The sequence below is a fragment of the Streptomyces sp. MNU89 genome, assembly GCF_020982505.1.
GTDB classification, from domain to species: Bacteria; Actinomycetota; Actinomycetes; order Streptomycetales; family Streptomycetaceae; genus Streptomyces; species Streptomyces xinghaiensis.
This window is the reverse complement of record NZ_JAJKLL010000001.1, coordinates 4938183-5053525: the sequence shown is the minus strand read 5'-3', so window position 1 is coordinate 5053525 and position 115343 is coordinate 4938183. Positions and strand designations below refer to the sequence as shown.

The window sequence follows — 115343 nt, the reverse complement described above, 5'->3', positions numbered from 1 at the left end:
CGGAGCTGCGTCGGCCTCTGCGGGCCGTGCCGGTGCTTGAGGAGGCGCTTTCCGGATTTGATGACACCCATGCGCGGGACAAGGCGTTGTACCTCACCTGGCTCGCGCACGCCTACCTCGACGCCGGGGAGATCGAGCACTCCGCCGTGGTGGTCGGCACCGCCCTCGACCTCGCGGCCGGGGTCGGGTCGGTCCGTCCGCGACAGCGTGCGAGGGAGTTGCTGACCAGGCTGAGCCCGCACCGGTCACTTACGCCCGTCGCGGATCTGCTGGAGAGGGTGACCGTCTGACACATTGCGCCACGCTGCGGGCAACCCAGTCGAGACATGCTGCGGCGCCCGCGACGATGGGCACCGCGACGATCTCCGGGCTGTCCCAGGGGTGGTGCTCCAGCAGGTGTGCCTCGAGTTCGGGATAACGGGCGGTGGTGGTCTTGAGGACGACCTGCCATTCCTCGCCCTCGCCGAACTCGCCCAGATGCCAGAACAGCGACGCCACGGGACCCACCACCTGCGCACCCGCCGCCAGCCGCGCCTCGGTCGCGCTCCTGGCCAGCGCCACCGCCGCCTCGCGGGTCTCGGTGGCCGTGTGGACCTGTACGCACTCCGTCATGGGTCGAGCGTAGCCGGGGAGCGCTTGCGGACGGACCTTCCTTACGGCGTCCCCGGCCCGCTCCTCCCGTCAGGACACCACGTCCTTCGCGCGGAAGTGGCGGAAGGCCAGGGCGAAGAGGACCAGGGCGTAGGCCGTGGAGACGGCGGCGCCGCGGGCCATGCCGCCCCACTCCAGTTGCGGCTGGAGGGCGTCGGCCCAGGCGAACTGCCAGTGTGCGGGCAGGAACTGGCGCCAGTCGCCGAGGGCCGTCACCGCGTCGAGGACGTTGCCGACGATGGTCAGGCCGACCGCGCCGCCGACCGCGCCCAGCGGGGCGTCCGTGACGGTGGAGAGCCAGAACGCCAGGCCGGCGGTGACCAGTTGGCTGACGAAGACGAACGCGACGACGATCGACAGGCGCACCAGCGCCGTGCCCGGGTCGAGCGAGCCCCCGGTCGGCAGCTCCAGGCCGCCCCAGCCGTACGCCGCCGTGCCCGCCAGCAGGCCGACCAGCGGCAGCAGGATCATCGCGGCCGCGCTGAACGCCAGCGCCACGGTGAGCTTGCTCAGCAGCAGTCGCGAGCGCGGCACCGGTGACGCCAGCAGATAGCGCAGGGACGACCAGCTCGCCTCGGACGCGACCGTGTCCCCGCAGAACAGCGCCACCGGCACCACCAGCAGGAAGCCCGCCGAGACGAAGACGCACGCCATGGCGAAGTTGAGGCCGGAGGCGGTGGCGGTGTCGATCAGCGAGATGCGGCCGTTGCCCCCGCGCTCGTCCGGGTCCCCGCCGATGGCGAAGGCCGCGATGAGGATGAACGGCAGGGCGGCGAGGATGCCGTAGACGACGAGCGTCCGGCGGCGGCGCAGCTGCCGTACCGCCTCCACCCGCAGGGGCAGGGTGTGGCGGGGGCGGTAGCCGGGGCCGTCTCGGGGCGGCGCCGCCGGTCGGGGCGGACCCCGTTCCGCGACAGCGGTGGAGGCGGCCCCGGCGGGCGTGGCCGTGGTTCCGTTCGCCGTCGCCCCGTTGGCCGAACCGGCTTTCGCCGCACCGGCGCGCGTCGCGCCGTTCGCCGCTCCCGCAGGCGGCTTGCCGCCGTCGCCGTTCGCGGCTGCGGCTCCCGGGTCCGGTGCGCTGCCTGCGGGTCGTTCCGTCGGGCCGGTCATGCGGCACCTCCGATCAGGGTCAGGAAGGCGTCCTCCAGGCGGCGGTGCGGGCCGACCCGGTCGACGGGGATGCCGAGCCGTACGAGTTCGGGCAGGAGTTGCGAGGCGGTCATGCCGTCGAGCCGGACCAGCAGCCCTTCCTCGGCGCGGACCACGGAGTCCACGCCCTTCAGGGCCGCCACCGCATCCACGCTCTCGTCGGACACCGGTCCGCCCGCGACGCCCACCAGCAGGGTGTCGCCGGAGCCGGTGATCTCCGCGACCGGTCCGGCGCTGACGAGCCGGCCCCGGTCCATGACGACCAGATGCGTGCAGGTCTGCTCGACCTCGGCCAGCAGATGGCTGGAGACGATCACGGTGCGGCCGCCGGCCGCGTAGCGGACCATGACGTTCCGCATCTCCCGGATCTGCGGCGGGTCGAGGCCGTTGGTCGGTTCGTCGAGGATCAGCAGGTCCGGCAGGCCGAGCATGGCCTGGGCGATGGCCAGCCGCTGCCGCATGCCCTGGGAGTACGTCCGGACGGCGCGCTCCAGTGCGTCGCCGAGTCCGGCGATCTCCAGGGCCTCGTCCAGGTGCGCCTCGTCGGCGGGGCGGCCGGTGGCCTGCCAGTACAGCTCCAGATTGGCGCGGCCGGAGAGGTGCGGCAGGAAGCCGGGGCCCTCGACGAACGCGCCCACCCGGGAGAGCACGGGCGCGCCGGGCCGGATCGCGTGCCCGAATACGCGGATCTCGCCCGCGTCGGGGGTGATGAGTCCCATGAGCATCCGGAGGGTGGTGGTCTTGCCGGCGCCGTTGGGGCCGAGGAGGCCGAGCACCTGGCCGCGTTCGACCCGGAAGGAGAGGTCCTGGACGGCGTACCGGTCGGCCGACTTGGCGTAGCGCTTGCCGAGTCCGGTGATCTCCAGCGGTACGCCGGCGAGCTCCGGGTCGGGCGCGGGGGTGGTGACGCGGCGGCGGCCGGTGACCAGCAGGACGGCGCCGAGGGCGGCGCCCGCGAGCGGCAGGCCCCAGACCCAGCCGGGCAGGCCGCTGTTCTCGCCGGCCAGGCCCGGGGCGGTGGGCACGGTGAGGTCGGTGTCCGCCAGGGAGACGCGGTACTCGGCGGGCTCCAGCGGTGAGGCGTAGCCCATGTCGGTGGCGGAGAGGACGAGCCGCATACGGTGCCCGGCCTCGAACTTGTGGTCGATGACGGGGAGGCGCAGCTCGACGGTGCGGCCGCCGTCCTCTCCCGCTCCCTCCACCCGTACGGGGGCGACGAGCTGGGAGGGCAGCAGCTGGCTGCCGCCGGGCCCCACGTCGTACACCTTGGCGAAGAGCACCGCGTCGTCCGTGGAGGACGCGACGCGCACCCGGGCCGTCGGGGCGCCGGTGACGCGGACGGCGGAGGTGAGCGGTTCCGAGTCGAACGCCGCGGCCTGGCCGGGGAAGTCCAGGGCCACGCCGGCGCCGAAGGCCGTCAGCTGGGCCGCCGCTCCGGAGAGGCCGGGGACGGAGGAGACGGCGGCGGGGGTGCCGCCGGCCGGGTTGGCCGCGGTCTGTTCGCGTCCGGTGAGCCGGACCGTGCGGGTCTTGTCGCCGTCGAGGCCGGGGTAGCGGTCGCCGGTGGCGCCGCTCAGCTGGACCCGACCGTTGGTGGAGTCGAAGCCTCCGGTGCGGCTGACCCGGAAGGCGGCCCCGGTGTCCGCTTCCTCGTCGCCCTTCAGGTGCCGGTCGAACCAGGCGCCGACGCGCTGCCGGACCCGTTCGGTCTCCTGGTCGCCGCCGTCGTGTCCGCCCGCGAGCCAGTCGACGGAAACGGGCGCGCCGTTTTCCTTGATCTGCCGGGCCATGGCGTCGGCGTGGCTCAGCGGGAAGAGGGAGTCGGCCTGCCCGCCGAGGACGAGGGTGGGGGCCTTGATGCGGTCGCCGACGGTGACGGGGCTGCGCTCCCGCAGCAGCTTCTCGGCCTCCGCGTCCGGCTTCCCGGCGACGGCCACCCGTTCGTACATCTCGCACAGCGCCGTCTCGAAGCGCCCGCAGGAGCGGTCCCCGGTGAGGGGTTCCGGCTGGAAGGGCGCCTCGGGGGCGCGGCCCCCGCCGCCTCCGCCGGTGGCGCCCGTGTCACCCGCGCCGCCCGTGCCCTGGCCGGCTCCGCCGCCGTCCGGCGCGTCCTCGGGGGACGGGCCCATGTCGGTGGGGACGGGGGTCGAGCCGGTGGTGAAGAAGATGCCGGACCAGAGCTTCTTGAAGACGCCGTCCGGGAAGAGCGCCTCGGAGAGGTCCCAGTAGGTGTTCTGGGCGGCGATGGCGTCGATGCGCTGGTCGTGCCCGGCCGCGAGCAGCGAGATCGCGCCGCCGTACGAGGCTCCGGCGATGCCGACGCGCGGGTCGCCGTCGGCGTCGAGCCGGACCTCGGGGCGGGTCGCCAGCCAGTCCACGAGCCGCCGCACGTCGGCGACCTCGTTCTCCTTGTCGTTGAGCCCGATCCGGCCGGTGGACTTCCCGAAGCCGCGCGCCGACCAGGTGAGGACGGCGTAACCGTCCCGGGCCAGACCCTCGGCCTGCTCGTGCAGGTCCTTCTTGCTGCCGCCGAAGCCGTGCCCGAGCAGCACCGCGGGACGCCGCTCGGAGGCGGGGCCGGAGGTGTAGAAGGAGGTGTCGATCCGCACGCTGCGGCGGGCCGCGGCGCCCTCGCCGTCTCCGTCCGCGTCGCCACCGGGGGCGGGCATCGTCAGATACCGGTCCGCGCGGTGCACGGCGGCCGGTTCGCCGGCGACGGCGGCCCAGGTGCCCGCGCCCGCGACGAGGGCCACCGCCACCGCTCCGGCGGCCAGCCGTCCCCGGCCTCGGGGTGACCGGAGCGGCCGGAGCCGCCGGGGCAGCCTGAGCGGCCCGGGAGTCCGGGACTGTCGAGAATCCATGCCCTTGAGCCTACGCAGCGCCGTCGGCTTCACACCTGCCCCGGGTAGGACCCGCGTCCCCTCCCATCCCCTCTCAGCGGCGTACATCCCGGGGGCGGCGTACAGCGGACGCGGTACACACGGCACCCGTACGGGAACGTCCGTTCGGGCGGAAAGGGCGTCCCGCTCCTCTCGCGGCCGCGTCGCGCGGGCCGCGGGCGGCCAAAGACGATCTAAAGGTGCATGATGGGAGGAATTTAACGAACCGGTACTGTCATCCGGTGGGCTGATGAGACCGCCCCCGGGAACACCGCGGCAGTCCAGCGGGCCGGGACGCCCTTCCGGAAGGCCCGGCCGGAAGACGGCCCGGTGGCGGGCCGAGGGGATCCCCCCGGCCGAGCGGACCCGGGGTACCCGGTTCCGTTGTCCTCCGCAGAGCCGTGGGGCCGCACATGAGCTGGTTTCCGTCACCGTTCCTCCCGCAGTGGGCCCTGCCCGCCGGGCTGAGCGGACTGGTGGCCTGGATCTGCCTGGTGCGGCAGTACCACGGCAAGGGGCGGCTGCTGGGAACCCGGCAGTCCGTTCTGCTGTCGGCCGCCGTGGTCGGGGCCATGGCCGCCATCGCCCTGCTGGTGATCGCCCTGCTCCCGCTGCTCTCCGAGGTGCCGGCCGCCGCCGTCGGGGTGGCCACCGGCGCCGGGGTGCTGCGCCGCGGACGGGCCGTACAGCCGGACACCACCAAGCCGTTCCTGAGCTTCCTCACCCTGGGGACCGCCCACCTTCTCGAACGGCTGGAGGCCCGGATGGAGACGGACTGCGCCGACTGGTGCGACGACATGGTGAGCGGCATCAGGGACCCGTACCAGATGCAGATCTTCGTCCACGCGGTGCGGCTGCACCTGCTGGCCCGCCATCCGGACAAGGCGGGCCGCAAGCTCACGGACGAGCGGTTCGCCGAGGCGGAAGCGGCACTCCAGCAGGCCATCGAGACCGACGCCCGGACCGGCGGGGCCTGCCGGGCACCCGGCCGCGACGGCCTTCCCGAACCGCGCCGCGACCGCGGCGAGGCGGAGCGGGTGGAGAGCCTGCGGGCCTGGGGTGCAGCGCTGCACAGCTGCAAGCTGCTGCTGCGGGTGGCCTATCTGCTCGGCCGGCGCTCCGACCGGCGGCGGCTGCTGGAACTCCTGGACGGGGCGGCGCCGGCGGGCAGCCGCCGGGACGCTCCGCTGCCGTCCCAGCGGCGCCCCCACCGGCGGTGGTTCGGCCGGGTCCGGGACGGCCGGGGCAGGCGCACGGCGCCGGGAGCGTCAGAGCCGCGACCGGACGACGCCACCGCGCAGGCTTGACGCGCCGTCGCCCCCGGTCTCGCTCGAGCGCGGGGCGTCCTGGGGGCGCGGCGGCTCCGTGAACCGGATCTCCACACAGGCCCCCAGCGCGGCGGCGGCGCCCGCCAGGGACCGGACGGTGAGGTTGGCGTCACCGGAGAGAATCTGGCTGACCCTGCCCGGGCTGACGCCCATGAGCCTCGCCAGATCGGCGCGGGAGAGCCCACGGGCCGCCAGCTCGCCGGCCAGAGCGGTGGCCGCCTGCCGTGCCAGCCTCGCGGCGGCCGCCTCGGTCTCGCTCTCGCCACGCGCCATGAATGGCATGGTGTCAACCCCCCAGATCGGCATGGTCCTTGGGACGGCGAGGTCTCTGCCGCCAGCATGCCACCTTTAGCCCAGGCTAAACGGCGCGTCGGCTGGTTACGACACACGGCCCACCCGGCTCGGCGCCTCCACGCGCCGGGCCGCCGCACCGCCTCTGAGCTGGGAAGATCACGGACGCGCGAGCCACCCGGCACGGGCCCGGGATTCACCCCGGCGCGGGCCCGCCATCCGTACGGCATCCGTGCGGAATCCGTGCGGCTCCGGACTCCGGCGGCCGGGCCGGGGGCCTCCGGACGCGCGTCCGGGTCCGGGTTCCGGTCCGCCTCCGGCGCCGCTTCCGGGCCCGCCGAGCGCGCGGCCGGGGTCACGGAGCGGTGCTCAACGCCGCGCAGGGGCTCGGCATCGACCTCTTCGCCATCGTCGAGCAGGACATGTATCCCTGCGATCCGGACCGGCCGTTCCCGATCGCGGAACGGACCCGCAGATGCAGCGAGCTGCGGTTAGGGCGGGCGGGCGGGCGACGGGGACGGGCGACGGGCGACGGGCGACGCCATGGTGACCCGGGCGGCGGGCCGCTGGGGCGGGGAGATCGCCCAGGACCATGTGGTGCGGTTCGAGGACGCCTGCGACCGCGAGGTGCAGCAGTGGGTGGACGCGACCCGCCGGGGCGAGGTCACCGGACCGAGCGTCTGGGACGGGTACGCGGTCGCCGCCGTCTGCGAGGCCGGGGTGCGGGCCCAGTCCGGAGGGGGACGGGTGCCCGTCGCCCTCACCGGACCACCGGCTCTCTACCGCTGAGCCCCCGAGTCCGCCCGCTCCGGCTCGGCCCCACCGGCCCCGCCGTCTCCTTCGGTGCCACCGCCCTTCTTCTCCCGTCCGGCCGCGCCGCTCCCACCGGGCTGCGCGGCCCCGCCCGCCGTCTCGTCAGCCCTCTGCGCCGCCTCCCCGTTCCGCTGCTCGGGGAGAGCCGCGCCCTCCCCCTCGCTCAGCCCGAAACGGGCGTGGAGCCGGCGCAGCGGGCGCGGAGCCCACCAGGTGGCCTTGCCGGTGAGCCGCATGACCGCCGGGACCAGCAGCGTGCGCACCACCATGGCGTCCATCAGCACGGCCAGCGCGAGACCGAGGCCGAGCATCTTGGTGTTGGTGACCCGGGAGGCTCCGATGGCGATCATCACCACGGCGAGGATCAGCGCGGCCGCGGTGATGAGCCCACCGGTGCGGCTGAGGCCGAAGACCACCGCACCCTGATGGTCGCCGCTGCGGTCGTACTCCTCCTTGATCCGGGAGAGCAGGAAGACGCCGTAGTCCATGGACAGGCCGAAGGCGACACAGAACATCAGCACGGGGAGCGTGGTCTCCATGTCACCCGTCGCGGTGAAGTCCAGCAGCCCGGAGAGATGCCCGTCCTGGAAGACCCACACCAGGGCGCCGAACATCGCCGTGAGGCTGAGGGCGTTGAGGACCACGGCCTGCAGCGGTATCAGCACGCTGCCGGTGAGGAGGAAGACCAGCAGCAGTGTGGTGAGCACGATGACCGCGAGCGCCCAGGGCAGCCGGTCGGCTATGGCGTCCTTGGTGTCGACGAGGACGGCGGCGGTACCGGTGACGGAGGCGTCGAACGGGGCTTCCGCGTTCTCGGCGCGGACCTCGCGCACCAGCTCCTGGCCGGCGGCGTCCACGGCCTCGCCGCGCGGCAGCACGCTGATCTGTGCGGCGTCCCCGGCGGTGCGGGCGGCCTCGGCCGGGCCCGGCTCGCGGACCCGCTCCCCGGAGGCGTACTGCCCGGTGGGTCCGTCCACCCGCAGGACATCGGGCAGCCGGGATATCCGCGCGCTGTACTCGGCCAGCTCCCGGGCCGACGGGCCGCCCTCGGCCAGCACCTCCACCGCACCGCCGGGCGAGCCCGGGAAGCCCTCCCGCAGCTGGTCCTGGACGACGCGGGATTCGGCGGTGACGGGCAGCTGCCGGTCGTCGACGGTGCCGAACGTCGCCCCGGCGAAGGGGGCTCCGAGCAGCAGCAGGACGGCGGTGGTGCCGATCGCGAAGAACGGTGCCCGGCGCATCACCAGTCGGCCGGTACGGGCCCAGCCCTCGCCGGTGTCCGGTCCGGCGGGGCGGCCCCGGCGCAGCAGCCTGCGCAGGTCCAGGGCGTTCACCCGGGGGCCGAGCAGCACCAGCGCGGCGGGCAGTACGGACAGCGCCGCCAGCGCGGCCAGCAGCACCACGGCGATGCCGGCGTAGGCGAAGGAGCGCAGGAAGTACTGCGGGAAGACCAGCATCGCGGCCAGCGAGACGGCGACGGTCAGCGCGGAGAAGAGGACCGTCCGCCCGGCGGTGCGCAGGGTCGTGCCCATGGCGGGCAGCGGCCCGGCACCGCCGGCCAGCTCCTCGCGGAACCGCCGGACGATGAAGAGGGCGTAGTCGATGGCGAGTCCGAGGCCCAGCGCCGTGGTGAGGTTCTGCGCGAAGACGGAGACATCGGTGAACTCGGTGAGCCCGCGCAGCACCGCGTTGGTGCCCAGGATGGCGACGACGCCGATGAGCAGCGGCAGCAGGGCGGCGACGGCGCTGCCGAAGACGATGATCAGCAGCACGAGGGTGACGGGCAGGGCGATCAACTCGGCCCGGAGCAGATCCTCCTGGACGGTGGTCTGCAGCTCGTGCTGGATGGCGGCCCGGCCGCCGATCGACACCTCGACGGGGCCGTGCTCCCCCCGGAGTGCGGGAGCGATGCGCTCCAGGGTGCGGTTCACGGCTTTCTCGTCGCCCTCGATCCGGGCGGTGATCAGGGCCTGCCGGCCGTCCTCGGCGCGCAGCGCGGGTGAGCCGGTGGCCCAGTAGGAGGTGACGCCGGTGACGGACCGCTCCCCCGCCAGCCGCTCGGCGAGCTCCCGGCCCTCCGCGACGACGGCCGGGTCGTCCACGGAGGCGCCCCCGCCGTCGACGAGAAGGAGCAGATTGGGCCCGGAGGCGGGGAAGCGCCGGTCGAGCTCCTCGGTGGCGAAGGTGGACTCGGCGTCCGGCGCCTCGAAGCCGCCGCTGCCCATCCGGTCCGCGACGCCGCTTCCCGCGAACACGGCCAGGGCCGTGACGACGAGAGCGAGCAGCAGGGACAGTCTCGGCCGGGCCGTGACGATCCGGGTCCAGCCGCGGGCGCGGCCGTTGACAGCAGACATGGCGCAGGTGTCCCCTTCCCCCGATTGCCAATAGACTTGGCAAACACGAGCGACCGCTCGCGTTCCCAAGAATGCGAGTAGCCGCTCGCATTTGTCAACCGCCGCCGGGCGGGCGGAGAATCCGGGGAAGAGGCGCGTGTCCGAGAAGCAGCCGACGGCACCGGGGAAGCGGCCGGGGGCGGCCGGCGGAGAGCCGGCCGCCGGCGAGGAGCCCTCCGGGAAGCAGCAGGGCGGCAGCGGCCCGTCCGGGCCCGGCACGGAGCGGCCGCCGGCCTCCGCCAGACCGCGGCGCCGCCGCCAGGCCCGCGGGCAGCGCCGCATCGAGCAGCTCCTGGAAGCCGCCGCCCGGGTCATCGGCGACCACGGCTACGACGGGGCCAGCACCAACGCCATCGCCCGGGAGGCGGGTGTCTCCCCGGGCACCCTCTACCAGTTCTTCCCCAACAAGGAGGCCATCGCCATCGAGCTCGGCGGGCGCCTGCTGGACCGGATGCGCGAGACCCACGGCCAGGTCTTCACCCCGGAGAACGCCATGCTGCCGCTGGCGGAGGCCCTGGACCGGATCGTCGACCCGCTGACCGGCTTCATCTGCCACAACCCCGCCTCGCTCGCCCTCATGCACGCTCCCGGGGCGCCCGCGGCCCTCGCCGACGAGCACGCGGCGCTCGACAGCGTCTTCCGGGCCCGCACGGCCGAGCTGATCGCCCTGCGCGCCCCCGGCCTGCCCCCGGAGCAGTGCGCACGCGCGGCCATGCTGGCCTACACCTTTTTCACCTCGGGGATGGAGCTGGCCATGAGCCACGAGGGCGCGGAGCGCGAGGCGTATGTCGCCGAACTGAAGGCGGCGCTCCACCGCTACCTCGCCCCGCTCGTCGGTACGGAGGCGCCCGCCACCGACTGAACCCGCGCCCGCGCACGCCCCCGCCCCACCCGTCGAGCACTTACCCCTAGGGGTATAGTGGAGGCCGGTGGAGCACCCGGCGGGCTTCGGCAGCCATGGCCCGGGCCGGGTCTCCGCCCCGCAGATCCCTACCGAGGAGAAGACCATGAGCGCCACCACCACGTACCGGGTGACCGGAATGACCTGCGGTCACTGCGAGGGTGCGGTGACCGAGGAGCTGTCCGCGCTCGACGGCGTCAGCTCCGTCAAGGCCGTCGCCGCCACCGGTCTCGTCACCGTCACCTCCGAGGCCCCGCTGGACGACGCCGCGGTCCGCGCCGCCGTCGACGAGGCCGGCTACGAACTGGCCGGCAGGGCCTGACCGGGCCCGGCCGCCCTTCCCGCGCCGGGCCGTGCCGCTCCGCCACCGCGGACCGCACACGGCCCGGCCCTCCCCTCCGGAGACCCTCATGACCAGTACGGCACCCCAGACCCCGGCGGAAGCCCCCGAGGAGCCCGCACAGCGGGTCGAACTCTCCATCGGCGGAATGACCTGCGCCTCCTGCGCGGCCCGGGTCGAGAAGAAGCTCAACCGGATGGACGGCGTCTCCGCCTCGGTGAACTTCGCCACCGAGAAGGCGCGGATCGACTTCGCCGGCGGCATCGCCGTCGACGACCTCATCGCCACCGTCGAGAAGACCGGCTACACGGCCGAGCGCAAGCCCGAACCACCGCCCGCGCCGGAACAGCGGGCACAGCCGCTGCCGGAGCAGCAACTGCCCGCGGGCGCCCACCCGGCGGCTCCGTCCCCCGGCGGCCCGCCGACCCCCGCGGGCAGCGCGGCGGACCGGCACCGCGCCGAACTCGAAGCCCTGCACCAACGCCTGCTCGTCTCGCTGGTCCTGTCGGTGCCGGTGGTGCTGATGGCGATGGTGCCCGCCCTCCAGTTCGACAACTGGCAGTGGCTGTCGCTCACTCTCGCCGCCCCCGTCATCGTCTGGGGCGCCCTCCCCTTCCACCGCGCCGCCTGGACGAACCTGCGGCACGGCGCCGCCACCATGGACACCCTGGTGTCGGTCGGCACCCTGGCCGCCTTCGGCTGGTCGCTCTGGGCGCTGTTCCTGGGCGACGCCGGGATGCACGGGATGCGGCACGAGTTCAGCCTCGCCGTCTCCCGCGCGGACGCCTCCTCCGCCATCTATCTCGAAGTGGCCGCCGGGGTGACGACCTTCATCCTGCTCGGCCGCTATCTGGAGGCACGCTCCAAGCGCACCGCGGGCGCGGCCCTGCGGGCCCTGCTGGAGCTCGGCGCCAAGGACGTGGCCGTGCTCCACCCGGACGGCCGCGAGGAGCGGATGCCGGCGGACCGCCTCACGGTCGGCACCCGCTTCGTGGTCCGCCCCGGGGAGAAGATCGCCACCGACGGCCGGGTGGTGGAGGGCAGTTCGGCCGTGGACGCCTCCATGCTGACCGGTGAGTCGGTCCCGGTGGACGTGACGGCCGGCGACACCGTGACCGGCGCGACCGTCAACGCCGGCGGCCGGCTGGTCGTCGAGGCCACCCGCGTCGGCGCCGACACCCAGCTCGCCCGGATGGCCACGCTCGTCGAGGAGGCGCAGAGCGGCAAGGCCGAGGTGCAGCGGCTCGCCGACCGGGTCTCCGGGGTCTTCGTCCCGATCGTCATCCTGATCGCGCTCGGCACCCTGGGCGGCTGGCTGCTCGCGGGCGGCGGCGCCACCGCGGCCTTCACGGCCGCCGTCGCCGTACTGATCATCGCCTGCCCCTGCGCCCTGGGCCTGGCCACCCCGACGGCCCTCATGGTCGGTACGGGACGCGGTGCCCAGCTCGGAATCCTGATCAAGGGACCCGAGGTGCTGGAGTCCACCCGCCGGGTGGACACCGTCGTCCTCGACAAGACCGGCACGGTCACCACCGGGCGGATGACGCTGCACGAGGCCGTCCCGGCCGACGGCGTGACCGAGGAGGAACTGCTGCGCCTGGCGGGCGCGGTGGAGAACGCCTCGGAGCATCCGATCGCGCGGGCCGTGGCCTCCGGAGCCACCGAGCGGACCGGTCCCCTGCCCGCCGTGGAGGACTTCGAGAACGTCCCCGGCCTCGGGGTGCGCGGGCGGGTCGGCGGCCGCACCGTGCTCGTCGGCCGGGAACCGCTGCCCGGCGACGGCGGGGACGGGGCGCTGCCGGCCTCCCTCGCCACCGCGATGGACGCCGCCGGGGCGGCGGGCCGCACGGCCGTCACGGTCACCGTGGACGGCCGGCCGGCGGGGGTGCTCACGGTCGCGGACACGGTCAAGGACAGCAGCGCGCGGGCCATCGCCGAACTGCGCGCCCTGGGGCTCACGCCCGTCCTGCTGACCGGCGACCACCGGGCGGTGGCCGAGGCCGTGGCGCGCGCCGTCGGCATCGACGAGGTGATCGCCGGGGTGCTGCCGCAGGACAAGGTGGCGGTCGTCCGGCGGCTCCAGGAGGAGGGCCGCACGGTCGCCATGGTCGGCGACGGGGTCAACGACGCGGCGGCGCTGGCCGCGGCGGACCTCGGGCTGGCGATGGGCACGGGCACGGACGCGGCCATCGAGGCCGCCGATCTGACCCTGGTCCGCGGGGACCCGCGGGTGGCGGCGGACGCGATCCGGCTCGCCCGCCGGACGCTCCGCACCATCAAGGGCAATCTCTTCTGGGCCTTCGGCTACAACGTGGCGGCGCTGCCGCTGGCCGCGGCCGGACTCCTCAGCCCGATGATCGCGGGGGCCGCGATGGCCTTCTCGTCCGTCTTCGTCGTCACCAACAGCCTGAGATTGCGTTCCTTCACATCATCACCAGAAGCTGCATGAGACCCTCACCCGGGGCTCAGGATCTCCTTATCGGAGCTCTTGCCCTCATTGGCCCCTTATGGCATGAGACCCAGATCACATTCTTGGGGGGTAACCATTGAGGCGGGTCGTGAGTCTAACCGTGCGATGCAACACCTCCGGCGGGGTGCGGCATCCGCCTGACGGACCCGTCTTGGGGGACGGATCCCGTCGTGTGTGGCCGGGGCGCGTGCCCGGGGAGCTTTGAGCGGCCCTCCCGTACGTGCTCGTCCCGGCAGACAGCACCGGCCCCGGCCGGACAACGGAAGACAACCGAACAAGCACGAGCCGAAGCTTCCGGCCGCGGAATTCCGCGGCGGACAGACCCCCGGCCGGATCCCGTGGGGGGAATCCGATCCGGGATTGGAGAGCGCTTCGCCGGTCGACCCGTGGGGGGATCGACCGCGGGGCGCTCTCCACCTTTTTCCGGGGCCCGTCCCGCGCGTACGGGCCGTGCACCCGGGCACGGCACACGGACGGGGGGCCGCCCCGCGACGGCGGCGGGCGGCCCCCCGGACCGGCGACCGGTGCCACCGGGGGTTCCCCGGGCCCGGCCTGCGGCCGATGGTCAGCGGCCGGTGGTCAGCGCTTCTCCAGCGGAACGAAGTCCCGCTCGACGACACCCGTGTAGATCTGGCGCGGGCGGCCGATCCGGGAACCCGGCTCCTTGATCATCTCGTGCCACTGGGCGATCCAGCCCGGCAGCCGGCCCAGCGCGAAGAGCACGGTGAACATCTCGGTCGGGAAGCCCATGGCCCGGTAGATCAGGCCGGTGTAGAAGTCCACATTGGGGTAGAGCTTGCGCTCGACGAAGTAGTCGTCGGCCAGCGCGTGCTCCTCCAGCTTGAGCGCGATGTCCAGCAGCTCGTCCGACTTGCCGAGGGACGCGAGCACATCGTGCGCCGCGGCCTTGATGATCTTCGCCCGGGGGTCGAAGTTCTTGTAGACACGGTGTCCGAAGCCCATGAGCTTCACACCGTCTTCCTTGTTCTTCACCTTGCGGATGAAGGTGTCGACGTCGCCGCCGGAGTTCTTGATCCCCTCCAGCATCTCCAGCACCGACTGGTTGGCGCCCCCGTGCAGCGGGCCCCAGAGGGCGCAGATGCCGGCCGAGATCGAGGCGAACATGTTGGCCTGCGAGGAGCCGACGAGACGCACCGTCGAGGTCGAGCAGTTCTGCTCGTGGTCGGCGTGCAGGATCAGCAGCTTCTCCAGCGCGCTGACCATGACCGGGTTCGGCTCGTACTCGGCGGCCGGCACGGAGAAGGTCATCCGCAGGAAGTTCTCGACATAGCCGAGATCGTTGCTCGGGTAGACCACCGGGTGGCCGATCGACTTCTTGTACGCGTACGCGGCGATCGTGGGCAGCTTGGCCAGCAGCCGGATCGTCGAGAGATGGCGCTGCTCCGGATGGAAGGGGTTGTGGCTGTCCTGGTAGAACGTGGACAGCGCGCTGACCACGGAGGACAGCATCGCCATCGGGTGCGCGTCGCGCGGGAAGCCGTCGTAGAAGCGTTTGACGTCCTCGTGCAGCAGCGTGTGCTGGGTGATCTCGTTCTGGAAACCGGCGAGCTGGTCGCCCGTCGGGAGGTCACCGTTGATCAGCAGATACGCGGTTTCGAGGAAGGTACTGTGCTCGGCGAGCTGCTCGATCGGGTAACCGCGGTACCGCAGGATGCCCTGCTCACCGTCGAGATAGGTGATCGCCGACTGATAAGCCGCGGTGTTGCCGTAACCGCTGTCCAGGGTCACCAGACCGGTTTGGTTGCGGAGCTTCGCGATGTCGAAGCCCTTGTTGCCGACAGTGCTGTCGGCAATGGGGAACTGGTATTCGCCGTCCCCGTACCGCAGTACTACTGAGTTGTCGCTCACGTCATCCCTCACCGACGTTGTGCCTCTTCTTCGAGGTGCCCTGACTGCCTCTACCTTCCCCCATATGGCCAGAAGCCGTGCACTCGGGGTCGGCCGTCAGGCCTATTCATGGCACGGCGTGCCGCGTGCGGGCCCATCCTGCTCCTCGCGGCACGCGGGCGGAAGGCGGTGTCCACGATTCAGATCGCGCCACGGAGCCGGTGGTCCAGTGCCGTGCAGCGCCGGCCGGCCGAAACGGTGCGGACCGCCTGGCCGAGCGCCCGCCGGGAGCCGACCAGCACCACCAGTCTCTTGGCCCGGGTGACCGCCGTATAGAGGAGATTGCGCTGGAGCATCATCCAGGCGCTGGTCGTCACCGGGATCACCACGGCCGGGTACTCGCTGCCCTGGGAGCGGTGGATCGTCACGGCGTAGGCGTGCGCCAGTTCGTCCAGCTCGTCGAAGTCGTAGGGGACTTCCTCCTCCTCGTCGGTGCGGACGGTGAGCCGCTGGTCGTCCTGGCTGAGCGAGGTGACCACGCCCACCGTGCCGTTGAAGACGCCGTTCTCCCCCTTCTCGTAGTTGTTGCGGATCTGGGTGACCTTGTCGCCGACCCGGAAGATCCGGCCGCCGAAGCGCCGCTCCGGCAGATCGGGGCGGGCCGGGGTGACGGCCTGCTGGAGCAGGCCGTTGAGCGCGCCCGCCCCGGCCGGGCCGCGGTGCATGGGGGTGAGCACCTGGACGTCCCGGCGCGGGTCCAGGCCGAACTTCGCGGGGATGCGGCGGGCGACCACGTCGACGGTGAGCCGGCCCGCCTCCTCCGTGTCGTCCTCGGGGAAGAGGAAGAAGTCCGGCAGGCCCTGGGTGATCGGCGGGACACCGGAGTTGATGCGGTGGGCGTTGGTCACCACCCCCGACTGCTGCGCCTGCCGGAAGATCCTCGTCAGCCGCACCGCCGGCACCGGGCTGTCCGGGGCGAGCAGATCCCGCAGCACCTCCCCCGCCCCCACCGAGGGCAGCTGGTCCACGTCGCCCACCATCAGCAGGTGCGCGCCCGGCGCCACCGCCTTCACCAGCTTGTTGGCCAGCAGCAGATCGAGCATCGACGCCTCGTCGACGACGACCAGGTCGGCGTCCAGCGGCCGGTCCCGGTCGTAGGCCGCGTCCCCGCCCGGTCTCAGCTCCAGCAGCCGGTGCACCGTGGACGCCTCGGCGCCCGTCAGCTCCGAGAGCCGCTTCGCCGCCCGGCCCGTCGGTGCCGCCAGCACCACCTTGGCCCGCTTCGCCCGCGCCAGCTCCACCACGGACCGCACGGTGAAGGACTTGCCGCAGCCGGGGCCGCCGGTCAGCACCGCAACCTTCTCCGTCAGCGCCAGCCGCACCGCCTGCTCCTGCTCGGGGGCGAGCTGTGCCCCCGTCCGCCGCCCCAGCCAGGCCAGCGCCTTCTCCCAGTCGACGCCGCGGAAGGCCGGCATCCGGTCCTCCCCGGTCCGCAGCAGCCGCAGCACCTGGCCGGCCAGGGAGATCTCGGCCCGGTGGAACGGCACCAGATAGACCGCCGACACCGGCTGCCCGTCCTCCGGGCCCGGCACGGTCTGCCGTACGACGCCCTCCTCTTCGCCCGCCAGCTCTCCCAGGCAGTCGATGACCAGCCCGGTGTCGACCTGGAGCAGCTTCACCGCGTCCGAGATGAGCTGCTCCTCGGGGAGGTAGCAGTGGCCCTGGTCGGAGGACTGCGACAGGGCGTACTGGAGCCCGGCCTTGACCCGGTCGGGGCTGTCGTGCGGTATCCCGACGGCCTGGGCGATGCGGTCGGCGGTGAGGAAACCGATGCCCCAGACGTCGGCCGCGAGCCGGTAGGGCTGGTTGCGCACCACGGAGATCGAGGCGTCGCCGTACTTCTTGTAGATCCGCACGGCGATGGAGGTGGAGACGCCGACCCCCTGGAGGAAGACCATCACCTCCTTGATCGCCTTCTGCTCCTCCCAGGCCGCCCCGATCAGCCGGGTGCGCTTGGGGCCGAGCCCGGGCACCTCGATCAGACGCCCCGGTTCCTTCTCGATGACGTCGAGGGTGTCGATCCCGAAGTGGTCGACGATCCGCTCCGCGATCCGCGGCCCGATCCCCTTGATCAGCCCGGAGCCGAGATAGCGGCGGATGCCCTGGACGGTGGCGGGGAGCACGGTGGTGTAGTTCTCGACGGTGAACTGCTTGCCGTACTGCGGGTGGGAGCCCCAGCGGCCCTCCATCCGCAGCGACTCGCCCGGCTGCGCGCCGAGCAGCGAACCGACGACGGTCAGCAGATCCCCCGCGCCGCGGCCGGTGTCGACCCGGGCGACCGTGTAGCCGTTCTCCTCGTTCGCGTAGGTGATCCGCTCCAGGACCCCCTCGACCACCGACAGCTGTGCCATGCCGCGACGGTACCGCCGACCGCCGACACCACGGGCGGCCCGTGGACAACCCCGCCGGACGGGGCGGGACGGGCCCGTTCACGGAGACTTGCCCCCAACAGCCCCCGGAATGGGTCAAGCTGGCCGTACCGACAGACCGACGGACCCGCCGCCGTCCATCCGCCCGGGGCGGCCTCCGGCAGAGGGGGAGACATCACATGCTTGGCTACGACCTGCTGGTCGTGGGCTCGGCCAACGCCGATCTCGTGATCGGAGTCGACCGGCGCCCGGGGGCGGGGGAGACGGTGCTCGGCTCCGACCTGGCCGTCCACCCCGGCGGCAAGGGCGCCAACCAGGCCGTCGCCGCGGCGCGCCTCGGAGCGCGCACCGCCCTGCTGGCCCGGGTCGGCGGCGACGCCTACGGGCGGCTGCTGCTCGACGCGCAGCGCGCGGCGGGGGTCGACACGGTGGGCGTGCTCGTCGGCGAGGAGCCGACGGGGGTCGCGGTCATCACGGTGGACGGGGCGGGCGACAACAGCATCGTCGTCTCCCCCGGCGCCAACGCCCGGCTGGAGCCCGGGGACATCCGCGCCGCCGGCAGCCTGCTGGCCTCCGCCCGGGTCGTCTCGGCGCAACTGGAGATCCCGATGGCGGCGGTGGCGGAGGCCGTGCGGTCGCGCGCGCCCGGCGCCCGGCTGGTGCTCAACGCGTCGCCTCCCGCGCAGTTGCCGCCGCAGATCCTCGCGGCCTGCGACCCTCTCGTCGTCAACGAGCACGAGGCACTGGCCCTGCTCGCCGGTCATCCGGCCGCCGAGGCGGACGAGCCGGCCGCCTGGGCCTCCGCGCTGCTCTCCCGCGGCCCGCGTTCGGTGGTGATCACCCTGGGCGCGGCCGGCGCGCTGGCCGCCGACCGGAACGGCGTGGTGACGGTGCCCGCGCCGCGGGTGGCGGTGGTGGACACGACAGGGGCGGGCGACGCCTTCACGGGCGCCCTGGCCTGGCGGCTCAGCGCGGGCGACGGCGTGGAGACGGCCGTGCGGTACGCGGCGCGGGTCGGCTCGGCCGCCTGCGCCCGCGCCGGGGCGCAGAGTTCCTTCCCGCGGGCCGAAGATCTGGCCGTACTGCCCGATGCCCTGCCGGCGGACGAGAACTGACGGTCCGGGTGGCGCCGACGGTGCCGGCGGTGTTGAGGGGACCGACGGCCGTAAGTGTCCGGCACGCGCCCGCCGGGCCCGAACGGAACCGGATGCGGCGGGCGGGGAGCGGGGGCGGAAACGCCGGTAACGGTATCGAGGGTGCCCGGTCGCCAGACCGGGCACCCTCGGGTCCCCGACGGTCCCCTGAGAATCCCCAGATTTCCCCGGGAAGCCCGACGCCCAGTACGACAGCCGAGGCCCGGAAAGGGTTGCACGGCTACTCATAAGTATTCTTCTTTTCTTTCCCGACACCGCTCGCACCCGCCGTGAGCTGCCCATATGCCCTTCGTGAAGTCCGGACGTACCGTTGAGGACATGATGTTTCTCCGGAAGATCACCGATCCCCTGGCCCGGGCCGTCTCCAAGAAGACCGGCATTCCCATCTCCAAGGTCAACCGCGCGATCAACACCGGGCTGCCCATCGCGGCTGCCGCCCTCGCCAAGCGGCGGGGCAAGCGGCGCTGAGAACTGCCGGACAACCCTTAGCAACACCGCCTCGCGGTACGGGCCTCCACGGCGGGAGCCGGAAGCGCCGGCGGGGCGGGAGGCGAAGCGGCCGCCCGGACGGACACCGGCCCGGGTGCGCCCGTCAGTTCGAGCAGCGCCCAGACGCACTTGCCGACGCCCTCGCGGGGCCGGACGCCCCAGTCGTGGGCCAGCGCCGCCACCAGGGCCAGCCCCCGGCCGCCCTCCGCCTCGGTCCCGGTCTGCGCGGGCACGGGCAGCCGGTCGCTCGCGTCCGAGACCTCCAGCCGCAGCAGACGCCCGGTCAGCGCGAAGCGGGCCTCGATCTCCCGCCCGTGCGGAACCCGTGCGTGCCGCACGGCGTTGGTCATCAGTTCGGAGATCAGCAGTTCCGCGCTGTCCGCCGCGTCCCCTTCCACACCCCAGGCCGACAGTTGGGTCCGCAGGACCGCGCGGGCGCGTCCCACGCTGCGGGGGTGGCGCGGGAAACGGGTCTCTACGCCGCCGGTCCGGTCGCTTGTCTCCGTCATGCAGGTGGCACCTTTCCGAACACCGTCGCTCTGTGCGATCGGTCCGCTACCTGCTGTACCCATCAGGAGCCCGGAAGATCCCTCCGGTCGACGGTGGTGCCGCACGCGCGGGTTGACGGCCCGTCACCCGCGACCGGCCCGCCGCGCGGCACCGTCCCCGTACGGTCCGGTGGCCCCCGCCGCTACACGACCAGCCGGCGGTAGCGTTCCGTGGTCTCCGCCAGCACCTCCGCGCCGTCGCGCGCCCACAGCGCGGGGTTGAAGATCTCCACCTCCACCGGCCCGGTGTAGCCCGCCGCGTCCACCCGTTCGCGGAACCCGCGCAGATCGACGCAGCCGTCGCCGAGCTGGCCCCGGCCCAGCAGCACGCCCTCGGGCAGCGGGGTGATCCAGTCGGCGAGCTGGAAGGCGGCGATGCGGCCCGACGCGCCCGCCCGTTCGATCAGTTGGGGCACGGTGTCGTCCCACCACAGGTGGTAGGTGTCCACCACCACGCCCATCCGGTCGGCGGGGAACCGCTCGGCCAGGTCGAGCGCCTGGGCGAGGGTGGAGACCACGCACCGGTCCGAGGCGAACATGGGGTGCAGGGGTTCGATGGCCGGCCGCACCCCGCGTTCGGCCGCGTAGGGCACCAGTTCGGCCAGCGCGTCGGCGATCCGTTCCCGTGCCGCGCGCAGGTCGCGGCTCCCTTCCGGCAGCCCGCCGCACACCAGGACGAGGGTGTCGGTGCCCAGGGCGGCGGCCTCGTCCACGGCGGCGCGGTTGTCGGCGAGCGCGGCGGCGCGGTCCGCCGGGTCGGTGGCGGTGAGGAAGCCGCCCCGGCAGAGGCTGCTGACCGTCAGTCCGGCCTCGCGCATCAGCCGTGCCGCGCGCTCCACTCCGTACGCCTGCACCGGCGCGCGCCACAGTCCCACGCGCCGTACACCTGCCTCGGCGCACCCCTCGGCCAGGTCGGGGAGCGACCACTGGCGGATGGTCTCCTGGTTGAGGCTGAACCGTTCGAGGCCGTTCACCGGGCGGCTCCGTGGAGCGCGAGGAGCGTGCGCATCCGGTGCTCGGCCAGCTCCGGGTCCGGGAACAGGCCGAGGCCGTCGGCCAGTTCGTAGGCCCGGGCCAGGTGGGGCAGCGAGCGTGCCGACTGGAGGCCGCCGACCATCGTGAAGTGGTCCTGGTGGCCCGCGAGCCAGGCCACCAGGACCACGCCGGTCTTGTAGTAGCGGGTCGGGGCGGCGAAGAGGTGCCGGGAGAGGGGAACGGTCGGGTCGAGCAGGGCGTGGAAGCCGGCGGTGTCACCGGTGTCCAGGACGCGCACCGCCTCGGCGGCGAGCGGGCCGATCGGGTCGAAGACGCCCAGCAGCGCGTGGCTGAAGCCCTGTTGGTCGCCCGCGATGAGTTCGGGGTAGTGGAAGTCGTCGCCGGTGTAGCAGCGGACACCCTCCGGCAGCCGCCGGCGCAGGGCGGTCTCGCGTCCGGCATCGAGCAGGGACACCTTCACCCCGTCCACCTTGTCCGGGTGGGCCCCGATCACGTCGAGGAAGGTGTCCGTGGCGGCGTCCAGGTCCGCGCTGCCCCAGTAGCCCTCCAGCGCCGGGTCGAACATGGGGCCGAGCCAGTGCAGGATCACCGGCTCCCGCGCCTGCCGCAGCAGATGCCCGTAGAGCTCCAGGTAGTCCTCGGGGCCGCGTGCGGCGGCGGCCAGGGCGCGGGAGGCCATCAGGACGGCCCGCGCGCCCGACTCCTCGACCAGCGCGAGCTGCTCCTCGTACGCGGCGCGGACGGCGGACGGGCCGGCGGTCCCGGTGAGCTGGTCGGTGCCCGCGCCGCAGACGATCCGGCCCCCCGCGGCACGCGCCTCGGCGGCGGAGCGGCGGATCAGCTCGGCGGCGCGCGGCCAGTCCAGGCCCATGCCGCGCTGCGCGGTGTCCATGGCCTCGGCGACCCCGAGCCCGTGCGACCAGAGGTGGTGCCGGAAGGCCAGGGTGGCCTCCCAGTCGACGGCGGCCGGGCCGTCCGGCGCGGTGTCCGCGAAGGGGTCGGCGACGACATGGGCGGCGGCGTAGACGGTACGGGAACGCGGCGCGTCCGACGGGCTCCCCGCGCCCCCCGCGAGCACGGCCGGGGCGGGCTCGCGGCGCGGCTCGTACGCCCGGAACGCGCCCCCGGCGGCGGGCAGACGGAGGCTCACAGCGACAGCTCCGGCACGTCGAGGCGGCGGCCCTCGGCGGCCGACCGCAGGCCGAGTTCGGCGAGCTGCACACCGCGGGCCCCGGCGAGGAGGTCCCAGCTCCAGGGCTCGTCCAGCACCACATGGCGCAGGAAGAGCTCCCACTGGGCCTTGAAGCCGTTGTCGAACTCCTCGTTGTCCGGCACCTCCTGCCACTGCTCGCGGAAGGACTCCGTCGCCGGCAGGTCCGGGTTCCACACGGGCTTCGGGGTGGCCGAGCGGTGCTGCGCGCGGCAGCCGCGCAGCCCGGCGACGGCCGAGCCCTCCGTGCCGTCGACCTGGAACTCGACCAGCTCGTCGCGGTGGACGCGCACCGCCCAGGAGGAGTTGATCTGCGCGACGGCACCGCCGTCGAGGCGGAAGATGCCGTACGCGGCGTCGTCGGCCGTGGCCTCGTACGGCTTGCCGCGCTCGTCCCAGCGGCGCGGGACGTGCGTGACGACCTCGGCCTGCACGCTCCGCACGGGGCCGAACAGCTCGTGCAGCACGTACTCCCAGTGCGGGAACATGTCCATGACGATGCCGCCGCCGTCCTGCGCGCGGTAGTTCCAGGAGGGGCGCTGCGCGGGCTGCCAGTCGCCCTCGAAGACCCAGTAGCCGAACTCGCCGCGGACGGACAGGATCTCGCCGAAGAAGCCGCCGTCGACGAGCCGCTTCAGCTTGCGCAGGCCCGGGAGGAAGATCTTGTCCTGGACGACGCCGTGCTTGATCCCGGCGTCCCGGGCCTGCCGCGCCAGCTCCAGGGCCCCGCCGAGATCCCCGGCGGCCGGCTTCTCGCAGTAGACGTGCTTGCCGGCGGCGATCGCCTTCCGCACGGCCGCCTCGCGGGCCGAGGTGAGCTGGGCGTCGAAGTAGACGTCGGTGGCCGGGTCGGCGAGGACGCCGTCGAGGTCGGTGGTCCAGTGCTCCAGGCCGTGCCGCTCGGCGATGGCCCGCAGGGCGTGCTCGCGGCGGCCGACGAGCACGGGCTCCGGCCAGATGGCCGTCCCGTCGTCCAGTTCCAGGCCGCCCTGCTCGCGGAGGGCGAGCACCGAGCGCAGGAGATGCTGCCGGTAGCCCATCCGGCCGGTCACCCCGTTCATGGCGATGCGTACCGTCGTGCGTGTCACTCGACCGTCCCCTCTCCCACCCTGCTCCACCGCCCCGCGCGGCCCGCCCCCGTGCGGCACCAGAGGGCACGGGGCCGGCAGCAAGCGCTTTCTACGACATGACGCTAACCGGCCCGCGCGGTCCCCACAAGTCGGCCGACGGAGCACACGACCCCAGCCGGACGCCCGTTCGCACCGGCGGGCCTACCGGGCGGCGCCCGCACGGCCCGCCACCGGTCACCAGTCCAGCGCCGCCAGACGCTCCTCGATCCGGTCCCGGCCCCACGCCCCGTCGGCGATCAGCAGCCGGTAGCGGTAACCGAAGCTCTCGCCCGGCTCCAGCGTGAACTCCTCGAAGAACGCCCAGGAGAAGGCGATGCTCGGGGCCGGCTCGGAGCGGACGAACCAGTGCGACGCGTGGATCGCTCGGTCGTTCTCGGGCGCGTGCGCGAAGACGACCGTGCTCCGCGCGTCGACGGCGTCGTGCTCCCCGGTGAAGGCCAGCCAGGGCGCGCGGGTGCCCATCATGTCGGCGGCCCCGGCCTCCCCCGGGCCGCCGCGCCCGCCGGGGCCGAGCACGTCACCGCCGGCGAGGTCGCGCGGGCCGCGCCAGTGCAGGCCGGTGTAGCCGGCCATCTCGCGGCCGGCCGTGGTCGGGGACCCGAACTCCAGCGGCTCCGTGCGGATGTTGGTGAGCCGGGTCGACCAGTCCAGGGCCCAGCAGCCCGCCTGCGGGTCGGCGGAGTGCGCCGAGACGGTCCGGGCCTCCCGCACCCACTCCTCTCCCCCGTGCGCGACCCAGGTCAGCCGCTCGGTGAAGGACGTCCGGCCGCCGTCGGCCCCGACCCGGTCGAACCCGTCGTGCCGCATGGAGCCGACCCGTTCGGGGATGCGCCGGTACCCCCGGCCGTGGATGTAGGAGTTGCCGCCCCAGAAGTTCTGGTGGGAGAGATGGCTGGCGGTCAGCTGGAGGCCCTTGTGCCATCGGTGGTCGTTGGGGCGGTAGCCGGTGACGGTGTGCCCGGCCAGGGTGCGCAGCGGGTGGGCGTACGGCTTGCGCGACTCGTAGGGCTCCGGGTCGGGGCGGTAGACATAGGCCATCAGTTCGACGTCACCGCAGGCGACGGAGATCCGGTCGCCGTGGACATGGGTGACGGTGAGAGGCGCGCTCATCGTTCTCCGGGGGATGTGATGCCCGGGGGCGGCGGGCAGGACGGGGACGGAAGGGGGAGGACAGCGCGGAAAGCGCTTTCCCGGACCCTAGGCAGAGCGCGCGGGCCCGGACAAGACCCGGCCTGCAATCGACCGGCCCGGTGCTCAGCGCCCCGCGGGGGTGAGAGCATGCCCCCGGGGGACCGCAGGTGGTCCCGGGCACCGTCCGGCGGCGACACGGAGGAACAGATGGCAGTGACTCTGGCGGATGTGGCGGCACACGCCAAGGTCTCCTCGGCCACGGTCTCCAGGGTGCTCAGCGGCAACTATCCGGTCTCCGAGGCCACCCGGGCGCGGGTGCTGCGGGCGGTGAACGAGCTGGACTACGTGGTGAACGGGCCGGCCAGCGCCCTGGCCGCGGCCACTTCGGACCTGGTCGGCATCCTCGTCAACGACATCGCCGACCCGTTCTTCGGGATCATCGCGGGGGCCGTGCAGTCGGAGATCGCCGGCCTCCCCGGGGGCGGCGGGAAGCTCGCCGTGGTCTGCAACACCGGCGGCTCCCCGGAGCGGGAACTCACCTACCTCACGCTGCTCCAGCGCCAGCGGGCCGCCGCCGTGGTCGTCACCGGCGGCGCCGCCGAGGGCGCCGGTCACGCCGCCGCCGTGGCGGCCAAGCTCGGCCGGCTGACGGCCGCGGGCACCCGCGTCGTCCTCTGTGGACGGCCGCCACTGCCGCACAGCGGGGACGGGGAACCCGCCGTCACCACCCTGGCCTTCGACAACCGGGGCGGCGCCCAGCGGCTGACCGAACACCTGCTCGCCCTGGGCCACCGCCGCATCGGTTACGTCACCGGGCCGCCGGACCGGACCACCACCCGGCACCGGCTGGAGGGCCACCGCGCGGCCCTCGCCGCCGCCGGGCTCACCGAGGGCTCGGAGCGGCTGACCGTGCACGGCTCCTTCGACCGGGCCTCCGGCTACGACGCCACTCTCGAACTGCTGCGCAGGGAGCCCGGGCTGACGGCGGTGGTCGCCGCGAACGACACCATCGCCCTCGGCGCCTTCGCCGCCCTCCGCGACCGGGGGCTGCGTATCCCGGAGGACGTCTCCGTGGCCGGCTTCGACGATCTGCCCTTCAGCGCGGACGCCGTCCCCGCACTGACGACGGTGCGGCTGCCGCTCCAGGACGCCGGGGCCCGCGCGGGGCGGCTGGCGATGGACCGGGAGACGGCACCGCCCGGCGGTGTGGCCACCGTCCGGGCCGAGCTCATGGTCCGCGCCTCGACCGCCCCGCCGCGCTGACCCGGGCGCCCCGTGGGGCGCGCCCCGGGGGCGTGCGCCCGGGTGGCGTGCCCGCCCGTCCGCGGCCGACACACACGCACCGCGTTCATCGCCCCCCGCCACCGTCCGGGACCGCCGCCCGGGACCGCCGTGCCGGACCGGCGTGCGGACCTGTCCGGCATGTCCGCGCCGACCCCGGGCACTCGTCATATGTCCGCACGAACACGGTACGGATGGCAGTACGGACGCACACCGTCTGGTACCCCGCCCCGTCCCCGCCCTCGTGCCGCCCCGCCCGACCGACACGCCCCGGGAGCCGCCGTGCAACTCGCCTTCTCGACCCTCGGTGTCCCCGGGATGGAGATCTCCGAAGTGGCGCGGCTCGCCGCGGACAGCGGTTTCCACGGCGTGGAACTCCGCGTCCACCCCGACGAGCCCGTGCACCCCGGGGTCGGCGCCGAGGTCCGCAAGGAGACCGTGCGCCGCTTCCAGGACGCCGGGGTGCGGATCCTGAGCGCCGCCGGCTACACCCGTGTCGCGGCACCCGGCGACGACGAGACCGTCGTCGACGAACTGCACGGGCTGCTCGCCCTCGCCCACGACCTGGGCGCCCCATACGTACGGGTGTTCCCCGGCGGGGTGGATCAGCCGACCGAACAGGAGGCCGACGCGGCCGCCGCCCGCCGTCTGGGGGCCGCCGCCCCGCGCGCCGCCGACCTGGGCGTCGCCCTCCTTCTGGAGACCCACGACTCGCACCGCCGCGGCGCCGACACGGCGCGCGTGCTCGGCCTGGTCGGACACGGGTCCGTCGGCGCGATCTGGGACGTGATGCACCCCTGGCTGGCCGGTGAGGACCCGGAGACGACCTACGCCGTCCTCGCCCCGCACCTCGGATACGTCCAGGTCAAGGACATCGCGTCGGTGGAGGACACCAACCCGCTGCCGCTCGGCGCGGGCGCGCTGCCTCTCGCCGAGTGCGTGGACCTGCTCACCCGGCAGGACGCGACGGAGACCCGCCCGGACGCGGGCGCGGGCTGGCTGTGCTGGGAGTACGAGAAGCGCTGGTACCCGCGGGCTCCGGAGCTGCCGGGGCTGCTGGCACCGGCCCGCGAGCATCTGCTGGGGCTGCTGACCCAGTCCGCCTGAGGAGACCGCCGCCCGGCCGCCCCCGACCCCACCTCGGCCGCCCCCACTCCCCACCACGGCGCCCCGCACCCGCCGGACGAGGTGACGGGCACTCCGGCGGCCCGCCGTGCCCCGGTACGGCGGCACTGCGGCCCCCGGCCCGGGCGGGGCGGGGCGGTCCTCCGCCTCGCCCGGTTCGCCACCGTGTTCGGGTTCGCCTCCCGTGGCCTCCCGCTCCGCCGACCCCCGCCCCGCCCGCCACCCCTTCCGCCCTGCCGCGCCGGCCGCCTCCGGAATGTCCCCGGCCGCCTGCTGCCGGGCGAGGACGTCGGCGTGCCGCGGTGGTCCGCCGCCCGACGGCACGCGTCCCCGCCGCGGCTGCCCTCTCGGCCGCTCGCGACCCGTACGGGCCCACGGCCCGCACGGGCCATTGACTGGCGGAAACTTTCCGGATATCCGTTGACGGCTGGAAGTTTCCTTCATCCGCCGGACCGTCAGACCACCCGACCGTCAGACCGCCGGACCGTCGGACGTCCACATCCCCGCCCGCCATCCTGCTCCGGACACCGGCCCGATACCGTCCCCGCCCTCCGGTCCGGCCCTCCCCGCCCGGCCCCCACGCCGCCACCCGCGGGCGCGCGCAGCGCCGCGGGCCGTTCCGGCGCCCGCCACCTCCGTACGGAAGGAGCGCACCGTGCACCGTTCCCCGTCCCGCCGCACCCTGCTCACCGCCACCGCCGCAGCGGCGGCGCTCGCCGCCACCGGCGCCGGCGAGGTCTTCGCCGCCGGGCCGACCCACCCGCCGGGCCACTCCCCCGGTCACCACCCGGTCGACCGGAAGAGACTCCGCAGGCTCATCTCCGGGATGAGCCTGCGCGAGAAGGTCGGCCAGTTGTTCGTCATGCGGGTGTACGGGCACTCCGCGACCGATCCCGACCCCGCCGACGCCGCCGCCAACCGCAAGGAGATCGGGGTCTCCACCGCGGCCGAACTGATCTCCGAGTACCACGTCGGCGGCATCATCTACTTCGCCTGGGCGCACAACGTCCGCGACCCGCACCAGATCGCCGATCTCTCCAACGGCATCCAGCGCGCGGGCCTCGCCCGGCCCACCCCCGTCCCGCTGCTCGTCTCCACCGACCAGGAGCACGGTCTCGTGGCCCGCGTGGGCGCGCCCGCGACCCTGCTGCCCGGCGCGATGGCGCTCGGCGCGGACGGTTCACGGGAGGACGCCCGGAAGGCCGCGTTCCTCTCCGGTTCCGAACTGGCGGCCATGGGCATCCGGCAGGACTACGCGCCGGTCGCCGACGTCAACGTCAACCCGGCCAACCCCGTCATCGGCGTACGGTCCTTCGGCGCCGACCCGCAGTCCGTCGCGCGGCTGGTGGCCGCTCAGGTGAAGGGCTATCAGAGCGCCCGCGTCGCGGCCACCGCCAAGCACTTCCCGGGCCACGGCGACACCCAGACGGACAGTCACACCGGCCTCCCCGTCATCACCCACAGCGAGGAGGAGTGGCAGCGGCTCGACGCGCCGCCGTTCCGCGCCGCCATCGCCGCCGGCGTCGACTCGATCATGACGGCGCATCTGGTCGTCCCCGCCCTCGACCCGGCGGAGGACCCGGCGACCCTCTCCCGGCCGATCCTCACCGGCATCCTGCGGGAACGCCTCGGCTACGACGGCGTCGTGGTGACCGACGCCCTCGACATGGCGGGCGTCCGGCAGAAGTACGGCGACGACCGGGTGCCCGTGCTCGCCCTCAAGGCCGGCGTCGACCAGCTCCTCAACCCGCCGGACTTCCGGCTCGCCTACAACGCCGTGCTGGCGGCCGTGGAGAGCGGCGAGATCAGCGAGGAGCGCATCGACGTCTCGCTGCTGCGCATCCTGGAGCTCAAGCAGCGCCGGGGCCTCTTCGACGAGCCGTACGTGACACACGCGGGCGTCGACCGCACCGTCGGCATCCCGCCCCATCTGCGGGCGGCCCAGCGGATCGCCGACCGCACCACCACCCTTCTCCTCAACCGGCGGACCGGCGGCCGCCGCGCGCTCCCCCTCGACCGCCGCAGGCGGAACGACCTGCTGGTGGTGGGCGCCGACCCGGCCGCCCCTCCGCCACCGGCGGCCCGCCCACCGCCGTCCTCGCCCGGACCCTCACCGAGCTGGGCTTCACCGCCACCGCGCTCTCCACCGGCATCACCCCGACCCGCGAGCTGATCGACCGGGCCGTGGCCGCGGCGGCCGGCCGGGACGCGGTGGTGGTGGCCACCTACAACGTGAGCGCCGCGTCCCCGCAGCGCACCCTGGTCTCCGAACTCGTCGCGACCGGCGTGCCCGTCGTCCATCTGGCGATCCGCAACCCGTACGACATCGCCAGGCTCGACGGGGTGGCGGCCTCGCTGGCGAGCTACTCCTGGACGGACGGGGAGATGCGCGCCGCCGCCCGGGTGATCGCGGGCCGGGTCGGCCCCACCGGGCGGCTGCCCGTCCCGGTCCCCGACGCGGACGACCCGGCGCAGGTGCTGTACCCGATCGGCCACGGCTTGTCGTACTGATCCCTACGACGTCCGGGGCGCATCCCCGGACGGTACGCCGCAAAAGCCCCGCCGCTGCCGGGCGTGCGTCCGCCCCCGCGGGCCGCGCCCGGCGGACGGGGGATGATGGAGCCCATGCGCGCACGACGACAGAGCGGGAGACCGGCGACGGCACGGGCCGCGCGAGGGGCGCGACGTGCCGCGCTGAGCGCCCTGCTCGCCCTTCCGCTCATCCTGACCGCCGCCTGCGGGCAGTCCGGCCCGTCCGGCACCGGCCGGAGCGCCGGCCCCGAGGACAAGGCCGCCGCGAGCCCGTCCGTGCCCAATGTGGTCTTCCTGGCCGAGGGCGAGTGCAGCACCCGCGGCCGCAGCTCCTTCGACGAGGTGCCGTGCACCGGCGAGCGGGCCGTGGCCAAGGTGCTGCTCCGCTTCCACGGCGGCACCGAGGACGGCCCCGTCTGCCCGGCCCGCACGGACTTCCTGCTGCACATCACCGAACGCCCGGACGGCGTCGGCGGCACCGGCTCCACGGCGCGGCGCGGTTACGCCTGCATGCGCAACCTGGAGCCGCCGCACCCGGGCGACCCGGGCGGCGGTGGCGGCCCGCGCACGATCGCCGGCGACTGCGTCCGGCTGACCCGGGAGAACGAGGTCCGGGAGACCGGCTGTGCCCCGTCCGCCGAGCCCGCGCCGGAGTTCAAGGTGACCAAGGCGGTCGCCAAGCGCTCGGACTGCCCCGGGTCGACGGACCTCTACGTCCGGCTGGGCGGCGACAAACCGACCGGCTGCGCCCGCCGCCTCTGAGGCCAGGGTGCCCGGGCCGGGCGGGCGCCTCGCCGTGTGACGGCGCCCGCCCTCGTACCGTTCAGCGCCCTCTGTCCTCCGCGCCTACGGACGCAGGGCGTTCCGCGGCTCGACGGGCTTCCGGTCGAGCTTCGCGTCCCGCTCGGCCAGCGGTTCGGCCTTCGAGGCGTCGCGGCGGACGGCGGCGGGGGCCACCCCCGCCCATTCCAGAACCTCCGCGGTGGCCTTGTCCCGCTCCGCCTCCGTCAGCCCGGCGATGTTCGCCCCGTGGTTGGCGCCGGGCGCGGTGAAGACGTACGCGTCGCGCGAGCCCTTGCCGGGGCGGAACCGCTCCGCGCCCCACGGGTCGTTCTCGCCGTAGACGAAGAGCATCCGCTCGCCGCGGTGGCGCACCCAGCGGTCGATGTCGTCCATCACCCGGCCGCGCCAGCGCATCGGGATGTCGCGGGGGACGTAGCTGCGCGGCTGGTAGATGCCCGGGTGGCGGAGCAGGCCGTCGAGGTGCGGGGTGCGGAAGGAGGGCCAGCCCAGCTCGGTGCCGGCCTGGTAGAAGTACGGCGCGTACCCGCCGAGGACCTGGTCGGTGTAGAAGGAGAAGCCGGAGACCTCGTCGACGAACGCGTAGAGGGTGTCGGTGGAGGCCGTGGGCTCGGGCACCTCGTCGCAGTCCGCCTCCGACTGGTACTGCCAGAAGGCCCACACCAGGTCGAGGACGACGTTCTCGTACGCCTTGTCGGCACTGCCCACGGTGGTGAAGGTGGCCCCGTTCTCCCGGGCCCAGGTCTCGTAGCGTCCGACGATCTCGTCGCGGCGGACGAGTGCCTCGCGCTGGACGGCGTTGAGCGCGGCCCGGCACTCCGGTGTGGAGACCTGTTCGAAGAACCGGTCGTAGGCGGAGTCCTCGCGGTTGCGGACGTCGTTGGGCGCGACGTAGGCGATGGTGCCGTCCATGTCGCCCGGGTGGAAGCGGCGGTAGTAGGTGGCGGTCATGCCGCCCTTGCTGCCGCCGGTGGAGAGCCAGTTGGCGCGGTAGATCCGCTTGAGGGCCCGGAACAGGCGGTGCTGGTCGTCGGCGCCCTGCCGGATGTCCAGCTTGGTCCAGTCGGCCGGGTCGGGCCGGGAGGGCGTGAAGTAGCGGTACTCCAGGGAGACCTGGTTGCCGTCCACGATCCGGGTGGGCTCGCTGCGCGTGGGCCGGGTGGAGACGTGGTAGCCGGAGGTGTGGAAGACCACCGGCCGGTCGGTGGCCTTGTGCAGCAGGGTGAGCCGCTGCCGGAAGGTGCCGAGGTACGGGCGGCGGTGGTCGACCGGCTGGGTGTACTCCAGGACGAAGAACCGGTAGCCGTCGACCGGCTGCTCCTCGACCAGGCGCATGCCCGGGATCGCGAGGATCCGGTCCTCGATGTCGGTGCTCTCGGTGCTGCCGGAACCGCCGGATCCGCTCCCGGGGCCCGCGGTGCTCGTGGTGCCCGTACCGGGGGGCTCCGCGGCCGTGTCCGCGGCGGCCGGCGCCGTTCCGGCGCTCAGGGTGCCCAAGAACACCGCCAGCGCCGGCAGCCACGTCAACGCCTTGCGCATCCGCCCTCCCTGGGTTCGCGTGAATCTGCGAACCTAGCCGGGAGGCTGCCCGTCCGCCAGACCGCCGTGCGCGGGACTGCCCGAACGGGCATACGGGCCGGGGCGCGTGGCGGCACCCCGGCCCGGAACGGCGGCGTCAGCAGCAGCGGCACCGCAGCGCCACCGGCACCTGTCAGCTGGCGCTCTCCGTGGCCTCGGCCTCCCGCTGGATCGCCTCCAGCACGCTCCCCGGGTTGCCGCCCCGCTCCACCGTGCCACCGATCCGCTCGCGCAGCGTGCGGACCATGGGAGCCCAGGACACCTTGTCCACCGGGTAGAGCTGGGCGGTGCGCAGCTGGTCCAGGAACTCCCAGACGTTCTTGTGCGACTCGTCGGCGCGCATCGCGTCGAAGGCGGAGTTGGTCACCGGCAGCAGGTCGTACTGCTCGGCGAACTTGAGGACGTTCTTCTTGTCGTAGACGAAGTTGAGGAAGGCGCTGATCTGCTCGCGGTTCCCGTTCTCCTTGAACGCCGTCATCCAGTCGGCGACGCCGGTGGTGGCCGCGGACTGCTTCTCCCGGCCGGGCAGCGGTGCCATGCCGAAGTCGATGCCGCCCTCCAGGGCGCGCTGCATGAGGGTGGGGTGGCCGTTGAGCATGGCCACCTCGCCGCGGACGAAGGCGTCGTAGGTGTCCTGGCGGTCGGTCTTCCCCGGGGAGGCGTTGGTGAGCCCCTTGGCGACCATCTCGTCGCGCAGCCATTCGAAGGCCCGGATGTTCTCGGGGGCGTCGAAGGTGTAGCTGCCGACGTTGTCGGTGTAGCCGCCACCGGCGCTCAGCATCCAGTTGAGGGCCTCGGCCTGCGCCTCCTCCGGGCCCAGCGGAAGCCCGTACGGGGTCGGGACACCGGACTGCTTGAGCGCGACCGCGTCGGCCCGGAGCTCGTCCCACGTCTTCGGCGGGCTGTCGATGCCCGCCTGCTTCAGCAGCTTCTTGTTGTAGAAGAACACCCGGGTGCTGGCGGTGAAGGGCAGGCCGTACTGCTTGCGGTTGGCGGTGCCCGCTTCGGAGACGGCCCGTACGAAGTCGGCCTGGGCCGGGATGGAGAGGAGTTGGTCGGCGCTGTAGAGCTTGTCCTTGGCCGCGTAGTCGGCGTAGGTGGCGATCTGGGCCATGTCCGGCGCCTTGCCCGCCTTCACGAGATCGGCGACCTTGCGGTCGACCTCTCCGCGGGGGTAGACGTCGACATCGACCGCTATGTCCGGGTGTTCGAACTGGAACTCGCCGATCAGCTGGTCCCAGTATCTCTTGGAACTGGTGCCGGATCTGTCGCCGTATTCGGTCACGATCAGCTTGAGCTGGACGTCACCGCTTTCCGCGGTGGCACCCTCGCCGCACGCCGAGAGGGTCAGGACCAGACCGGCCGAGAGACCCGCCGCTATCGGACCGAAGAAACGCCGCTGCACTGCACTACCGCCTTTTGCTCACGATGCGAATCCGCCGCACCGATCAAAACCGGACACGGCGCGACTTATGAGTCTCCATCGCGGAGCATCCCCGGTCTACGCCACGGTGCGTATCGCTTCGGTATCGAACAGGAACCGCGGAGTGTCACACCCCGGCGGTTGCCGGTTCTCCGGCGAAGGTGCGCCACAGCCGCGCGTAGTGACCCTCCGCGGCGAGCAGCTCGGCGTGCGTGCCGTCCTCGACGACCCGGCCGTTGTCCATGACGACGACCCGGTCGGCGCGGGCGGCCGTGGTCAGCCGGTGGGCGACGACCAGGGTGGTGCGCCGGCCCGCCAGCCGGTCCGTGGCCTGGTTGACGAGGGATTCCGTCGCCAGGTCGAGCGCGGCCGTCGCCTCGTCGAGCAGCAGGATGTCCGGGTCCACGAGCTCGGCGCGGGCCAGTGCGATCAACTGCCGCTGCCCGGCGGAGAGATTGCGGCCCCGCTCGGAGACCTCGTGCAGATAGCCGCCGCTGAGCGAGGCGACCATCTCGTGGGCCCCGACGGCCCGCGCCGCGGCCTCTACTTCGGCGTCGGTGGCGTCCGGGCGCCCGTAGGCGATGGCGTCCCGCACGGTGCCGGGGAAGAGGTAGGACTCCTGCGGCACGACACCCAGCCGGTGACGATATCCGGCCAGATCCAGCTCCCGCAGATCGGTGCCGTCGACGAGCACGGCGCCCTCGGTCGGGTCGTAGAAGCGGGCGACGAGCTTGACGAGGGTGGACTTGCCCGCGCCGGTCTCGCCGACGAAGGCGACCGTCTGCCCGGCCGGGATCCGCAGGTCCACCCCGGAGAGCGCCTCCTCCGGCGCGCCGTCCCCCTCGGCCGGCCGGTAGCGGAACCGAACGCCGTCGAAGAGGATCTCGCCGCGCAGTTCCCGCACCTCGCGCGGGTGTTCGGCGATCGCCGTGGTGGTCGGCTCGCGCAGCAGTTCCTGGATGCGGCGGAGCGACACCGTCGCCTGCTGGTAGCCGTCGAACACCTGGGAGAGCTGCTGCACCGGCGCGAAGAACAGGTCGATGTAGAGCAGATAGGCGACGAGCGCCCCGGCCGTGAGGGTGCCCTCGGAGACCCGGCCCGCGCCGACGATCAGCACGGCCGCCGCCGCGGCCGACGCCAGAAGCTGCACGAACGGGAAGTAGACGGAGATCAGCCACTGTCCGCGCACCCGCGCCTGCCGGTAGCCGTCGCTGCGCCCGGTGAAGCGGGCGATGCCGTCCCGCTCGCGGCGGAACGCCTGGACGATGCGGAGCCCGGCGACGCTCTCCTGGAGGTCGCCGTTGACGACACTGACCCGCTCGCGCGCCAGTTCGTACGCCTTGACGCTCTGGCGCCGGAAGAAGAAGGTGCCCGCGATCAGGACCGGCAGGGTGCTGAAGACCACGAGTGCCAGTTCGACGTCGATGACGACCAGGACGACCAGGATGCCGGAGAAGGTGAGCAGCGAGACCAGCGCGGTGACGAGCCCGGTCTGCAGGAACGTCGAGAGCGCGTCCACGTCCGTGGTCATCCGCGTCATGATCCGGCCGGTCAGCTCGCGCTCGTAGTAGTCGAGCCCGAGCCGCTGGAGCTGCGCGAAGATCTTCACGCGCAGGCTGTAGAGGACGCGTTCGCCTGTGCGGCCGGTCATCCGGGTCTCGCCGATCTGCGCGGCCCACTGGGCGAGCACCACCACCAGCGCCAGCCCGGAGGCCGCCCACACCGCGCCGAGCGCCAGTTGCTGCACGCCCTCGTCGATGCCGTGCCGGATGAGGACGGGGAGCAGCAGCCCGGCTCCCGCGTCGACGGCCACCAGCAGGAGGGCCAGCAGCAGGGGCCGGCCGAAGCCGTGCAGCAACCGCCGCAGCCCGTAGTCCTGTTCGGACCGGACGGCGTGCTCCTCGTCGATGTCGGGCACATCGGTGGCGGGCGGCAGCGCGGCCACCTTGGCCAGTAGGTCGGGGGTGGCGGGCATCCCGGCCAGCGCGCCGGCGATGCCGGGACCGGCCGCCGCGCCGGCCGCGGCCGGGCGGGCGGAGGAGGCGGACCCGGCCACCGCGGAGGCCGTGGAGCCCCGCGGCTCCTCGGCGCGCCGCCAGAGTTCGGGGGTGACGCGCTCGGCGACCCGGCGGTGGGAACTGACCGGTTCGGCCTCCATCTCGGCCTCGGCGTCGAGTTCCGCCTCGAAGTTCCCGAAGTCCCCGGAGTTCTCGAAGCCCTCCGGCTCCCCGGCGTCCCGCCGCCCGTGTCCCGGCCGCCGGCCCCCGTCCCGCTCCCGGGCCCGTTCGCGCTCCGCTTCGCGCTCCCGCTCCGCGAGCCGGGCCACGGGGTCGCGTTCGACGCCGCCCAGCTCGTCCGGGTCGGTCAGCAGGCGACGGTAGAGCGCGGAGCGCCGCTCCAGCTCCTCGTGGGTGCCGACGTCCGACAGCCGGCCGCGGTCGAGGACGGCGATGCGGTCGGCGAGGGCGAGGGTGGAGCGCCGGTGGGCGATCAGCAGGGTCGTCCGGCCGGCCATCACACCGCGCAGCGCCTCGTGGATCTCGTGCTCCACACGGGCGTCGACGGCGGAGGTCGCGTCGTCGAGGAGGAGCAGCCGGGGGTCGGTGAGAATGGCGCGGGCCAGGGCGATGCGCTGACGCTGGCCGCCGGAGAGGGTGAGGCCCTGCTCGCCGACCGCGGTGTCGTAGCCGTCGGGCAGTTGCTCGATGAAGCCCTCGGCCTGGGCGGCGCGGGCGGCGGCCCGTATCTCCGCGTCGGTGGCGCCGGGCCGGCCGTAGGCGATGTTGGCGCGGACGGTGTCGGAGAAGAGGAAGCTGTCCTCCGGTACGAGGCCGATGGCGGCCCGCAGCGACTCGAACGTCAACTCGCGGACGTCGTGGCCGCCGACGCGGACGGCGCCCTCCGACACGTCGTAGAAGCGGGGCAGCAGCAGGGAGACGGTGGACTTGCCGCTGCCGGAGGCGCCGACGAGGGCGACGGTCTCGCCCTGCGCGAGGGAGAGCGAGAAGTCCTTCAGGACCGGGCGCTCGGGGTCGTAGCCGAAGGTCACCCCGTCGAACTCGACGGTGGCGGGGGCCTCGGCGGGCAGCTCCCGCGCGTCCGGGCGTTCGCCGATGGCGGGCTCGGTGTCGATCAGCTCCATCACCCGCTCCACGCCGGCGCGGGCCTGCTGGCCGACGGTCAGCACCATGGTCAGCATCCGGACCGGCCCGACCAGCTGGGCGAGGTAGGTGGAGAAGGCCACGAAGGTGCCGAGGGTGATCTGCCCGCGGGTCGCCATCCAGCCGCCGAGCGCGAGCATCGCGACCTGGGCGAGGGACGGCACGGCCTGCAGGGCGGGGGTGTAGCGGGAGTTGAGGCGGACGGTGCGCATCCGTCCGGCGAACAGCTTCCGGCTCACCTCGCGCAGCTTCCCGGTCTCCTGCTCCTCCTGGCCGAAGCCCTTGACGACGCGGACGCCGGTGACGGCGCCGTCCACGATCCCGGCGACGGCCGCCGCCTGACCCTGGGCGTACCAGGTGGCGGGGAAGAGCCGCTTGCGGCTGCGGTCGGCCAGGAACCAGAGCGCGGGCGCCATGGCGAGGGCGACCAGGGTGAGCAGCGGCGACAGCCAGAGCATCACGCCGAGCGAGAGGACGAACAGCAGGACGTTGCCGATCATCATCGGCAGCATGAACAGCAGGCCCTGGATCAGCTGGAGGTCGCTGGTGGCGCGGCCGACCACCTGGCCGGTGGAGAGTTCGCCCTGCCGCCGCCCGTCGAGCCGGACGAGTGAGCGGTACATGTCGGTGCGCAGGTCGTGCTGGACGTCGAGGGCGAGCCGTCCGCCGTAGTAGCGGCGGACGTAGGTGAAGGCGTAAACGGCGAGGGCCGCGCCGATCAGGGCCGCGGCCCAGGGGGCCATGGGGCGGCTGTGCTCGACCACCACGTCGTCGATGATCAGTTTGGTGACCAGCGGCACCAGCGCCATCACGGCCATGCCGCCGAGGGAGGAGCCGAGGGCGAGGAGCACGTTCCGCCGGTAGCGCCAGGCGTAGCCGGTCAGCCGCCGGGCCCAGCCCTGCTGCCGCCGCTCCTCCTCCCGGGCGTCCGGTTTCCCGGACCGGCCGCCGGCTCCCTCGCCGCCGGGGCCGCCGGGGCCGCCTTCGCCGCCGGAACCACCGGAGTCCCCGGAGTTCCCCGGGCCGCCGGGTTCTCCCGGGCCGCCCGGCTCCCCGGCCGCCCGCGCCCGCCGTTCCCCGTCCCCGCCTCCGGTCCCGCCCCGGGCCGATCAGCCGCCTCCGTCGCCGTGCCGCCCACCGATGACCTCCGTCGTCCCCGCTCGTGCGGTGCCGTGGCCATCCCACAGCACCACGATCGAGAACACCTCGGGCGGCCGTTTTTGTTTCGCTCGTCCGCACCCACTTTGGCCCGGCTTCCGGCCGGTCGCAGGTCCTGGGCCTCCGGGCGGAGCACGTCCGCGGCCGGAAGCACCCGGCCGGACCGCACCGGCTCCGCACATTGACGCCGTCAACTGAACGTGCCAAGCCCGCTCGCGCCCTCATCCGTACCGCCTCGTGTCCGCGACGCCGGTGGCCGGTCCGGGCGAGGCGATCCGGGCGGCCGAGCGCGCACAGGACCATTTCCTGACCGCCGTCTCCCGCGTGATCGCGGACCCCGCCGACGCCCGGCCCCCGGCCGCGGCGGCACGGCCGTGCGCTCCGGCCTCCGCGGGGCGCGCTCGCCTCCCCGCCACCGGGCGGCGGGAATGCGCGGCCGGTGCACGGCCGTTTTCCCGGTCACAAGGGCGGTGGCCGCCGGCTCCGGCACCCGGTGCGGACGGCGGCGGGCCGCCGTGATGTGCCGCCCGGACGCGAGCCCGGACGGGTAGCGAAGGAGGCGCCGTGCCCGAACCGGCCGCGCGACCCGCCGGCGACGCCCCGCGGGCGCCCCCGCGACCGCGCCCTCCCGCGGAGGCCGTCCCGGCCCGCTCCGGGGCCCCGCCCGGACCGGGACGGCTCGCCGTCCCCGGCCGGTTCTCCGCCCCGGACGGCCGTCTCCCCCGCTGGCGTTCGGTCCTGGCCGTGGTCGCCCACCCCGACGACGAGTCCTTCGCCCTCGGCGCCCTCCTCGCCGCCTTCGCCGGGGACGGCGCCCGGGTCTCCGTCCTCTGCCTGACCCACGGCGAGGCGTCCACGCTGCACGGCGTCGCCGGGGACCTGGAGCGGTTGCGCGCGGACGAACTCACAACCGCGGCCGGTGTCCTCGGCATCGGCGACGTCCGGCTGCTGTCCTATCCCGACGGGCACCTCTCCGCCGCCGACCCCGGTGAACTCGCCGGCCGGGTCACGGCCGCCGCCCGGGAGACGGACGCGGAAGGGCTGCTGGTCTTCGACCCCACCGGCGTCACCGGGCACCCCGATCACGCCGCCGCCACGGCCGCCGCCCTCCGCGCGGCCGGCGGCCTCGGCCTGCCCGTCCTGGGCTGGACCGTCCCGGAAGCGGTGGCGGACCGGCTCCGCCGGGAGTACGGCGCCGCTTTCGACGGCCATCCGCCCGAGGCGGTCGACCTCACCGTCACCGTGGACCGCGCCCCGCAGCTCGAGGCCGTCGCCTGCCACCGCAGCCAGGCCGTGCCCGGCAGCGTCCTCTGGCGGCGCCTGGAACTCCTCGGCGACCGTGAACACCTGCGCCGGCTCCGCCCGGGCCCCTGAGTCCGGTGGCTCCGGCTCCGTCCCGGACGCGTCAGCAGGCGTCGGCCAGTTGCTGCTCGATGGCGCCGACGGTGTCGAGCAGGGCCCGCGCGACGCCGCGCAGATCCCTGGTGTTCACCGTGTCCCCCACCACGACCGCGGCCACCGGGCCGGCCCTCCCGAGCCGGACCGGGGCGGCCAGTTCGACCAGGTCGGGGACGCACTCGCTGCGGGCGTAGGACAAGCCGGTCCGCCGGATGCGCTCGAACTCGCGCCGCAGCGCGTCCCTCCGGGCGCGGGCCGCGCCCGTGCCGGCGGCCCTCGCCGTGGGGGAGAGGTCCGCCGGATCGCGCTGGGAGAGCGCGAGCAGGAGCTTGCCCGCCGCCGAGCCGTGCGCCGGGACCGGCTGCCGCAGCGCCATCGCGAGCCGGGCGTGCTCCTGCCCGTACAGGGTCCCGACATGCTGGACGTTCGTCCCCGACAGGGTGCCGAGGCTGACGATCCTGTTGGTGAGCTGGAACAGTTCGAGCAGGAACGGAGTGACCGGGTAACTGAGCCGCTGCACCCCGGCGGGACCGCTCGTGGCCCCCAGCCGGGACAGATACGTGCCGAGTTCATAGGATTTCGACTCTCTCCGGACGGCGAGGCCGATGTCGGTGAGCGACAGCATCAGACGGTGCAGCGTCGACTTCGGCAGGTTCACCAGACGCGACAGCTCCGACAGGGTCAGCGGCCGTGACGCCTCCGCCAGGGCTTCGAGTACGGCGAGCGCCTTGCGCAGCGGGCCCCCCGGCATTCCGGGCCCGGCCGTCTTCACCGCCGTCCCGGCGGCTGCCCCCGGGCGCGGCGCCCGGGGATGTCGTTCACCGTCCACCGTGATGCTCCCGTCACCGAGGCACACACCAACGGCTCCATGCCTACCTGCGCCGGGACGGCGGACTCAAGATCACCCGGGGTTGCTGTCCCGAGGGTGCTCGGAGTTGGGCCCTTTTGACGGCACGGAATCCGCCCCGGGGCCCACGCGGGTCCGGCACCGCGCATCCGGCTCCGGAGCAACGACCGTTCCGGAAAGTGGAAACGCCGGTGGATCGGACGACCTTGCTCTCCGTACCGTCCTGGCCATGGCTGATGTGAGCTCGTACGAGAACGCGGCGGACGGCGTCGCCCGCCGGGTCCTGCTGGCCGGCCCCCGCTCCTTCTGCGCAGGCGTCGAGAGGGCCATCGAGATCGTGGAGCGGGCTCTCGAACAGTGGGGCGCCCCGGTCTACGTCCGCAAGCAGATCGTGCACAACGTCACGGTCGTGGACGATCTGGCGGGGCGGGGCGCGGTCTTCGTCGAGGAACTGGACGAGGTGCCGGACGGCGCGACGGTGGTGTTCTCCGCGCACGGGGTCTCCCCCGCCGTGCGGAAGGAGGCGGACCGGCGCGGCCTCGACGTCATCGACGGGACCTGCCCCCTGGTCGCCAAGGTCCATGCCGAGGCACGCCGCTTCGCCGCCCGCGGCGACACGGTCGTGCTCGTCGGCCACGCCGGGCACGAGGAGGTCGAGGGCACGCTCGGGGAGGCACCGGAGTCGATGGTGCTGGTCTCGTCGCCCGACGAGGTCCGCGAGCTGCCGCCCGACCTCGGGCGGCAGGTCTCCTACCTCACCCAGACCACGCTCGCGGTCGACGAGACCGCGGAGGTCGTCGGCACGCTGCGGGAGAGGTTCCCCCTGCTGCAGGAGCCGCCGTCCGAGGACATCTGTTACGCCACCACCAACCGGCAGGCCGCGCTGAAGGCGATCGTCGGGGAGTCCGACCTCGTGCTGGTCGTCGGCTCGGAGAACTCCTCCAACTCGGTCCGCCTGGTGGAGCTCGCGCAGCGCGAGGGCACCCGCGCCGAGCTGATCGACCAGGCCGCCGACATCCGCCCGGAGTGGCTGGCGGGGGTGCGCACCGTCGGGCTGACGGCCGGCGCCTCGGCACCGCCCGCCCTGGTCACGGAGGTCGTGAGCAGGCTGGGGGCGTTCGGTCCGGTCCACGTCGAGGAGCGCGAGATCGCCCGCGAGACCGTGAGTTTCGACCTTCCCTCGCCACTGCGCGGTGCCGCGCGGCGGACGGCGGACGGCCGTTCCAGCTGAGCGAGGAGAACCGTGTCACCAACGCTGCTCGGCCGGGTCACCGGTCCCCAGGAGCTCAAGGAACTGCGTCCGGAGGAACTGCCCGCGCTGGCGGGCGAGATCAGGGAGTTCCTGATCGACAAGGTGTGCGCCGCCGGCGGGCACCTCGGCCCGAACCTCGGCGTGGTGGAACTGACCATCGCGCTGCACCGCGTCTTCGACTCGCCGGCGGACCGCATCGTGTTCGACACCGGACACCAGTCCTACGTCCACAAGATCCTCACCGGCCGGCAGTCCGCCTTCGGGACGCTCCGCGCGGCGGGAGGACTCGCCGGCTACCCGCTGCGCGAGGAGTCCCCGCACGACCTCGTGGAGAACTCGCACGCCTCCACGGCGCTGTCCTACGCGGACGGCCTGGCCACGGCGGGGCGGCTCCTCGGCGAGGAGCACCGCCGCGTGGTCGCGGTCATCGGAGACGGCGCACTGACCGGCGGCATGGCCTGGGAGGCCATGAACAACCTCGGCCGCGCCGGACAGCCGGTGGTGGTGGTCCTCAACGACAACGGCCGCTCGTACGACCCCACGGTCGGCGCGGTGGCCGGGCATCTGGCCGCGCTGCGCGGCGGCAGGCTCCGGGGGCCGAACCTCTTCGAGACCCTCGGCTTCGCCTATCTCGGCCCGGTGGACGGGCACGACATCGCCGCCGTGGAGCTGGCATGCCGCCTCGCGGCGGGGCTCGACCAGCCGGTCGTCGTCCACTGCGTCACCGAGAAGGGCCGCGGCTACGCCCCGGCGGAGAACGACAAGGCCGACCGCATGCACGGGATCGGCGTCATCGACCCCGGGACGGGCCGCCCGCGGGCCGGCTCCTCACGCGGTTGGACCGGCGCGTTCGGTGAGGAACTGGAGCGGATCGCCGCCGGGCGGCCCGATGTCGTCGCCCTGACCGCCGCGATGCGGCAGCCGGTCGGCCTGCACGGGTTCTCCCAGCGGTTCCCGGACCGGGTCTTCGACGTGGGCATCGCCGAGCAGCACGCGGTCACCAGCGCCGCGGGGCTGGCCATGGGCGGCCTGCACCCGGTGGTCTGCCTCTACGCCACCTTCCTCAACCGCGCCGTCGACCAGATCATGATGGACGTGGCCCTGCACGGCCTGCCGGTGACGTTCGTCCTGGACCGTGCGGGCGTCACCGGTCCCGACGGGCCCAGCCACCACGGCATGTGGGATCTCGCCCTGCTGGGCGCGGTGCCGCGGATGCGGGTCGCGTCGCCGCGCGACACCGTCCGGCTCGCCGAACTGCTGGGCGAGGCGCTCGACACCGCCGACGGTCCCACCGCGCTGCGCTACCCCAAGGGCGGCGCCGGTCCGGAGATCCCCGCCCTGTCCCGCATGGAGGGGCTGGACATCCTCCACCGCACCCGGTCCCGGCCGCTCGACGTCCTGCTGGTCTCCACCGGGGTCCTCGCGGCCCCCGCCCTGCACGCGGCCGAGCTGCTGGCCGAGGCGGGCATCGGGGTGACCGTCGTCGACCCGCGCTGGGTGCTGCCCGTCAACCCCGCCCTGGCCCATCTGGCGTCCCGCCACCGGCTCGTGCTCTCCGTCGAGGACGGGGTGCGCGCCGGGGGCGTGGGTTCGGCGCTGGCACAGCTCTGCTCCGACGCCCGGGTCCGCACCCCGGTGCACGCCCTGGGCCTGCCCCGGGAGTTCCTGAGCCACGGTGAACGGCCGGCCATCCTCGCCGAGCACGGCCTCACCGCTCAGTCCATCGCCGAGTCGGTACTCGCCCTGCACGACGCCGTGCCGACGGCGCACACCCCCGCAGCACCCCTCATCCGGGAAAGGACACCGCGGTGACCCAGGTCGCACTCGGAATGCCCGCACTGCCGGCCGCGCCCCTCGCCGAACGCCGGCGCACCCGCCAGTTGCGGGTGGGACCGGTCGGGGTGGGCAGTGACCACCCGGTCTCGGTGCAGTCGATGACCACGACCGTCACGGCCGACGTCGACGCCACCCTGCAGCAGATCGCCGAACTCACCGCCGCCGGCTGCGACATCGTCCGCGTCGCCTGCCCGAGCGCCGACGACGCCGAGGCGCTGCCCGCGATCGCCGCGAAGTCCAAGATCCCGGTCATCGCCGACATCCACTTCCAGCCGAAGTACGTCTTCGCGGCCATCGAGGCCGGGTGCGCCGCGGTGCGCGTCAACCCGGGCAACATCAAGAAGTTCGACGACAAGGTGGGCGACATCGCCCGCGCGGCCCGGGACCACGGCACCCCCATCCGGATCGGGGTGAACGCCGGCTCGCTGGACCAGCGCCTGATGCGCAAGTACGGCAGGGCCACCCCGGAGGCGCTGGCCGAGTCGGCGCTGTGGGAGGCCTCGCTCTTCGCCGAGCACGGCTTCCACGACCTGAAGATCTCGGTCAAGCACAACGACCCCGTCGTGATGATCCGCGCCTACGAGATCCTCGCCGAGCAGTGCGACTACCCCTTGCACCTGGGCGTCACCGAGGCGGGGCCCGCGTTCCAGGGCACCGTCAAGTCCGCCGTCGCGTTCGGGGCGCTGCTGCGCGAGGGCATCGGCGACACCATCCGGGTGTCCCTCTCGGCCCCGCCGGTGGAGGAGGCCAAGGTCGGCACGGAGATCCTGCGGTCGCTGAATCTGCGCCCCCGCAAGCTGGAGATCGTCTCGTGCCCCTCCTGCGGCCGGGCCCAGGTGGACGTCTACAAGCTCGCCGACGAGGTCACCGCGGGTCTGGAGGGCATGGAGGTGCCGTTGCGAGTCGCCGTGATGGGGTGCGTGGTCAACGGCCCCGGGGAGGCGCGCGAGGCCGACCTCGGTGTGGCGTCCGGCAACGGCAAGGGCCAGATCTTCGTCAAGGGCGAGGTCGTCAAGACCGTTCCCGAGCACCGCATCGTGGAGACCCTCATCGAGGAGGCCATGATCCTCGCGGAGACGATGGAACCGGCCGACGGAGGCTCCGTGACGGTCGTCGCCGACTAGCGAGGGATTCCCCTTGGGGGAACCAGAACAACTCGATCACCCGGCTCCCCGAAAGTCGGCCCCCGTATGGTTCGTTGCATCGTTTTCCGACGGTCACTGCCATATTCGGCCACTCTCGGGGAGTTTTCACGTTGCTGGCACAGTGCGGCCCACCGCCGGACATGCACAAGACAACAACGATGCGGGTGACGGCGGTTCGGCGCCGGAACCTCGCCCATTTCCCAGAAAAGCGCAGCACGATCCCCCGTCCGGGCCCGTCCCGCGACCGGCCCGCCCGGCCGCCTCGCCCTTTCCGGACGCGCCGAGCGGGCGATTACGCGTAAAGCCGTGAACCGGCTCGGAAATCACCGCGATCGGCGCCTGGCATTGCGACGGAATGCCTCGACGAACACGCTGCCCCATCTGGAGGTTTCGCCATGACCGCCAACACCGTGACACGTTCGATAAAGGCACTGGTGCGGGCTCCGGATCCGCTGACGCAATCGGCCGTCAGCGGTCATCTCGGTTCCGCACCGAACATCGAGATCGTATCGGAGGAACGCCCGGACCCGGCCGACGTCGCCGTGGTCGTCGCGGAGCGGATGACCGTGGAAGTGACGTCGTTACTGCGCAAGATCAAGGCCACCCTCCGGGTGCCGGTGGTGCTGATCCCCTCCGAGATCGAGCGGGCCGACCTCTTCATGGCCGTCGAGTGCAACGTGGTCGCGGTGCTGCCGCGGGCGGCCGCCACCAGCAAGCGCATCGAGGAGGCGGTGCTGACCGCCGCGACCGGCGGCGGCGTACTCCCCTCCAAGCTCCTCGGCGAGCTGCTCCGGCAGATCGAGCGGATGCAGCGCGAGGTGCTGTCGCCGCACGGCCTGCACAACTCCGGGCTGACGCCCCGGGAGATCGGTGTGCTGCGGCTGATGGCGGAGGGCCTGGACACCGCCGAGATCGCCGACAAGATGTGCCTGTCGGAACGGGCGGTCAAGCGCGTCATCTTCGGGGTCACCCGGCGGCTGAACCTGCGCAACCGGCCCCACGCGGTGGCGTACGCGCTACGCAGCGGCGTCATCTGACCGGGCGCCGGCGCCCCGCGCCGGCCCGGTCCCGGCTCCCGCCGCGACGGACTCCGACGGAGTCCCGGGGACGGCCGCCGCCCATCGCAGGGCCCACGGCGGCCGTCCCTCCCGGCGCATCGTCCGGCGCAGCATCACCACATAGGCGATGTCCAGGGCGACATAGGTCGGCACCAGCACCTGGAGCAGGTGGTGGGACGGGTAGAGGACGAACGCGGTGAGTCCGGCGAAGACGGATCCCACGAGCTTGGCGACGGCGATGTGCAGGGACTGCCCCGTACTGGACCCGCGCCGCTTGAGCATCAGCAGGAACGAGGCGCTCAGCGGCACCTGGATGATCATGCCGGTGTACATCCCGTCGCGGTCGTGGAACTCGTTCGCCCCCGCGACGACGACCAGCGACGCCCAGACCAGCACACCGGCCAGCGTCCACCGGAGGACACGCGGCGGGAGAGCGGGGTGGTCGCGCGGCCCGAGCCGCATCGCCTGATACAGCAGGACGGAATTGAACAGCAGCCAGAAGAAATTGATCTGCCGCTGCGTCGGCGTCTGCTCCAGCACGAAGGTCAGGCTGAACTCCCACGCGAAGTTCACCGCCACCATGGGGGCGGGGATGGCCACCCGGCCGTCCAGGACGGCCTGCCGGATGGCCAGCACATAGGTGAGGAGCCAGCCGACCGCGGTCGGCCCGGCGAGGGCCCAGAAGAGTCCGTCCGGTACATCGGCCGCCCCCTCCGTGACCGGTGCCGGCTGCGACATCGGGATGAGGAAGGGGGGCAGCCATTCCATGGGAATCCTTCGGGGACGGGGCGAGCGGGAGAGGACCTGCGGGAGGGACGGGAGAGGACCTGCGGGCGGGCCGGTCAGAGGCTGGGCACGACGAGGTCCAGGCCGAAGAACGAACCGCCGTACAGCTCCTGGCCGATACGGGGGTTGAGCAGGGCGTGGCGGGCCGCCGTGTTGCCGTCCCGCCAGTACTGCTGCAAGGGGTTCGACTCGGCGAAGGCGGCCGCCCCGTGCGCCCACATCAGCTCGTCGAGCGCGACGGTGACCAGGTTGACCGCCTGGCCGACGTCACCGCGGATACGGCGGAGTTCGCTCTCCGGGATTCCGGTCGCCTCGCGTGCGGCCTCGTCCAGGACGTCGGCGGCCCGGTTCACGTGCAGCTCGGCCGCGTCGATCGTCAGAGCCGTCCTGCCGAGCGCGGACACGAAGGTCTGCGAATCGGGCTGGCTCGTGTACCGGCTGGGCGCGACACCCCGTCCCGGCGCCTTGTCGACGACGAAGGCGCGGGCGGCCTGGCCGATGCCGACCACCACGGAGGCGCAGACCACGGCCATGGCCGCGATCGCCGCGGTCCGCAGCAGCGGTGGCAGCGTGACGTCGGTGGTGTTCTCCCGCCCCCGCTGCCTCTCGCCGGAGATCACCCGGTGTCCGGGGACGAACGCCTCCCGGAGCACGACGGTGTGGCTGCCGGTGGCGCGCATGCCGACGGTGTGCCAGGTGTCCTCGATCGTCACGTCCGCGGTGGGCACCAGCAGCGAGAGCCCGCCCACGGGCTCCCCGTCCCGGTCGACCTCCCGCGCGACCAGGATCGTCCAGTCGTCGTGCAGGATCCCGGAGGCGTACGGCCAGGACCCGGTGAGCAGATAGCCGCCCGCGGTGCGCACCGCGGTGCCCGTGGCCGCGAAGACGGAGGCCAGCTTGGCGCCGGGGTCGGCGCCGAACACCTCGTCCCGGGCGGCCTGCGGGAACTTCGTGGCGAGCAGGTTCGACCCGTTGATGTTGTTGACCACCCAGGAGGTGGACGGGCAGTAGTGGGAGAGGGCCTTGGCGACCTCGCCCATGGTGCGGACGTCGGTCTCCAGTCCGCCGTAGGCGCTCGCGGTCCAGAGGCTGCTCAGCCGCGCGTCGTCGATCGCCCGCACGGTGGCGTCGGGCAGCTTCCGTTCGCGCTCCCCCTCGGCCACGCCCTCCGCGAGGACCGGCCCGAACTTGTGCACGGTGCTCACCAGTTCGGCTCGGAGTTCCAGCAGGTCCGTTCGTTCGTTCGTCATGATCACCAGTCCGGGCGCTCGGAGATGAGATGGGTGTGGTCGTAGTAGTCCCGCCAGGCGGCGATCCGGCCGGCCCGCAGGTCGAACACGGCCATCACCTTCAGGTTCAGGGCGATCGGCGTGCCGTCGGCGCGGAACATGCTCTCGATCCGCTCGGCCAGGACGGAGTCCCCGGCCGTGGCCATGTGCCGGAACCGGACCTCCAGGCGCGCGAAGTCGGCCGGCAGGAGCGCGAAGATCTCCTCCTTGCCCCGGCAGACCGGTGATCCGGGGTTCTCCCACACGCAGTCGTCGGTCAGGAAGCCGTCCACGGTCTTCCTGACGTCGGCCGGGGTCGGCCCCATCCGGGTCAGGAAGGCGTGGACGACGCGCTCGGCGTCGGTGGTGGGCACGGCTCACCTCCCGGGGGTCGTCGCGCCGGAGTGGCCGAGGACGCGGTGGAACGCCGCGCCGAGGTCCTGGTCGGGGTGCGGGCCCGCATGGGCGACGCGCCAGGCGACGTGCTGGTCCGGCCGTACGAGCAGGGCGCCGTCGTCCTCGATCCCCCGCACCGCGGCCCAGGCGCCGTCGGCGTCCCAGTAGTCCGCCGCGTCGGGCCGGCTCCCGATGGACACCACGGTGAGCGCCACCCGGTGGGTGTCCGCGGCCTTCTTGGCCGCGACCGCCCAGCCCTCGCTCAGCGGCCCGGTGATCAGCACGAAGCCGGCGTGGCGGCCGACGAGGTCGAGCGTCGACACCCGGGTGTCACCGCGCCGCAGCCACGCGTGCGGCAGCCGGTGACCCGGTCTGGTGACGGGGTGGTAGGCGGCGCCCAGCGGGTCCCGGGGCGGCGGCGGGGTGCCGTCCGGGAGCACCGCGCCGGCCGCGTAGGAGTGGCCGAGTTCGATGTCGTGCGCCTGGTACTCGATCCGCTGGGTGGCGAACACCTCGCGCACCACGGTCCGCCGGGTCTCCCCGATCGGTGTGCCGGAGAGCAGTTCGCGGAAGCCAGCCCGGGTGGCCTCCGGCTGCCCGGGCACCATGCCGAGGCTCGCGAAGAGGACCCCGTAGTTGCGCAGGCAGGTCATGGCCCAGCTCACGTTGCGTTCGGCGACGGGCAGCCGCTCCACCTCGTACGAGTCCAGCAGGGCGTCACCGGCCCGGCCGCCGCACACGGCGCCGAGCTTCCACGCGAGGTTGTGCGCGTCCTGCACCGCCGTGTTCAGGCCGCCTCCGGCGGCGGGCGGCTGCCGGTGCGCGGCGTCCCCGGCGAGGAAGACCCGCCCGGCCCGGAAGGCCCGGGCCACGACGGCCTCCGGCCGGTACTCGCTGACGTGGCGGACCCGCACGCCCAGCTCCCGCGGCAGCTTCAGCAGCTCCCGTACCCGCGCGGCGATCGCCTCCGTGCCGAGGTCCACCGCGGCACCGGGTGGCACCCGGAAGTGCAGCGCCCATTCGTCGGAGGCCAGGCCCCACTCGGGTCCGGTGGCGACGACCACGGACACCTCGCCGTCGGGGCCGATGATGTGGGTCATCAGCACCCCGTCACCGGGCCACCAGCGCGACAGGTCCGCGCTGAAGTGCACCGAGATGATGGTGAAGCCGCCGCCGGCACCGTCCATCGGCACGTCCAGCGACCTGCCGATGCTCCTGCCGCCGTCGGCGCCCAGCAGGTAGCGGGCGCGGACGGTGCCCGTCTCGCCGGTGGACCGGTCGGTGATCCGCGCGGTCACCCCGTTCTCGTCCTGGGTGAACTCCGTCATCTCGTGATGGAAGAGCAGGCGGGCCGGAGCCCGCTGCTCCGCGTGGCGGCGCAGCAGCGGTTCCAGCCGGTGCTGCGGAAGGTTGGTCGAGGGGCCGGGGCTGTCGGCCGCGTACGGCCCTGCCGTGCCGCCGCCGCCGAAGGCGTCCATCCGGTGCAGCTCCCGGGCGTCCAGGGGGCCGTCGCCGCCCAGCGAGGTACACCAGGCGATCTCGCTCATGTTGGCGAGCGGGGCGCTGATCCGGTAGACGTCCTCGGCGATGCCGTGCTGCCGGAAGATCTCCATGGTGCGCTGGTTCAGGTAGTGCGCACGGGGCAGGACCGAGGTCGACTCGCGGCGCTCCACCAGCAGGTGGCGCACGCCCGCGTCGGACAGGAAGACCGACGCGGCGAGTCCGCAGCCGCCGCCACCGACGACGAGAACCGGCACGTCTGCGTCAAGCATGGGTAATCCCCCGGGGTCGGGCGGGCTTCCGGCGGAGCGGGTCACTCATCGGAAGCCGGCGTGTTCTCGTGCAGGGTGATGACCGCGGCCGGGCACCGCAGGGCCGCTTCCCGGACCGGTTCGTGCTCGCGCGCCGGCGGAGCCGCGTCGAGCAGGAGCACCGTGCCGTCCTCGTCGCTCTGGTCGAAGACCGCCGGGGCGATCGCGGCACAGTTGCCGACCGCGATGCACCGGCTGGTGTCGGTCTCCACTTCCATGGCCGTCTCCCCCTTCATGGCCGTGTCCACCTCCTGACGGGTCACCAGGTGACCGGGAGCTTGTTCACGCCGAAGACCAGGGCGTTGGTCCGGTAGTCGACCTCGTCGTGCGGGACGGCCGGCCGCAGCGTGGGGAACCTGGTGAACAGGGCCGGGAGCGCGACCCGCAGCTCCATGCGCGCCAGTTGCTGGCCGAGGCACTGGTGCGGGCCGAAGCCGAAGGCGAGATGGCGCTGCGGAGGACGGCGCACATCCAGACGGTCCAGGTCCTCGCGGGCCGCGCCGAGGTCCCGGTTGGCGGCCAGTGCGGACGCCACGACCCGTTCGCCCTCCTTGATCTCCTGGTCGCGCACGCGGATGTCCCCGGCCGCCTGGCGCGGCAGGATGGCGGCCGGCGCGCAGTACCGCAGCAGCTCCTCGACGGCCCCGTCGACGGCCTCGGGGTCGTCGCGCACCACCGCGAGCTGGTCGGGGTGGCGGAGCAGCAGGGCGATGGCGGCGGAGAGGGTGCTGGCGATGGTCTCGTGCCCGGCGATGAGCAGCATGTTGCCGATGCCCGCCAGTTCGCTGTCGGTCAGCTGGTCGCCGAAGTCGCGCACCACACGGCCCAGGACGTTGTCGCCCGGGTCCTCCCGGTGGCGCGCCACGAGACCGGCCATGTAGGCCTCCATCTCGGCCGCCTTCTCCATCTGCACCTCGCGGCTGGTGGTGAAGTCCAGCGCGATCGCGGTGCGGCGCTGGAACTCCTCGCGGTCCGCGTAGGGCACGCCCAGCAGCTCGCAGATGACCGCCGTGGGAATGGGGGCGCAGAAGGTCTGCACGAGGTCCGCGCCCGGGCCGGCCTCCTCCAGCGCGTCCAGCGCGGACGTGACGACGTCCTCGATCCGGGGCCGCAGCTCGCGCGCCCGCTTGGTCGTGAACGACCCGGTCAGCATGCGCCGCAGGCGGGTGTGTTCGGGGCCGTCGTAGCTCAGCAGGTTGCCCGCCTGGTACGGCATGGAGCCGCCCATGCGCAGCCGGTCGTCCGCGAGCACGCTCTTGACGTCCTCGTACCGGGTGACGACCACGGCGTCGAAGGCCCCCAGCAGCGGGCTGGGCACCGTGGCCCGGCGCAGCTCCGGGTCCTGCTGCGCCTCGTACAGTTCCGGGGCGGGAGTGAACGGGCATCCGGCGGCTCGTCCCCCGATGGGGATGGCTGCGGACTCGGTCATGAGATCGCCTCTCTGTTCGTCGGGGGTCGGAAGACGGGCGTCCGTGCGGCCGCGGGACGTCGCCGGGGAGCCCGCCGGGTGACGCGCCGCATCAGAGCTGCCGGCCCAGGATGAATCCGGCGACCTCCAGGAACTCGCCGCGCACGTCGTCCGGGATGCGGGCGGCGGCGAGGCACTCCTCGGCCGCGGCGACCTGCCGGGCCGCCTCGTCCCGGGCCCAGTCGCGTCCTCCGGCCCGTTCCACGAGGTCGGTGACGCGCTGGACGGCGCCCTCCGTCAGGGGTTCGGGACGCAGGTACAGGGCGCGGAGCTCGTCCGAGCCGGGCGCGTTCAGCGCCGCCACCACGGGCAGGGACTTCTTGCGGGCCCGCAGGTCGGCTCCCACCTGTTTGCCGGCCCGGTCCGGGTCGCCCCAGATGCCCAGCAGGTCGTCGACGAGCTGGAAGGCGAGCCCGATGTGCTCGCCGAAGGCGCGGAGCCGGTCGATCACGGCCCGCTCACCGCCCACCAGTTCGGCGCCGAGCGAGCAGGCGCATCCCAGCAGCGCACCCGTCTTGTCGCCGGCCATGCGCAGGCACTCGGCCGGGGTCACGTCGTCGCGCCGCTCGAACGCGACGTCGGCGGTCTGGCCGTCGATCATCCGCTGGGTGGCGGTCATCAGCGACACGGTGGCGGAACGGGCCCCCGCACCGGGCGCGTTCAGCAGCACGGACGTGGCCGCGGTGACCATCGCGTCGCCGGCCAGGATGGCGTCCGGGACGCCGAAGACCGTCCACGCGGTGGGGCGGCCCCGCCGGGTCTCGTCGCCGTCCATGATGTCGTCGTGCACCAGCGAGAAGTTGTGCACCAGTTCGACGGCCAGCGCGGCGGGAACGCCGTCCGCGTCCGCTGCGCCCGCGGCGCGCGCGGACAGCAGCGCCAGGGTGGGCCGGACCATCTTCCCGCCCCAGGTGCCGGTCGGCCGTCCCTCGGCGTCCGACCACCCGAAGTGGTAGTGGGCGATCCGGCTCATCTCCGGACCCAGGTGGGAGCGGACGGCGTCGCGCAGGGCGGGGCCGAGCATCGTCCGGCCGGTGTCGAGTACCGGGGAGAGGTCCCGGACCGGTGTCGTCGTCATGAGCCCCACCGGCCGTCCGCGCGGGGGGCCGGGAGACGGGAGGCCGTCCGGGACCGGTCCGCGCGCGGACGGTCCGGGAACGCACTGGCGTGTCGCATGGTGCACCTTCGCTGTCGGCTCGTGAGGGTCACGGCGTGGGCAGGTCACGGGGGGTCGGCACGGCGGTGGTCAGCAGGGCCCGCCGCAGGACCCGGGGAGGTGAGCAGGGTGCGGGGCGGGGTCAGCAGGAAGAGGACGTCGCGGTTGGCGGTGCACACCACCGGGTCGCCCGGTACGCGGTCGCGCACGCGGGCGAGGTACCGGTCCAGCAGCCGGGCCACGGGGCCGCTGCGCACCGCGTTGCCGGTGGCCCCCGGCATGGGGCTGTCCGCACCCGTCGCCACGTCCCACGCCGGGCGGGAGGAGCGCAGCACCGCCCGCTGCAGGGCGTGTGCCGGGGGGACGCGTCCGCCGGCCAGTTCCCTCTGGAGGGCGACCGCGCTCAGCGCCGCCACGGACAGGCCCTGGCCGTAGACGGGGTTGAGCGCGCACAGCGCGTCCCCGACGACGAGCAGTCCGGTGCCGTCCCGCCCCAGGCGGTCGTAGCGGCGGCGCCGGTTGGCGGTGTGCCGGTAGCCGACGGGCCGGGTGACCGGGCGTGCGGTGCTCAGCCATTTGTGGACGGCGGGGTGCGGCAGCCGGTCGGCGAAGTCGGCGAAGCCCTCCGGGTCGGTGGGCGGGGCCTGGTCCCGCGGCCCGGAGAGGGTGACCAGCCAGCGGTCGCCCTCGGCGGGCAGGACGATGGCGCCGAACGGCTGCCCGGCGTCGGGCACGATGTAGAAGCCCTTGAGGTCCCCGGCCGGGTCGTCGGCGTGGAAGACGCAGGTGGCGTAGGCCCGTCCGGTGTCCACCACCTCTTCGGCGGGGGGCCGGCCGCCCAGTTCGGCCAGCCACTGGGGTGTGCGGCCGGTCCGCCCTGTGGCGTCCACGACGAGGTCGGCCGTGAGGCCCCGCCGGGTGTGGTGACCGGCGCCGCGGTCCCGCACCACGACACCGGTGATGTGCCCGGGCCGGCCGAGCAGGCCGGTCACCTCGGTTCCCGTCCGGACGTCGATACGGGGGCCGGCCAGGACCCGCCGGCGGACGCGGTGCTCCAGGAGTGGGCGCGACGGGGTCATGATCGGCGCGGACGGATTTCGGCGCGATATCCACTGCCCCGCCTGCCACACGCCGAGGTCCCCCGGCACCGCCAGACGCGGGGCGCCCGCCTCCGTCAGCTCGGTCAGCAGCCCGGGCAGCAGCTCGTCCAGGGCGTTCATTCCGCTGGTCAGCAGGACATGGGTGTGACGGGACTGCGGCACCCCCGCCCGGGGCCCGGGAGCGTCCTCGTAGTGGTCGCGTTCGAGTACGGTCACCCGTTCCGCGTGGTCCGCGAGGACGTGCGCGGTGAGCAGCCCGGCCACGCTGCCGCCCACGACGACCACGTGCCGCAGCCGGGGCCGGGGCCCCGCGGGCGACACGGACGGCGCGGACGACGCGGCCGGCGCCCGGGTGGCGGGGGCGTCGCCCCGGTCCGGGTCCCGGTCCGATCGCGGCGGCGGCGCGGCCGGCCGCTCGCCGGCGGGCCCGTCGTCCAGCCGGGCGGCCAGGAAGCGGCCACCGGAGGTCTCGCCCGTGCCCGGCAGGTCACCGAGCATGTGGCCGACCAGTTCCAGGTGCGTGCTCCGCCACCGCCGCACGGCGTCGTCCAGTTCGCCGAGGTGCCGGGCCTCCTCCGGCGGGCGGCCGCCGCCACCGTGTCGCGTCAGCCGCCTGACCCGGAGGAACAGCTCCTTGAACTGCTCCGACTCCAGCCCGCTCGCCGTGCCGAACCGGTCCCGGAACCGCAGGAAGTCCTCACGGCGCAGGGTGCGGCGCAGCAGCGTCAGCTGCCCGGTCAGGGCGTCCACCAGCCGTACCGCCCGGTCCACCCGGTGGGTGAAGCACGACCGGCCGCACCGGCCGGCGTCGAGGTGTCCCAGGTCGACGAGGACCTGGCTGAGCAGGATCTCGGACGCCTGGTGCACGACGATGAACAGCCGCTCGCTGTCGCTCAGGTCCCGCTGCTCCGGCGGGGTGAGCGGCTGCTGCGACGAGAGCAGTTCGTCGAGACGCAGGTATGAGGCATAGGTCGGGTGGGGCATCGGGCCAACTCCTCGGGGTGAGTCCGCGCTGTACGCGCCGCACGCGCTACACCAGGCGACCGGGCACGGTGAGATCCATCAGCGCGTCCCGGTGGACGCCGGGCGGCAGGGCCTCCAGAGCCGTCGTGGCCATCCGCACATGGCGGTGCGACACCTCGCGCGCCGCCGTGATCCCGTCGTACGCGTGGACCAGCTCCGCCATGGCCTCGTAGCGCGCGCCGACCGGGACGGAGGTGTCCGCGAGCAGGCGCTCGATCCGCCGCTGCCGCTCTCCGGAAGCGCGTTCGTGGGCGAGCAGCACCGGCAGGGTGGGCCGGCCGTTGCGGACGTCGGAGACGTTCGGCTTGCCCGCCCGCGTCCCGTCGTAGGCCATCAGGTCGTCGCGTATCTGGTACGCGATGCCCAGCTGATCGCTGTACTCGCTGAGCGCCTTCAGGGACGTGTCGTCCGCCCCGCCCAGGGTGGCGCCGACACCACAGGCCATCCACAGCAGGGCGCCGCTCTTGTCCGCGATCATGTCGAGGTAGGCGTCGACGGGGCAGATGCCGCGGCTCATCCGGATCTCCCGGAGGGCCGCGTCCCCGATCCGCAGTCCGGCCCGGGACAGGACCGTCAGCGCCTCCGCCACGCGTCCCGCGGGGGCCCCGGCCTCCCGGCATTCGGCCAGGGCGGCGAAACCGTGGAAGAACAGCCCGTCCCCGCCGACGATCGCCGCCGGCTCCCCGAACACCGTGTGCGCGGCCGGTTTGCTGCGCCGCTCCCCGTCGCTGTCGATGATGTCGTCGTGCATCATGGCGCCGACCTGCACGCATTCCAGACCCACCGCCGCGGGCAGGACGGTCGCTATGTCACCTCCCACCGCGAGACTGGACCGGACCACCAGCCAGGGGCCCATCATCTTCCCGAACGGCACCAGCCCGTACCGCACCAACTCGTCGAGGCCCGAAACGTTGTGCGGCCACCGGGTCTCGACCTCGGCCCGCACGATGGCTGCCACTTCCGGATCAGCGACCTGAGGAACATCGACGTCGGTCATGTGTACGACGTTAGGGAGGCCGTACCGGGCTGTCGTCGGTGCCGGCCCGCCTCGGCCCGAGTGGGACCGGGGAATGGCATCTTCGGTCCGCGGCCGGGGCCGGAACCTCAACCGGGAACCGCGGCCGGAACCGCGGCCGCGGCCGCGCCGGCGGACGGCGCCGCGCTCAGGTGACGGCCTGCGTCAGCCGGCCTCCCAGGCTGGCCGCCGCCAGTTCGACGCGCGAACGGCAGCCGGTGCGGGCGAACAGGCGGGTCAAGTGGTTCTCCACGGTCTTCTCGCTGACCTGGAGGCGCAACGCGATCTGCCGGTTGGTCAGACCCTCGCCGATCAGTTCGATGATGCGCCGCTCGGTGGCGGCCAGGGCCTCCCGCCGGCCGCGGGCCCGCGGTGCGGGAACCCCGCGTTCACGGGTCACCGCGCGGACGCGTTCCAGCAGCGACGACGCACCGCACCGGGTGGCCAGGCCGTGGGCCTCGCGCAGCCACGGGCGCGGGTCCTCGGCGAACCGCGCGATGACGAGGCACGAGTCCATCAGCGACGGCAGGTCTCCCCGTTCCCGGGTCAGATCGGCGGCCAGCCGGGCCTCGTGGACATCGCGGTGCACCAGGGCGCGTGCCAGGAAGAGGCTCTCCGCCGCTTCCGTCCCGGTCTCGTCGCGCAGGAGTTCGATCTCCTCCAGCAGGCCGGCCGCGCCGTCGTGGTCGTCGGCGAACGCCGCGGTCCGCACCGCCCGCATCAGCAGGAGGTGCAGGCCCGCGCGCTGCCCGGCCGCGCGCTGCCGGCGGCTGACCCGCCGGGCCAGCGGCGCGGCCCGCCGGTCACCGCCCGTGCGGCTCAGCAGGCCGATCCGCACCCAGGCGCGCATCACGGCGAGCCCGGGGACCGGCACCGCGTCGTCCAGCCACTGGGCCGCCTGCCCGGACTCGCCCCGGGCGGCGCAGATGTCGGCGGCGATCAGACGAGCCGCCTGGTGCGCCAGCGTGTCCCCGGCGTACGACAGTTCCAGTTCCCGGACCGCGGACATGGCCTGCGACCAGTCGGCGGCGGCATAGTCGCGCACCACCCGGCGGTACACGCCGAGCACACCGGTCGCGGGAACCCGGTGGCCGGCACCGAGCACGAGCTCCGCCACGGAGGCGATGTCGCCCACCGCGGCGGCGCAGTGCAGCCAGCCCACTTCCCGGGCGGACGGCGCCCGGCCCGAGCGGCGCCAGGCCCGCTCACAGGCGCCGGGGTCGCCGGACAGCGCGGTCGTCAGCAGGTCCATCCGGTCGGCCGGGTCCGCCTGTTCCGCCGGTCCGGCAGGTTCTGCCGAGCCGGCCGCCCCGCCCGCCCGGGCACCCTGCCGGGCCCCGCCGGGCGGCCGAACCACCACTCCGCGAATCCGATCGGCTCGCGGCCCGTGACGCCCTCGTCCAGCAGCGACCGCACGGCCTCCTCGGCGGGCGGCTCACCGGAGTGCAGGGCGACCAGGACGGCGGCGAGGCGGATCTCCGCCGACGAGCTCCGGGCGCGGCCCTGTTCCGCATCCCGGGGGCCCTCGTCCGCGGCCCGGGCGCCCTGTTCCGCGTACTGGGTGAGCACGTCGCGCAGCAGCTCGTACCGGCCCGTCCGGAGGACGAGGTCCAGCAGCCGGGTGAGCGTACGGGCGTGTTCCGGCCCGCCCGGGGGCAGGCGGCGCAGCGCGGCCGCGCACCACAGGGCCGCGCGCTCCGGCTGCTCCCGCTCGGCGTCCTCCGCCAGCTCCAGCAGCCGGGTGACCATGGGCCCTTCGAGCGCGACCGCCGGCCCGCCGCGCGCGATGTGGTCGGCGAGCACCACGGGGTCGACGCCGCCGCTCCGCCGGTGCCGGGCCAGCAGCCGTTCGGCGACCGCCGCGTGCAGCGCGGCGCCGCCGTGGGCGGCCGGCCCGCCGGCGACGGAGGCCGCCAGGGCGGGGCACCGGCAGCTCACCCGGCCCGCCGGGTCGGCGACCAGGACCTCGGCTTCGATCAGCTGGTCGAGCACACGGCCGCAGTCGGTGAGGCCGGTTCCGATCACCTCGGCGAGCAGCGGCAGATCGGCGACGTTGACGCCGTCCCACACGGCTACCGAGGACAGCAGCCGCGCCGCGGGGTCGCCGAGAGCAGCGACCCGGCGCAGGAGGTGGTGGCCGGCGGGCAGTTCGATCGGCTCCGACGGTGCGCGCAGGCACAGCCGGCCGCGGAAGACGGTCAGCCGGCCCCGTGCGCGCAGATCGGCGAGGGTGGCCAGCACGGTGCCGGGGTTGCCGAACAGCGGTCCCAGAGCGGTGCGCAGGATGCCCGGCACCGCCTCGTCGAGGCGCGCACCCTGCGCGCGGCGCACCAGGGACTCGGCGACGTCGTCGGCCAGCGGCCCGAGGGTCACCACCCGGTCGGCGGCGGCCAGCAGTTCGGCGAGGCCCGGGGTGTGCTCCGTGCCCGTCTCGCAGGTGGCGAGCACCAGGCATCCGGAGCGGCGTGCAGCGGTGAGCACGGGGGCGGGCTCGGCGACCGCGTGCACGTCGTCGGCCAGGACCGCGGTGCTCCCCTGGCGGCCGATCCCGTCGAACAGATCGCCCAGCGCGGTGACGATGGACGGCCTCCATCCGCCGGTGTCCCGTCCCGCCGCGTCGCTCAGCCGGGCCACCGCCGCGAGCGCGTCGGCCGGCCCGGCCTCCTGGAACTCCTCGAACCGGTCGCGCACGGTGCGCACCAGCGGTGCGAGGGCGAACGCGTCGTCGCCGAGGCTGCCCGGGCCGGCGCCCGGGCGCACCGGCAGGACGCGCAAGCCGGCCGCGCGCAGCATCCGCTCCGCCTCGTCCAGCAGCGCGGTTCTGCCGATACCGGCCTGCCCCTTGAGGACGATCAGACGTCCGCCGCCGGCTGCCAGTGCTTCGCGCACCACCGCCAGCTCCCGATCCCTGCCACGGACCGCCGTACGCGCTCGGGCCACTGCCGGTCTCCTCTCCTGAGGCCCCGGGCGGCGAGGACCCGCGGGCTGCCGCCCCGGCCCCGTGCCGGTGCCGCGGACGGGTCCGGGACCGGCCCGTCCCGGAGTCAACTCCCCATCATGCAACCCCTTGACGCCTTCGAATCGCTCACATGCTCTACCGGGCCGAGTCCGGGCATACTGATGAGGTGATCCCCCCCTGGCACGGTGCGGCCGATCCCGACGGGCCGGTGCCGCCGCTGTTCGGTCGTGACGCCTCCGTCGCGCACGTCGTCGACACCGCCACCTCCCCGGACGCCGCCTCGCTGATCCTGGTCACGGGGCCGACCGGGATCGGGCGCAGCGCCGTACTGGCCGCCGTCCGGGACGAGTTGGCCGCGCGCGGCCTCACCACCCTGGCCCTGCGGGTGGCGCGCAACGAGCACGGCCGCCCCTACTCCGTGGCCGCCCGGCTGTCCGCCGAGCTCGCCGTCCTGAACCGGAACGGCGCCCCCGGGCGCACGGCGAAGGCCACCGCCCCGGCGCCGCGCCCGGACGCCGGCCGTCAGCTGGCCGCCGAGCTGCGAGCGGCCGTCACGGCGTGCGACAAGCTCGTCGTCCTCATCGACGACGCGCAGTGGATCGACCCGGGTTCGCGCGCGGTCCTGCTGCCGGTGCTCCGCACACCGGCGGGCGGCCGGGTCACGTTCGTCTGCGCGCTCCGCCCCTCACCGGCCGACCCGGAGGCCGACCGGGTGGCGCTGGACCGGCTGCGGGCCGCCGGAGTCGCCGAGGTGGTGACGCTGCGCCCGCTGCGCGAGTCGGAGGTCCGTGCGCTGGTCACCGAGCAGTTACAGGCCAAGCCGTCGTCGTCGCTGCTCTCGTCGCTGCGACGGGAGTGCCGCGGCAGGCCCGCCGCCGTGCTCGCCGCCGTGGCGGGGTACCGGCGGAGCGGCGCGCTGTGCGTCTTCGACCGGCACGCCTATCTGACCTCCCCGAACCGGCCGCCCTCGCTGCCCGCCGGCCTGCCGCCGGTCGAGGATCTGCGGCACCTGGGCGGGGTGGTCTGGCCGGTGGCCAAGGCGGTGGCCGTGCTGCATCCGCTGGGTCCCGCGGCGACCGGGCTGATCGCCGAGGCCGTGGAGGCGGACGAGGACACGGTCCGTGAGGCGCTGGCCGGGCTGTGCGCCGAGGGGGTCCTGCGGCAGGGGCCCGGTCCGGGCCGCTGGCGGTTCCGGCTGCCGCTGCTCGCGTCCGGGCTGACCACTCGCCTCGGGCCGTACGAGCGGCGCAGGCTCGCCCAGCTGGCGGTCACCGCGATCTGGGCGGGCGACGCCACCGCGGACGGCCGGTACCTCGCCGAGCAACTGGTCACCGCGGGACCGTTCGTGGACTCCCGGCGGGCGTCCGAGGAACTGCTCGCCGCCGGCACCGCCGCCATGCTGGAGGACGGATACTTCGCGGAGCGCTGGCTGCGCGCCGCCATCGGCCTGATCACCGAGCCGGACCGGCGCGCCCAGGCCCTGCTCGCGCACGCCGCCGCCTGCTGCATCCATCTGCGCCACGCCGACGCGCTGGACAGCGCGTGGACGGTGCTGTCCGACCACGCCGGCCTGGTCACCCCGGAGGCTCTGCTCGAAATGGAGATGATCTACGTCGTCTCACTCGGCGGGACCTTCGACAGGGCTGCGCTCACCGAGATCTGCGACGGCGGCTGGCGCTCGTTGCCCGGCGGCGAAGGGCACCGCGTCCTCACCCGGGCCATCGCCCTGTGCCATCTGGACCGCTGGCGGGAGGCGTACGAGCACCTGACGGCCCAGCGGGACGTCTGGAGCCGGGACAACGACACCGTCGCCGCGCTGGGCCTGCTCTTCAGCGACTGCATCGCGGCCTTCCTCGGCCGGACCGAGTCGTTCTACCGGGCCGTCGCCACTCCGTACCGGTGGCCGCTGTGGACGCAGGCGTCGCGCCACCGCTTCGAACACCTGTCGCAGCTGGCCCGGGCGCTGATGGCGTTCGGCGAACTGGACCGGGCCGAACAGATGCTGGCGGCACACGAGCTGCCCTCCGGTTACCGGCCCGTCCCCGACCGGGTGGTGGCGGACAGCCAGAGCGGGCGCTGGGACCCGGCACTCGACCTGGCACGGCTGGGCCTCGCCACCGGCCTCTCGGTCGGCGACCTGCCCACCCATACCCAGCTGTGCCGGGAGACGAGCGTCATCCTCGGTGCGCGCGGTCAACTGGCACGGGCGCGCGAGGTGATCGAGAGAGCCCGGACCGTACAGCCCGTGATGCTGCACCTTCTCGCAGTACCGGAGTGGTGCCTGGACCAGGCCCTGGGCGCGACCGAGCGGTCCGAGCGGGTCATCGCGGACGCGCTCGCCCTGGCCGTGGAGCGCGGCCTGATCGTCGGCACGGAGGAACTGTGGCTGATGCAGGCCGTATCGGAACTGGCCGCGGGGGATCAGGCCGCGGCACAGCGGTGCGTGGACGAGGTGAGCAGGGTCGCCGGACTCCTCGGCACCGGCCGGGCCCGGATGTGCCATCTGCTCGCCAAGGCCGTGGTGCACCGCGACCACGCGGCCGCCGACGAGGCGGTACGGCTCGTCCGCCGGCGCGCACAGCCCCTGGAGCAGGCCGACACGATGTCCATGATGGTCCGCCACGGACTGGCCGACCCGTCGCTGCTGCACGAGGCGTACGCGCTGTACGGCGACCTCGACGCGCTGCTGCGCAGGGCCCAGATGCGGCCCCTGATGCGCGAGCACAAGCTCACCACGGAGCGGCAGAGCCTCACCACCGCCGAGAACGAGCGGCTGCTCGCCACCCTGGTCGCCGAGGGTCTGACCAACCGCGAACTGGCCGTCGTGCTCGGCGGCAGCGAGAAGAGTGTGGAGAGCCGGCTGGGCAGGCTGTTCAAACGCACCGGCTACCGTTCCCGGGTCGAACTGGCCTCCGCCATGCTGACGGGCGAGTACCCCGGCTGACACGGGTGGGTCCCTGACACGGGCCGTCCTTCCCGGCCGGGCCCGTACCCGCCCGCGCGGCTCCGCGCAGCGCGGGTCTCACCCGGCCGGGGACAGCGCCGCCGCGATCGCCCTCTGTGCCGGGTCGAGGACCGTCGCGCCGCTCTCGGTCTCCCACAGGCAGGTCTGGAGGACCCGGCCCAGCGTCCACCCCCGGGCGCGGGCCCGGTCCAGGCCGAGGATCTCCGTCATCAGGTCGAAGCGGCGGCGTACGGCGCGCGGGACGTCACCGGTGGCCGTGACGTCGTCCCAGCGGTTGCGCAGGGCGGGCAGCAGTTCGAAACCCGGGTCGCCCGTCAGGGGTTTGGGGTCGATGGCCAGCCAGGGCCCGCGCCCGGACCCGGGAAGCGGGGCGAGGACGTTCTCGTAGTGCAGGTCCCAGTGGAGCAGCCGGTCACCGGGCTCGCCGGCCAGTTCCCGTACGGCGCCGCCGCAGGCGTCGAGCAGCCGCCGCTCGGCCGGGTCGGCCAGGGCGGGCAGCACGGCGGGCAGCCGGCGGAGCATCCCGTCGGCGGCGTCGCCCAGCCGCCGCACACCGGGCGGCGCGGGGTGCGCGGTGAGCCGGGCCAGCAGCTCGGCGAGGACGCGCAGGGCGGCCATGTCGTCGCCGACCCCGGCGAGGGTGCGGGCCGGATCGAGCCGCTCCAGCAGCATCGTCCCGGTCTCGGGATCGCTCCGGAGCAGCCGCACGGCGCCGTCGCCGTCCCAGGCCCGGAGGGCGTCCGGCTCTCCCGCGGTCTCGTCGGTGACCGGCTGGAGCTTGAGCACCGCCGGCGTGCCGTCCGCGCCCACCACGGGAACGACCAGCGCGGCGACCCCGTGGGCCACGGGCCCGTCCCGCCGCAGCCGCCACCGGCCGAGATACGACTCGGCGAGCCCGGGCAGCGCGGCCACCCACGCCCGCCCGGCCTCGCCCTCGTACCGGACATGCGCGGCGGCCAGCGCCTCCGGCACCTCCACGGGCGCCGGACCGCCTTCGCTGATCCTTCCGTCGGTCATCGGCAGCTCCCGGAACGCGTTGTGTGCCGCCGCCGGACGGCGCGCAGTGCCCTCCGCGGGCGGCGCCGTTCAGGCGTGCGCGACCCGCATGGTGATCTCGGCGATGCGCTCAGCGGAGAGGTCGGGAGGCAGGACCGGCTGGACGAGGTGGCTGACCGTCAGGCGCACCACCGCTTCGACGGCCAGGTCCCGCGAGTGGGCGTCGATCTCGGCCCAGACCTCCGCCGCGTAGGCGGTGAGCATGCTGATGGCGGTGTCCAGAAGGGGCTCGGAGCGGGTCGTCAGGTGGGTGAGCAGATCTTCTTCACCGCCCCGGCTACTGGTCAGGATGGCCTTGAGCAGCGGATTGTCGGCCGCCGTGCGCAGGGTGTACCCGATGGCGGCGGTGATGGCGGCCCTCATGTCGCCGGGGTGGGCGAGGAGCTGGTCCTGGATGCCGGTGAGAAAGCGTTCCACCTCGCGCATCACCAGTGCCTGGCCGATGGCCGCCTTGGAGCCGTACTCGGTGTAGACGGTTTGCCGGCTCACTCCGGCGGTGGTGGCGATACGGGTCATCTTCAGCCGGTCCCAGCCCTCGGCCGCGACCCGCTCGTAGGCGGCGTCCAGGATCCGTTCCTTGAGCAGGGAACGGACCGACTCTCGATAGCGCGTCATCTCGGCCCCCATCCTAACGAGCACCGTCCAACACCTTGACACCCAGTGCAGTGCTGTCTAGTTTCTGGACAGTTCGCGGCCGAAGTGTCCAATGAAGGTGGGTCAAGGTGGGGATCTCGTATCCGCTCGGAGCGCCGGCGTCACACGTGACGTGGCGAGACGGCAAGCGCTACCTGTGGTTGCTCGGACTGGTGCTGCCCGCCTTCCCGTTCGCTGCATGGGGGCTGGCGGCGGCCACGGGATACGGCTTCTTCTGGTGGCTGCTGCTGCCGGTCGTCTTCGGCGTGATCCCGCTGGTGGACCTGCTGGTCGGCAAGGACTCCGACAACCCGCCCGACAGTGTCCTCGCCTGGCTGGAATCGGACCGGTACTACCGCTGGTGCACCTACCTGTTCCTGCCCCTCCAGTACGCCGGACTGGTGCTGGCCTGCTGGCTGTGGTCCCGCGGCGGCCTGTCGGCCGTGGACAAGGCGGGGCTGACCGTCACCATCGGTATCGTCGCCGGGTTCGGCATCAACACCGCGCACGAACTGGGCCACAAGAAGGACGCGCTGGAACGCGTGCTGGCACGGATCGCCCTCGCCCAGACCTGCTACGGGCACTTCTACATCGAGCACAACCGCGGCCACCACGTGCGCGTCGCCACCCCCGAGGACCCCGCGAGCTCCCGCCTGGGCCAGTCCTTCTGGGCGTTCCTGCCGCGCTCGGTGTACGGCAGCGCCCGCTCGGGCTGGCACCTGGAGAAGCAGCGGCTCGGCCGGCTCGGCAAGAGCCCGTGGAGCCCGCACAACGACGTCCTCAGCGCATGGGCGATGTCAGCGGCCCTCTTCGCCGTGCTCACCGCCGCGTTCGGGCCGGACGTGCTGCCGTACCTGGCGGTCCAGGCGGTCATCGGCTTCTGCCTGCTGGAGGTCGTCAACTACCTCGAGCACTACGGGCTGCTGCGGCAGAAGACCCCCTCGGGCCGCTACGAGCGCTGCACCCCGCAGCACAGCTGGAACAGCGACGACATCGCCTCCAACATCTTCCTCTACCACCTGCAGCGGCACAGCGACCACCACGCCAACCCGACCCGCCGCTACCAGGCCCTGCGCCACTTCGAGGAGTCCCCGCAACTGCCCACCGGTTACGCCGGGATGATCCTGCTCGCCGTCGTGCCACCGCTGTGGCGGCGGGTGATGGACCCCGGGCTCCTCGCCCACTACGAGGGTGACGTCACCCGGGCCAACATCCACCCCCGCACCAGGGGCAAGGTCCTCGCCCGTCACGGGAACCGCTGATGAGCCGCTACCTGTGCCCTGTCTGCGACTACGTGTACGACGAGCTCGCCGGCGCGCCGCGCGAGGGATTCCCCGCCGGCACGGCCTGGGCGCAGGTGCCCGACGACTGGCCCTGCCCGGACTGCGGGGTCCGCGAGAAGATCGACTTCGAGGAGTTGGCATGAAGGTCTGGGAATGCCTGGTGTGCGGTTTCGTCTACGACGAGGCGCAGGGCTGGCCCGAGGAAGGCATCGCCCCCGGCACCCGCTGGGAGGACATCCCGGACGACTGGTCCTGCCCCGACTGCGGTGCCGCCAAGGCCGACTTCCGGATGGCCGAGGCGTCCCGTGCCTGAGGCCGCGCCCCGCACCATCGCCGTGGTCGGCACCGGGATCGCGGGCGCGACCGCCGCGCTCACCCTGCGCGAGGAGGGCTTCGACGGCCGCGTCGTCCTGGTCGGTGAGGAACCCCACCCGCCGTACCGGCGTCCGCCGCTGTCCAAGGACCTCGTCAAGCGGGCCCTGACGCCCGAGCGGCTCCGCCTGAAGCCGCCGACGGTCTGGCAGGAACTCGGCATCGAACTGCGCACCGGCACGAAGGTCACGGGCCTCGCCGGCGGCGCCCTGGAATGCTCCGACGGAAGCCGGCTGCCGTACGACAGACTGCTGCTGGCGACCGGAGGACGCGCCCGCACCCTGCCGTTCACCACCGGACACGACCGTGTGCACACCCTGCGCGGCCTCGGCGACGTACCCGCTCTCCGCGCCGATCTGGAGTCCGGCGGTCCGCTGCTGGTCATCGGTGCGGGACTGGTCGGCCTGGAAGTCGCCGCGAGCGCCCGGCTGTCGGGACTCGACGTCACCGTCCTGGAAGCCGGCGCGGAGCCCCTGCACCGGGTGTTGCCCGGCCACCTGCGCCGCGCCGTCCTGGAGCTCCACCGCGCCCACGGGACCCGGGTGCACACCGGGGTGGCGCTCACTCGACTCGCCCGGCGGGACGGCATGCTCGTGGCAACCGCCCGGGACGGAAGGAGCTGGCACGCGCACACGGTGCTGGTCGCCGCCGGCATGCGGCCCGACGTCGAACTGGCCGCCCGGGCGGGCCTGGACGTGGGTGACGGCATACGCGTCGACGCCCTCGGGACGACCAGCGATCCGCGGGTCTTCGCGGCAGGGGACGTCGCGCTGTTTCCGGACCCGGTCCTCGGCCGGCGGGTGCGCGTCGAGCAGTGGAACCACGCCCAGCAGCAGGCCGCCGCCGTCGCGAGGAACATGCTCGGCGCCGGAACACCCTTCGCCGCGGTGCCCTGGACGTGGACCGACCAGTACGGCGTGATGCTGCAGATCGCCGGTCATTTCGCCGGCGCCGACACCCTGACGGTGCAGGGAGACCTCGCCGGTTTCGACTTCGCCGCCGTGGCGACCGCGAACGGACGCCCCGTGGGAGCCGCGGCGGCCGGCAGACCCCACGACTTCCGCGCCCTGCGGACGGCCCTCGGCGACCCGTACGACAGCCCGCCCCGAGCCGCCGCGCGGAAGCCGGAGGCCGCGCACGCACTCCTCACGGGCGGGCAACCGGCGTGCCACACCCACCTGCTGGAGCCCGGGGAGCCGGACGCCTTGGGAACCGGCGCGCCACACCCTGCCGCGGGGTGACGCTGGTCCGGACTCGCCCGGGCGGCTCGGTTCACCGCCTGCCGGAGCCGCCCTGCCGGTCGAACTCGCCCGCCTTGACGCCTGCGACGAGCCCGGCGAGCGCCGCGCGACTGGCCGCGAGGACGGTCCCGGGCATGTCGCTCTCCCGTATCAGCAGACGGCCGGGCACACCCGCGATCTCCAGGCAGTTCGGCCCCTCCGCCCCGGAGAACGAGGACTTCTGCCAGTGCACCTGTATCTCCATGGACCCGTTCCTCACAGTTCTCGTGCGATGTCGGCGATGAGCTGCCGGGACTGGCCGACATCGAGCGAGACGCTCTCGGCGACGTCCAACAACGCCTGATGCTTTTGGAGTTCGGCTTCGGCGTCAAGGTGGTGGCTCCCGGAGGGACTGTCCTTCTGCACCGTGTCGAGTTGCGGTACGACACCGGCCGCGTAGAGCAGGGGCTGGGTGACTTCGATGAACTGTTCGTTGCTGAAGGGGAGCACACGTACCGTCACACCAGGCCACGCCGACATCTCCAGCAGGTGCTCCAACTGCTGCCTGGTGACCTCCCGGCCGCCGAACCGCATCCTCAGCGCGGCCTCGTGGATGACCACCTCGTACGGCGGCGGATTGTCACGTTCAAGGGCCGACCGCCGTCGCATCCTGTGCTCGACCCGTGCCTCGATCTCGTCATCGGGCAGCGGTGGGATGCCGCCTCTGAAGACCGCACGCGCGTAGCCCTCCGTCTGGAGAAGTCCGGGCATGGAGAGCGTTTGCATCGAACGCAGGTGAACTGCATGGTGTTCCAGTTCCGCGATGTCCAGGAAAGCAGGAGCCAGGATCCCCCGGTACTCGTCCCACCAGTGCTGGCCCCGGTGCTCACGAGCCATGGCGCACAGCGCGTCGATCAGGGCTGTGTCCGCGCATGAGTAGTGCGCTGCCAGTCGCCGAATGCGCTCCTCACTCACACCGATACGGCCCGACTCGATGTTGCTGATCTTCGCCTGGTCCACTCCGAGCAGAGCGCCGGCTTCACGAGCGGGCTTCCCGGCTCGCTCCCTGAGCTTCCTCAACTCGGCGCCCAGGCGTGCCTGTCGGGCCGTGGGGTTGTCCCTCGGTGGCATGGGGGCGCTGGTCCTCTCTTCGGGCAACTCCGGCCATGCGCGTACGTATAGCACGAGACCACCCGCGAGGGTGATTCTCGCTCGACATACTTACTCCGGAGAATCCTTGCCCCCTACCTTCCGTGTGCATACCGCTACGCACGCCGGTAAATCCGCAGCGCGGCCGGTCCGCGCGTTGCGGACGGGCAGAGCCACGGTGGCGGGCGCCCGGTGGCCGTATCTCGCCAAGACCTTCTACCGGAGGACCCGTTGAGCACGCCCGTTCTCGTCAGCCCCCATGCCGACGTCCCCGTCCGCTCGTATTCCATGCAGGCGCCGAACATCCCCGAGACCGCCAAGGTCGCCCGCGACATGCTTACCGGGCTGCTGACGGTCACCGGGCACGCACCGCTCGTCGAGCTGGCGCGGCTGCTCGTCTCGGAGGTGGTCTCCAACGTCCATCTGCACACGAAGGTGAGCCGGCTGACGCTGGAGGCCACCGTCCGGACGGACCGGTTGCGGGTCTCCGTGCGGGACGACGATCCGTGCGGTATGCCCTGGCCGCAGGGGGCGCAGGGGGACGGCATGACGACGGAGCCGGAGACGGCGGAGCACGGGCGCGGACTGCTGCTCGTCCAGGCGTGCGCCGACGACTGGGGGACCATGTGGCATGGCGGACGGCCGCCCACCGGCAAGAGCGTGTGGTTCCAGCTCGTCGACCGGGGCGGGCGGTGACGGGACCGCCGCCGCCCCGGCAGCCCGCGGCGGACCGCCACCCGGTCTCCGAGTCAGGCCCGGTCCGCCGCGATCTGGCGGGCCATGATCGTGGTCAGTTCGTACGCGGTGTGGGAGGCCGCGACCGAGGTGATCTCCGCGTGGTCGTAGGCCGGGGCGACCTCCACCAGGTCCGCCGAGACCAGCCGGCAGCCGGCCAGGCCGCGCAGGATCTCCAGCAGTTCGCGGGAGGTCAGGCCGCCGGCCTCCGGGGTGCCGGTGCCGGGGGCGTGGGCCGGGTCCAGGACGTCGATGTCGATGGAGATGTAGAGCGGACGGTCGCCGATGCGCTCGCGGAGTTGCTGGGCGATCTCGTCCACGCCGCGCCGCATCACATCGGCCGAGGTGACGATGCCGAAGCCCATCTTCTCGTCCTCGTCCAGGTCCTTCCGGCCGTACAGCGGGCCGCGGATGCCGACGTGGGAGAGGGCCGAGGTGTCGAGGATGCCCTCCTCGACGGCCCGGCGGAACGGGGTGCCGTGGGTGTACTCGGCGCCGAAGTAGGTGTCCCAGGTGTCCAGGTGGGCGTCGAAGTGCAGCAGGGCGACCGGGCCGTGCCGGCGGGCGGCCGCGCGCAGCAGCGGCAGGGCGATGGTGTGGTCGCCGCCGAGGGTCATCATCCGGGCGCCGGTGGAGAGGATGCCGTCGGCCGCGGCCTCGATCGTCTCGACGGCCTCGTTGATGTTGAACGGGTTGGCGGCGATGTCACCGGCGTCGGCCACCTGCGCCAGCGCGAAGGGCGAGGCGTCCTGCGCCGGGTTGTACGGGCGCAGCAGCCGGGACGCCTCGCGGACGGCGTTGCCGCCGAAGCGGGCCCCGGGCCGGTAGGAGACGCCGCTGTCGAAGGGCACGCCGACCACCGCGACGTCCGCGGTGCCGCCGACCTCGTCGATCCGGGGCAGCCGCGCGAAGGTGGCGGGCCCGGCGTAGCGCGGGACGCGCGAGGAGTCGACGGGGCCCCGGGGAGGCCCGGTGCGCCCACCGGCGGCGGCGCCGCCGGCTCCGGCGTCCCGGTCCCGGCGTCCGGCCCCACCCGGCCCCGGCCCTCGTCCCGGCCCTGGGCCTCGTCCTGGTGGCTGCGGTCGGCTGAGGTCATGCGGGGGGCCTCTGCTCTCGGCGGTGGGGTGCGGCTGCGGTCCCCCCGAGCCTAAGCAGAACACCGGGTTCCGCACATGTACGTTTGCGAGTGGCCCCGCGCGCTATTTGGACAGGACGGCCATCCCCTGTCCGTACGGGTCACAATGGCCGTATGCCGATACCCAGCCCCGCCCCCGGCCGCGCCGAGCTGATCGACCACCTCGTCCGTACGCGGATCGCGGGCAATGTGGCCACGCCCCGGGACAACAACCTGTCCCACTACCGCAAGCTCGCCAACGGCGACCGCCACTACTGGCTCGGGCTGGAGCTCGGCGACCGGTGGACCGACGAGCAGGACGTGCTGGCGGTGATGGCGGAGCGCTGCGGCGTCGTGGACGACCCGGGGCACCGCGCCGGCCAGGACACGATCGACCCGGGGCTGACGGTGGACGCGCTGGACCGGATGGCGGCCGTGCTGCGCAAGTCCGCCGGGGAGGGCCACCGGGTGCTCTTCGCGACCGGGCACCCGGGCGGGCTGCTGGACGTGCACCGCACCCTCGCGGCCGGGATGCGGGCGGCGGGCTGCGAGGTCATGGAGATTCCGGGCGGCCTGCGGGCCGACGAGGGATTCGTCGTCCAGTTCGCCGACGTGGCGGTGCTGGAGCGCGGTGCCACCCTCTGGCACACCCACTCCCCCGCGCCGATGGCCGCGATCCTCGACGCCCTGGAGCGCGAGGGCCGGCCCCTGCCGGATCTGGTGGTGGCGGACCATGGCTGGGCGGGCTGCGCGGGCCGGCGCGGCGTCGAGGCGGTGGGATTCGCCGACTGCAACGACCCGGCGCTGTTCCTGGGCGAGGCGGAGGGCACCCTCGCCGTCACGGTCCCGCTGGACGATCACGTCCTCGACCCGCGCTTCTACGACCCGATGACCGCGTACCTGCTGGACGCGGCCGGCCTCCGGGGTCTGTCCGGCCGCTAGGCGGGGAGAGTGCCGCAGGGTGCGGAAAGCGGAACGGGAGGGCCGGTGCCCCATGGTCCAGGGCCCGGCCCTCCCGCACCTGTACGGCCCGGACGGGGCCGCCGTCCGTCTCCACGGCGGCCCCGCCGGACCCGGTCACGGGACACCTCACACCCGAGGCACCCGGACCAGCCCTTCTTGGATGACGGTCACCGCGAGGCGGCCGTCGGCGGTGTAGATACGGGCCTGTCCCAGCCCCCGCCCGCCGGAGGACGAGGGGCTGCTCTGGTCATACAGCAGCCACTCGTCCGCACGGAAGGGGCGGTGGAACCACATGGCGTGGTCCAGGCTCGCGCCGACCACGTCGCCGACCGCCCAGCCGCCGCGCCCGTGGGCGAGGAGGACCGAGTCGAGCAGCGTCATGTCGGAGACATAGGTGGCGAGGCAGACGTGGAGCAGTGGTGCGTCGATCTCCCCGCCCAGCTTGCCGTTCGTCCGGAACCATACCTGGGAGCGGGGCTCGCGCGGACCCTGCGCGGCGGTGGCGTACGGCGGCTCGTCGACGTAGCGCAGATCGACGGCCGAGCGGGCCTCCAGCAGCCGGTCCACGACGCCCGGGTCGCTGAAGAGATGCGCGTGCTTGGGCAGCAGCTCGGCCGCCGTCGGCAGGGTCTCCGGGTCGGGCGCGGCGGGCATCGGCTCCTGGTGCTCCAGCCCCTCCTCGTGGAGCTGGAAGGAGGCCGAGAGGTGGAAGATCGGCTTGCCGTGCTGCACCGCCACCACCCGGCGGGTGGTGAAGGAGCGGCCGTCGCGGATGCGGTCGACGGTGTAGACGATCGGCGCCCCGGGGTCGCCGGGCCGCAGGAAGTACGCGTGCAGCGAGTGCGCGGGGCGGCCGGGGTCCACCGTGCGGCCCGCGGCGACCAGCGCCTGGGCGGCCACCTGGCCGCCGAAGACGCGGGGGATCACCGCGGGCCGGCTGGCGCCGCGGAAGATGTTCTCCTCGATCCGTTCCAGATCGAGCAGATCGAGGAGACTCCGGAGTGCTTCGCTCATGTCGTCTGTGTGCTCAGCCGCGTGTGAGGGAGGCGGGCCCCGCCCTCACAGCCCCATCGACTTGGCGACGATGGTGCGCATGACCTCGCTGGTGCCGCCGTAGATGCGGTTGACGCGGTTGTCCGCGTACAGGCGGGCGATGGGGTACTCCATCATGTAGCCGTAACCGCCGTGCAGCTGGAGGCACTTGTCGATGACCTCGGCGGCCTTCTCGGTGCAGAACAGCTTGGCGGAGGCGGCGTCGGCGGCGGTCAGCTCACCGGCGTCGTGGGCGTCGAGGGCACGGTCGACCACGGCCTCCATGGCGTCCACGTCGGCCTTGCAGTCGGCCAGCACGAACTTGGTGTTCTGGAAGGCGGCCACGGGCTTGCCGAAGACCGTGCGGTCCCGGACGTACTCCTTGGCGAAGTTGACGGCCGCGGAGGCCTGGGCGTAGGCGCCCATGGCGATGGCGAGGCGCTCCTGCGGCAGGTTCTGGCCGAGGTAGGAGAAGCCCTTGCCCTCCTCGCCGAGCAGGTCCTCGGCGGGCACCTTGACGTCCGTGAAGGACAGCTCGGCGGTGTCGGACGTCTTCAGGCCCAGCTTCTCCAGCTTGCGGCCGACCGCGTAGCCCTCGGACTTGGTGTCGACGACGAAGAGGGAGATGCCGGCGCGGCGGTCCTCGGGGTTCAGCGGGGAGGTGCGGGCGCAGACGATCACGCGGTCGGCGTGGACACCGCCGGTGATGAAGGTCTTGGCGCCGTTGAGGACGTAGTGGCTGCCGTCCTCGGAGAGCTTGGCGGTGGTCTTCATGCCGGCCAGGTCGGAGCCGGTGCCCGGCTCGGTCATGGCGATGGCGAACATCATCTCGCCGGTGACGAACTTCGGCAGCCAGCGCTTCTTCTGCTCGTCGGTGGCGTACGCCTGCAGGTACGGCAGGCAGAGCCCGACGTGCACGCTGCTGCCGCCGAAGCTGACGCCGGCGCGGGCGCTCTCCTCGGCGATGATCGCCTGGAACTTGAAGCTGTGCTCGCCGGCGCCGCCGAACTCCTCGGGCACCTCGATGCCGAAGATGCCCAGCTCACCAAGTTTGTAGTAGAACTCGCGCGGGGCCTGGCCGGCCTCCAGCCACTGGTCGTAGACGGGGACGACCTCGGCGGCGATGAAATCGCGAATGGTCTCCCGGAACGCTTCCTGGTCCTCGTTGAACACCGTGCGACGCATCTCCGCACGCCTCCCTCTGCTGGAACCCCGGTGGTGGGCGGACCGGTGCCGGTCCGGGCAAGGCTCACCCGCATCCATGTCTAAGCGCTTGCTCAGGGAAAGCTACCCGGCAGTTACCCACACTGTCCAGAGACGTCCGTCACGGTGCGCGGAAAGGGCGGGCGCGGGCGGAGGCGGCGGCCGAGGGGAACGGGGACGGGAGCGGCGGGGGACGGGGATGGGAGCGGCGGGGAACGGAGGCGGTTCCCGCCGCTCACAGGGCGGGCACGGCCGCGTCGAAGGCCCCGCGCGCCAGCCGGTGCAGCAGGGCCGCCATCGGCTCACGTCCCGAGAGGGCGCCCGGGCTGCCGAGGTGCGGGGTGGAGTTGAGCAGGCCGAAGACGGCGTGCACGGAGGCGCGGGCCTCGTCCTCGGTGATGTCCGGATAGGCGTCGCGGACGACACCGACCCACAGCTCGACGTACTGCCGCTGGAACTGGCGGACCAGCTTGCGGTCGCTCTCCCGCAGCCGGTCCAGCTCGCGGTCGTGGAGGACGATCAGCGCCCGGTCGTCGAGGGCGAAGTCGATGTGGCCGTCGATGAGCGAGTCCAGTACGGCACCGGGCGGCCCGGCCGTCTCGGCGACCCGGCGCCGGCCGCCGTGCAGCAGCCGGCTGCTGATGCCGACCAGCAGCTCGGCGAGCATCGCCTCCTTGCCGGGGAAGTGGCGGTACAGACCGGGGCCGCTGATACCCACGGCCGCCCCTATCTCGTCCACACCGACGCCGTGGAAGCCGCGCTCGGCGAAGAGGCGCGCGGCCTCCCTGAGGATCTGCTCGCGGCGGGTGGGAGCCGCGCCCGTGGCGGCAGCGGGGGGAGTCATGAAGGCATTCTAGACAACGGGGGTTAGCGGTCGTTAACCTGAACCCGGACGTTAACGCTCATTAACCCCTCTGTCCGGGGGGCCGGGGCCGTGCACCGCACCCCTGGGCACGCCCGGACACCGGCGGGGCCGTGCGGACCGTCCTCGGGCGCACGCGGGCCCACGGCCGCCCACGGCACCGCCGCACCACCGCACACGAGCACCGAACGAGCACAGAGCACTGACCGAGCAAGGGAGCTCGACCATGCAGCAGGCACCCGTGCTGAGGAGCGCCGCCGATCCGGCGTCCGCGGCCTGGCGGGCCAACGAGGCGGCGCACCGCGAGCTGGCGGCGGAGCTGCGGGAGCGGCTGGCCGCGGCCCGGCTGGGCGGCGGCGAGAAGGCCCGCGCCCGGCACACCGCCCGCGGCAAGCTGCTCCCCCGGGACCGGGTGGACGCGCTGCTCGACCCGGGCTCGCCGTTCCTGGAGCTGGCCCCGCTGGCCGCCGAGGGCCTGTACGGCGGCGCGGCCCCGGCGGCCGGGGTGATCGCGGGCATCGGGCGGGTCTCCGGCCGCGAGGTGGTGATCGTCGCCAACGACGCCACCGTCAAGGGCGGCACGTACTACCCGATGACGGTGAAGAAGCACCTCCGCGCCCAGGAGGTGGCGCTGGAGAACCGGCTGCCCTGCCTCTATCTGGTCGACTCCGGCGGCGCCTTCCTCCCCCTGCAGGACGAGGTCTTCCCCGACCGCGAGCACTTCGGCCGGATCTTCTACAACCAGGCCCGGATGTCCGGTGCCGGCATCCCGCAGATCGCGGCGGTGCTGGGCTCCTGCACGGCCGGCGGGGCCTATGTCCCGGCCATGAGCGACGAGGCCGTCATCGTGCGCGGCCAGGGCACGATCTTCCTCGGCGGCCCGCCGCTGGTGAAGGCCGCCACCGGTGAGGTCGTCACGGCCGAGGAGCTGGGCGGCGGCGAGGTCCACTCGCGGATCTCCGGGGTCACCGACCATCTCGCGGAGGACGACGCCCACGCCCTCCGCATCACCCGCACCATCGTCTCCACCCTCCCGGAGCGCGGGCCGCTGCCCTGGTCCGTGGAGCCGGCCGAGGAGCCGGCGGTGGACCCGGCCGGGCTCTACGGCGCCGTCCCCGCCGACTCCCGCACCCCCTACGACGTCCGCGAGGTGATCGCCCGGATCACGGACGGCTCGCGCTTCGCCGAGTTCAAGGCGGAGTACGGCCAGACCCTCGTCACCGGCTTCGCCCGGATCCACGGCCACCCGGTCGGCATCGTCGCGAACAACGGCATCCTGTTCTCCGAATCCGCCCAGAAGGGCGCCCACTTCATCGAACTGTGCGACCAGCGCGGCATCCCGCTGCTCTTCCTGCAGAACATCTCCGGCTTCATGGTCGGCCGGGACTACGAGGCCGGCGGGATCGCCAAGCACGGCGCCAAGATGGTCACCGCCGTCGCCTGCACCCGTGTGCCCAAGCTGACGGTGGTGATCGGCGGTTCGTACGGCGCGGGCAACTACTCCATGTGCGGCCGGGCCTATTCACCGCGGTTCCTGTGGATGTGGCCCAACGCCAAGATCTCCGTGATGGGCGGTGAGCAGGCGGCCTCCGTGCTGGCCACCGTCAAACGCGACCAGTTGGAGGCGCGCGGCGAGGAGTGGTCCGCGGAGGACGAGGAGGCGTTCCGCGCCCCGATCCGCGAGCAGTACGACACCCAGGGCAACGCCTACTACGCCACCGCCCGGCTCTGGGACGACGGCGTGATCGACCCGCTGGAGACCCGCCAGGTCCTGGGTCTCGCCCTCACCGCCTGCGCCAACGCGCCGCTGCCGCAGCGGGACCCGGCCGCACCCGGCTACGGCGTCTTCCGGATGTGACGGGACGACGGACGAGATGACAACGGAGATGACGACGATGTTCGAGTCCGTACTGGTCGCCAACCGGGGCGAGATCGCGGTCCGCGTGATCCGCACCCTGCGCCGGCTGGGGGTGCGGTCGGTCGCCGTGTTCAGCGACGCCGACGCGGGAGCCCGCCATGTGCGGGAGGCCGACACGGCCGTCCGGATCGGTCCCACGGCCGCCGCCGAGAGCTATCTGTCGGTGGAGCGGCTGCTCGACGCCGCCGCCCGCAGCGGCGCGCAGGCCGTCCACCCCGGCTACGGCTTCCTCGCCGAGAACGCCGCCTTCGCCCGCGCCTGCGAGGAGGCCGGCCTGGTCTTCATCGGCCCGCCCCCCGGCGCGATCGAGCTGATGGGCGACAAGATCCGCGCCAAGGAGACGGTCCGGGCCGCCGGGGTCCCGGTCGTCCCGGGCTCCTCGGGCAGCGGACTCACCGACGCCGAACTGGCCACGGCGGCCCGGGAGATCGGCATGCCCGTGCTGCTGAAGCCCTCGGCGGGCGGCGGCGGCAAGGGCATGCGGCTGGTCCGCTCCGAGGAGGTGCTCGCCGAGGAGATCGCCGCCGCACGGCGCGAAGCGCGCGGCTCCTTCGGGGACGACACCCTGCTCGTGGAGCGGTGGATCGACCGGCCCCGGCACATCGAGATCCAGCTGCTGGCCGACGGCCACGGCAACGTCGTCCACCTCGGTGAACGCGAGTGCTCCCTCCAGCGCCGCCATCAGAAGATCGTCGAGGAGGCCCCCAGCCCGCTGCTCGACGAGGCCACCCGGGCCGCCATGGGCGAGGCCGCCGTGCAGGCCGCACGCTCCTGCGGCTACCGGGGAGCGGGCACCGTCGAGTTCATCGTCCCGGGCAGCGACCCCTCCGCGTACTACTTCATGGAGATGAACACCCGCCTCCAGGTCGAGCATCCGGTCACCGAACTCGTCACCGGCCTGGACCTGGTGGAGTGGCAGCTGCGGGCCGCCGCCGGGGAGCCGCTCGGCTTCGGCCAGCAGGACATACGGCTCACCGGGCACGCGGTGGAGGCCCGGCTCTGCGCGGAGACCGCCCGCGCGGCGGACGGCGGCCGGGTGGACTTCCTGCCCTCGGCCGGCACGGTCCGCCTGCTCCGCGAACCGGCGGGCGAAGGCGTGCGCGTCGACTCCGGCCTCTCCCCGGGCACCGAGGTCGGGACGGCGTACGACCCGATGCTCGCCAAGGTCGTCGCCCACGGCCCGGACCGCGCCACCGCCCTGCGGCGGCTGCGCGCCGCGCTCGCCGGGACGGACGTCCTCGGGGTGGACACCAACGCCGGCTTCCTGCGCCGGCTGCTGGCCCATCCGGAGGTGGTGTCGGGCGAGATGGACACCGGACTCGTCGACCGCGACGCGGCCTCCCTGCTGCGGCCGTCCGTACCGGCGGAGGTGTACGCGGCGGCGGCACTGCTCCGCCACGCGGCCCTGGCCGCGGGCGGGGGCGCGGACGCGGGACGCGCCTCCGGGGAAGCCGGAGGCCCCGCTGCCCCGGGCGGGGCGGCCGGCGACGCGGCGGGTGCGGCCGGTGCGGCGGCCGGTGGCCCGGAGGGCTCCGGGGGCCGCCCGGGATGGACGGACCCGTTCTCCGTACCGAGCGGCTGGCGGCTGGGCGGCACACCGGCCTGGACGCCGCACCCCGTCGGGATCCCCGGCCACGAGCCGGTGACCGTCCACGTCCGGGGTCCGCTGCACGCCGCGGAGATCCGCATGGAGGAGTCGGCCGTCACCCCGGCGGCCACGCCCGCGCCCGCCGGGACCGCGGCCGCCGCGGGGCCGGACGGAGCGGTCCGGGCTCGGCTCGTCCCCGGCAGCGACGGGCCGTCCGCGCCCGGCGCCCGGCTGCTGGTGGAGTACGCGGGCGTCACCCACGTGTTCCACCACGCGCCGGACGGTGCCGGAGGGCACTGGCTGGGCCGGGACGGCGACGCCTGGCACGCCACCGCCCACGACCCCGTGGCCGCCGCCCTGCGCGGCGGCGCGGGCGCCGGGCAGGCCGGGGCCCTCACCGCCCCGATGCCCGGCACCGTCACGGTCGTCAAGGCGGCCGTGGGCGACGCGGTCACCGCCGGGCAGAGTCTGCTGGTCGTGGAGGCGATGAAGATGGAGCACGTCATCGCCGCACCGCACGACGGCACCGTCACCGAGCTCGACGTGACACCCGGCAGCACCGTCGCCATGGACCAGGTCCTGGCCGTCGTCGCACCGCACGAGCCGGCCGCGACGGCCGATGGCGGACCGGCCGCTCCGGCCGCCGCGATCACCGAGGAGGCGAGCGATGTCCCTTCCTGACGGACTCCCCATGACCGTCCCCGCCCCCGGCCTGCCCGCGCGGGTCCGGATCCACGAGGTGGGCCCCCGGGACGGTCTCCAGAACGAACAGGCCGTCGTACCGGTCGAGATCAAGGCCGAGTTCATCAAGCGGCTGGCCGCGGCCGGGCTGGACACCATCGAGGCGACCAGCTTCGTCCACCCCCGATGGGTGCCCCAACTGGCCGACGCCGAGCAGCTGATGCCCCTGCTCGGCGGCCCGGAGCTGCCCGCCGGGACGCGGCTGCCGGTCCTCGTCCCCAACGACCGGGGGCTGGAACGGGCGCTGGCGCTCGGGGTGCGGGAGGTCGCCGTCTTCGGCAGCGCCACCGAGTCCTTCGCCAAGGCCAACCTCAACCGGACGGTGGAGGAGTCGCTCGCCATGTTCGAGCCGGTGGTCGCCAAGGCCGCCGCGGCGGGCCTGCGCGTCCGCGGCTATCTCTCCATGTGCTTCGGCGACCCCTGGGAAGGAGCCGTTCCGGTCGACCAGGTGGCCGGGGTCAGCCGGCGGCTCCTGGACCTGGGCTGCGACGAGCTGAGCCTCGGCGACACCATCGGCGTGGCCACCCCCGGCCATGTGGCGGCGCTGCTGACCGCGCTCGGCGCGGCCGGGGTGCCCGCCGGCCGGCTCGCGGTCCACTTCCACGACACCTACGGCCAGGCCCTCGCCAACACCCTCGCCGCCCTCCAGCAGGGCGTCACCACCGTCGACTCCTCCGCGGGCGGCCTCGGCGGCTGCCCCTACGCGAAGAGCGCCACCGGGAACCTCGCCACCGAGGACCTGGTCTGGATGCTGCACGGCCTCGGCATCGAGACCGGGGTCGATCTCGGCCGTCTCACCGCCACCAGCGTGTGGATGGCCGCCCACCTGGGCCGACCCAGCCCGTCCCGCACCGTCCGTGCCCTCGCGGGCACCCCCTCCCACCAGGAGAACTGAAGCCATGCCGATCGACCACCGCCTCGCCCCCGAGCACGAGGAACTCCGGCGCACCGTCGAGGAGTTCGCCCACGACGTCATCGCCCCGAAGATCGGCGAGTTCTACGAGAACCACGAGTTCCCCTACGAGATCGTCCGCGAAATGGGCCGGATGGGCCTCTTCGGCCTGCCGTTCCCCGAGGAGTACGGCGGGATGGGCGGCGACTACCTCGCCCTCGGCCTGGTCCTGGAGGAGCTGGCCCGGGTGGACTCCTCGATCGCCATCACCCTCGAAGCCGGGGTCTCCCTCGGCGCCATGCCCGTGTACCGCTTCGGCACCGAGGAGCAGAAGCGGGAGTGGCTGCCCCGGATGTGCTCCGGCGAGATCCTGGGCGCCTTCGGCCTGACCGAGCCGGACTGCGGCTCGGACGCCGGCGGCACCCGCACCACGGCCGTCCGCGACGGCGACGCGTGGGTGATCAACGGCTCCAAGTCCTTCATCACCAACTCCGGCACCGACATCACCGGCCTCGTCACGGTCACCGCCGTCACCGGCCGCAAGCCGGACGGCCGCCCCGAGATCTCCTCGATCATCGTGCCCTCCGGCACCCCCGGCTTCACCGTCGCGCCCGCGTACTCGAAGGTCGGCTGGAACGCCTCGGACACCCGCGAACTGTCGTTCTCCGACGTCCGGGTCCCGGCCGCCAACCTCCTCGGCGAGGAGGGCCGCGGCTACGCCCAGTTCCTCCGCATCCTCGACGAGGGCCGCATCGCCATCTCGGCCCTGGCCACCGGCCTCGCTCAGGGCTGCCTGGACGAGTCCGTGTCCTACGCCAGGACGCGCCGGGCCTTCGGGAAGCCGATCGGTGACAACCAGGCGATCCAGTTCAAGCTGGCCGACATGGAGATGCGCGCCCACACCGCCCGCCTGGCCTGGCGCGACGCGGCATCCCGGCTGCTGGCCGGCGAGCCCTTCAAGAAGGAGGCGGCCCTGGCCAAGCTGTACTCCTCGGAGATCGCCGTCACCAACGCCCGGGAAGCCACCCAGATCCACGGGGGCTACGGCTTCATGAACGAGTACCCGGTGGCCCGGATGTGGCGCGACTCCAAGATCCTGGAAATCGGCGAGGGCACGAGCGAGGTCCAGCGCATGCTGATCGCCCGCGAACTCGGCTTCGCCTCCTGAACCGGCCACCGGCCCACCGCACAGTCCGCTCGGCCCGGCCCGGATCCCCGGGCCGGGCGCCTCGACAACTTGACCGGAACGCCAACTTTCCCGGTGTGGTGATGCACGCCCGGGTCGCCGGAGGCAGCCGGGAGTCCGCACTGACGCTCGGCTTTCCCTGGCCGGACTGAGGACGCGCGGAGCCGGCCGGCGGGGCGCCTGCCGGCCGGCGCCGTGCGGGTACCGGTCCGGTCCAGTCGCGTACCGGTTCGGGGCGGGAGAACCGTGAACTCACCGTGGGCTGTCGCTCTTGCGGAAGACCAGCAGGTACCTCCAGAAGAGAAGCCTGCGCAGGGTGGCGCCGGGCAGCAGTTCGGAGGTCTCCCGCCGGATCTCGGCCAGGGACATCGCCGGTTGCCGCACCGGCGCCCGGACGGACCGGACCCTCTCGGGACCGTGGGCGCCCGAGCCGCCCGCCGCGCGCACGGTCTCCGCCGCGCGGACCGCGAGCCGGGCCACCGCGTTCGCCGGGACGGCCGCGAGGCTCCACGCCCGGTCCAGCGGTGACGTCTCCCGGTAACAGCCCAGGATCACCAGGACGCCGCCCGGGGCCAGTGCGTCACGCAGCTCGGCGACCGTGCCGAAGGGCATGTGGTGGATGCTCGCCAGGCAGGAGATGAAGTCATAGTGCTCCCCGGGCAGTCCGGTCCGGGTGATGTCCGCCTGGCGGAAACGCGGTCCGGGCCGCCCACCCCGGCGCTCCGACCGCGCCCGGGCGGCTTCGATCACCTCCGCCGCCGGGTCCACCGCGTCCACCGAGATGCCCCGGTCCGCGAGTCTGCGGGCGAACCCGCCGGTCCCGCAGCCGACGTCCAGGGCGGTACGGCAGCCGCCGGGCACGTGACGCAGGATCAGGCGGTGGTAGTGGTCGTTGTGGTCGAAAGCCATGGGTGCCAGAGTGCCCCGTCTCCCGTCCTCCCGTTCCCGCCGGCGTTGGTCAGCCGCTCAGGAGGAGCCACACCAGCACCAGCAGCAGCGCGGCGAGGACAGAGAACGCGATGACCACCCCCACACGGGCGTCCTTGTCCTCGGCTACCCCGTAGCCGTCCCCGCCGTACCGGAGCTCAGGGCCGGGGAGCACGGTGCGCGTCGCGGGAGTGGGCGGCCCGGGTTCGCGCTCCCGGACGGGTCCGCGGTCCCGTGGGGTGGGCTCGTAGGGCGGCGGCGGGGCGGGTGGCCGAGCGGGGCCGGGTACGGCCACCGGCACGGGGCCGGGGCCGGGTGTTTCCGCCGCCCGGTCCTGCCGGGCCGTCCGGAGAAGGGCCAGCCAGACCGCGTCCCCGAGCCCCGGGCCGTGCTTGTGCTCCAGGATCCGGTCGACCGCCGCCCGGCCCGCGAGATCCGCGCCGAGGGCCAGCCGGGGCAGCACCGCCGCCAGCCGGCTGCTGATCCGCGCATCCCGCGCCAGCGGCCGGACAGCCCAGTGGTAGAGCGCGGCGGCATTGGCGGCCCGGGTCTCGTCGGCGGGCGGGGGGCCGGCCGAGGGGCGCGGCCGGCTCGTCACGAACAGCCCCATGTCCAGCACGGTGTCGCACAGTTCCCGCTGCGGCGTGCGCCCCCACTCGCTGTACCGTCCGGCGATCTCCCGCACCAGCAGGCCGACGGCCGCGTACGGGATGTGCTCCTGCCGCAGTGCCGTGATCAGGTGCCGGTCCGCGGTGCCCGCGGCGGCGTCCACGGCCTGCCGCCGTCCGGTGGGCGACTCCTCCATCGTCCGCAGGGCGGTGAGGAGTTCCGGGTAGCCCACCGTCCGCTTCCGCTTCCGGAGGCGGGGGATCAGGCGGCCGGGCGTGGGCTCGGCCGGCCACTCGGGGCGGACGCGCGGCAACCCGGCGAACCCGCCGGCGGCGACCGTCCCGGACTCGGAGGGCCGGGCGGAGGGTGCGTGCACGGGTGGTTCGCTCCCGTGCGTGCCGGGGGCGAACGGTTCGGACCCGGGCCGTAGCGGCATCGGCCGTTCGGGCACGGGCGGCTTCGTCCGGGCGGGGTCCCTGCGTTCGGGATCCCTGCGTTCGAGGTCCCTGCGTTCTGGCTCCCTGCGTTCGGAGTCCGGTGCGGCGGTTTCCCTGCCGGCGGACCCGGGAGCGGCGGAGGCGCGCCGTACGGGTTCCGGCTGGAGGGTCCGCTCTCCGCCGCGTTCCGCTCCGGCGGACCGATCCCGCCGCCGGGGGTCCGCCCATGTGCTGCCCGGCTCCGCGGCTTCCTGCTCCGCGGCTCCCTGTTCCGCGGTCCCCCGTTCCACGGCCCCCGGCACCACCGTCCCCGGTACCACCAACCCCGGCGGGCCGGGCACCCGCGGATCGGCGGGCCCGGGCGGCGCCGCTCCCGGCCCGGCCGGCTCCGTGCGCACCGTTCCCGGTCCGGTGGGTCCCGCACCTGCTGAGCCCGGGGGGAACTCCTGCTCGCGGTATTGGTCGTGGGGATCGTCCCGCTCCTGCGGCGGGCGCGGACCGCCGGGGCCGAAGACCCCGTCCCCCTGCCGGAAACCGGCGCCGGCGCCGTACGAGTCCCGCGGTCCGGCCGCCGCTCGCCGTCCGCCGCCCGGGGGCCGGCTCAGTGCGGTCAGGGCCCGCTCCGCGGAGCCGAGCAGGACCCGGCCGCTCCCGGCGCCCGCCAGCGCCTTCGCCACCTCGTACTCGTGCCCCTCCCCTTCCTCGACCCGGCGCAGGTAGTGGTCCACCAGTTCGGCCGCCACCCGCTCGGCCCGGTCCCCGAGCCGTTCCCGTGGGTCCATCCGGATCCGGTCGGTGCCCTGGGAGACCGTGCCCGGCCAGCTCCGGACGAAGAGAAAGCGGATCGCCGGGTCCTCCGCGGTGTCGTGGGTGGCGAAGGTCCATCCCCCGGGGCGCACCCCACTGAAGAGGCCGTGCAGCCCCCACAGCACCCGGCGGGCGCTGTCCCCGCCCGCCCGGTCCAGCACGGTGAAACCCTGCGCGGGGTCCCGCAGGAACTCGGCGGCCACGGCCGTCAGCGTCTCCGCCACGTCCGGGAGCCCCGCCCGCAGCGTCCGCTGCCCGTCCTCGGCGGAGGGCCGCAGCGCGGACTGGTGGACCGCCTCCAGGCCGCCCCGGACGTCACCGAGCGGGAGTCCGCTGCCCGCCCACGACCAGCGGCCCAGCCCCAGGCAGAGATCGGCGTCGAGGATCCCGGGCGGCCCGAGCAGCGCGTGGCAGACCGTGCTCGACCGCCGCCCTTCCGGGTCGGGCCAGGGGGACCGGTGGACGAGCATGGCCTGCCCGCCCTGCTCCAGCCTGATCAGGGCCGGGACCGTCTCCGCCGCCGTGCTGCGCAGGAGCGCGGCCGCCCGGCGGAAGAACTCCTCGGCGGTCTCCCGGTCGCACGACCAGGCGACCGGGCCGAAGCCGGTCGTCCCCAGGGTGTTGCCGGCGTCCCAGCGGAAGACGATCTGGTCCACCCATTGCTCATGACGGACCATCAGGTCCCCACCTCTTTCCATCGTGCGCCGGGGAGGAGCCCGCTCATGGCGAAGACCGACAGCAGCGGGGTCAGCACCCGCCGCGGTCTGATGCCGTGCGGGTAGACGTCACCGCGGACCTGGGCTCCGGTCGCCGCCACGAAGTGCAGCGTGCACCGGGCGCAGTCGTCGAACGGCTTCAGCCAGGACGCGTTGCCGTGGTGGGCCACGAAGGCGTAGGCGTCACGGCTCTCGGCGAGCAGGTCCTCCTCGTCCGGGTCCGCCGCGCGGCTCAGCCAGCGGTCCACCGAGGGGTCGAACCGGATCAGATCGCTCTTGTTCAGGGCGACCGCCGCCGGTGCGTCGATGTAGGGGCCGATCCGCGGCACTCTGTTGAGGACGGTGGTGAACGCCTCGTCGCCCAGTTCCCGCTGGTGGAGGCCGGTCCTGGCGCGGACGGGTTCCAGGGCCGGGAGCCGCAGGGCCCGCAGCGGGTCGAGGACGAAGATGAAGGCGCCCACGCCCATCAGGAAGCTGGTCACCTCGCCGTTCTGCACCAGGTCCTCGCCGGCGAGGTCGAAGAAGAGCACGGGCCGCGTCACCCCGCCGCCGGTGACGAGCAGCCCGTCGGCGAAGTGGGCGAACGACGTCTGGCCGGTGCTTTCGAGCCTCTTGCCCCGGTGCAGGCGCTGGACCCGCTCCCGGATGAACTCCCGGTGGGTGTCCGGGTTGAGGGGCAGGCACTTCAGCCCGTACGGCTCCAGTCCGCCCTGCTCGATCTCGCCCAGCATCGCGGCGAGGAGGTGTGTCTTGCCGGCCGCGGAGCTGCCCACCAGCGCGACGGTGAGCGGCTCGCCGTTGGTGAGGAACGGGACGGGCAGGTGGTGCGGCGCGTCCGCCGGGGCGTGCGGGCAGGACTGGTACGCCTGCCGCAGCGCGTCCTGCCGGTGCATCGGGCGCCGTTCCCGGCTGAGGTCCAGCGGCCGGAAGACCCGCTTGTCGTCCAGGGTGACCAGCCGTGTCTCGTCGTACTCCACCGGCAGCAGGCAGTACGGGCAGAGGGTGGGCCGGGCGGGCGGAGGCGGGGGCGTTGGCGGTGAATCCACGGGCTCGCGCGGGCGGCCCGGGAACCGCGCGGCAGCCAGAAGCGCCAGGAGCGGGGCGGGGTGGGGTACTCGTAGCACTCCTCCTGCGGCAGCTCCGCGGTGCCGAGTTCCTTCCGCTTCTTGACGCGCTGGGCGTCGAACTCGGCGCGTCCCGCACTGAGCGGGTCGGCCGGGGCGGGCGCGGAGAGCGGGTCGGGCACCTGGAGCAGGCGCATCAGGTCGGACGGGCGGGGCCGGTTCACCGCGCGCGGGTCGAACAGGCCGCTGTCGGCCGGCGCGGCCAGCCGGCGGAACTCCCCGAGGTCGTGGGGCGGTTCCGCGGCGGGGCCGGGGCGGCCGGACAGCAGGAAGTAGACGAGCCGGCCGACGGCCCACAGGTCGTCACGGGTGTCGGCGGTCCCCGTGCCCTCGCGCTGTTCGGGCGGTGCCCAGGGCGCGGCGCCGAAGGGCTCCCGCGGCTCGCCGATCCGCTGTGCGCCGTAGGGCTCGGCGAGGCGGACGTGGGTGCCGTCCCAGCGGACCGTGTCGGGGGTGATCTCCCGGTGGACCAGCCCCGCATCCTCCAGCAGGCGGACGGCGAGCACGAGTTGCGCGATCAGCTTCTGCTGCTCGGCGACCGTCAGCGTGCCCTGCCGGCCCGCGAGGGGCTTCCCCTCCGGGGCGCGGTAGAGCACATACGGCTCCGCCGCTTCGAGGTCGAAGCCGACCAGCCGGGTGAACACCTCCGCGAACCGCTCGGAGCCGTACCGCCGTTCGAGCGCGACCGCGGCGCCGACCTGGCGCTCCAGCGCCCCGTACGCGGCGTTGTCGCTCTGCCCGGAGAAGGGCAGCCGGTACTGGAGGACGCGCCTGCCGTCGCCGAGGGTCACCGTGCGGGCCGCCAGCGGCTTCCGCCCGGGGATCCGCAGGCCGGTGTGGAGGCGGGCGATGGTCCGGTGCGCCTCGCCGCCGGGGGTGAGGAACTCCAGCTCCACGCTCCCGCCCTCACCGCCGGCGCCGGCGGCAGCGCCGGCAGTTCCACCGGCACCGGCAGCGCCGCCGGCCGCCACGCCGTCGTTGGTCCTCATCGTGGTTCCCCCTCCTCCGCCCTGACGGTGCGGACGATCTCGGCGCGCAGCGGTACGAGACACAGCACGCCCGCGTGGCGTCCGCCCGGCGTCCAGACGATGTCCTCGCCCGCGGCGTGCCAGCCGTCCCGCGGCAGGTCCGGTTCCGCGCCCCGGCGCATCGCCTCCGGGGCGAACCGCACCTGCCGCACCGCCGTCGGCTCCCTGGAGAGCATCCGGCGGTGCTCGGCACGGCAGAGCGGAACGGCTTCGTCCACGCCGCCGTCCGGGCCGAGCAGCTGCCCGGCCCGGTCGGAGGAGACCCCCAGCAGCTCGGCGGCTCCCGGACGCTCTCCGGGTTCGGCGGAGAAGGCGGGCGGCGAGGTGGCACCGTCGCGCCGGAGCCCGGCCCGCTCCTCCTCCAGCAGCTCCGTCATCGGCCGCCGCACCGAGCCCCGTCCCGCCTCGGCCGGATCCCGCTCGACCGCGGCCCAGCGGGTGGCGAGGATGCGGGTGGCGCCGCCGGCCAGATCACCGAGCAGCGTGGGGACGAGGGCGGGGCCGCCGTCGCCGCGTTCCCGCTCCAGCCAGGGCGGGTCGGCCGGCGCCCCGGGGGCGGGTGTCCGCGGCGGCCCCGCCGTCCCACGGGGCCGTGCGGCCGGTGGGCGGTCCCCCGTCCCGGGGCGGGCCGCCGCCGTGGCCGTCGCCGTCGCCGTGGCTGTGGCCGTCGCCGTCTCCCCAACCGGCCCGGTCCCACGGGTCGTCGGCCGTACCGGCGGCGGCTCCGGAGGAGACGGCGGAAGCGGCCGTGCCGTTGGCACCCGCGGAACGCCGTGCGCCGGCCGCCCCGGCGTCCTGGGCGGCAAGGCACTCCTCGGCCGTGTCGGCGAGCCCCCGTACGAGCCGGGCGACGGCGCGGGCGCCGTCCGAGCAGTGGTAGCGGGCGTCGGCGAACAGCCAGTCCTGCACGGCCGTCTCGGCCAGCAGGCCGTCGATGCCGTGGAGGCTCCGGGCCGCGGACCGCACATCCGTCCGGTCCCACCAGTCGTCGACGGCGGCCGTCCAGTCCCGCAGGACCAGGGCCACCGAACCGGTGACGGCCAGGCCGAGCGCCGCCGCGCCCGCCCAGACCGGCGGGTCCAGCAGCGTTCCGGCCAGCCCTCCCGCGGCACCGCCCGCGAGGCCGGCGACCAGCCGCAGCCCCGAACGCGTGCTCCCGCCCCCGTCCAGCGGACGCGCAGGGGACCGGTTGGGCCGGCGCCGCAGCATCAGCAGGGTGAGCAGCGCCAGGCCGAGCCCGGTCAGCGGCCCGGACACCCAGCCGGGGCCCGGCCACAGTCCGGCCACGAACGCCAGGAGCAGCACGGGAGCGGCGTGGGCGAACGCCGGACCGTCCGGCCCGAACGGGAGAGGCGACGCGAGCTCCTCCGGCATCCGCTCGGGACAGATGTCGTCCAGCCGGGCCAGCCGGGCCGCGCTGCCCGCCGGGGCGGAACGGTCGGACAGCGCGCCCAGCCGGGCGGCGACCGAGCGCAGCGGCAGCCCGGCGGCGATCAGCCGCTCGGTGTAGGCGCGGAGCCCCGGGCCGACCGCGCTCCGCGACGCCTCGGGAAGTTCCGGCAGATCGATGCCGCGCTGCAGGAGGCCGCTGCGCTGCTCCGCGCTGAGCCGGTCGCCGCCGCCCTCGCTCAGCGCCTCGGCGACGCACCCGCGGTAGGCGCCGAGCGCGTCGGCGAGGTCCGCGAGCCGTTCGGGGAGATCGACGGTCCGGCCGCGCCCGAACAGCCCGGCCGGGCCGCGCACCTGCTCGTATCCGTCCTCGGCGTCCCGCAGCGCCCGCTCGCAGGCCAGCCGCCGCGTCTCGGCCCGTCCACCGGGGACGAGCCAGTTGCGGCCGGCCAGCGCGCGGGGGACCGCGTCGCCGATGAGGTGGCCGAGTGCGGCGGGGACGGCGTCGGCGGGACCGGCGTCCGAGCCCGGCGCCCCCTCGACGGCGAGGGCGGGAGGGGGGACGTCCTGGCCGGTCAGCTCCTCCAGCGCCTGGCGCCAGGCACGGGCCTTGGCCTCCTCCGTCAGATCGTGTTCCAGCACGCGGGCCGCGGGGACGGCCACCCCGTGCGGGACCTCGGCGATCCCGCCGAGCACGGCGCGGAACACCGAGAGTTCGGAGAGGAGTTCGACCATCGGGCGCAGGGCCTCGTCGACCGCCTCCGGGCCCGGCTTGCCGATGCGGCCGCCGGGGCCGTCCCCCCTGCGGGCTCCGCCCCCGCCACGGCCTTCCCCGGGACCCGGCTCCGTGCCGTCCGCCCCGGCGAACGCGTCGGGGATCCACAGCACGCCCGCGGCCCGCAGGACGTGCGGGAGGAGCAGTTCCCGGGAGTCCGCGCCGCCGTACGCCAGACAGAGCACCTCGGCGGGGCCGTGGGAGTAGAGCCGCTCGTAGTGGACCTGATGGTCCATCAGGTCGGATGCGTCGTCGAGGACGAGGAAGCAGCGGGTTCCGGCGGCCGGCGTCCGCGCCAGAGCCTCGCGCACCCGGGCCTCCAGGGCTACGGGGGTCTGGGGCCGGCCGCCGCGGTGGCCCAGGTCGACGCGGACCACCGGCTCCGCGGCGGACCGGCGTTCGGTGCTCACAGCCGCGTCTCCTCGTCCCCGCCGGTCCGGCGGTCCCGGCCGTCCCCGTGGCGCCGGCCGTGGACCCGGGCGGCTCCGTGGCGCCGGCCGCCTCCGTCGTCCCAGTCGTCTCCGCGGGCCCGGTCGTCTCCGTTGTCCCGGTCGTCTCCGGAGGCCCGGTCGTTCCGCCGGGGCGGATCGTCCCAGTCGCCGCTGTCCCAGGGCTCCTCCTTCGGGGCCGGTTCCGGGGCACGGCGCGGGGCGCCCTCATCGCGGTACGGCTCCTCCGGGCGGTACCGCTCCTCCGCGCGACGCGGCTGCTCCGTCCGGTGGGGCTCCTCCGTGTGGTAGGGCTCCTCCGTGCGGTATTGCTCGCCCCCGTGGTGCCGATCGTCCGTCCGGTACGGCTCGTTCCAGCCGTCCGGCTCCTCCGCGCCCGTGTACGGCCCGCGTCCGCCGCTCCCCGCGTGGGGCTCGTCCCGGCTCCCGAGGTACGGCTCGCCGCCGCCCCCGTGCGGTTCCCCGCCCTCGTACGGGCTCTCCGTCCCGTATCGCTCCTGCGTCCGGTACCGCTCCCCCGTCCCGTAAGGCTCCGCCGTCCCGTACGGCTCCGCCGGCTCCCGCGAGGGCCGGGGTGGTGCGGGCGGTTCGTGGTGCGAGCCGTTGTGGCGGCGGTGCGGGACCGCCGGCTCGGGCTGCTGCTCGGCGCCCCCGTCCCAGGGCCGGCCGGGCGGACCCGGCGGCCCGGTGCGCGGGCCGGCGGGCGCGGTGCGCGGCGCCGGCGGCCGGGACGCGGCCCCGGCCTCCCGGCCGTACCGGTCGTCGAGGGCCCGCAGCGTCGGCCTGGTGGGCCGCATCACTCCGGGGAAGCGCAGGTCGAGGGCGCCGTTGAAGGTCGTCTCCCAGAAGTCCCGCAGGGGGACGAGCCACTCCTCGTCCTCCGCGGCGAACTCACCGGACAGTCCGTCGAGCAGGGCCCGCTGCCGGGGCGCCACCTCGTGCACCAGTTTCCGGAAGAGCGGGGACGGGGCGGCGTTCCGGGTCGTCAGGCCGTGCGGCTGGGTGCGCATCAGCCGGTCGCAGACGTCCTCGATGATCTGGCCGCCCTCGTCCAGCAGGGCCCACTGCTCGTAGGCGCGCAGCAGTCCGGCCCAGCTGGACAGGCCCTCGTCGAAGGACTCCAGCCGCAGGGTCATCGTGGCGGAGTCCCGGTCCTGGAGCCGGATCCGGATGCGGTCGGGGGAGGCGGGGTCGCCCTGGACATCCACCTGCCCGTTCCACACGGCGCACAGGATGCGGTGCAGGATGCGCCGCCGGTCGTCCTCCGTGCTGGCCAGCCAGTCGTCCCGGTATCCGAGCCGCTGCCGCCAGTGCAGGAAGTCGCCGCCGCCGGCCGCGTCGCGCGCCTCGGCCCAGAGCCGCAGCGAGTGCCGCACCTCGGACACGTCGGTGAGGCTCATCCCGCTGCGGAACAGCACGACGGTGATGGCCTCCGCCTCCACCGCCCGGCACTCGGGCGCGCCGGCGGTGTCCCGGGGCAGGTTGAGCTCCTGTTTGAGGTACTCGGCGGCCCGCTTGTCCGCCTCGCTGCGCGGATGGACGATGAGGGCCTTCAGCGGGCCGCTGCCGTCGGGGGAGAAGCCGACCGGCAGCAGTCCGGCGAGCTGGGAGCGGAACTGCTCCAGCCAGCGGCTGTCGACGGTCGCCTCCGCGTCCTCGTCCCCGGCCGCGGCCCGGAGCAGCACGCCCAGGGAGGGCAGCAGCGGGCGGTCGTCCAGGGCGCTGGTCTCACCGAAGAGGGTCTTGACACGCCGTTCGAGGACCTGCTTGATCTCCTTGACGGCGGCGCGCGGGGAGCGGCGCACGGCGTCCAGGGCGCGCTGCCAGTCCTCGGGCTGCACCAGTTTGGCGAGCAGGGTGGCCGGGTCGGTGTTGTCCGGCAGGCCGCCGTGCCGGACCAGCCGGTCGAAGACGTCGTCGTAGAAGGCCCGCAGGTTGTTCTGCGGAGGCAGCAGGTAGGACACGCCCGTGCGGTCGTCGCGGTAGAGCTCCTTGCGGCGCTCGGCGAAGAGTTTCCGCTCGTCCTCCTCGTGGGCGCGCAGGGCCCGGACGAGTTCGCCGGTCTCCTTCAGGGCGCGTACCAGCGGGGGCCGCCAGCGGGACTCGTGCTCCTTCCAGGCGCGGTGCCACTGCCGGTTGGCCCGCCACCGGTACCAGGCGTCCTGTTCGCCGATCGCCTCCTGGACGTCGGGGTCGCCCCAGCGGGCCGGGACCATGCCGCCGACCCCGCCCTTGATCCGCGGGATCAGCGGGGCGGACGAGTCGACGCCCTCCGGCCGCTCCGGGTCGTTCTTGCGGTTCTCCAGCATTCCGGCGAATCCGGCCGCGGCCGTCCGCTGCGGGTGGCCGGGGAGCCCGGTGAGGACGCGCTCCAGCCGGAACGGCCCGAGTTGGCCGAGCAGTTCGCGGGCTCCGGTGCCCGGTTTGAAGTCGTCGACGAGCCGGGAGATGTCCCGGTCCAGTTCGCGGTCGAGGCGGACGAGGCCGTCCTCCATGTCGCCGATGCGGTCCCGCAGGGCCTGGGCGATGGGCTTGCTCCCCTTGGGCAGCGGGTCGGGCGCGGGGGTTCCGGGTGCCTCCCTGGTCCACAGCCGGCCGATGCCCGACCGCAGGAACATGTCCCGGACCAGCTCCGTGCCGTCGTCGCGGGGCCGCCGGGCGTCCTCGGCCATCCCCCGCACGGCCTGGGCCAGCAGCCGGCCGGCCACGATCTCCGCCAGGTCGTCGACCGGGACCGTGAGCGAGGCCGCGAGGCTGGTGGACATGCCCCGGTAGCCGATGCCGGAGTGGGAGGGCGTGGAGCGCTCCACGCTCTTGTTGACGAAACTGGCGGCGAACGACTGGTAGTCGCCCTCGGTGCGCCCCTGGGTGTTCTCGTCGCCCAGTTCGGTGCCGATGAGCGACATCACCATCGCGGTGATGGACCGGCGCAGGTCCTCAGGCCGGATCACCGAGGGGCGGCTGAACAGGAAGGCCGTCTGCATGGTGGAGGAGCGCAGCTTCACCAGACCCTCCACCGGGTAGCGCACCCCGGCCCCGGCGCGCGGTTCGACGTCGCCGAGGTCGGCCTGCGCGTCGGGTGCGTTCTGGTCGTCCACCAGCCGGGAGAGGTCCACCAGGGCCCGGGCGGAGTTGAGTTCGGCCTCCCGTCCGCCGCCGGCCTCCGGCGGGAAGGCGGAGGGCATCACCACCAGCGGGTAGATCTTCACCCCGGGGACCTTGGACCGGCCGAACTCGTGCCCGATGAGATGGATGAAGTCGTAGAAGATGCCGGCTCCGGTGCCGCCGGCCACGGAGAACGCCACGAACACGTCGCAGCCGCGGATCTGCCGGCCGCCCATCTCCCGCAGGTCGCCCGCGGAGTTGCCGATGGCGCCGACGGCCGCGCGGAGCTGCCGCAGGACGGGCTCCAGGCCGCTGCGCAGGGTCGCGAAGAGCGCGGCCCGGCCCACGGTGGGCAGCTGGCCGGCGCCGTTGTGCAGCGGCGCCACCCGCGGCTGCCGCTGCTCGGGCGGCAGCCAGGAGCGGGTCTCCTCGTGCAGGGCGACCCGCAGCATGCGGGTCACCTCCGGGGAGCTGTCGTAGCCGGTGGGCAGCAGATCGTGGATGGCGCGTGAGGTGCGGGTGTACGCGGCGGCCTCGGTGCCCTTGGCGCTGAGGTGCGGCAGCCGGTCGAGTTCGGACTCGCTGAAGTCGGCGTAGACGAACTGGAGGCAGTCCGGCAGCTGGAACGGTGCCCTGCGGCCGTCGGCGACCAGCTTGGTGCCGTCGGGGCCGCACAGCTCGCGGCGCAGGCCGCGCTCCAGCTCGGCGCCGATTTTGCCCCCGGTGCCGCCCAGGCCGACGAAGAGCATGGGCTGGTAGATCTTCATGTTGGTCTCCCGTGGGGCCGCCTGGGGACGGCGGCCCGTCGTGACTCAGAAATTCGGGTCGAAGCGGCTCGCGCCGGCTCTCCGCTCACCGGGGGACGGGGATCCCTCCCCGCCGCCGGGGTGCCGGCTGTCCGTACCGCGGTCCCCGGGGCCCGACGGGGACGGGACGGGCCCGGCGCCGTCACCGGACCGTCCGGTCCGGCCCGTGCGGCCGGGCCGCCCGGGGGTGCGCCCCCACCGCCGGCCGCCGTCGCCCCCGGAGGCGCTGGAGCCGCGGCCGGGCCGCCGGGAGGCCGCGGACCGCCGGTCGTGGAAGACGATCTCCAGTCCCTCGCCGAGGGAGGCGGAGCCGCCGGGGGACAGCGGGATTTCCCGCCCGCCGTCCGGCCGGAACAGGAACTGCCCGGAGGCGGAGCGCCGCAGCCGGTGCACGGCGGCCGCTCCCGGCCCGGCGCGCCGCAGGCCGGGGGCCGCGCCCCGGGCCCGGTCCACCGTGAAGCGGAACTCGCCGCCGGAGCTCTGCCCCGGGCGGACGGTCAGCTCGTCCGGCCCGATGCCGTCGCCCCGCAACTCCAGCCGGACGCCGGTGAGGTCGCGCCGCCGGTTCCGCGCCCGCAGCCGCACGGCCGCGAAGGCGGCCAGCCCGAGCAGCAGGACGGCGGCGGCGAGGAAGGCGCCCCACCACTCGTCCCAGAGGGTGGGCACCGGCTCGACGACGACGCCGATGAAGCTGTTGTCGAGGACCCGGCCGTCGTCGTCCGCGTCCGCGACCGTGATGCGGCCCCCGATCTCCCCCGGAGCCACATCCGGGTCCAGGGAGAGCGTGAGCGGGACGCTCTTGCGGCCCTCCGCGGGCACCTCGACGGTGGCGGGGGTGATCCGCACCCCGCCCCCCGGCGGGCGGTCGGCGAGGGCCAGGCGCAGGGTGTGCGCCGTGGAGTCGCTGTTGCGGACCTCCAGCCGGCCCCGCACCTCGCCGCCGGGGTGGACGCTGCCCCGCTCCACGGTCAGGGCCGCCTTGACCGGCGGTGTACCCAGGGTGACGCGGGCGTTGAGCGGCCGCCGGTCGCCGGTGACACCCGGCGCGGACATCCCGGCCCGCAGGGCGAGATCGCCGTCGGCGCCGTCCGGCACGGTGAGGGTCCCGGTGAAGCGGACGTCCCCGGCGCGCCGGTCGGGCCCCTTGCCGTCGTCGGTGAGGGGGACGGAGAACGGGTCGAAGCCGCTGCCCGAGAGCCGCGCCGAGACCTTGATGCCCTCCAGCTGCTCCGGATCGTCGATGACCACGCCGCGCCGGGTCTGCATCCGCACCTCGACGACGGTCTTCTCGCCCGGGCGCGGCGAGGCCGGGTCGAGGGTGACGGCGGAGCGCAGCTTGCCCTGCCAGATGGCCCGCACCGTCACCTCGCGGTCGCGGTGCCCCTCGGGCGCCTCCAGGTGCACCCGCCACGTGCCGGGGCGGGGGTTCTTCACGCGCAGCGCCTCGACCGGGCCGTTCTGCCCGGTGGCCTCGAACACGGAGCCGTCGAACGTGCCCCGGGTGGGGACCTTGCGGCCGCGCGGATCGTAGTAGGTCGCCGTCACCTTCGGATCGTGCTTGCTGACGGTGATGGAGCCGTCGGTGGCGATCTCGGGGATGGTGACCGTCAGATCGGCGGGCGGTTTGCCGACCGTGCCCTGGGCGACCCGGGCGCAGCGCGCGGCCGCGAAGGTCTCCTGGAGCACCTTGCCGATCTCCGCCGAGCCGTCGAGCACGCGGGGCCGGGGCCGGGCGGAGGGCAGGTCGGCGCAGCCGTTGCGGTAGCCTCCGGCGGCCATGGCGGTGAGCATCTTCCGGTCGACGTCGCCGAAGCCGAGCGGCCAGATCTGCACGGACTCCTCGCGGGCCCGGGCCAGTTGCTCGGCGAGCTGCTCCTCGGCCTCCTCGGTGCGGCTCCTCGGGTCGTCGCCGTAGGCCCGGCTGTCGCGGACGTCGAGCCGGCCGTCGGTGAGCAGGAAGACCACCTTCGGCGTGGCCGGCTCGCCGTCCTCCGTCAGCCGGTCCAGCGCCTGCCGCAGGGCGGCGGGGAAGTCGGTGCCGGGGCCCATCTTCCGTTCGTCCCGGCGGGACAGTTCCTTGACGCAGTCGCTGAGATGGTCCCGTCCCACGGCGTCGGCCACCGTGAGCTGGCAGACCTCGCGCACCGCGGACTGGCCGGGCTTCTCGGAGCTGCCGAAGCCGATGACCGTGGCCCGGGAGCGTTCGGATATCTCTCCCTGGGCGATCAGCGCGGCGGCCTCGACCTCGCGGGCCAGGTCGTCGGCGGAGAGGCTCTTCGACTGGTCGACCACCACGGCGAAGTCGACCGGATCGGCGCCCTCGGCCGCCGCGGCGCGGGTCCCCGCGGGGGCGGATGCCACGAGCGGAGCGGAGGCCGCGAGCGGAGCGGGTGCCCCGGGTGCGGCGGCCGGGCCGGCGGCCGTCGTGGCGGCCACGGCGGCCAGGCCCAGCAGGGCCCCGGCCAGTGTTCTCGTCCTTGACGTGTTTCTCATCTGAACCGTCTCTCACCACAGCCATGGGGAAGGGCCGGCGCCACGGTGGGCGCCGGAGCGCGGCCGCTTCCGGGCGGCCGCCGGTACGCGCCGGGGGCGGCGCGGCCGGGCGCGGGCCGGGCCGGCGGCCGGGGACGGCGGTGTCCCGGGGCGGGGCCGGGCCGGCGCCGGGTTGGGCACCGCGGGTCTCGTCCGGGTGCTCATGTGTCGTCCCAGTCGTCGAAGTCGGCGCTGGGCCGGGAGCGGCGGCCGGCGCCGCCCCACTGCTCCTCGCGTTCGCGCTGCTCCTCGCGGGCGCGGCGTTCCTCCTGGGCCCGTTCGGCGGCGGACTCGACGCGCGTCGGGCGGTGGATCCGGGGTTCCTCGTCCCAGGGCGGCAGCTCCGGCTCGGGCGGGCGGCCGCGGTCGTCGCGGTACGGGCCGGGGTGCCGGTCCCGGTCGTCGTGGTACCGGTCCGGGTCCCGGGGGCCGTCCCCGTTCCCGTGGTTGCCCCCGTCCTCCTCCCGGAAGCCGCCCGGCCGCTCGTCCCGGTACCGGCCCGGGCGCCCGGGGCGCGGGCCGTCCTCCAGTTCCCGCCGTGCCGGGCCCGTGGACAGCACCCGGTCGGTGACTCCTCCGATCACCCCGCCGGTGCTCTCCCGCAGATGCTGGAGTACCTCGTACATGCCGTCGTCGATGTCGTGGCGTTCCAGGATTCCCCGGTCGATCAGCCGGTTGAAGAGATTGATGAAGTCGGCCTGGCCCTGCCGCTTCTCCTGCCGGATCGCCTGGCGGATCTCCCACTCCTTCTCGGGGTTCCTCGCCATGTGGTAGATGATTTCGGCCTCTTCGCCCCGTTTCAGCACGGATTCCAGCTCGGCCGCCCGGTCCCGGGCGAGCCGGCGCTGGTGGGCCTCCCTGCGGCGCTCCGCCTCCGCCTGCGCCTCTTCCGTCGTCATGTCGAAGTGGATCTCGTCGCGCTCGCCGAGCCGCTGCCGGATGGGGTCGCTGAGGTCGACGAACACCCGGGTCGTGAGGCGCAGTCCGAGATCGCGGCCGAGGTCCGGGTGGCCCGCCGCCAGCTCCGCCCGGACCGCCTCGTCGGCCCGCTGGGCCTCCGTGAGCCGGAACCGGCGCGACACCTGGCGCAGCCCGTACAGCAGTTCGCCCTCCAGCAGTTCGCGCAGGTCCCAGACGCGCTTGCTGACGACCGTGTACGGGTCCTCGACCTCCCAGTGCACCTCGGCCCGGGCGTCAAAGAACTGCGCGTCGCCCGCGGCCGGGAGCCGGAGTTCGAACACCGTCACGTTCCGGCCGAGGAGCACCTCGAAGACGGTGAACGGCTCGCGGAACCAGGGCTTGTCCCGGTCCTCCCGGCGGTCCGGCCACACCACGCTGTGCCCGCCGTTGCCGTACAGCAGCACGGCGGCGATCTGGCCGCTCCGCCGGGTGTAGGGCGGCGCGCATTCCCGCACCAGCGGGCCCGCCGGGCGCCCCTTCAGCCGCTCGTCCTGTTCTCCGCCCGCACCGGCGGCAGGCTCTGCCGTGGTCATCTCCCGCCTCCTTCTCCCACCGCGTCCCACATCAGGCGGGCGTCGTCCTTGTCCAGGGGTTCGTCGCGGTCGCGGACCAGGCGCGCCAGGAGATGGCGCAGCCGGTCGCGGTCCCTGCGCTCCACCGCGATGCGGCGCAGCAGATCGCAGGCGAGCTCCCGCTGCTCCGCGTCGCCGGCCGACCGGCGCAGGAGCGTGCCGAGGGTGTCGAGCGCCGCCTGTCCGGAGCGGGCGGTCGACAGGGTGTGCCGCACCAGGGCGGCGAGGGCGCCCGCCAGCTGCGGATGCGCCGCGGGCACCGCGAGGACCAGCGGCTTCCGGCCGTGCCCGGCCGCCGGTTCGGCCGTGTCCGCGAGTCCCCACAGGAAGGTGGCACGGGTTCCGAGCGCCTTGATCATGCTCAACAGGACGAGGTCGGCCGTCTCCGTCCGGCCGCTCAGCAGCCAGTCGGCGAGGCGCCGCACCACCGTCTCCGGCTCGGGCCCGGCCAGCAGCCGGGCGACGCTGAAGGAGGCCAGGGCCGTCAGGTCCGGGTCGTCGCCGTCGCGCACCAGGACGGCCAGCGCGTCGAGCGAGGCGGAGACGGAGCCGGCGGCCATGCCGTAGCCGTGGGCCAGGGCGGTGGTGCTCACCAGTTCCGGTTCCCCGCAGACCGCCCACTCCTTGAGCAGGGCCTGGACGGCGGGCCGCACGGCGGGCTCCCGTGCCGCCTCGGCCAGCGCCGTGGCCGCCGCCATCCGCTGCACCGCGCCGTCGGAGCGCGCCAGGGGGCCGATCAGCTCCCCCGCCCCGTGGACCCAGTCCCAGGAACAGAGCACACCCGCCGCGACGGAGGCCCGCACCCACAGCTGGGGGCGGGGGTCGCTGCAGAGCGACCGCAGCCAGCGGACGAGGGGGCCGCGGGCGTTGTGGTAGCCGTGCCACACCTCCCGCAGCACGGCGGTGGGCAGGGCGTCGCCCTGGAAGCTGATGGCCCGCACCGGCACCCGGGCGTCGCCGAGGTCCAGTTCGGTGTCCTCCACGACGGCCCGGGCAGCGGCCGGCCGGACCTCGGCGTGGGTGCCGAACAGCCGCCGGCCCACGGACGCCTCCGGGTCGAGGGTGGCCGCCATCTCCGCGGCGAGCCGCTCACCGGCCTCGGCGGTCAGGCTGTGGGCGGACCCGTTGAAGACCGCGACGGCGATGCGGAACGCGGAGGTGCTGAGGGAGGGCAGGGCCTCGGGCAGCGTGCCGGGGTTGTCCGCCCCGGCGAACCAGATACGCGCCTGCGCCCGGACGAAGGTGGCGCAGTCGTCCAGCAGTTGGCGGTGCGTCAGCTCACCGCGCAGGCAGCGTGCGAGGTGGTCGGCAAGACGGGCCGCCTCCGCGGGCCGCAGTTCGGCCAGGCCGAGGGCCTCCTTGACGTCCGGCCCGGCGGCCAGCTCCAGGGCCTTGCCGAGGGCCTCCGGGGGCTCGTTCTTCAGCAGGACCCTCAGGTGCCGCAGCAGGACCTGTTCCGCGGGCGGCGGCGGGCAGTACACGCCGTAGCGGCCGCGGAGCATGCGGTCCGCCAGGTCCCCGCTCTCCACCAGCACGATGCCGTAGGCACCGGCCTCGGCCAGCTTGCCCCGGAGGCGGTCCAGGTGGAGTTCGGTGAGGACGGCGCCCGGGGGCCGGGAGCGGGCGCCGGAGCCCGGGCCCCGGGCCCCGTCCCGTTCCGGGGTGGCTGCCTCGGCGCCCTCGGCCTCGGGCACGATCTCCAGCAGATGGCCGTGGCCCCCGGTCACCTCCTCGATCTCGCGGACCCTGCCGCCGGGGTCCAGCCGGATCACGCGGTTGCCGGTCAGCTCGGAGAGCAGGGAGAGTGCCGTGGCCGTACGGCCGCTGCCGCACTCCCCGCACAGCACCAGCAGGCCGCGCTCCCGCAGGCGGCGCTTCATCCGCTGATAGCCGGAGGTCTCGCAGTAGACACCGGCGAGGCGGTCCAGCTCCTCGGCGTGGACGGGCCCCTGGAGCACGGCCGGGCCGCCGCCGGACGACTGGCTGATGAAGTAGTTGCCCTCGAAGTACTGGCCGTCGGTGGCGAAGCTGATGCTCCGGCCCGCCCGCCCGGCCGCGAAGGTGCGGCGCGCCGCGTGCGCCGTACCGGAGCCGCCGGTGCCGCCCGAACTGCTGAGCGGGTTGCGCCCCGCCTGGTCGAAGCGCCGGTCCTCGGGCTGCTCCGGGCCGTCCTCGGGGGTCGGGTTCTCCTCCGGCGCCTCCCCGGAGGACTCGGGCCGGGAGCTGTCCCGCGGGGCGTCGCGGGGGCCCTCCCGGGCCGGGGCGTCTCCGGCCGGGGCGTCCCGGACGGGGGCCGCGTCCTGGTCGCTCATGCGCCGTCACCGGTGTTCCGCGCGGCGTCCGGTTCGCGGCCGTGAGCCGCGCCCCCGGCGGCTTCCCTGCGGATGCCGGTGAACCCCCCGTTGATCACGTTGTTCTCGAAGTACAGGAGATCGCCCCGGGCCGTGATCCGTCTGCCGCCGGGTGTGCCGCCCTCGGGCTCCGCCGGGCCGCCGTCGCAGTCACCGCGGCCGCCGGCCCCGTCGCCGCCCCGCGCCGGTCCGTCCCCGGTGGGCGGTTCCGGCGGCGGTCCCGCCGCCGGGGGACGGGGCGGCCCGGGCGTCCGCGGGATCCCGGGCGCGGGCGACCGCGGGATGTGGAACCAGGCGATCTCGTCGGTCTCCTTGGACCGCACCCGGGCGCTGCGGTAGTGCTCGGGCTCCACGTACCGGCCGCCCTCGGCCACCACGTTCTCGTACAGCCAGTCGGAGACGACCAGCAGCAGGTCCGCGCCGGGGGCGCCGGCCATGATGTCCTTGGCCACCGGGCTGTCACAGAGCCGGCAGGCGAGGTCCACCGCGCGGCCCACCAGCCCCCGGCCGTCGTTCATCACCGGTCCGGCGTTCATCCCGACCCGCAGCCGCAGCCGCTCCGCGCTGCCCGCGTTGTGCTCGCGCAGGCACTGGTAGAGGGTGTCCGCCCAGCGCCCGACCATGAGCGACGGCGGGACCGCCGGGTCGAGCGCGGTGAGGATGCCGTCGCCCCGGTCCTCCTGGTGGAGCCGCCCGGGTTCGACGTCCACCGAGGCGTACGCCTCGCCGAACGCGGCGTACATCCCGTCGCGCATCCGTCTCTTCGCGTGCATCCCGAGCTTGCCCGAGCCGCAGGCGTCGCCGAAGACGACGAGCCTGTTGACCGCTCCCGCAGTGTTCACCCGATCCCCCTGTGCTGTGGTGCCGCGTACCAACGTGGCCGTGAACCGCGCACGGCGATGTAGTCGTTTACACAGTCGGCGCGGAAAACTTCGGCCGCGCTCCCGGCCGCGCTCCGTTCCGCGCCCGCTCCGGCCCGCCGTGCGCCGGTGACGGCGGCCGACGGTCCGTACGGGCCGGCGCCGGCCGGGGCGCGCCGGGTACGGGAACGCAGGGCGCCGCCCCACCGCCCCGGGGGGCGGCCTCGCCGTTCATCCCCCCGACGGGGCGGCTCCCGGGGGAAGGCGGCACACCCCGGCCGAGCGCGGTGGGAATCACCGGCGGATAACGGAATGAATAAATCCGCTCGAACGCATTCACTTTCGGCCCCCCGTGCACAACCTTCCGACCGCCGACGGCCACGGCCCTCGCGGTGTGGCCACTCTCAGCAGCACGCGGGTTGCCCAACAAGGAAGTTGAGGATTCCTCACCCGATGGAGTGAAAATCCGGGCAGAACCCCCAACTCCGGCCGCCCCAGCCGCTAGATGCGCCATCGGGAGGACCGGTACTCCCGTGGGGTCCCGTCATCACGACGCTGCGCTTCCGGTGGTCGAACGCCCGGTCGCCCTCCCGCCGGCTTCGCGCGCCCGGGTCGGCAAAGCTCAGCGGCATGAACCGACTTGAGGGAAAGCGGCCGTGATCACGTTGAGGGAAGGCAGCCGTGATCACGGGCGGAAGTCGCGGCATCGGTGCCGCTGTGGCGTCACGGCTCGCCGAAGAAGGCGCCGACGTCGCACTGACCTACGAGAACAGCGCGGAACGTGCCGCCGAGGTGGTGGAGCGGATCAAGGCCGGGGGCGCCGGGCCGTCGCCGTCCGAGCCGACAGCGCGGTCCCCGAGGCGCTCACCGCCGTGGTGGACGAGGCCGCCGCGACATGGCCGACGGGGCCGAACTCGGAGACGACTGCCGACTCCACCGCTCCGGACCGCTACGCGGAAGCGGCCGAGATCGCGGCCACCGTCGACCGCCTCGCAAGTCCGGACGGTGCGTACATCACCGGAGCCCCGATCCACGTCGACGGCGGCTTCACCGCTCGACCCGCGAACTTTCGCAGCCGGGCCGGGGGCATCGCGGCGCCGGCGGGCCGGGCCGAGGGGCAGGCGCCCTGAGAGCGCGCCGCCCCTCCCGCTGCCGCCACGACGCCGGTGGGCGCCCCGCGCGAACCGCGGAGCGCCCACCGGCCGGGGGGCAGTGCTCAGTCCGCCCAGGGGATCTGCGGTGAGCGGTAGTAGTCGATGCCCAGGGCGTCCCAGCGGGGGCCGTGGGTGGCGATCCGCTGCCGGTAGTCCGCCCAGTCGTGCGTGGCGGCCGGGGACCAGCCCAGCTCCGCGATACCCGGGAGGCGGGGGAAGGCCATGAACTCGATGTTGTCGTTGGTCTCCAGTGTCTCCGACCACATCGGCGCCTCGACGCCCAGGATCTTGTCCTCCGCCACGCCCTGCAGATAGCTGCCCGGGTCCCAGTCGTAGGACTGCTGCGCCTCGACGTAGCCGGCCCAGCTCAGGCCGAGCGGGGTGTTCTCGTCGTACTTCATGTCGAGGTAGGCGCGGTTGGCGGGCGAGAGGATCATGCGGGTGCCGTTGTTGGCGGCGTCCGCGACCTCCTGCTCGGTGCCGGTCGTGCCCCAGTACTGGGCGACGGCGCCCTCGACGGGCTTCGCCCCGGTGATCTGGTGCCAGCCGACGACGGTCTTGCCGTACCGGCCGACGATCTCCTGCGCGCGGTCCATGAAGGCCACGTAGTCCTCGTGCGGGGTGGAGTGGGCCTCGTCGCCGCCGATGTGGAGGTAGCGGCCGGGCGTCAGCTCGGCGAGTTCGCGCACCACGTCGTCGACGAAGTCGTAGGTGATCTCCTTGCCCACGCAGAGCGAGCTGAAGCCGACCTCGATGCCGGTGTAGAGCGGCGGGGCGACGCCGTCGCAGTTCAGCTCCGCGTAGGAGGCCAGGGCGGCGTTGGTGTGGCCCGGCATGTCGATCTCCGGGACGACCTCCAGGTAGCGCTCGGCCGCGTAGGCGAGGATCTCCCGGTAGTCGTCCTTGGTGTAGTAGCCGCCGGTGCCGCCCCCGACCTCCGTGGTGCCGCCGTACGTGGCCAGCCGGGGCCAGGAGTCGATCGCGATCCGCCAGCCCTGGTCGTCGGAGAGGTGCAGATGCAGCTTGTTGATCTTGTAGAGCGCCATCTGGTCGATGTAGCGCTTGACCTGCTCGACGGTGAAGAAGTGCCGGGAGACGTCCAGCATCGCGCCGCGGTACGCGAAGCGCGGCGCGTCGGTGACGGTGCCGCCGGGTACGGTCCACGGGCCGGCCTGGCGGCTGTCCGCCTCCACCCGCTCGGGCAGCAGCTGACGGAGCGTCTGCACGCCCCGGAAGAGGCCCGCGTGGCGCGGGGCGGTGATGGTGACGCCGCCGGGCGAGGAGCGCAGCCGGTAGCTCTCGGCGTCCGCGCCCTTCTCCTCCGCGCCGCCCCGGGCCTGCTTCCCGGCTCCGCCCGCGGAGCCGAGCCGCAGCTCGATGCCGCCGCGGCCGGGGCGGGTGGTGACCGGCAGCTTGTAGCCGGTGGAGGGGCGCAGCACCGAGGCGAGCTGCTCGCCGATCCGCCGGCCCTCGCGCGAACGGTCCACGCGGATCAGGGTCTTGGGGCCAATCCGGTACGGCTTGCCGCCGGCCCGCACGGAGGCGGGTGCGGGCACGAGCCGGTCGAAGCCGGCGGCCGGGGCGGCCCCGGTGGAGCGTTCCGGTGCGGCCGAGGCGGTTCCGGAGGCCGCGGCTCCGCCGGTGACGACGAGCAGTAACGCGCAGAAGACTCTCGCGATGCTTCGGGGTTGTTTGCTGGGTGCGCCAGTTCGTCGCACGACGATCCCTTTCGACGGTGTCTGTCCGTGTGGGTGGAGCGACCGACGGGTCCCATGAGACCGGCGCGCCCGACCCGGGTCAAGGGTGTAGACCAATTTAGGTGTAGACCAATTCGCCGCCCCGGGCCCCGCCCGCCCCGGCGCGGGCCCGCCGCCGCGGTCCCGGCCCCGCGGGCTCCGTACTCCCCGAGCCCGTCCTCCCCGAAGCACGGGCAGACGCGCGGCCGGGAAGGCGGAAACAGCGGAACCACCGCCTCCCGCCCGCCGTTTGACAGAATCCGCACATGGCGGAAATCACCCAGCAGGACGGCACCTGGACCTTCGACGGCGAGACCGTCCGCATCGTGCCCGGTCACGACAGGAGCGTGAGCCTTCTGCGCCGGACCCTCGGCGAACTGGCCGTCCCCCTCGCGGCCGTGGCCGGGGTCTCCCACGAACCGGGGCGCAAGGGCGGCCGGCTGCGGCTGCGGCTCCGCCACGGCGCCGACCCGCTGCTCCAGGTCACGGGCGGCAAGCTGGACGGCGCCAACGACCCCTACCGGCTGGCCGTGGAGTCCGCACGCGCCGACCTCGCCGGGTACTTCGTCGACGAGGTGCGGAACGCCCTCCTCCTGGAGCAGGTGCCCTCCGGCCCCACGGACCGCTATCTGCTGCCCGGTCCGTCCGTGCCGCTGTCGGCGAGCGCCGGGGACGGCACGGCCTCCTTCGACGGCGAACAGGTCCGGCTGGAGTGGAACTGGAAGACGGACGAGTCGAAGAAGTCCGGCGGGCCCCGGGCGATCGCGCTGCGCGATGTGGAGGCGGTGGAGTGGTCCCTGTCGGCCGGGCTGGAGAACGGCTACCTCCGCTTCCTGCCGAAGGGCTCCGGCGCCGTGGCGGGCGGCAGCCGCATGCCGGCCAAGCACGACCCGTACGCCGTCGAGTTGTACGGCTTCCGCAAGGATCCCCTGATGGCCCTGGTCGCCGCGGCCGTGGCCGCCCGGCTGCCCCATCCGGCCGCCCCCGCCGCCGGGCCGGGCGGGACCGCCGGCGGTGCCGCGGGCGGCACCCCGTCCGCCGTGGCCCTGGCCAAGACGCCGGACCCGGTCCCGGCTCCCCGGAACCCGGGCGGCGAGGACCACGACGCACTGCTGCGGCGCCTTCGCGAGCTGGGCGAGCTGTACCAGGCGGGAGTGCTCACCGATGAGGAGTTCACGGCCGCCAAGAAGGCCGTCCTCGGCCGCTTCTAACCGCTTCCCTGCCGCCTTCCCCTCCGTCCTGCCCGATTCCGGGCAGATTTCTTGCACAAGCGGGGCGCCCGCGGCCACTATCAGACGCATGCTCGAACGCCCCGCGTCCCACGACGACCTCGTCGACCATCTGGTCCGCTCCACGCCGCTCCAGCGCGGCGAAGCGGTCCGGGTGGTGCTGGACGTGCTGGCGTACTTCGACGAGACGGTCGAGGACTTCGTCCGCCGCCGCCACCGCGAGCTGCGGTCCGCCGGGCTGGCCAACGCGGAGATCTACGACCGGATCGCGGCGGAACTGCCGCACCGCGCGGTGGCGCCGCCCGAGCTCTCCCTGAGGCAGCTGCGCCGCATGATCTACGGCTGACGGCGGCCGACGGGCGAACGAGCGGGACGGGCGGGGCGGAGCGCGGAGCCCGCGAGCAGAGCAGCAGGCAGCACGACAACGAACGAGGGTCTGGGGTACAGCCATGTGTGGAATCGTCGGGTACATCGGCAGAAGAGACGCCGCTCCCCTGCTGCTCGAAGGGCTGCAGCGGCTGGAGTACCGCGGCTACGACTCGGCCGGCATCGCCCTCGGCGCGCAAAGCGGCAAGGGCGGCAAGGGCGCGAAGAGCGGTGCGCTGAGGACCGCCAAGGCCGTCGGCCGGGTGCGGGACCTGGAAGCCCGCCTCCCCAAGCGCTTCGCCGGCACCACCGGCATCGCCCACAGCCGCTGGGCCACCCACGGAGCCCCGAACGACGAGAACGCGCACCCCCATCTGGACGGCGAGGGCAAGGTCGCCGTCGTCCACAACGGCATCATCGACAACGCCTCCGAGCTGCGCGCCAAACTCCTCGCCGACGGGGTCGAGTTCCGATCCGAGACGGATACCGAGGTCCTGGCCCACCTCATCGGCCGCGACCCCTCCGAGACCCTTGAGGAGAAGGTCCGCGGCGCCCTCCGGATGATCGACGGCACCTACGGCATCGCCGTGCTCCACGCCGGCTTCCCGGACCGGATCGTCGCCGCCCGCAACGGCTCCCCCGTGGTCCTCGGCATCGGCGAGAAGGAGATGTTCGTCTCCTCGGACGTGGCCGCGCTGGTCAGCCACACCCGCCAGGTCGTCACCCTCGACGACGGCGAGATGGCCACCCTCAAGGCCGACGACTACCGCACGTACACCACCGAGGGCAGCCGCACCTCCGCCTCCCCGACCACCGTGGAGTGGGAGGCCGAGTCGTACGACATGGGCGGCCACGACACGTACATGCACAAGGAGATCTCCGAGCAGGCCGACGCCGTCGACCGGGTGCTGCGCGGCCGGATCGACGACCGCTTCTCCACCGTCCACCTCGGCGGCCTCAACCTCGACGCCCGCGAGGCCCGCGCCGTCCGCCGGGTCAAGATCCTCGGCTGCGGCTCGGCGTACCACGCGGGGCAGATCGGCGCCCAGATGATCGAGGAGCTGGCCCGCGTCCCGGCGGACGCCGAGCCGGCCAGCGAGTTCCGCTACCGCAACGCCGTGGTCGACCCGGACACCCTCTACATCGCCGTCAGCCAGTCCGGCGAGACCTACGACACCCTCGCCGCCGTGCAGGAACTGAAGCGCAAGGGCGCCAGGGTGCTCGGGGTCATCAACGTCGTCGGCAGCGCCATCGCCCGGGAGACGGACGGCGGCGTGTACGTCCACGCCGGCCCGGAGGTCTGCGTCGTCTCCACCAAGTGCTTCACCAACACCGCCGTGGCCTTCGCCCTGCTCGCCCTCCACCTCGGCCGCATCCGCGATCTCTCCGTCGCCGACGGCAAGCGGATCATCGCCGGGCTGCGCCGCCTCCCGGAGCAGATCGCCGAGATCCTGCGCGGCGAGGAGCGGATCGCGGAACTGGCCGCGGAGTACGCGAACGCGAAGAGCATGATGTTCGTCGGCCGGGTGCGGGGCTTCCCGGTGGCCCGCGAGGCCTCCCTGAAGCTCAAGGAGGTCAGTTACGTCCACGCCGAGGCGTACCCGGCGTCCGAGCTCAAGCACGGCCCGCTGGCCCTGATCGAGCCGGCCGTGCCGACCGTCGCCGTCGTCCCCGACGACGACCTGCTGGAGAAGAACCGCGCCACGCTGGAGGAGATCAAGGCCCGCAGCGGCCGCATCCTGGCGGTGGCGCACCGGGAGCAGGAGAAGGCCGACCACACGATCGTGGTGCCGAAGAACGAGGACGAGCTGGACCCCGTCCTGATGGGCATTCCGCTCCAACTGCTGGCCTACCACTCGGCGCTGGCCCTGGGCCGGGACATCGACAAGCCGCGCAACCTGGCGAAGTCCGTGACGGTGGAGTGAGGCCGTCCCGTCCGCGGCGGAGTCCGGGCCCGTACCACCGGACGGGAGGCGCCGGGACGAGGGGGCGGGGGCCGGCCCCCGCGCGTGCCACCATACGCGCGGGAGGCGGTCTCCCCCGGGGGCCCGCGCTGCCCTGCGCGCCGGCCCGGATGCCGTCCGCCGGTGACCGTCACGTCCGGACGGCGGCACCACTCTCCAGGTCAAGTACCCGCCACCTGGGCGCATTTCACCCGTACGCGCGAGTAGTTTCCGCACGTCCGGGCGGTGCGCGACGGCGCGGGCCGACGGTTCCGGGGTGCGAGCCCCGCTCCGGGCGGCCCCGGGAACGGTGACGGGATCCGGCCGAGGCGACGGCGGCACACGAGGCGTGAAAGGGGCGCTGGGAAGCAGAGGGGCGCAGCGGGGTTTCGGACACCTCCGTCGCCCGGCGTGTCCGGGCCGGCACCGTCGGTGTGCCACCCGGACCGGCGCACTCCGCGCCGGTCCGCGCCCCCGCCCGGGGCACGGCGGCTCGGGGGCGGCTCAGGGCACGGCGACGACCGGGCGCCGGGCGCGGCGCGTCAGCCGTCCGGCGACCGAGCCGAAGATCCGGCCGGCCAGCCCGTGGGTGGAGCCCACGACGATGGCGTCGGCCGCGTACTCCCGGCCGACCTCCTCCAGTTCGTGGCAGATGTCCCCGCCCCGTTCGACCAGGATCCACGGCACCTCGGCGAGATGGTCCGCGCAGGCCAGCTCCAGGCCGAGCACCTCGGTGCGGTGGTCCGGCACATCCACGAAGACCGGGGGTTCGCAGCCCGCCCAGACCGTGGTGGGCAGCCGGTTGGCCACATGGACGATGATCAGTCCGCTCCCGGTGCGCCGGGCCATGCCGATGGCGTAGGCCAGGGCCCGCTCGCTGGAGGTGGAGCCGTCGAAACCGACGACGACACCGTGCCGGAAGGCGGGATCGCAGGACTGGCGCGTCTCGTCCACCGCTTCCAGGTCCGCCAGTGGATCGGCGACCTGCTTGCGGTCGGCGGGTTCGGGGATCTCGTGACCGGCCATCGGTATCTCGGCGAAGAACGTCCTCTGCGGAGGGAACGGCGGTTGGCGGCCGAGCGGTCGCGGGGGCGGATAGTCCGGGAATCTACTTCCCAAGCCCTTGCCCCAAGGGTACGGCGAGTTCCCCCGCCTGCCCAGGCTCTGCCACCGGGCGGCCCGGGACCGGCAACCGGCGCAGCCGCTGGTGCGGCTTTCCGGGAGCATGCCCGAGGCGGGCCCTCAGCGCAATGTCTGCTGGTCGGCGGCGTGCCCCGGCTCGCCGGCCCCGGGCCGGCCGAGGTCCGGGGATGCCCGGCGGACGGGCGCGGAGGGCCCGGCGGCGGCTCCGCGGCGGACTCCGGCGGCGCGCCGGGCGCCGGAGGGCGGCGGGCGGAGGGCGGCGCCGCACGGCGAGGGGCGCACGGCGGGCGCACACGCGCGTGGGTGGCGCGCTGCGTACAACCGTCTGACTCGAACTGTTGATCCCACTTCTTTTCGGCCAACTTGGCGCTGCAGTGCATCCTTTGCCGACCCCTGCCCCCAACCCCCTTCCCACCTGCGAAGAAAGAGCCGCGAACGGCTCTCGCTCCCTACGGGGGCGGCGTCTTGGCCACCGGGCCCACTTCCCACCGGCGCCATCGAGTGCGACGCTTCGTGATCGAATGCTTTACGCCAAGTTGCCATGTCGACTTAGCGGTGGGTGGTGAACTTGTCTCGCCGACCACATGGGACACAGTAGATTCGATCTTGGCCATTCACGGCGGGGGACTCGTGCAGGACCGAGGGGAAACGTGCAGGTTCGACACTATCGAGGAGCCGCGACCACCGAGGGGGGCTTAGTTCCATGAGCCAGGACTCCACGACCGTACCGGAGGCCGCCCGGAAGCTTTCCGGCCGCCGCCGCCGGGAGATCGTCGCAGTGCTGCTCTTCAGCGGCGGCCCCATATTCGAGAGCTCCATCCCGCTTTCCGTATTCGGAATCGACCGCCAGGACGCCGGCGTTCCCCGCTACCGGCTTCTGGTGTGCGCCGGTGAAGAGGCCCCGCTGCGGACGACCGGCGGACTCGAACTGACCGCGCCGTACGGCCTGGAAGCGCTCGCCCGCGCCGGGACCGTCGTCGTGCCGGCCTGGCGGTCCATCACATCGCCGCCGCCGATGGAGGCGCTGCAGGCGCTGCGCAGGGCCCACGAGGAGGGCGCCCGGATCGTCGGGCTGTGCACGGGCGCCTTCGTACTGGCCGCGGCCGGTCTGCTCGACGGCCGGCCCGCGACGACGCACTGGATGTACGCGCCGACGCTCGCCAAGCGGTATCCGTCGGTCCATGTGGACCCGCGGGAACTGTTCGTCGACGACGGCGACGTCCTGACCTCCGCCGGAACGGCGGCGGGCATCGACCTCTGTCTGCACATCGTGCGGACCGACCACGGGGCCGAGGCCGCCGGAGCGCTCGCGAGGCGCCTGGTGGTACCGCCCCGGCGCACGGGCGGGCAGGAGCGCTATCTCGACAGGTCTTTACCCGAGGAGATCGGCGCCGACCCGCTCGCGGAGGTCGTCGCCTGGGCGCTGGAGCATCTCCACGAGCAGTTCGACGTGGAGACCCTCGCCGCGCGCGCCTATATGAGCCGGCGGACGTTCGACCGGCGGTTCCGGTCGCTCACCGGGAGCGCCCCGCTGCAGTGGCTGATCACGCAGCGGGTGCTCCAGGCGCAGCGGCTCCTGGAGACCTCCGACTACTCCGTGGACGAGGTGGCGGGCCGGTGCGGCTTCCGCTCACCGGTCGCGCTGCGCGGGCACTTCCGCCGCCAGCTCGGCTCCTCCCCCGCGGCGTACCGGGCGGCCTACCGGGCCCGCCGGCCCCAGAGCGGCGCCGAGCGGGCGGACCGCGCCGACCGGACGGAGCGTCCGGAACGCCCGGACAGGCCCGACCGCCCGGAGCGGATGGAGCGCCCCGACCGGCCGGCCGGCGGCGACCCGCGTGCGGACGGTCCCGCGGCGGCCGCCGCCTCGCTGGCGGCCCTGCGCCGCGCGAACGCCGCGCAGCACGGCGGTCACGGGGCGCCGACTGGGGAGCCGTCCCTGCCGGAGGCGGAGACGTACGCCGGGCGGTTCGCGGAGCACGGCGGCCGGGCGGTGGGGCGGTCCTCCGTGCCCGGTCAGCGCGACCGCCCCGTAGGGTGAGGCGCATGAACGACCGCATGGTATGGATCGACTGCGAGATGACCGGCCTCTCGCTGGCCGACGACGCTCTGATCGAGGTGGCCGCGCTGGTCACCGACTCCGAGCTGAACGTGCTGGGCGAGGGGGTGGACATCGTGATCCGTCCGCCGGCGGAGGCGCTGACCACCATGCCGGAGGTGGTGCGCGAGATGCACACCTCCTCCGGCCTGCTCGCCGAACTCGACGGCGGGACGAGCCTGGAGGAGGCCCAGCGGCAGGTGCTCCGCTACGTCCGCGAGCACGTGCCGGAGCGCGGCCGGGCCCCGCTGTGCGGCAACTCCGTCGGCACCGACCGGGGCTTCCTCTCCCGGGACATGCCGGACCTGGAGAGCTATCTCCACTACCGGATCGTGGATGTGTCCTCGGTGAAGGAGCTGGCCCGGCGCTGGTTCCCCCGGGCGTACTTCAGCAGCCCGGAGAAGAGCGGCAACCACCGGGCGCTGGCGGACATCCGGGAGAGCATCGCCGAGCTCCGCTACTACCGGGAGGCGGTCTTCGTGCCCTCGCCGGGCCCGGACTCGCCGACCGCCAAGGCCATCGCGGCGAAGCACCGGCTGCCCGCCGGCTGAGCCCGTCCGCGGGAGCTCCCGGGCCCGGGGGCTCCCGGGGAAAGCCTGGCGCGACCGCCCCTGCGGAACGTGTACACTTTTTCTCGGCCGGTGCACAGCCGGTCGTGGTGGGTATAGCTCAGCTGGTAGAGCACCTGGTTGTGGTCCAGGATGTCGCGGGTTCGAGTCCCGTTACTCACCCTGAACGATCAAGGCCCGGCCTGCGGAAGCAGGCCGGGCCTTCGTCATGCCCGAGCCCACGGGACACGGACGGAAAGCACCCCGGCCGCACGGACCGCCGCCCCGCGCGGGACTCCCCCGCCGAGGGCCGTCACGGAGCCGGAACGGCCCCGGATTCTGGGAGCGCTCCCACAAGTAGAGCGACCGCCAAGGGTCGGACCAACCTCCAACTACCCGCCGCTTAACAGGCCCTTAAAGGAAAGATCCGTCCGCTCTCTTGTTGATCCCTGGAGGGCGGGTCTAGGGTCTGACTCAGTAAATGGGAGCGCTTCCACAGTCTTGGGAGGGCGTCACCCGACGCGACCGATGACCACGGAGCCCCTCCGACACCCCCGCCCCCGTCCCGCCCGCCACGGATGCCCCCACCTCCGCGGCGGAAGCGGACACCCCACCCGGCCGCCGGCCGCACCGCGAGCGAGCGGGCACACCCCCGCCGCCTCCCGCGCCATGCCCGGCTCCGCCTCTGAAGAGCGCCATCCGCCGTCCCACAGCAGCACGGACGGCTCCGTTTCTCTCCTCACCGACCCCGCCCGCGAGACGGCGGGTGCGGCGAGGAGGCGTGCCCGCACGGCGGCCGCCCGGACCACTCCACCCGGTCCGGACGGCGGTCCGGGCGGTACGGCGGGCGCCCCGGCACCCGCTATCGCGCACCATCGCACGATCTACAGGAGGATCGCTGATGAGCCGCACCATCTCACCGACGGGCCGCCGCAAGCGCCCGAGACGTACCGCCCTCACGGCGTGTGCCCTCATGCTGGCCGCCGCCGGCACCGGCACCGCACTGACCGGCACCGCCTCGGCGGCCCCGGCCGCCGCGGGCTGCACGGCCGACTACGCGGTGCAGAACCAGTGGGACACGGGTTTCACCGCCAACGTCACCGTCACCAACACCGGTGACGCCCTGAGCTCGTGGAACGTCGGATGGACCTTCGCCGGCAACCAGAAGGTGACCCAGGGCTGGAACGCCGACATCACCCAGAGCGGTGCCACCGTCACGGCCGCCAGCCCTTCGTGGGGTGGTGCCCTGAGCTCCGGCGGCACGGCCTCCTTCGGCTTCCAGGCCACGTTCAGCGGGACGAACGCCGTCCCGGGCACCATCACGCTCAACGGCGTCACCTGTACGACCGACGGCAGCGACCCCGGCGATCCGGGGGATCCGGGCGACCCCGGCGATCCGGGTGACCCGCCCGGCGACCGCGTGGACAACCCCTTCGAGGGCGCCAAGGTCTACGTGAACCCGGACTGGTCCGCACAGGCCGCCAAGGGCGGCGGCGAGGCGATCGCCGACCAGCCGACGGCGGTGTGGCTGGACCGCATCGCCGCGATCGAGTCGGGCTCCGCGGGTGAGAACACCATGGGTCTGCGCGACCACCTCGACGCGGCCCTGGAGCAGGACGCCGACGTGCTGCAGATGGTCACGTACAACCTGCCCGGCCGGGACTGCGCGGCGCTGGCCTCCCAGGGCGAGCTCGGGCCGGAGGAGATCGACAAGTACAAGAACGAGTTCATCGACCCGATCGCGGAGATCCTGTCGGACCCGAAATACGCCGGTCTCCGGATCGTCAACACCATCGAGATCGACTCGCTGCCCAACCTCATCACCAACGTCGGCGACCGTGCCACGGCCACCGAGAACTGCGATGTGATGAAGGAGAACGGCAACTACGTCAAGGGCGTCGGCTACGCGCTGGCCACCTTCGGCGACATCGGGAACGTCTACAACTACATCGACATCGGCCACCACGGCTGGATCGGCTGGGACGACAACTTCACGGCCACCGCCGAGCTGCTGCACGAGGCGGCGACCACCGAGGGCGCCACCGTCGACGACGTGGCCGGCTTCGCCGCCAACGTCGCCAACTACGGTGCCATCGAGGAGCCGCACTTCTCCATCGACGAGTCCGTGAACGGCCAGATGGTGCGCCAGTCGAAGTGGGTGGACTGGAACCGCTACGTGGACATCCAGACCTTCTCGCAGGCGTTCCGCGAGGAGGCGGTCTCGGCCGGCTTCAACGAGGAGGTCGGTGTCATCATCGACACCTCCCGCAACGGCTGGGGCGGCCCCGACCGGCCCACCGGACCGGCGGAGAAGACCACCGTCGACGAGTACGTGGACGGCAGCCGCGTCGACCGCCGCATCCACCAGGGCAACTGGTGCAACCAGGCCGGTGCCGGTCTCGGTGAACGGCCCGCCGCCTCGCCCGCTCCGGGCATCGACGCCTACGCGTGGATCAAGCCCCCGGGCGAGTCGGACGGTTCCAGCAAGGCCATCGACAACGACGAGGGCAAGGGCTTCGACCGGATGTGCGACCCCACCTACGAGGGGAACGCGCGCAACCTGAACAACCCGTCGGGTGCCCTGCCGGACGCGCCGGTCTCCGGCCACTGGTTCCAGGCGCAGTTCGAGGAGCTGCTGGCGAACGCGTACCCGCCGCTGTAGCGGTCCGGCGGGGCGGCCGGTGACCGGGCGCCCCGCCCCCGTACCAGTGCGGACAGCGTGACAACGCGTTCTCTGCGGGGAGGGAGCCGGCGGCCTGCCGGCTCCCTCTTTCCGCGCCCGCCGCCCGACCGGAACGGCGCGCCGCTCAGGACGAGCCGCGGCGCACCAGTTCGGTCGGCAGCACGACCTGCCGGCTGCCGGATTCCGGCTGCCCGATCTCCCGGAGCAGCACCCGGGCCATGGTGCGGCCCATCTCTTCTATCGGCTGCCGGACGCTGGTCAGCGGCGGGTCCATGTGGCGGGCAACCGGCGAGTCGTCGAAGCCGACGAGCGCCACGTCCTCCGGGATGCGGCGCCCCGCCTCCCGCAGCACCTGGCGCGCCCCGGAGGCCATCACATCGGAGGCGCAGAACACCGCGTCGAGGTCCGGGCGTCGCTCCAGGAGCCGGCGCATGGCGCGGCGGCCGCCCTCCTCGGTGAAGTCGGCGGGCTCGACCAGCGCCTCGTCCGGTTCGTGCCCGGCGGCGGCGATGGCCTGGTGGTAGCCGTCGAGGCGGCACTGGGCGACGTACATGTCGAGGGGCCCGGTGATCGTCGCGACGCGGCGGCGGCCACGGCCGATCAGATGCTCGACGGCCGCGCTCGCACCGCCGACGTTGTCGGAGTCGACGTACGGCACGGACTCCCCGGCGGCCCGGCGGCCGCTGAGGACCGCGGGCATCTCGATCTCCTCCAGCAGGTCGGGCAGCGGGTCGTCCGCGTGGACGGAGACGAGCAGGACGCCGTCGACCCGGTGCGCTCCGAGGAACTGGGTGAGCCGGTGGCGCTCCTTGGGGGTGCGGATCAGAGTGAGCAGCAGCTGGATCTCGGTCTCGGCGAGTTCCGTGGAGATGCCGCGGATGATGTCGGAGAAGTACGGCTCGGCGAAGAGCCGGGTCTCGGTCTCGGGGATCACGAGGGCGACGGCGTCGGTGCGGTTGGCGGCCAGCGCCCGCGCCGCCCGGTTGGGCACGTAGCCGAGCTCCGCGATGGCGTGTTCCACCGCCGTCCGGGTGCGGTCGCTCACCCGGGGCGAACCGTTGATCACGCGGGAGACGGTGCCGCGTCCGACCCCCGCGCGTGCCGCGACCTCCTCCAGGGTGGGCCTGCCACCGTGTCTCCTCGTCATCGGCATGGTCCGCCTCCCGCTCCCAGCCTGCGTCCGTGGCTGTTGGACCATTCAACATCACTCCCCCGACAGCACGTTCCGTCCTACGCCCTTGACACTCTCCCGGCGAGCCGTGAACCTTCAAGACGTCACGGATGAGAGCGCTCTCAAGCGCTCAACCCATACATCTCTCGACGTCTCTCAGCCATGCCCGACCGGCATTCTTCTCCGTTCAATCAGTTCGGCAGGGGGACGATACGCAGGGAGCAGGAGGATGTCATGCGCAGATCAGCCCACATGTCCCGGAGTACGGCGGCCTTGGCGACCACCGCCGCCCTTCTCACCGGCCTGCTGGCTGGTTGTGCGGACGACGGTGGCGGCAGTGGCCGGGGAGGCTCCGGGGAGAGCGCGGACGGCAAGAAGACCGTCACCATCGGGGTCTTCGGCGTCTTCGGCTACAAGCAGGCCGGGCTCTACGACGAGTATCAGAAGTTGAACCCCGACGTCGTCATCAAGGAGACGTCCATCGAGCGGGCCGACCAGTACTACCCGCAGCTCCTCACCCACCTCGGGACCGGCAGCGGGCTCCAGGACATCCAGGCGATCGAGGTCGGCAACATCGCCGAGACCGTCACCCGGCACGCCGACAAGTTCGTCGACCTGGGCCGGGAGAAGGGCGTCGACGAGAAGAACTGGCTGGACTGGAAGTGGGCCCAGGCCACCGCCGAGGACGGCCGGACCATCGGTCTCGGCACCGACATCGGCCCGATGGCCATCTGCTACCGCAAGGACCTCTTCGAGAAGGCCGGGCTGCCCACCGACCGCGAGAAGGTCGGCGCCCTCTGGGCCGGCGACTGGGAGAAGTATGTCGAGACCGGCGAGAAGTACATGGAGAAGGCGCCCTCCGGCACCGTCTACACGGACACGGCGATCGGCCTCTTCAACGCCTCGGTCTCCGGCCGCGTGGAGCGGTACTACGACCGCGACGGCGAGCTGATCTACAAGGACAGCCCGGCCGTCAAGGACTCCTGGGACCTGGCGATGCGCGCCGTCGAGGGCAAGATGACGGCCCGCCTCAAGCAGTTCGACAAGCCGTGGGACCAGGCGTACGCCAACGGCCGGTTCGCCACCGTCGCCTGCCCCGCCTGGATGCTCGGCTACATCAAGGAGAAGGCCGGCCCCAAGGCGGCGGACAAGTGGGACATCGCACCGGCGCCGAAGCCCGCCAACTGGGGCGGCTCCTTCCTCTCCGTGCCGGAGGCGGCGAAGAACAAGGAGGAGGCGGTCAAGCTCGCCGCCTGGCTGACGGCGCCCGAGCAGCAGGCCAAGCTCTTCCGGAAGCAGGCCTCCTTCCCCAGCTCGCCGACGACCTACGAGATGCCGGAGGTCGCCGACGCGCGGCACGAGTACTTCGGTGACGCGCCCATCGGCGAGATCTTCAGCCGGGCCGCGGAGGACATGCCCACCCTCGTCCTCGGCGAGAAGGACCTGGCGATCCAGACGGCGTTCACGGACGTCGGCGTCCTCCAGGTCGAGCAGCAGGGCAAGTCGCCCGAGGCGGGGTGGGCCGCCGCGCTGAAGAACATCGACAACCTGCTGGACCAGTGAGACGGATGACTGCAGACTCCTCTGCGGCCTCGTCCCCCGGAACCTCGGGTTCCGGGGGACCGGGGGACGCGGCCCTCCGCACGATGCCCCGGACGGCGGGCGAGGCGGGACGGAAGACCGCCGCGACGGCCGGCCGGAAGACGGACCCGAAGGCGGACCGGAGGTCCGAGCGGCGCAGCCGCCGCTACCGCCGCGACGTCCGCTGGAGCCCCTACGTCTTCATCTCGCCCTTCTTCCTCTTCTTCACCGCCTTCGGGCTCTTCCCGCTGCTCTACACCGGCTGGGCCTCGCTGCACCGGGTGTCGCTGCACGAACCGACCACCATGGAGTGGGCCGGGCTGCACAACTACACCCGGCTGCTGGAGGACGAGTTCTTCTGGAACGCCCTGCGGAACACCTTCACCATCGGTGTGATCTCCACCGTGCCGCAGCTGCTCATGGCGCTCGGGCTCGCGCACATCCTCAACTACCGGCTGCGCGGCGCGATGTTCTTCCGGGTCGCGATGCTCGCCCCGTACGCGACGTCCGTGGCGGCCGCCACGCTCGTCTTCGTGCTGCTCTTCGGGCGCGACTACGGAATGATCAACTGGGCGCTGGGCTTCCTCGGCATCGAGAACATCAACTGGCAGACCGGGCACTGGACCTCGCAGCTGGCCGTGGCCTCGATCGTCATCTGGCGGTGGACCGGCTACAACACGCTGATCTACCTGGCGGCCATGCAGGCCATACCGCGCGATCTGTACGAGTCGGCGGCGCTGGACGGGGCCACCCGCTGGCAGCAGTTCCGCCATGTGACCATCCCCTCGCTGCGGCCGACGATCCTCTTCACCATCGTCGTCTCCACCATCGGGGCCACCCAGCTCTTCGGTGAGCCGCTGCTCTTCGGCGGGGCGGGCGGGCAGAAGGGCGGCCCGGACCACGCTTACCAGACCCTCGGCCTCTACATGTACGAGCAGGGCTGGTTCAACTTCCATCTCGGCCGGGCCTCGGCGATCGCCTGGGCGATGTTCCTGATCCTGCTGCTGATCGCCCTGGTCAACTGGCTGGTCGTCCGACGGCTGAGGAGAAGCTGTTGACTTCCTCCACCCGCCTGAAGGCGGGGGATTCCTCACTTCGCAGTGAGGGCTTCCTGCTTCGAAGGCAGTTGCCCCGTCCGAGAGGACTCTCGTTGAGGTCTTACACCGCCTCCACAGGCCGAGACGGCCAGCCCGGCCGCCTTGATGTTACGTGCCGCGTTGATGTCGCGGTCATGGAGGGTGCCGCAGTCGCACGTCCACTCGCGGACGTTCAGCGGCATGCTCGCCGCGACGGTACCGCAGGCCCCGCACAGCTTGCTCGACGGGAACCAGCGGTCGACTACGACAAGTTCGCGCCCGTACCAGGCGCACTTGTACTCCAGCATCGACCGCAACTCGGTCCACGACGCGTCCGAGATGGCGCGCGCCAGGCTGTGGTTCTTGGCCAGGTTGCGGACGGTGAGGTCCTCGATCACGACCGTTTGGTTCTCACGGACGAGCCGAGTAGTGAGTTTGTGGAGGAAGTCGCGGCGCCGGTCGGTGATCCGCGCGTGGACGCGGGCGACCTTGCGGCGGGCCTTCTCCCGGTTGTTCGAGCCCTTGGCCTTGC

84 protein-coding genes, 1 tRNA gene and 5 pseudogenes (2 of these 90 cut by a window edge) are annotated in these 115343 nt (G+C 73.8%); 40 read left to right on the top strand and 50 right to left on the bottom strand.

Annotated elements, in window-relative coordinates:
* Window positions 1-290, top strand: the end of a protein-coding gene (locus E4N63_RS21650; protein WP_230241499.1) for an XRE family transcriptional regulator. Its footprint begins 991 nt before the window's first position; only the last 290 of its 1281 coding nucleotides appear in the window; the start codon falls outside the window, past its left edge; the stop codon is at window positions 288-290.
* Here E4N63_RS21650 and cutA read toward each other — a convergent pair.
* From cutA to E4N63_RS21635, 3 genes are all read right to left on the bottom strand, one after another.
* Entirely contained in the window at window positions 250-612 is a 363-nt protein-coding gene (cutA, locus tag E4N63_RS21645; protein WP_230241498.1) for a divalent-cation tolerance protein CutA, read from the bottom strand. The two genes, E4N63_RS21650 and cutA, sit on opposite strands and share 41 nt — an antisense overlap.
* A gap of 69 nt (window positions 613-681) precedes the next feature.
* On the bottom strand, window positions 682-1761 hold the full coding sequence (locus E4N63_RS21640; RefSeq protein ID WP_230241497.1) for an ABC transporter permease: 1080 nt from the start codon (window positions 1759-1761) through the stop codon (window positions 682-684).
* Window positions 1758-4661 (bottom strand): alpha/beta fold hydrolase, encoded by a 2904-nt coding sequence (locus E4N63_RS21635; RefSeq protein WP_230241496.1) that lies wholly within the window; start codon window positions 4659-4661, stop codon window positions 1758-1760. Before E4N63_RS21635 ends, E4N63_RS21640 begins: the two co-directional genes overlap by 4 nt.
* Before the next feature lie 431 nt (window positions 4662-5092).
* Between E4N63_RS21635 and E4N63_RS21630 the strand changes: the two genes are divergently transcribed.
* On the top strand, window positions 5093-5986 hold the full coding sequence (locus tag E4N63_RS21630) for a hypothetical protein (protein ID WP_230241495.1): 894 nt from the start codon (window positions 5093-5095) through the stop codon (window positions 5984-5986).
* Here the strand turns inward: E4N63_RS21630 and E4N63_RS21625 are convergent.
* A complete protein-coding gene (locus tag E4N63_RS21625; protein WP_185831286.1) occupies window positions 5948-6280 on the bottom strand; it encodes a helix-turn-helix transcriptional regulator in 333 nt (110 codons plus the stop codon). The genes E4N63_RS21630 and E4N63_RS21625 overlap by 39 nt on opposite strands.
* Window positions 6281-6663: 383 nt before the next feature.
* Here E4N63_RS21625 and E4N63_RS21620 point away from each other — a divergent pair.
* A pseudogene (locus E4N63_RS21620) lies at window positions 6664-6774 on the top strand (2-keto-myo-inositol dehydratase); the annotation flags it as partial.
* A 55-nt stretch (window positions 6775-6829) separates the two neighbouring features.
* A pseudogene (locus E4N63_RS21615) lies at window positions 6830-7087 on the top strand (inositol 2-dehydrogenase); the annotation flags it as partial.
* On the opposite strand, the gene E4N63_RS21610 reads toward E4N63_RS21615, so the two are convergent.
* Window positions 7078-9465, bottom strand: a complete 2388-nt coding sequence (locus E4N63_RS21610) for an MMPL family transporter (RefSeq protein ID WP_230241494.1) — start codon at window positions 9463-9465, stop codon at window positions 7078-7080. The pseudogene E4N63_RS21615 and the gene E4N63_RS21610 overlap by 10 nt on opposite strands.
* Window positions 9466-9601: 136 nt before the next feature.
* Here E4N63_RS21610 and E4N63_RS21605 point away from each other — a divergent pair, with 136 nt between their 5' ends.
* The 3 genes from E4N63_RS21605 to E4N63_RS21595 all read left to right on the top strand — a co-directional run bounded on the left by E4N63_RS21605 (window position 9602) and on the right by E4N63_RS21595 (window position 13194).
* Entirely contained in the window at window positions 9602-10366 is a 765-nt protein-coding gene (locus E4N63_RS21605) for a TetR/AcrR family transcriptional regulator (protein ID WP_230241493.1), read from the top strand.
* A 124-nt stretch (window positions 10367-10490) separates the two neighbouring features.
* The gene (locus E4N63_RS21600; protein ID WP_230242587.1) at window positions 10491-10727 is read left to right on the top strand and encodes a heavy-metal-associated domain-containing protein; all 237 of its coding nucleotides are present in this window, start codon (window positions 10491-10493) and stop codon (window positions 10725-10727) included.
* Window positions 10728-10815: 88 nt separating this feature from the next.
* On the top strand, window positions 10816-13194 hold the full coding sequence (locus tag E4N63_RS21595) for a cation-translocating P-type ATPase (RefSeq protein WP_230241492.1): 2379 nt from the start codon (window positions 10816-10818) through the stop codon (window positions 13192-13194).
* 600 nt (window positions 13195-13794) lie between these two features.
* Here E4N63_RS21595 and E4N63_RS21590 read toward each other — a convergent pair.
* On the bottom strand, window positions 13795-15084 hold the full coding sequence (locus E4N63_RS21590) for a citrate synthase (protein WP_125625191.1): 1290 nt from the start codon (window positions 15082-15084) through the stop codon (window positions 13795-13797).
* A gap of 179 nt (window positions 15085-15263) precedes the next feature.
* Complete coding sequence (locus E4N63_RS21585) at window positions 15264-17474, bottom strand: ATP-dependent RecD-like DNA helicase (protein ID WP_230241491.1); 2211 nt, start codon at window positions 17472-17474, stop codon at window positions 15264-15266.
* 197 nt (window positions 17475-17671) lie between these two features.
* Here E4N63_RS21585 and E4N63_RS21580 point away from each other — a divergent pair, with 197 nt between their 5' ends.
* Window positions 17672-18607, top strand: a complete 936-nt coding sequence (locus tag E4N63_RS21580) for a ribokinase (protein ID WP_230241490.1) — start codon at window positions 17672-17674, stop codon at window positions 18605-18607.
* Between the two features lie 357 nt (window positions 18608-18964).
* Entirely contained in the window at window positions 18965-19114 is a 150-nt protein-coding gene (locus tag E4N63_RS21575) for a hypothetical protein (protein ID WP_230241489.1), read from the top strand.
* Window positions 19115-19131: 17 nt separating this feature from the next.
* Here E4N63_RS21575 and E4N63_RS21570 read toward each other — a convergent pair whose 3' ends face one another.
* The 5 genes from E4N63_RS21570 to E4N63_RS21550 form a co-directional block, all read right to left on the bottom strand.
* Complete coding sequence (locus tag E4N63_RS21570) at window positions 19132-19644, bottom strand: ATP-binding protein (protein ID WP_125626588.1); 513 nt, start codon at window positions 19642-19644, stop codon at window positions 19132-19134.
* A 182-nt stretch (window positions 19645-19826) separates the two neighbouring features.
* Window positions 19827-20657, bottom strand: coding sequence for a sugar phosphate isomerase/epimerase (locus tag E4N63_RS21565; protein WP_230241488.1), 831 nt, complete (start codon window positions 20655-20657; stop codon window positions 19827-19829).
* A complete protein-coding gene (locus tag E4N63_RS21560; RefSeq protein ID WP_230241487.1) occupies window positions 20654-21829 on the bottom strand; it encodes a dihydrodipicolinate synthase family protein in 1176 nt (391 codons plus the stop codon). Before E4N63_RS21560 ends, E4N63_RS21565 begins: the two co-directional genes overlap by 4 nt.
* Entirely contained in the window at window positions 21826-22977 is a 1152-nt protein-coding gene (locus E4N63_RS21555) for a Gfo/Idh/MocA family protein (protein WP_125626585.1), read from the bottom strand. The genes E4N63_RS21560 and E4N63_RS21555 overlap by 4 nt, the downstream gene beginning before the upstream one ends.
* A 216-nt stretch (window positions 22978-23193) precedes the next feature.
* Window positions 23194-24129, bottom strand: coding sequence for a PmoA family protein (locus tag E4N63_RS21550; RefSeq protein WP_230241486.1), 936 nt, complete (start codon window positions 24127-24129; stop codon window positions 23194-23196).
* Between the two features lie 228 nt (window positions 24130-24357).
* Here E4N63_RS21550 and E4N63_RS21545 point away from each other — a divergent pair, with 228 nt between their 5' ends.
* From E4N63_RS21545 to E4N63_RS21530, 4 genes and pseudogenes are all read left to right on the top strand, one after another.
* Window positions 24358-25413 (top strand): LacI family DNA-binding transcriptional regulator, encoded by a 1056-nt coding sequence (locus E4N63_RS21545; RefSeq protein ID WP_125626583.1) that lies wholly within the window; start codon window positions 24358-24360, stop codon window positions 25411-25413.
* A gap of 300 nt (window positions 25414-25713) precedes the next feature.
* Complete coding sequence (locus E4N63_RS21540; RefSeq protein ID WP_125627133.1) at window positions 25714-26538, top strand: sugar phosphate isomerase/epimerase; 825 nt, start codon at window positions 25714-25716, stop codon at window positions 26536-26538.
* Between the two features lie 673 nt (window positions 26539-27211).
* Window positions 27212-29067 (top strand): annotated as a pseudogene (locus E4N63_RS21535) (glycoside hydrolase family 3 N-terminal domain-containing protein).
* Between the two features lie 114 nt (window positions 29068-29181).
* Complete coding sequence (locus tag E4N63_RS21530; RefSeq protein ID WP_228429557.1) at window positions 29182-29850, top strand: hypothetical protein; 669 nt, start codon at window positions 29182-29184, stop codon at window positions 29848-29850.
* A gap of 84 nt (window positions 29851-29934) precedes the next feature.
* Here the strand turns inward: E4N63_RS21530 and E4N63_RS21525 are convergent, their stop codons facing one another.
* The 3 genes from E4N63_RS21525 to E4N63_RS21515 form a co-directional block, all read right to left on the bottom strand.
* Complete coding sequence (locus E4N63_RS21525; protein WP_230241485.1) at window positions 29935-31428, bottom strand: aminopeptidase; 1494 nt, start codon at window positions 31426-31428, stop codon at window positions 29935-29937.
* A 172-nt stretch (window positions 31429-31600) separates the two neighbouring features.
* Window positions 31601-32872, bottom strand: coding sequence for an extracellular solute-binding protein (locus tag E4N63_RS21520; protein WP_230241484.1), 1272 nt, complete (start codon window positions 32870-32872; stop codon window positions 31601-31603).
* A gap of 145 nt (window positions 32873-33017) precedes the next feature.
* Window positions 33018-36935 carry an ABC transporter ATP-binding protein gene (locus E4N63_RS21515; RefSeq protein WP_228429622.1) on the bottom strand — a complete coding sequence of 1306 codons (3918 nt, stop codon included), beginning with the start codon at window positions 36933-36935 and terminating at the stop codon, window positions 33018-33020.
* An 838-nt stretch (window positions 36936-37773) separates the two neighbouring features.
* On the opposite strand from E4N63_RS21515, the gene E4N63_RS21510 reads away from it, so the two are divergent.
* Window positions 37774-38583, top strand: a complete 810-nt coding sequence (locus E4N63_RS21510) for a PIG-L deacetylase family protein (protein ID WP_230241483.1) — start codon at window positions 37774-37776, stop codon at window positions 38581-38583.
* Between the two features lie 31 nt (window positions 38584-38614).
* Here E4N63_RS21510 and E4N63_RS21505 read toward each other — a convergent pair whose 3' ends face one another.
* Window positions 38615-39436 (bottom strand): IclR family transcriptional regulator, encoded by an 822-nt coding sequence (locus tag E4N63_RS21505; RefSeq protein ID WP_228429555.1) that lies wholly within the window; start codon window positions 39434-39436, stop codon window positions 38615-38617.
* A 247-nt stretch (window positions 39437-39683) separates the two neighbouring features.
* Here E4N63_RS21505 and E4N63_RS21500 point away from each other — a divergent pair, with 247 nt between their 5' ends.
* From E4N63_RS21500 to E4N63_RS21485, 4 genes are all read left to right on the top strand, one after another.
* A complete protein-coding gene (locus E4N63_RS21500; protein WP_125626494.1) occupies window positions 39684-40685 on the top strand; it encodes a 4-hydroxy-3-methylbut-2-enyl diphosphate reductase in 1002 nt (333 codons plus the stop codon).
* A gap of 12 nt (window positions 40686-40697) precedes the next feature.
* Window positions 40698-42518 carry a 1-deoxy-D-xylulose-5-phosphate synthase gene (locus E4N63_RS21495; RefSeq protein WP_125626493.1) on the top strand — a complete coding sequence of 607 codons (1821 nt, stop codon included), beginning with the start codon at window positions 40698-40700 and terminating at the stop codon, window positions 42516-42518.
* Window positions 42515-43666, top strand: coding sequence for a flavodoxin-dependent (E)-4-hydroxy-3-methylbut-2-enyl-diphosphate synthase (ispG, locus tag E4N63_RS21490; RefSeq protein ID WP_230241482.1), 1152 nt, complete (start codon window positions 42515-42517; stop codon window positions 43664-43666). The genes E4N63_RS21495 and ispG overlap by 4 nt, the downstream gene beginning before the upstream one ends.
* A 416-nt stretch (window positions 43667-44082) precedes the next feature.
* Window positions 44083-44724 (top strand): response regulator transcription factor, encoded by a 642-nt coding sequence (locus E4N63_RS21485; RefSeq protein WP_043467140.1) that lies wholly within the window; start codon window positions 44083-44085, stop codon window positions 44722-44724.
* Here E4N63_RS21485 and E4N63_RS21480 read toward each other — a convergent pair.
* From E4N63_RS21480 to E4N63_RS21430, 11 genes are all read right to left on the bottom strand, one after another.
* Window positions 44704-45513, bottom strand: coding sequence for a hypothetical protein (locus E4N63_RS21480; protein WP_228429554.1), 810 nt, complete (start codon window positions 45511-45513; stop codon window positions 44704-44706). The genes E4N63_RS21485 and E4N63_RS21480 overlap by 21 nt on opposite strands.
* Before the next feature lie 74 nt (window positions 45514-45587).
* A complete protein-coding gene (locus E4N63_RS21475) occupies window positions 45588-46781 on the bottom strand; it encodes a hypothetical protein (protein WP_230241481.1) in 1194 nt (397 codons plus the stop codon).
* 2 nt (window positions 46782-46783) lie between these two features.
* Window positions 46784-47173 carry a limonene-1,2-epoxide hydrolase family protein gene (locus E4N63_RS21470; RefSeq protein ID WP_125622772.1) on the bottom strand — a complete coding sequence of 130 codons (390 nt, stop codon included), beginning with the start codon at window positions 47171-47173 and terminating at the stop codon, window positions 46784-46786.
* Between the two features lie 3 nt (window positions 47174-47176).
* The gene (locus E4N63_RS21465) at window positions 47177-48967 is read right to left on the bottom strand and encodes an FAD-dependent monooxygenase (RefSeq protein WP_230241480.1); all 1791 of its coding nucleotides are present in this window, start codon (window positions 48965-48967) and stop codon (window positions 47177-47179) included.
* Between the two features lie 41 nt (window positions 48968-49008).
* Window positions 49009-49269, bottom strand: a complete 261-nt coding sequence (locus E4N63_RS21460) for a ferredoxin (RefSeq protein WP_308188729.1) — start codon at window positions 49267-49269, stop codon at window positions 49009-49011.
* Window positions 49266-50435: a cytochrome P450 gene (locus E4N63_RS21455; RefSeq protein WP_125622770.1), complete on the bottom strand. Its 1170-nt coding sequence runs from the start codon at window positions 50433-50435 to the stop codon at window positions 49266-49268. The genes E4N63_RS21460 and E4N63_RS21455 overlap by 4 nt, the downstream gene beginning before the upstream one ends.
* A 91-nt stretch (window positions 50436-50526) precedes the next feature.
* Window positions 50527-51552 carry a polyprenyl synthetase family protein gene (locus tag E4N63_RS21450; RefSeq protein ID WP_125622769.1) on the bottom strand — a complete coding sequence of 342 codons (1026 nt, stop codon included), beginning with the start codon at window positions 51550-51552 and terminating at the stop codon, window positions 50527-50529.
* A 143-nt stretch (window positions 51553-51695) separates the two neighbouring features.
* Complete coding sequence (locus tag E4N63_RS21445; RefSeq protein ID WP_230241479.1) at window positions 51696-53714, bottom strand: tryptophan 2,3-dioxygenase family protein; 2019 nt, start codon at window positions 53712-53714, stop codon at window positions 51696-51698.
* 46 nt (window positions 53715-53760) lie between these two features.
* Complete coding sequence (locus E4N63_RS21440) at window positions 53761-54750, bottom strand: polyprenyl synthetase family protein (RefSeq protein ID WP_125622767.1); 990 nt, start codon at window positions 54748-54750, stop codon at window positions 53761-53763.
* A gap of 166 nt (window positions 54751-54916) precedes the next feature.
* A complete protein-coding gene (locus tag E4N63_RS21435; protein ID WP_230241478.1) occupies window positions 54917-56020 on the bottom strand; it encodes a helix-turn-helix transcriptional regulator in 1104 nt (367 codons plus the stop codon).
* A complete protein-coding gene (locus tag E4N63_RS21430; RefSeq protein ID WP_230241477.1) occupies window positions 56008-57660 on the bottom strand; it encodes a hypothetical protein in 1653 nt (550 codons plus the stop codon). Before E4N63_RS21430 ends, E4N63_RS21435 begins: the two co-directional genes overlap by 13 nt.
* Window positions 57661-57893: 233 nt before the next feature.
* On the opposite strand from E4N63_RS21430, the gene E4N63_RS21425 reads away from it, so the two are divergent.
* Window positions 57894-60671 (top strand): AAA family ATPase, encoded by a 2778-nt coding sequence (locus tag E4N63_RS21425; RefSeq protein WP_230241476.1) that lies wholly within the window; start codon window positions 57894-57896, stop codon window positions 60669-60671.
* Between the two features lie 78 nt (window positions 60672-60749).
* Here E4N63_RS21425 and E4N63_RS21420 read toward each other — a convergent pair whose 3' ends face one another.
* Together E4N63_RS21420 and E4N63_RS21415 are read right to left on the bottom strand one after the other, a co-directional pair.
* Complete coding sequence (locus E4N63_RS21420; protein WP_230241475.1) at window positions 60750-61709, bottom strand: aminoglycoside phosphotransferase family protein; 960 nt, start codon at window positions 61707-61709, stop codon at window positions 60750-60752.
* A gap of 69 nt (window positions 61710-61778) precedes the next feature.
* The gene (locus E4N63_RS21415; RefSeq protein ID WP_125622763.1) at window positions 61779-62363 is read right to left on the bottom strand and encodes a TetR family transcriptional regulator; all 585 of its coding nucleotides are present in this window, start codon (window positions 62361-62363) and stop codon (window positions 61779-61781) included.
* Window positions 62364-62509: 146 nt separating this feature from the next.
* Here E4N63_RS21415 and E4N63_RS21410 point away from each other — a divergent pair, with 146 nt between their 5' ends.
* From E4N63_RS21410 to E4N63_RS31225, 4 genes are read left to right on the top strand one after another with little or no spacing between them, the layout of a single operon-like run.
* On the top strand, window positions 62510-63643 hold the full coding sequence (locus tag E4N63_RS21410; RefSeq protein WP_125622762.1) for an alkane 1-monooxygenase: 1134 nt from the start codon (window positions 62510-62512) through the stop codon (window positions 63641-63643).
* A complete protein-coding gene (locus E4N63_RS21405) occupies window positions 63643-63807 on the top strand; it encodes a rubredoxin (protein WP_125622761.1) in 165 nt (54 codons plus the stop codon). The genes E4N63_RS21410 and E4N63_RS21405 overlap by 1 nt, the downstream gene beginning before the upstream one ends.
* Window positions 63804-63977 (top strand): rubredoxin, encoded by a 174-nt coding sequence (locus tag E4N63_RS21400; RefSeq protein WP_043467119.1) that lies wholly within the window; start codon window positions 63804-63806, stop codon window positions 63975-63977. Before E4N63_RS21405 ends, E4N63_RS21400 begins: the two co-directional genes overlap by 4 nt.
* Window positions 63970-65277: an FAD-dependent oxidoreductase gene (locus E4N63_RS31225; RefSeq protein ID WP_230241474.1), complete on the top strand. Its 1308-nt coding sequence runs from the start codon at window positions 63970-63972 to the stop codon at window positions 65275-65277. The genes E4N63_RS21400 and E4N63_RS31225 overlap by 8 nt, the downstream gene beginning before the upstream one ends.
* A gap of 31 nt (window positions 65278-65308) precedes the next feature.
* On the opposite strand, the gene E4N63_RS21390 is transcribed toward E4N63_RS31225, so the two are convergent.
* A complete protein-coding gene (locus tag E4N63_RS21390) occupies window positions 65309-65521 on the bottom strand; it encodes a DUF397 domain-containing protein (RefSeq protein WP_230241473.1) in 213 nt (70 codons plus the stop codon).
* Between the two features lie 11 nt (window positions 65522-65532).
* Window positions 65533-66387: a helix-turn-helix transcriptional regulator gene (locus E4N63_RS21385; RefSeq protein ID WP_230241472.1), complete on the bottom strand. Its 855-nt coding sequence runs from the start codon at window positions 66385-66387 to the stop codon at window positions 65533-65535.
* Window positions 66388-66636: 249 nt separating this feature from the next.
* Here E4N63_RS21385 and E4N63_RS21380 point away from each other — a divergent pair, with 249 nt between their 5' ends.
* Window positions 66637-67101, top strand: a complete 465-nt coding sequence (locus E4N63_RS21380) for an ATP-binding protein (protein ID WP_125622751.1) — start codon at window positions 66637-66639, stop codon at window positions 67099-67101.
* A 53-nt stretch (window positions 67102-67154) separates the two neighbouring features.
* Here E4N63_RS21380 and speB read toward each other — a convergent pair.
* Window positions 67155-68114, bottom strand: a pseudogene (gene speB / locus E4N63_RS21375) (agmatinase); the annotation flags it as partial.
* A 275-nt stretch (window positions 68115-68389) separates the two neighbouring features.
* On the opposite strand from speB, the gene E4N63_RS21370 reads away from it, so the two are divergent.
* Window positions 68390-69196, top strand: coding sequence for a phosphatase (locus tag E4N63_RS21370; RefSeq protein WP_125622750.1), 807 nt, complete (start codon window positions 68390-68392; stop codon window positions 69194-69196).
* Window positions 69197-69343: 147 nt separating this feature from the next.
* On the opposite strand, the gene E4N63_RS21365 is transcribed toward E4N63_RS21370, so the two are convergent.
* The 3 genes from E4N63_RS21365 to E4N63_RS21355 form a co-directional block, all read right to left on the bottom strand.
* Entirely contained in the window at window positions 69344-70231 is an 888-nt protein-coding gene (locus tag E4N63_RS21365) for an acyl-CoA thioesterase II (protein WP_125622749.1), read from the bottom strand.
* 45 nt (window positions 70232-70276) lie between these two features.
* On the bottom strand, window positions 70277-71434 hold the full coding sequence (locus E4N63_RS21360; protein WP_230241471.1) for an acyl-CoA dehydrogenase family protein: 1158 nt from the start codon (window positions 71432-71434) through the stop codon (window positions 70277-70279).
* A gap of 253 nt (window positions 71435-71687) precedes the next feature.
* Window positions 71688-72296 (bottom strand): TetR/AcrR family transcriptional regulator, encoded by a 609-nt coding sequence (locus E4N63_RS21355; protein WP_043467084.1) that lies wholly within the window; start codon window positions 72294-72296, stop codon window positions 71688-71690.
* 244 nt (window positions 72297-72540) lie between these two features.
* On the opposite strand from E4N63_RS21355, the gene E4N63_RS21350 reads away from it, so the two are divergent.
* The 4 genes from E4N63_RS21350 to E4N63_RS21335 are packed head-to-tail and all read left to right on the top strand — an operon-like array spanning window position 72541 to window position 78621.
* Entirely contained in the window at window positions 72541-74172 is a 1632-nt protein-coding gene (locus E4N63_RS21350; protein ID WP_125626400.1) for a carboxyl transferase domain-containing protein, read from the top strand.
* Between the two features lie 37 nt (window positions 74173-74209).
* Window positions 74210-76501: a biotin carboxylase N-terminal domain-containing protein gene (locus E4N63_RS21345; RefSeq protein WP_230242585.1), complete on the top strand. Its 2292-nt coding sequence runs from the start codon at window positions 74210-74212 to the stop codon at window positions 76499-76501.
* On the top strand, window positions 76488-77456 hold the full coding sequence (locus tag E4N63_RS21340; RefSeq protein WP_125626399.1) for a hydroxymethylglutaryl-CoA lyase: 969 nt from the start codon (window positions 76488-76490) through the stop codon (window positions 77454-77456). The genes E4N63_RS21345 and E4N63_RS21340 overlap by 14 nt, the downstream gene beginning before the upstream one ends.
* Window positions 77457-77460: 4 nt before the next feature.
* Complete coding sequence (locus E4N63_RS21335; protein ID WP_230241470.1) at window positions 77461-78621, top strand: acyl-CoA dehydrogenase family protein; 1161 nt, start codon at window positions 77461-77463, stop codon at window positions 78619-78621.
* A gap of 270 nt (window positions 78622-78891) precedes the next feature.
* On the opposite strand, the gene E4N63_RS21330 is transcribed toward E4N63_RS21335, so the two are convergent.
* From E4N63_RS21330 to E4N63_RS21280, 11 genes are all read right to left on the bottom strand, one after another.
* Complete coding sequence (locus tag E4N63_RS21330; RefSeq protein WP_125626397.1) at window positions 78892-79548, bottom strand: bifunctional 2-polyprenyl-6-hydroxyphenol methylase/3-demethylubiquinol 3-O-methyltransferase UbiG; 657 nt, start codon at window positions 79546-79548, stop codon at window positions 78892-78894.
* 49 nt (window positions 79549-79597) lie between these two features.
* Window positions 79598-82096: a hypothetical protein gene (locus E4N63_RS21325; RefSeq protein WP_230241469.1), complete on the bottom strand. Its 2499-nt coding sequence runs from the start codon at window positions 82094-82096 to the stop codon at window positions 79598-79600.
* Window positions 82096-82908 carry a hypothetical protein gene (locus E4N63_RS21320; RefSeq protein ID WP_230241468.1) on the bottom strand — a complete coding sequence of 271 codons (813 nt, stop codon included), beginning with the start codon at window positions 82906-82908 and terminating at the stop codon, window positions 82096-82098. The genes E4N63_RS21325 and E4N63_RS21320 overlap by 1 nt, the downstream gene beginning before the upstream one ends.
* Entirely contained in the window at window positions 82821-84248 is a 1428-nt protein-coding gene (locus E4N63_RS21315; protein WP_230241467.1) for a hypothetical protein, read from the bottom strand. The genes E4N63_RS21320 and E4N63_RS21315 overlap by 88 nt, the downstream gene beginning before the upstream one ends.
* Entirely contained in the window at window positions 84245-84664 is a 420-nt protein-coding gene (locus tag E4N63_RS21310; RefSeq protein WP_230241466.1) for a hypothetical protein, read from the bottom strand. The genes E4N63_RS21315 and E4N63_RS21310 overlap by 4 nt, the downstream gene beginning before the upstream one ends.
* Before the next feature lie 94 nt (window positions 84665-84758).
* The gene (locus tag E4N63_RS21305; protein ID WP_230241465.1) at window positions 84759-86861 is read right to left on the bottom strand and encodes a hypothetical protein; all 2103 of its coding nucleotides are present in this window, start codon (window positions 86859-86861) and stop codon (window positions 84759-84761) included.
* Window positions 86858-90772, bottom strand: coding sequence for a tubulin-like doman-containing protein (locus E4N63_RS21300; protein WP_230241464.1), 3915 nt, complete (start codon window positions 90770-90772; stop codon window positions 86858-86860). The genes E4N63_RS21305 and E4N63_RS21300 overlap by 4 nt, the downstream gene beginning before the upstream one ends.
* 45 nt (window positions 90773-90817) lie before the next feature.
* A complete protein-coding gene (locus E4N63_RS21295; protein ID WP_230241463.1) occupies window positions 90818-93304 on the bottom strand; it encodes a vWA domain-containing protein in 2487 nt (828 codons plus the stop codon).
* A gap of 200 nt (window positions 93305-93504) precedes the next feature.
* Complete coding sequence (locus tag E4N63_RS21290; protein WP_125624340.1) at window positions 93505-94836, bottom strand: hypothetical protein; 1332 nt, start codon at window positions 94834-94836, stop codon at window positions 93505-93507.
* The gene (locus E4N63_RS21285) at window positions 94833-97187 is read right to left on the bottom strand and encodes a hypothetical protein (protein ID WP_230241462.1); all 2355 of its coding nucleotides are present in this window, start codon (window positions 97185-97187) and stop codon (window positions 94833-94835) included. Before E4N63_RS21285 ends, E4N63_RS21290 begins: the two co-directional genes overlap by 4 nt.
* Window positions 97184-98068 carry a hypothetical protein gene (locus E4N63_RS21280; RefSeq protein ID WP_230241461.1) on the bottom strand — a complete coding sequence of 295 codons (885 nt, stop codon included), beginning with the start codon at window positions 98066-98068 and terminating at the stop codon, window positions 97184-97186. Before E4N63_RS21280 ends, E4N63_RS21285 begins: the two co-directional genes overlap by 4 nt.
* Before the next feature lie 699 nt (window positions 98069-98767).
* On the opposite strand from E4N63_RS21280, the pseudogene E4N63_RS31580 reads away from it, so the two are divergent.
* Window positions 98768-98979, top strand: a pseudogene (locus tag E4N63_RS31580) (SDR family NAD(P)-dependent oxidoreductase); the annotation flags it as partial.
* Window positions 98959-99216, top strand: a complete 258-nt coding sequence (locus tag E4N63_RS31575; RefSeq protein ID WP_374112884.1) for an SDR family oxidoreductase — start codon at window positions 98959-98961, stop codon at window positions 99214-99216. The pseudogene E4N63_RS31580 and the gene E4N63_RS31575, both read left to right, overlap by 21 nt.
* A gap of 86 nt (window positions 99217-99302) precedes the next feature.
* Here the strand turns inward: E4N63_RS31575 and E4N63_RS21270 are convergent, their stop codons facing one another.
* Window positions 99303-100958, bottom strand: coding sequence for a beta-N-acetylhexosaminidase (locus tag E4N63_RS21270; protein ID WP_228429545.1), 1656 nt, complete (start codon window positions 100956-100958; stop codon window positions 99303-99305).
* A 284-nt stretch (window positions 100959-101242) separates the two neighbouring features.
* Between E4N63_RS21270 and E4N63_RS21265 the strand changes: the two genes are divergently transcribed.
* From E4N63_RS21265 to glmS, 3 genes are all read left to right on the top strand, one after another.
* The gene (locus tag E4N63_RS21265; protein ID WP_230241460.1) at window positions 101243-102187 is read left to right on the top strand and encodes a DUF4429 domain-containing protein; all 945 of its coding nucleotides are present in this window, start codon (window positions 101243-101245) and stop codon (window positions 102185-102187) included.
* 88 nt (window positions 102188-102275) lie between these two features.
* Complete coding sequence (locus E4N63_RS21260; protein WP_043471389.1) at window positions 102276-102551, top strand: hypothetical protein; 276 nt, start codon at window positions 102276-102278, stop codon at window positions 102549-102551.
* A gap of 103 nt (window positions 102552-102654) precedes the next feature.
* Entirely contained in the window at window positions 102655-104496 is a 1842-nt protein-coding gene (glmS, locus tag E4N63_RS21255) for a glutamine--fructose-6-phosphate transaminase (isomerizing) (RefSeq protein ID WP_125624344.1), read from the top strand.
* 522 nt (window positions 104497-105018) lie between these two features.
* On the opposite strand, the gene E4N63_RS21250 is transcribed toward glmS, so the two are convergent.
* Window positions 105019-105540 carry a universal stress protein gene (locus tag E4N63_RS21250; RefSeq protein ID WP_125624345.1) on the bottom strand — a complete coding sequence of 174 codons (522 nt, stop codon included), beginning with the start codon at window positions 105538-105540 and terminating at the stop codon, window positions 105019-105021.
* Window positions 105541-106360: 820 nt separating this feature from the next.
* On the opposite strand from E4N63_RS21250, the gene E4N63_RS21245 reads away from it, so the two are divergent.
* From E4N63_RS21245 to E4N63_RS21230, 4 genes are all read left to right on the top strand, one after another.
* Window positions 106361-107695 carry a helix-turn-helix domain-containing protein gene (locus tag E4N63_RS21245; RefSeq protein WP_125624346.1) on the top strand — a complete coding sequence of 445 codons (1335 nt, stop codon included), beginning with the start codon at window positions 106361-106363 and terminating at the stop codon, window positions 107693-107695.
* Between the two features lie 5 nt (window positions 107696-107700).
* On the top strand, window positions 107701-108303 hold the full coding sequence (gene orn, locus E4N63_RS21240; RefSeq protein WP_125624347.1) for an oligoribonuclease: 603 nt from the start codon (window positions 107701-107703) through the stop codon (window positions 108301-108303).
* A gap of 107 nt (window positions 108304-108410) precedes the next feature.
* Window positions 108411-108483 (top strand) — tRNA-His (locus tag E4N63_RS21235).
* A 718-nt stretch (window positions 108484-109201) separates the two neighbouring features.
* Window positions 109202-110962: a glycoside hydrolase family 6 protein gene (locus E4N63_RS21230; protein ID WP_125626704.1), complete on the top strand. Its 1761-nt coding sequence runs from the start codon at window positions 109202-109204 to the stop codon at window positions 110960-110962.
* Between the two features lie 145 nt (window positions 110963-111107).
* Here E4N63_RS21230 and E4N63_RS21225 read toward each other — a convergent pair whose 3' ends face one another.
* Entirely contained in the window at window positions 111108-112136 is a 1029-nt protein-coding gene (locus E4N63_RS21225) for a LacI family DNA-binding transcriptional regulator (RefSeq protein WP_125626705.1), read from the bottom strand.
* Window positions 112137-112388: 252 nt separating this feature from the next.
* Between E4N63_RS21225 and E4N63_RS21220 the strand changes: the two genes are divergently transcribed.
* Window positions 112389-113717: an extracellular solute-binding protein gene (locus E4N63_RS21220; RefSeq protein ID WP_230241459.1), complete on the top strand. Its 1329-nt coding sequence runs from the start codon at window positions 112389-112391 to the stop codon at window positions 113715-113717.
* A gap of 83 nt (window positions 113718-113800) precedes the next feature.
* Window positions 113801-114793 carry a carbohydrate ABC transporter permease gene (locus E4N63_RS21215; RefSeq protein ID WP_125626707.1) on the top strand — a complete coding sequence of 331 codons (993 nt, stop codon included), beginning with the start codon at window positions 113801-113803 and terminating at the stop codon, window positions 114791-114793.
* Window positions 114794-114825: 32 nt separating this feature from the next.
* Here E4N63_RS21215 and E4N63_RS21210 read toward each other — a convergent pair whose 3' ends face one another.
* Window positions 114826-115343 carry the 3' end of a transposase gene (locus E4N63_RS21210; RefSeq protein ID WP_230241457.1) on the bottom strand. Its footprint extends 673 nt past the window's final position, so the window shows 518 of its 1191 coding nt (coding positions 674-1191); its start codon lies beyond the right edge, outside the window; its stop codon occupies window positions 114826-114828.

Bases quoted from the DNA above. Each gene is read 5' to 3' on its own strand.
- cutA (WP_230241498.1), bottom strand. From the start codon at position 612: ATGACGGAGTGCGTACAGGTCCACACGGCCACCGAGACCCGCGAGGCG.
- E4N63_RS21640 (WP_230241497.1), bottom strand. From the start codon at position 1,761: ATGACCGGCCCGACGGAACGACCCGCAGGCAGCGCACCGGACCCGGGA.
- E4N63_RS21635 (WP_230241496.1), bottom strand. From the start codon at position 4,661: ATGGATTCTCGACAGTCCCGGACTCCCGGGCCGCTCAGGCTGCCCCGG.
- E4N63_RS21630 (WP_230241495.1), top strand. From the start codon at position 5,093: ATGAGCTGGTTTCCGTCACCGTTCCTCCCGCAGTGGGCCCTGCCCGCC.
- E4N63_RS21625 (WP_185831286.1), bottom strand. From the start codon at position 6,280: ATGGCGCGTGGCGAGAGCGAGACCGAGGCGGCCGCCGCGAGGCTGGCA.
- E4N63_RS21610 (WP_230241494.1), bottom strand. From the start codon at position 9,465: ATGTCTGCTGTCAACGGCCGCGCCCGCGGCTGGACCCGGATCGTCACG.
- E4N63_RS21595 (WP_230241492.1), top strand. From the start codon at position 10,816: ATGACCAGTACGGCACCCCAGACCCCGGCGGAAGCCCCCGAGGAGCCC.
- E4N63_RS21585 (WP_230241491.1), bottom strand. From the start codon at position 17,474: ATGGCACAGCTGTCGGTGGTCGAGGGGGTCCTGGAGCGGATCACCTAC.
- E4N63_RS21580 (WP_230241490.1), top strand. From the start codon at position 17,672: ATGCTTGGCTACGACCTGCTGGTCGTGGGCTCGGCCAACGCCGATCTC.
- E4N63_RS21575 (WP_230241489.1), top strand. From the start codon at position 18,965: ATGATGTTTCTCCGGAAGATCACCGATCCCCTGGCCCGGGCCGTCTCC.
- E4N63_RS21570 (WP_125626588.1), bottom strand. From the start codon at position 19,644: ATGACGGAGACAAGCGACCGGACCGGCGGCGTAGAGACCCGTTTCCCG.
- E4N63_RS21550 (WP_230241486.1), bottom strand. From the start codon at position 24,129: ATGAGCGCGCCTCTCACCGTCACCCATGTCCACGGCGACCGGATCTCC.
- E4N63_RS21545 (WP_125626583.1), top strand. From the start codon at position 24,358: ATGGCAGTGACTCTGGCGGATGTGGCGGCACACGCCAAGGTCTCCTCG.
- E4N63_RS21530 (WP_228429557.1), top strand. From the start codon at position 29,182: ATGCGCGCACGACGACAGAGCGGGAGACCGGCGACGGCACGGGCCGCG.
- E4N63_RS21525 (WP_230241485.1), bottom strand. From the start codon at position 31,428: ATGCGCAAGGCGTTGACGTGGCTGCCGGCGCTGGCGGTGTTCTTGGGC.
- E4N63_RS21500 (WP_125626494.1), top strand. From the start codon at position 39,684: ATGGCTGATGTGAGCTCGTACGAGAACGCGGCGGACGGCGTCGCCCGC.
- E4N63_RS21485 (WP_043467140.1), top strand. From the start codon at position 44,083: ATGACCGCCAACACCGTGACACGTTCGATAAAGGCACTGGTGCGGGCT.
- E4N63_RS21480 (WP_228429554.1), bottom strand. From the start codon at position 45,513: ATGGAATGGCTGCCCCCCTTCCTCATCCCGATGTCGCAGCCGGCACCG.
- E4N63_RS21475 (WP_230241481.1), bottom strand. From the start codon at position 46,781: ATGACGAACGAACGAACGGACCTGCTGGAACTCCGAGCCGAACTGGTG.
- E4N63_RS21465 (WP_230241480.1), bottom strand. From the start codon at position 48,967: ATGCTTGACGCAGACGTGCCGGTTCTCGTCGTCGGTGGCGGCGGCTGC.
- E4N63_RS21455 (WP_125622770.1), bottom strand. From the start codon at position 50,435: ATGACCGAGTCCGCAGCCATCCCCATCGGGGGACGAGCCGCCGGATGC.
- E4N63_RS21450 (WP_125622769.1), bottom strand. From the start codon at position 51,552: ATGACGACGACACCGGTCCGGGACCTCTCCCCGGTACTCGACACCGGC.
- E4N63_RS21445 (WP_230241479.1), bottom strand. From the start codon at position 53,714: ATGCCCCACCCGACCTATGCCTCATACCTGCGTCTCGACGAACTGCTC.
- E4N63_RS21440 (WP_125622767.1), bottom strand. From the start codon at position 54,750: ATGACCGACGTCGATGTTCCTCAGGTCGCTGATCCGGAAGTGGCAGCC.
- E4N63_RS21435 (WP_230241478.1), bottom strand. From the start codon at position 56,020: ATGGACCTGCTGACGACCGCGCTGTCCGGCGACCCCGGCGCCTGTGAG.
- E4N63_RS21420 (WP_230241475.1), bottom strand. From the start codon at position 61,709: ATGACCGACGGAAGGATCAGCGAAGGCGGTCCGGCGCCCGTGGAGGTG.
- E4N63_RS21415 (WP_125622763.1), bottom strand. From the start codon at position 62,363: ATGACGCGCTATCGAGAGTCGGTCCGTTCCCTGCTCAAGGAACGGATC.
- E4N63_RS21405 (WP_125622761.1), top strand. From the start codon at position 63,643: ATGAGCCGCTACCTGTGCCCTGTCTGCGACTACGTGTACGACGAGCTC.
- E4N63_RS21400 (WP_043467119.1), top strand. From the start codon at position 63,804: ATGAAGGTCTGGGAATGCCTGGTGTGCGGTTTCGTCTACGACGAGGCG.
- E4N63_RS21390 (WP_230241473.1), bottom strand. From the start codon at position 65,521: ATGGAGATACAGGTGCACTGGCAGAAGTCCTCGTTCTCCGGGGCGGAG.
- E4N63_RS21385 (WP_230241472.1), bottom strand. From the start codon at position 66,387: ATGCCACCGAGGGACAACCCCACGGCCCGACAGGCACGCCTGGGCGCC.
- E4N63_RS21370 (WP_125622750.1), top strand. From the start codon at position 68,390: ATGCCGATACCCAGCCCCGCCCCCGGCCGCGCCGAGCTGATCGACCAC.
- E4N63_RS21365 (WP_125622749.1), bottom strand. From the start codon at position 70,231: ATGAGCGAAGCACTCCGGAGTCTCCTCGATCTGCTCGATCTGGAACGG.
- E4N63_RS21360 (WP_230241471.1), bottom strand. From the start codon at position 71,434: ATGCGTCGCACGGTGTTCAACGAGGACCAGGAAGCGTTCCGGGAGACC.
- E4N63_RS21355 (WP_043467084.1), bottom strand. From the start codon at position 72,296: ATGACTCCCCCCGCTGCCGCCACGGGCGCGGCTCCCACCCGCCGCGAG.
- E4N63_RS21350 (WP_125626400.1), top strand. From the start codon at position 72,541: ATGCAGCAGGCACCCGTGCTGAGGAGCGCCGCCGATCCGGCGTCCGCG.
- E4N63_RS21345 (WP_230242585.1), top strand. From the start codon at position 74,210: ATGTTCGAGTCCGTACTGGTCGCCAACCGGGGCGAGATCGCGGTCCGC.
- E4N63_RS21340 (WP_125626399.1), top strand. From the start codon at position 76,488: ATGTCCCTTCCTGACGGACTCCCCATGACCGTCCCCGCCCCCGGCCTG.
- E4N63_RS21335 (WP_230241470.1), top strand. From the start codon at position 77,461: ATGCCGATCGACCACCGCCTCGCCCCCGAGCACGAGGAACTCCGGCGC.
- E4N63_RS21330 (WP_125626397.1), bottom strand. From the start codon at position 79,548: ATGGCTTTCGACCACAACGACCACTACCACCGCCTGATCCTGCGTCAC.
- E4N63_RS21325 (WP_230241469.1), bottom strand. From the start codon at position 82,096: ATGGTCCGTCATGAGCAATGGGTGGACCAGATCGTCTTCCGCTGGGAC.
- E4N63_RS21315 (WP_230241467.1), bottom strand. From the start codon at position 84,248: ATGAGGACCAACGACGGCGTGGCGGCCGGCGGCGCTGCCGGTGCCGGT.
- E4N63_RS21310 (WP_230241466.1), bottom strand. From the start codon at position 84,664: ATGACGGAGCTGCTGGAGGAGGAGCGGGCCGGGCTCCGGCGCGACGGT.
- E4N63_RS21300 (WP_230241464.1), bottom strand. From the start codon at position 90,772: ATGAAGATCTACCAGCCCATGCTCTTCGTCGGCCTGGGCGGCACCGGG.
- E4N63_RS21295 (WP_230241463.1), bottom strand. From the start codon at position 93,304: ATGAGAAACACGTCAAGGACGAGAACACTGGCCGGGGCCCTGCTGGGC.
- E4N63_RS21290 (WP_125624340.1), bottom strand. From the start codon at position 94,836: ATGACCACGGCAGAGCCTGCCGCCGGTGCGGGCGGAGAACAGGACGAG.
- E4N63_RS21285 (WP_230241462.1), bottom strand. From the start codon at position 97,187: ATGAGCGACCAGGACGCGGCCCCCGTCCGGGACGCCCCGGCCGGAGAC.
- E4N63_RS21265 (WP_230241460.1), top strand. From the start codon at position 101,243: ATGGCGGAAATCACCCAGCAGGACGGCACCTGGACCTTCGACGGCGAG.
- E4N63_RS21260 (WP_043471389.1), top strand. From the start codon at position 102,276: ATGCTCGAACGCCCCGCGTCCCACGACGACCTCGTCGACCATCTGGTC.
- glmS (WP_125624344.1), top strand. From the start codon at position 102,655: ATGTGTGGAATCGTCGGGTACATCGGCAGAAGAGACGCCGCTCCCCTG.
- E4N63_RS21250 (WP_125624345.1), bottom strand. From the start codon at position 105,540: ATGGCCGGTCACGAGATCCCCGAACCCGCCGACCGCAAGCAGGTCGCC.
- E4N63_RS21245 (WP_125624346.1), top strand. From the start codon at position 106,361: ATGAGCCAGGACTCCACGACCGTACCGGAGGCCGCCCGGAAGCTTTCC.
- orn (WP_125624347.1), top strand. From the start codon at position 107,701: ATGAACGACCGCATGGTATGGATCGACTGCGAGATGACCGGCCTCTCG.
- E4N63_RS21230 (WP_125626704.1), top strand. From the start codon at position 109,202: ATGAGCCGCACCATCTCACCGACGGGCCGCCGCAAGCGCCCGAGACGT.
- E4N63_RS21225 (WP_125626705.1), bottom strand. From the start codon at position 112,136: ATGCCGATGACGAGGAGACACGGTGGCAGGCCCACCCTGGAGGAGGTC.
- E4N63_RS21220 (WP_230241459.1), top strand. From the start codon at position 112,389: ATGCGCAGATCAGCCCACATGTCCCGGAGTACGGCGGCCTTGGCGACC.
- E4N63_RS21215 (WP_125626707.1), top strand. From the start codon at position 113,801: ATGCCCCGGACGGCGGGCGAGGCGGGACGGAAGACCGCCGCGACGGCC.